Below are 112,409 nucleotides of genomic sequence, written 5' to 3' on the forward strand. Positions count from 1 at the left end.
GGCGAAGCTGAGAACTTAAGCGCCAGTAAACGGCGGTGGTAACTATAACCATCCTAAGGTAGCGAAATTCCTTGTCGGGTAAGTTCCGACCTGCACGAATGGCGTAACGACTTCTCGACTGTCTCAACCGCAGGCCCGGCGAAATTGCATTACGAGTAAAGATGCTCGTTACGCGCGGCAGGACGGAAAGACCCCGGGACCTTTACTATAGCTTGGTATTGGTGTTCGATTCGGCTTGTGTAGGATAGGTGGGAGACTGTGAAGCGGCCACGCCAGTGGTTGTGGAGTCATCGTTGAAATACCACTCTGGTCGTATTGGATGTCTAACCTCGGTCCGTGATCCGGATCAGGGACAGTGCCTGGTGGGTAGTTTAACTGGGGCGGTTGCCTCCCAAAGAGTAACGGAGGCGCTCAAAGGTTCCCTCAGCCTGGTTGGCAATCAGGTGTCGAGTGCAAGTGCACAAGGGAGCTTGACTGTGAGACTGACGGGTCGAGCAGGGACGAAAGTCGGAACTAGTGATCCGGCCATGGCTTGTGGAAGCGTGGTCGCTCAACGGATAAAAGGTACCCCGGGGATAACAGGCTGATCTTGCCCAAGAGTCCATATCGACGGCATGGTTTGGCACCTCGATGTCGGCTCGTCGCATCCTGGGGCTGGAGTAGGTCCCAAGGGTTGGGCTGTTCGCCCATTAAAGCGGTACGCGAGCTGGGTTTAGAACGTCGTGAGACAGTTCGGTCCCTATCCGCCGCGCGCGTAGGATACTTGAGGAAGGCTGTCCCTAGTACGAGAGGACCGGGACGGACGGACCGCTGGTGTGCCAGTTGTTCTGCCAAGAGCATTGCTGGTTGGCTACGTTCGGAAGGGATAACCGCTGAAGGCATCTAAGCGGGAAGCTCGTTCCAAGATGAGGTATCCCACCCTTTGTGGGTTAAGGCCCCCAGCTAGACCACTGGGTTGATAGGCCAGAGGTGGAAGACCGGTAACGGTTGGAGCTGACTGGTACTAATAGGCCGAGGACTTGTTACGAAGACGCTACGCATCCACTGTGCGGTTCTGGAAGAACAACCAGAACCGATCGCGACCCTTGCGGGGTTGCTGGTTGTAATTTCATAGTGTTTCGGTGGTTATAGCGTTGGGGAAACACCCGGTCCCATTCCGAACCCGGTAGTTAAGCCCTTCTGCGCCGATGGTACTGCACTGGTTACGGTGTGGGAGAGTAGGTCGCCGCCGAACTTACTTCCCTGAAAGGGGCTTGTGATGCGGGGCACAACTAAAGTGCTCGCTCACAAGCCCCTTTCAGCGTGTCTCTAGTAGGAGGATTTGGTGTCAAGGTTCGGGGATCGTCCCGGCGACCGTCAGCGTGGCCAGGGAGACCGACCGCGCCGTTCCGCCGATGGTGGCCACTCAGCAGGCGACCGCAAGTTCAGCAGCAACGACCGCCGCGACGACCGCGGTGGGTACCAGCGTGGTGAGGGCTCCGGCGACCGCAACCAGAGCGGCGACCGTCGAGACAACCGCGCCGGCAGCTCATCCGACCGCGGCGGCTACCGCTCGGACCGCAGCGGCGGCGACCGCCCCGGCTACCGCGGCAAGGACTCGTCCGACCGCGGCGGGTACCGCAAGGAAGGTGCCGGCGACCGCGGTGGTCACCGGTCCAACGACCGCTCTTCCGACCGCGGCGGCTTCCGCAAGGACGGCGACCGTCCGAGCTACCGCAGCAGCGACTCCGGTGACCGCGGCGGCTCTCGTTCCTCTGGCGACCGCCCCGGCTACCGCGGCGGCGACTCGAACGACCGCGGCGGCTACCGCTCGTCCAGCGACCGCGGGTCCCGCACCGGCGACCGTCCGGGTTACCGGGGCAGCGACTCCGGTGACCGGGGTGGGTACCGCGGCAACCGTTCCGACGACCGTCCGGGTTTCCGCAAGGACGGCGAGCGCGGTGGCTACCGCGGCAACGACTCGGGCGACCGCGGTGGTTTCCGCCGCGACGACCGTTCCAGCGACCGCGGCTCACGTCCCGGGTACCGCGGCGACTCGAACGAGCGCGGTGGCTCCCGCTCCTCGGGCGACCGTCCCGGCTACCGCGGCGAGAGCTCCGGCGACCGCGGCGGCTACCGCAAGGAAGGCTCCGGCGAGCGCGGCGGGTTCCGCCGTGACGACCGCTCCGGTGGCGACCGCGGCGGGTTCCGTCGTGATGACCGTTCCAGCGACCGCGGCGGCGACCGTCCGGGTTACCGGGGCAACGACTCCGGCGACCGCGGCGGGTACCGCGGCAACCGCTCCGACGACCGTCCCGCCTTCCGCAAGGACGGCGAGCGCAGCAGCTACCGCAGCAGTGACTCCGGTGACCGCGGCGGATATCGCGGCAACCGTTCCGACGACCGTCCGAGCTTCCGCAAGGATGGCGACCGGGGCGGCTACCGAGGCAACGACTCGGGCGACCGCGGCGGGTACCGCCGTGACGACCGGTCCTCCGACCGCGGTGGTTTCCGCAAGGACGGCGACCGTCCGGGTTACCGCGGCAACGACTCCGGCGACCGCGGCGGGTACCGGGGCAACCGCTCCGACGACCGCGGCAGCGACCGCCGTGACGACCGCGGCGGCTACCGGGGCAACGACTCCGGTGACCGGGGTGGGTACCGGGGCAACCGGTCGGACGACCGTCCGGGCTTCCGCAAGGACGGCGACCGGGGTGGCTACCGCGGGAACCGGTCCGACGACCGCGCTGACCGTGGCGGCCGTGGCGGGTACCACTCGGACGACCGGTCCGAGGCGCCCCAGCGCGACGACCGCCGCGACGAGCGCAGCCGTGAGCGTGCGGCCCGCTTCCAGGAGCGGATCGCCGACCAGGAGCCGACGGCCGAGGCGAACTCCGCCGAGGACGTGACCTCCGATGCCGAGGCCACCCCCGCCCGCGCCGGCTACCGGCTCGGTGACGGTGCGGCCGCCTCGCGCGCCGCTGCCCGCGGCCAGTCCGCCGCCGACGACTCGGTCGCCGACGACGCCGACACCGCTGACACCACGGCGCCCGCCGTCGACGCCGAGAAGGCCGACAGCGACGACACCGCCGCCGAGGACATCGCGGCCGCCGAGCCGGCCGACGCCGAGCCTCGCGACGACAGCACGACCGGCACGCCCGAGAGCACGACCGGCAACAGCGACACCGGCAGCACCGCCGCCGAGCGCGACGACCGGGACGAGGCGCCGAGCGGTCCCCGCGGCGGGCGTCCCGAGCTGCCGGAGGAGGCCGACCTCTCCCTGCTCGACCCGGAGATCAAGGCCGAGCTCCGCAGCCTCCCCAAGGGGCTCGCGGAGATCGTCGGACGGCACCTGGCCGCGGCCGGGCTGCTGATCGACGAGGAGCCCGAGCTGGCGCTGGAGCACGCCCGGTACGCGCGCAGCAAGGCGGCGCGGGTCGGTGTGGTGCGCGAGGCGGCCGGTCTCACCGCGTACTTCGCCGACGAGTGGGCGGAGGCGCTCAGCGAGCTGCGCGCCGCGCGCCGGATGATGGCCGGTCCCGGCCACCTCGCGATCATGGCCGACTGCGAGCGCGCCCTCGGGCGGCCGGAGCGGGCCATCGACCTCGCGAAGGACCCGTCGGCCAAGGAGCTGAGCCAGGAGGACGAGATCGAGCTGCGCATCGTCGCGGCCGGTGCCCGTCGCGACATGGGTCAGTTCGAGGCGGCCGTGGTGGCGTTGCAGGGGCCGGACCTCGACCCCGGCCAGCGCACCCCGTACTCGGCGCGGCTCTTCTACGCTTACGCCGACAACCTGGCCGCGGCCGGCCGCATCGAGGAAGCCGTCAAGTGGTTCCTCAACGCCGCCGAGGCCGACGACGAAGGGGAGACCGACGCCGCCGAGCGCGCGTTCGAGCTGACGCAGGACCCCTCCCCCGAGGAGATCGGACAGCAGTGAGCGAAACGTTGGTGGACCGGTACGACGCGTTGCTGATCGACCTCGACGGCACCGTCTACCGCGGGTCCGAGGCAGTGCCGGGCGCAGCGGAAGCCGTCGCGCAGGCGAGGGCCAAGGGCGTCGGGATCCGGTACGTCACCAACAACGCCTCCCGCTCACCGCAGGCGGTGGCCGACCACCTCGTCGAGCTCGGGTTCGACACGAGCATCGACGAGGTGAGCACGTCGGCCCAGGCGGGCGCGGCCATGCTGGCCGAACGCCTGCCCGCGCGGACGAACGTGCTCGTGCTCGGCACCGAGGCCCTCCAGGCCGAGGTGCTGAAGCGCGGGCTCACCCCCGTGGACACCGCGGAGCACGCCACCGCGGTGCTGCAGGGCCTCAGCACGGACCTCGGCTGGCGTGAGCTGGCCGAGGCCGCCGTGGCCATCCGCGGCGGCGCGCTGTGGGTGGCCTGCAACGTCGACGTGACGCTGCCCACCGAACGCGGCCTGCTGCCCGGCAACGGCAGCCTCGTCGCGGCGCTCAAGGCCGCCACCGACGCCGAGCCGCTCGTGGCCGGCAAGCCCGCCACCCCGCTGCTGCAGCAGGCGGCGAAGGGCCTGGGTGCCCACCGGCCGCTGGTCATCGGCGACCGGCTCGACACCGACATCCTGGGCGCGGTGAACGCGGGCATGGACTCGCTGCTCGTGCTCACGGGCGTGTCGACGGAGCAGGAGGCGCAAGCGCTTCCGGAAGACCAGCGCCCCACGTATGTCGGCGCGGACCTGTCGGTCTTGCATCGGCTACCGTAGGGGCGTGAGCTACCCCCTGCCCGGACCGCCGCCCAACCCGGCCGACGCCATCAACGGCGCGCTGGAGCGGCTCGACGGGCTCGAGACGGTGCCGCTGGCCGAGCACGTGGCGAGGTTCGACGCCGTGCACGCCACGCTCACCGAAGCACTGTCGAGCATCGACAAGGTGTGATGCACAGTGCCACGCAGGGTGCGGCTCGACGCCGAACTCGTGCGCAGGGGGCTCGCCCGGTCCCGTGAGCACGCCAGCCAGCTCGTCGCCGACGGGCGTGTGACGGTGCGCGGCACCGTCGCCACCAAACCGGCGACCGCGGTGGAGACCTCCGACGCGGTGGTCGTCAGAGACCTCGGCAACGACCCGAACTGGGCGTCCCGGGGCGCGCACAAGCTGATCGGCGCGCTCGAGGGCTTCAAGATCGACCCGACGGGCAAGCGGTGCCTGGACGCGGGCGCATCCACTGGCGGTTTCACCGACGTGCTGCTGCGCGGCGGTGCGCGGCAGGTCGTCGCGGCCGACGTCGGCAGGGGTCTGCTCGACTGGAAGCTGCAGACCGACGACCGGGTCGTGGTCAAGGACAAGACCAACGTCCGCACCCTCACGCCCGAGGACATCGGCGGCCGGGTTGAACTCGTGGTGGCCGATCTCTCGTTCATCTCGTTGAGGCTTGTGCTCCCCGCACTGGCCGCGTGCCTCGACGAGGAAGGCGACCTGCTGCCGATGGTCAAACCGCAGTTCGAGGTCGGCAAGGAACGCCTCGGCTCCGGTGGCGTCGTGCGCGACCCCGCGCTGCGTGCCGCGGCCGTGCTCGACGTGACCAGTGCGGCGGCCGGGCTCGGACTGGCCGTGCACGGGGTCGTCGCGAGCCCGCTGCCCGGCCCGTCCGGCAACGTCGAGTACTTCCTCTGGCTGCGCAGGGGCGACCCGGTCGACCCCGCGGAGATGGTGCGCACCGCCGTCGAAGAAGGGCCCTGATGAGGGAAGTCCTGCTGGTCGTCCACACCGGTCACCAGAGCAACATCGATCTCGCCCGTCAGGTCGCGGGCCGGCTCGCCGTCGGCGGCGTCACGACCAGGGTGCTCGACGACGAGGCCCGCGACCTCGGGCCGTCGTGCTGCACCAAGGTCGTGCCCGCGGACGACCACGCCGCCGAGGGCACCGAGCTCGTGCTGGTGCTGGGCGGTGACGGCACGCTGCTGCGCGGCGCCGAGCTCGCCCGGCCCGCCGGGGTGCCGGTGCTGGGCGTCAACCTGGGCCGCGTCGGGTTCCTCGCCGAAGCCGACTCGGACGCGCTGCACGAGGCCATCGGCCACGTCCTCGAACGCGACTACTTCGTGGAAGAGCGCATGACGCTCGACCTGGTCGCCACCGTCGGCGGCGAGGTCGTCGTGAAGACGTGGGCGCTCAACGAGATCAGCGTCGAGAAGCTCATCCGCGAACGCATCCTGGAGGTCGTCGTCGAGGTCGACGGCCGGCCGGTGTCGGCGTTCGGCTGCGACGGCGTGCTCTGCGCGACGCCGACCGGGTCGACCGCCTACGCGTTCTCCGCGGGCGGGCCGGTCGTGTGGCCGGACGTGCAGGCGATCCTGGTGGTGCCGAGCAACGCGCACGCGCTGTTCGCACGGCCGCTGGTCGTCTCGCCGAAGTCGCACGTGGCGTTCGAGATCGAGGCCACCGGGCACCCGGCGGCGTTGTCCGCCGACGGGCGGCGCACGTTCGAGCTGCCCGCCGGCGCCCGGATCGAGGTCGTGGAGGGCGAGGTGCCGCTCAAGGTCGTGCGGCTGCGCCACGCCCCGTTCACCGACCGGCTGGTGGAGAAGTTCAACCTGCCGGTCAAGGGGTGGCGGGGACCATCGGCAGGTTGACCGCGCCGCTCGGTGCGCCGGCACCGGCTCGTCATGGTGCCCCCAGAGGTACGCCCCACCCCGAACTGTCGGACCCGACAAGTAAGGTTCGCCCTGTGCTGGCCGAGATGCGCATCAATGGCCTTGGCGTGATTGAAGAGGCCACCCTCGAGCTCGACCCCGGATTCACCGTCGTCACCGGTGAGACGGGTGCTGGCAAGACCATGGTCGTGACCGGGTTGCACCTGCTCGGCGGAGGCCGTGCGGAGGCGTCCCGGGTTCGCACCGGGTCCGACAAAGCCGTGGTGGAGGGCCGTTTCCAGGCCCCGGCGGGCAGCCCGGCGGCCAAGGTCGCCGAGGAGGTCGGCGGCGAGGCGGACGAGGACGGCTCGCTGATCGCCATCCGCACCGTGGGTGCGGACGGTCGTTCGCGCGCACACGTCGGTGGCCGGTCCGTGCCCGTCGGCGTGCTGTCCGAGCTGGCGGAGCAGCTGATCGCCGTGCACGGCCAGAACGACCAGCTGCGGCTCATGCGCCCGACCGAGCAGCGCGGTGTGCTGGACCGCTTCGCGGGCGACGACGTGGCCGAGCCGTTGCGCGAGTACCGGCGCATCCGCGACGAGTGGCTGAAGGTCGCCTCCGAGCTGCGCGAACGCACCGAACGCTCCCGTGAGCTGGCCCGCGAGGCCGACCTGCTGCGGCACGGCCTGACCGAGATCGACGCGGTCGACCCCAAGCCGGGCGAGGAGCAGGAGCTGCACGACGAGGCCCGCCGCCTGGCCGACGCCGACCAGCTGCGCGAGGCCGCGTCCGGTGCCCAGTTCGCGGTGTCCGGATCGCTGGAGGGCGACCCGGACAACCCCGGTGCGCTCGGCCTGATCTCCGAGGCCGCCCGCCGCCTGTCCACGTCGGACGACCCGCGGCTGCGCGAGATGGAACCGCGGCTGGTGGAGGCGGCGACGCTGCTCGCCGACGTCGGCGCGGAGATCTCCGGCTACCTCGACCACCTCGACGCCGACCCAGGCCGCCTGGAGCAGGTGCTGCAGCGCCAGGCCGAGCTGAAGGCGCTGACCCGCAAGTACGCCGCCGACGTCGACGGCGTGATCGCCTGGGCCGCCGATGCCCGCTCGCGCCTGAACGGCCTCGACACCTCCGAGGACGCGCTGGCCGGGCTGGCCAAGCGCCGCGACGAGCTGGCGGCGGAGCTCGGCGTGCTCGCCGCCCAGGTCACCGCCGCCCGCACCGAGGCCGCGCTGGAGCTGGGCAAGGCCGTCACCGAGGAGCTCGACGGCCTCGCCATGCCGCACGCCTCGGTCGAGCTCGCGGTCCGCCCCCGCCACGCCGAGTCCGGCGACCCGCAGGCACTGCCCGTGGGCCGCTCGATCCTGCACGCCGGCTCCTCGGGCGTCGACGAGGTCGAGCTGCGCCTGATCTCGCACCCCGGTGCCCCCGCACTGCCCGTGCACAAGGGCGCCTCCGGCGGTGAGCTGTCCCGCGTGATGCTGGCCCTCGAGGTCGTGCTGTCGCACTCCGACCCGGTCCCGACCCTCGTCTTCGACGAGGTCGACGCGGGCGTCGGCGGCCGTGCGGCCGTCGAGGTGGGCCGCCGCCTCGCCCGCCTGGCCCGTTCGCACCAGGTCATCGTCGTCACCCACCTCCCGCAGGTGGCCGCGTTCGCCGACCGCCACCTCGTCGTGGACAAGTCGGCCGACGGCCGCTTCACCCGCTCCGCGGTCCGCAGGCTCGACGAGACGCAGCGGGTGGTGGAGCTGGCGCGCATGCTCGCGGGCATGGACTCGACCGACACCGGCCGCGCCCACGCGGAAGAGCTGCTGGCGGCGGCGAACGCCGACAAGTCGGCGGCTCCGGTGGTGCGGAGGCGGAAGAAGAAGTCCTGAGCCGGCGCGGGCCGGGGCACCGCGGGCTCGGTGGGGACGCGGTCGCGCGGGTCCGGCGGGTGGGCCGCGCGGGTGCCGAACCGCGCTGAACCCCCGCTGGTTGGGCATGATGGTGAGAACGTGACCGATGCCCGGTCAGCGGACGCACACGGTGGTGCGGTGGAAGGTGGACCGGATGTGACCACGCGCCGGGTGTTCGGGGCGGTGCTGGTGCTCGTGGCCGCGGGGCTGGCGGTGGCCGCCACGTTCCTGGTCGGGTATTCGGTGGAGACGGAGTTCGCGAACCGCACGTTGCGGTTCGAGGCGACGACGTGGGGGATCGAGCACGACGACTTCCGCGGGTCGCTGATGCTGGCGCCGATCGACTACGGGTGGCCGGCGCTCGCGGCGGCCGTGGTGATGGCGTTGTCTGCGGTGCTGTCGTTCCGGCAGCCGGTGGCGCGGCTCGGGTCGTTGCTCGGAGCCGGGGCGCTGGTGGGGCTGGCCTGGCTGGCGCTCAACCAGGTGCAGCAGGTCGTGCGGCGGCTGGCGGAGCTGACCGTGCCCGTGCCGCTGGACGTGGTGCGGGGCAACGGGATCACGGTGCTGCTCGTTGCCGCGGGGGTGGGGGTCGTGGCGGCTTTGCTGCACCAGGAGCTGCCGTGGCACCGGGCGGAGCGGCCCGCGGACGGTGTGGTGATCCACCAGGTCGAGGGCGACGACGAGGACACACCGCCCTACGGGTTCCCGGTGGTGGTGGAGACGAAGAGCGAGCAGGAGCAGCGACGTGACTGACCGGGGGAGGCCGGCCGCTCTGCTGCTGGTCCTGTGCGGGGTGCTGGTGGGGGTCGGCAACCAGCTGCCCATGTACACGGCGATGCACACGTCGCCGGTCGACTCGTTCGCGTTCAGCGGCTCGCTGTGGGAGGGCTCGGTACCGCTGCCGGACGGCCACGAGATCAGCCCGCTGCTGAACGTCGGCGCACCGGTGTTGTTCACCGCCGCGCTCACGGTGGTGGCCGGGCTGCTCGCCCTCCGCCGGGGCCGGGGCGTCCAGCCCGCCCGCGTCGTCGCGCTCGCCGCGGCGGCCGCGTTCCTCGGGGTCGTGGTGGCCTACGGGGTCGGGGTGCTGCGCGAGGAGGAGATGAACAACGCCTTCGAGGCCGCCACCGGGTTCGCCTACCACTTCGACTCCGGCTTCCACCTGCTGGTGCTGGCGGCGGCGGCCGGTCTGGTGGGCGCGGTGCTCGCCCAGAGGCCGCGGCCGCGCACGGAGCCGCCGGCGGACGACGCGGTGGTGGTGCACCAGTTCACCGACGACGACACGCCGCCGTTCGGGATCGCCTTCCCCACCACCGGGGAGGCGCGCGGTGACTGACCGCCGGATCGCCGCCGGGGTCGTGGTGCTGGGCGGGGTGCTCACCGGCGCCGCCTGCTTCCTCGACGTGCTCGGCCACCGGTTCGTGGGCGAGGGGCGCACCTTCACCCAGGTCGTCTCGCTGTGGGAGCGGAGGACCGACGCGCCGGGCTACCCGGTGTTCGACATCGCGGCGGACCCCGGATGGCCCGTCGTGGCCGCCGCCGCGGTGATGGTGGTGGCCGCGCTGGGCACGCTCGCCGGTGCGAAGGTCGCCGGGGCGGCGCGCCTCGCGACCCTGGCCGGTGCCGGAGCGCTCGCCGGCGTGCTGCTGCTGTTCGTCGTCGAGACGCTGCACCAGCTGCAGGTCGCGAACGCGTTCGAGGCGAGCTCCGACTACCGGTACGCGCAGACCGCCCTGCCCGGCTTCTACCTGCTGGTCGCGGGAACGCTCGCCGGGCTGGCCGGCGCGGTGCTCGCGCAACGGCCGCACGCGGCAGAGCCGGTCGCGGACGACGCGACACCGCCCTTCGGCATCGCCCTGCCAGTGGAGCGCCGGGGTGACTGACCGCCGGAGGACCGCCGCGCTGCTCGTGGTGCTGGGCGGGGCACTGGCCGGAGCCGGTGCCACCAGGGACGTGTTCGTCGAGACGGAGGTCTCGCAGCAGATCGTCATCACGTCCACCACCTCGTTGTGGGGCACGCGGTCGAGTGCGCCCTCGCCGCTCCCGGACGGCGGCGTGTTCTCCGAGGGCCTGCCGATCGTGGTCGCCGCGGTGCTCATGGTGGTGGCGGTGGTGTGCACGCTGCGGGAGGGCAGGACCGCCGCCGTGGCACGGCCGGCGGTGCTGGTCGCGGCCGGGGTGTTCGCCGGGCTCGTGCTGACGTTCGCGGTCGGCGTGCTGCGCCGCGCGGAACTGGCGAACGCCCTCATCGCCTCGTCGCCCTGGCACTACGAACAGCACCTCCTGCCCGGTTTCCCGCTGCTGGTGGCGGCGGCGGTGGCAGGCCTGGCCGGTGCGGTGCTGGCCCAGCGCCCGGCGCCGGAACCGGAACCGGAACCGCTGGGGGCGGACGACGACACACCGCCGTTCGGGATCGCGGTCGGACAACAGGAGGCTCGGTGATCGGACGACCGACGGCGATCGCGTTGATCGCGGTGGGGGTGGTGCTGACGGCGGGAGCGCTGGTGCTGCCGTGGTACTCGACCACCTACGCCGGTGGCGTCGAGGTGGTGGTGCGGGCCTGGGGCACGGAGGTCGTGAACAAGCCGGGCGACTGGCCGGCCGGTGACCTCTCGCCCTGGTACGGCATCCCGGTCGCCGCCACGGTGGCGCTGCTCGTCGCCGGGGTGAAGGTGCGCTGGGCGGCGCTCGCGGGCGCGCTCGGCCAGGCCGGAGCGGTCGCGGTCGTGGTGGCGCTGGTCGTCTCGGAACGCGGGCACGCCGGGGACCAGCAGGGCGACTTCGCGCTCGGCTACGGGCTGCTGTTCCTGGCCGTCGGCACGGTCGTGGCGCTCGTCGGTGCCGTTGCGGCACAACGGGAGGCGGTGGCGTGAGGAAGATCCTCAAGATCGGGCTCGTCGTGCTCGCGGCGGCGATGGCGGTCGTCGCGACGTTCCTGCCGCTGTCGGAGCTGCGGATCCGGCTCGCACCCGACCAGCCGCAGACCGAGTTCGTCACGACCGGCTGGCGCACGCAGTTCGGTGAGGTGACCGACCCGCACGGGCCGCTGTTCGGCATCCCCGTCGCCGCCGCGGCGCTGGTGCTCCTCGCCGGTGTCTTCCTGCGGAGGTTCGCGTTCGCAGGGGCGGCCGCGCTCGCCGGAACCACAGGAATGTTGTTCGTGTATTTGGTGAACGCCATCAGCTTTCACAAAACGGGCAACATCACCATCGACCCCGGTCTGGAAGCGGGCTTCGGAACGGGCACCTGGGTGCTGCTGGCCGCCGTTGTCGTCGCGTTTGGGGCCGTAGCGGTTCACCCCGACGACTGAGCGGCGGGAAAGGCCCGGCGTGCCTCACCTGTCCCGTGCGCAACGTGAGTCACTATCGGCTCATGAAGCTTTCCGGGTTGCTGAACCGCACCAACCACCAACTTCCCGGTGTCACCGGCGTCGCGCGGGTGGATCGGCGCGTGAGCGACCTGGTGCGGCGGGTCAGCCCCGGGGACGTGGCCGTGTTCGACCTGGTCGACCTCGACCGGCGCACCGCGGAGGCCCTCGTCGCCGCGGAGGTGGTGGGCGTCGTGAACGCATCGCCGTCCATTTCCGGGCGCTTTCCCAACCTGGGCCCGGAACTGCTGATCGAGGCGGGCATTCCGCTCATCGACAACGTCGGCGCGACCGCCCTGCGCGAGATCAGGGAAGGCACGAAGATCCGCCTGCACGAAGGGGTCGTGTACGCGGGTGAACGCGAGCTCGCGACGGGGATCGAGCAGAACGCGGAAAGCATCGCCGACGCCATGATCGAGGCGAAGGCCGGCATGTCGGCACAGCTGGAGGCGTTCTCCGCCAACACCATCGAGTTCCTGCGCCGGGAACGCGCGCTCGTCCTCGACGGCGTCGGCGTGCCCGAGGTGTACGTCCCGATGCGCGACCGGCAGGTGCTCGTCGTCGCCGGCGGCCCCTCGCACGCCGAGGAGCTGCGCAAGCTCAAGAAGTACATCCGCGAGTACCGGCCGGTGCTGATCGGGGTCGACACCGGCGCGGACACGCTGCACGACGCGGGCCTCGCACCGGACATCGTCGTCGGCGACCCCGACGGCATCGGCACCGCGTCGCTGCGCGCGGCCACCGAGGTGGTCGTGCCGGCGCAGACCGACGGCCACGCGCCCGGCCTGCAACGCATCCAGGACCTCGGCATCGGCGCGGTGACCTTCCCCGCGTCCGGCAACGCCGAGGACCTCGCCCTGCTGCTGGCCGAGGCGCACGGCGCGTCCCTCGTCGTGACGGTGGGGCTGCGCGCGACGCTGCGCGAGTTCCTCGACCGCGGGCACTCCGGGTCCAACCCCTCCACGTTCCTCACCCGGCTGAAGCTCGGCAGCAAGCTCGTCGACGGGGAGGCCGTCGCGACCCTGCACCGCAGCCGGGTGTCGTTGGGCGTGATCACCCTGCTGGTGGCCGCCGCGATCGCCGCCATGGCCGCGGCGCTGGCGGTCTCCGGCGTCGGTCACGTCTACGTCGACATCGTGGTCGACGGCTGGCACTCCGTCGTCAACTGGTTCAAGGGGTTCTTCTCGTGATCACGCTGCGCTACCACATAGTTTCGATCACCGCCGTGTTCCTCGCGCTGGCGGTGGGCGTCGTGCTGGGGTCCACCGCGATCAGCGGCAGACTGCTGTCCGGGCTGAGCGACGAGAAGAACTCGTTGGCACAGCAGGTGAACGACCTGCAGAACGACCGCAACGCGGTGAACGCCAAGCTGACCGACGCCGACGAGTTCGCCGCGTCGGTCGGGCCACTCGCGGTGAAGGACCGGCTGACCGACCGCACGGTCGTGCTGGTGACCACCTCGGACGCCCGCCCCTCCGACCGCGACGCGCTGAGCGGGCTGCTGAAGTCCGCCGGTGCCACCGTCACCGGTGAGGTCCAGCTGACCGACGCGTTCGCCGACCCGTCCCGCGCCGACCAGCTCCGCGAGCTCGTCGCCCGCCTGCAACCCGCCGGCTCGCAGCTGCCGACCGCCGGCGACCCCGGCACCCGCGCCGGTGGCCTGTTCGGCGCGTTGCTGCTGCTCAACCCCACCGGCAACCAGCCGCAGGCGACCCCGGACGAGGCCGCGGCGGCGCTCGCCGGGCTCTCCAACGCGGGCTTCGTGAAGGCCACCTCCAGCGTGAAGCCCGCACAGCTCGCCGTCGTGCTGACCGGCGGTGCGGCGCTCGGCGACTCGGCAGCGGACCGGGCCTCCACGATCGCGCGGTTCGCCACCCAGCTCGACCGCTCCGGAGCGGGCGTCGTCCTGGCCGGTGCGAACGGGTCCGCCAACGGCACCGGCGCCCTCGGCGTGGTGCGCGCGGACACCAACGCCACGTCCGTCCTGTCCACCGTCGACAACTCGGACACCTCGGCCGGCCGGGTCGTCGTCGTGCTGGCGCTGCACGAACAGCTCGAAGGCCGCGCGGGCCGCTACGGGGTGGCGGGCAACGCCGAGGCGTCCTCGCCGGGAAACGCGAGCTAGTACTCGGTCGTCCAGTCGCCCGGCAGCACCGCGAGCAGCTCGTCCAGCGCGCGGGGCGTGCGGGCACGCGCCCACAGCCACTGCCGGTCGTCCTCGCGGATGAGCACGTCGTCGGTGCCGAACCACCGGGTGTTCGGGCTGTGCAACGGCAACAGCTCGAACTCGCGCTCCAGCAGGGAGGTGTCCGCCTCGGACATCTCCCTGTCGGCCGTCTGGGCGCCGTCGCGGAACAACGCCTCCGACAGCACCAGCTCCACGCACGCGTGCGACAGCCGCGGCAGCCAGGGGTCCCAGGTCTCCTCGGACTTGTCGACCAGGTCCAGCTTGATCAGCACCGCCGGGTCCTCGTCCCGCGCGGTCGTGCCCCAGGCCGCCACCCACTGGTTCTCGTCGCGGAACACCAGCACGTCGCCCTCCATGCGCAGCTCCGCGGGCAGCAGCAGCCGGTCCTGGTTGCTGGTCAGGTCGGGGCGCTTGCCGAACAACGCGTAGGCCTCGCGCAACGCCGCCGGTATCCGCACGCCCAGCCGGGCCTCCGCGGCGTCGAGGTCCGCGTTGCTCCAGCCGTCCTGCGCCTCGATCGGCTCGGCCCACCAGGCCGCGAACCCTTCGATGAACCGCCAGGCGGCCGCGCGGTTCCGCACCGCCCTGGCCGCCGCTCCCACCACGTCGAAGGTCACGGCACCACGATTCCCGATCGCGCGGCCCGTCGCCGGTGGTTCGGGAAATCCCGCACCGCGAAGGGCTGCGGTTTCCGCCGTGACCGCAACCGGTGCCGCCTACGACGCCGTCGCGCCGCTCTACGCCGAGCTGTTCCGCGACGTGCTCGACACCCTCCCGCTGGAACGCGCGCTGCTGGCCGCGTTCGCCGAGCTCGTGCTCGCCCACGACGGCGGCCCGGTCGCCGACGTCGGCTGCGGGCCCGGTCACGTGACGGCGCACCTGCGGGCGCTCGGGCCGGAGGTGTTCGGCATCGACCCGTCGGCGGAGATGGTCGCCCTGGCCCGCGCGGCCCAGCCGCACCTGCGGTTCGAGCAGGGGGCGATGCCGGCGCTGGAGGTCGCCGACGGCGCGCTCGGCGGGGTGCTGGCGCTGTTCTCGACGATCCACCTGCCGCCACCGCAACTCCCGGTTGCCATCGCGGACCTCCATCGGGTGCTTTCACCGGGCGGTGTGCTGCTGCTCGGGTACCTCGCCGGTGACGATCCGCTGCCGCGAGAGGTCGACCACAGGGTCGCCCCGGCGTGGGAGTGGGTCCCCGCCGCGATGGCGGAGCTGCTGGGGCAGACCGGGTTCGCCGAGGTCGGACGGCTGGAGCGGGCACCGCACGACGGCGAGCGGTTCCGGTCCGGTTTCCTGCTCGCACGCAGGCAGGGATGAAGCCGGTCCACGCGCTGCGCCGATCGGGTGATGTGATCTGCCGGGTCGTGGTGCGCTGAGTGACCGGCGGCGTGTTAGCGTTATGGCCCGTGGATAGGGGGATTCACCCCCACGATTTTCACGGGAGCCCCGTTGGTGCAGCAGGCACGTACGACCAAGCACGTCTTCGTCACAGGAGGCGTCGCCTCCTCGCTGGGCAAGGGGCTCACAGCCTCCAGCCTCGGCCAGTTGCTCACCTCGCGCGGCCTGCGGGTAACGATGCAGAAGCTCGACCCGTACCTCAACGTGGACCCCGGCACGATGAACCCGTTCCAGCACGGCGAGGTCTTCGTGACCGACGACGGTGCCGAGACGGACCTCGACATCGGCCACTACGAGCGGTTCCTCGCGCGCGACCTGAGCGGTGACGCGAACGTCACGACCGGCCAGGTCTACTCCGAGGTGATCGCCAAGGAGCGGCGCGGCGAGTACCTGGGCGACACGGTCCAGGTGATCCCGCACATCACCGACGAGATCAAGCGCCGCATCCGCGCGATGGCCGAGCCGGACGCCGACGGCGTCACGCCCGACGTGGTCATCACCGAGGTCGGCGGCACGGTCGGCGACATCGAGTCGCTGCCGTTCCTGGAGGCGTGCCGCCAGGTCCGCCACGACGTCGGCCGCGACAACGTCTTCTTCCTGCACGTCAGCCTGGTGCCGTACCTGGCGCCGTCCGGCGAGCTGAAGACCAAGCCGACCCAGCACTCCGTCGCGGCGCTGCGCAACATCGGCATCCAGCCCGACGCGATCGTGTGCCGCGCGGACCGGGAGATCCCGGACTCGCTCAAGCGCAAGATCGGCCTGATGTGCGACGTCGACACCGACGCCGTCGTGGCCGCCGTGGACGCGCCGTCGATCTACGACATCCCGAAGGTGCTGCACGCCGAGGGCCTCGACGCCTACGTCGTGCGCCGCCTCGACCTGCCGTTCCGCGACGTCGACTGGACGGTGTGGGGCGACCTGCTGGAGCGCGTGCACAACCCGGCGGAGACGGTGAAGATCGCGCTCGTCGGCAAGTACGTCGACCTGCCCGACGCCTACCTGTCGGTCACCGAGGCGCTGCGCGCCGGCGGGTTCGCCCACCACGCCAAGGTCGAGATCAAGTGGGTGCCGTCGGACGAGTGCCAGACGCCCGAGGGCGCGGCGCGCGCGTTGTCCGGCATGGACGCGGTGCTGATCCCCGGCGGGTTCGGCGTGCGCGGCATCGAGGGCAAGATCGGCGCACTGAAGCACACCCGCACCCGCGGTGTGCCGACGCTGGGCCTGTGCCTGGGCCTGCAGTGCATGGTCATCGAGGCCGCGCGGAACCTCGCGGGCATCGAGGACGCGATCTCGTCGGAGTTCGACGAGGGCGGCTCGCCGGTCATCTCCACGATGGCCGACCAGGAGGACGTCGTCTCCGGCCAGCGGGACATGGGCGGCACGATGCGGCTCGGCGCGTACGTCGCGAAGCTGACGCCGGGCTCGGTGGTCGCGAACGCCTACGGCACGACCGAGGTGTCCGAACGGCACCGGCACCGCTACGAGGTGAACAACGCCTACCGCGACAAGCTCGCCGACGCCGGCCTGGTCTTCTCCGGCACCTCGCCGGACGGCCGCCTCGTCGAGTTCGTCGAGCTGCCCGCCGACGTGCACCCGTTCTACGCGGCCACGCAGGCGCACCCCGAGCTCAAGTCCCGTCCCACGAAGCCGCACCCGCTGTTCGCGGCGTTCGTGAAGGCCGCGATCGACTACCGGGTGGCTGACCGCCTCCCCCTGACCGCGGGAGCCGCGAAGTGACCACTCGGCACGACTTCCGCACCGTCGCCAGCGAGGACCTGCACGTCGGGAAGATCCTGGCGCTGCGCGTCGACGAGGTCGAGATGCCCGGCGGCGGCACGGCCAAGCGCGAGATCGTCGAGCACACCGGTGCCGTCGCGGTCGTCGCGGTCTCCGACTCCGGCGAGGTCACGCTGGTCCACCAGTACCGGCACGCCCTCGGCCGACACCTGTGGGAGCTGCCGGCGGGCCTGCTCGACCACGACGGCGAACCGCCCGTGACCGGTGCGCGCCGCGAGCTGGTCGAGGAGGTCGGCCTGGACGCCACCGAGTGGCACGTCCTGGTCGACGTGGCCGCCTCGCCCGGTTTCACCGACGAGGTCGTGCGGGTGTTCCTCGCCCGCGGCCTGACCTCGGTGGACCGCGACGTGCAGGGCGAGGAGGAGGCGGACCTGGAGGTCCACCGCTTCCCGCTCGCCGAGGCGGTGCGGATGGTGCTCTCCGGTGAGATCGTAAACGCCTCGTCGGTCGCCGGTCTGCTCGCCGCCCGCGAGGTGCTGGAGGGCCGCGCGGAGCCGCGTCCCGCCGACGCCCCGTTCCAGGACAAGCCCACCCGGTTCGCGGCGCGCGGGAAGTAGGTTCTCCCGTGAAGACGCTGAGGGGCGCCCTGCGGAGGTTGCGGGCGCCCCTCAGCGTGCTCGCGGTGGGGGGCGCGGGTGCCGTGGTGCTGCTGTTCGTCGACCCGAACCAGCCCGGCAACTTGCTGCCCAAGTGCCCGTTCAACTGGCTCACGGGCCTCAACTGCCCCGGTTGCGGCATCACGCGCATGGCACACGCACTGCTGCACGGCGACGTCGTGGCGGCGTGGCACTTCAACGCGGCCATGCTCGTCGTCGGCGTGCCGTTCGCCGTGTGGCTGTTCGCGCGGTGGATCCGGGCGTCGTGGACGGGCCAGCCCCGGCAGATCCCGAAACGGGTGCCGGGCCTGGTGATCGCGTTCGCGCTCGTGTGGGGCATCGGCCGCAACCTGGCCGGCATCTGACCCCTGCTGTTCAGGCGTCTGCAAGTACTACCGACTGGCAGTTGGTGGTACTTGCAGACGCCATGAAAGCCAGGAGTCAGCCGCGGAGGGGGCGGCCTTCGGAGTCCGTGCCGCCGTTGACCAGGATGATGATGCCGTCGACCAGCGCCCAGATGCCGCAGCCACCGCAGGTCAGCAGCTGCGCGACCGCGATGCCCGTGTCACCCATGTAGAAGCGGCCGACGCCGAACTGGCCGAGGAACAGCTGCAGCACGCCCGCGGCGACCTTCGACTTGTCCGAGTACGGGATGCCGCTGACCGGGTCGTAGCCGTAGGGCGCGCCGGGGTAGCCCATGCCGGGAGGCGGCGGCGTGGCGTACTGCGGCTGCGCGTACTGCTGCGGCTGCGGGCCCGTGTACTGCTGCGGGTGGGGCCCGGTGTACTGCTGCTGCGGCGGGGCGTACGGCTGCGTGGGCATGGGCGGCGGAACGGCGGCGAACGGCACCGACGGCGGCGCGAGGAACGGCGGGTGCGGCTGCGGGAGGTCGCGGAACAGCTCCGCGAGCTCGGCGTAGGACTGCGCGTTCGACGCGCGGTTGACCCGGTCCTGGTACTCGGAGATGTCGAGCCGCGCTTGCGCGAAGTGGTCGTTGAGCGCGGTGATCGCCTCTTCGCGCTGTTGGTTGCCGATGCGCTGCTGCTCTGGCCCGAAAGGTTCTGACACGCCTGCGCACGTTATCCGATGCAGGAGGCCGAGTTGCGGAATACGCTGCGACGATGTTGGTCGGTGTCCCAAAGGAGATCAAGAACCACGAGTACCGCGTCGCCATCACGCCCGCCGGTGTGGTCGAGCTGGTCCGCCGCGGGCACGAGGTCGTGGTCGAGCACGAGGCCGGTGCCGGGTCGTCGTTCCCCGACGACGAGTACACGGCCGCGGGAGCGCGGATCGCCGCGACCGCGGACGAGGTGTGGGCGGCGGCCGAGCTGGTGCTGAAGGTCAAGGAACCGATCGAGCCCGAGTTCCACCGCATGCGCCGCGACCAGGTGCTCTTCACCTACCTGCACCTCGCGGCCGCGCCGGGGTGCACGCGGGCCATCGCGGACGCCGGCGTCACGGCCATCGCCTACGAGACCGTGCAGCTGCCCGACGGGTCGCTGCCGTTGCTGGCGCCGATGAGCGAGATCGCCGGGCGGATGGCCGCCCAGGTCGGCGCACACTGCCTGGAACGCGCGCAGGGCGGCCGCGGTGTGCTGCTCGGCGGCGCACCCGGTGTCGCGGCGGGCAAGGTCGCGGTGATCGGCGCGGGCGTGGCCGGCATGAACGCGGCGACGATGGCGGTCGGCATGCAGGCCGAGGTCGTCGTGCTCGACACCAACGTCAACCGGTTGCGGCAGATCGACTTCACCTACCGCGGGCACCTGCAGACCATCGCGTCCAACGCCTACGAGGTCGAGAAGGCGTGCCGCTGGGCGGACCTCGTGATCGGCGCGGTGCTCGTGCCCGGTGCCCGCGCGCCGAAGCTCGTCGGCAACGACCTGGTGTCGCGGATGCGGCCTGGGAGCGTGCTGGTGGACATCGCGATCGACCAGGGCGGCTGTTTCGAGGACTCGCGGCCGACGACGCACGACGACCCCACCTACCGTGTGCACGACTCGGTGTTCTACTGCGTCGCGAACATGCCCGGTGCCGTGCCGAACACGTCGACCTACGCGTTGACGAACGTGACACTGCCATACGTCCTCGCGTTGGCGGACAAGGGTTTCGACCGCGCTGTCGCAGAAGACCCGGCGCTGGCCAAGGGCGTCAACGCGCGTGGAGGAGAGATCGTGCTGGAAGGACTGGCGTGGTAGCAGACCTGGTGGCGAGCTACCTCGACCACCTCGCCGTCGAACGCGGCACCGCGCGCAACACCCTCGACTCCTACACCCGCGACCTGCGCCGGTACACCGAGCACCTGGAGTCGCTCGGCATCACCGACCTGGCGGCGGTGACCGAGTCCCACGTGAGCGAGTTCCTGGCGGCGTTGCGCGAAAGCGGTTTGGCCGCTTCGTCCGCAGCGCGCACATTGGTTGCTGTGCGGGGACTTCACCGCTTCGCGCACCGTGAAGGTGTGGTGCCCCATGACGCCGCACGCGCCGTGCACCCGCCATCACCGCCCAAGAGACTGCCGAAAGCCTTGCCCGTCAACGATGTGCTGACCCTGCTCGACACCGTGGGGAACCTCAGGGACAAGGCGCTGCTGGAGTTGCTGTACTCCACGGGAGCGCGAATCTCCGAGGTCGTCGGGCTCGACGTGGACGACGTCGACGCCGCCGAACGCACCGTGCTGCTCGACGGCAAGGGCGGCAAGCAACGACTCGTCCCGGTGGGGCGCCCGGCGCTGGCGGCGGTGGACGCCTACCTCGTGAGAGCGCGCCCCGCACTGGCGGCCAAGGGGCGTGGCACGCCCGCGTTGTTCCTGAACGCGCGCGGCGGACGGCTTTCCCGGCAGAGCGCGTGGACCGTGCTGAAGACCGCGGCGGAGGAAGCCGGCATCACCGCCGCGGTCTCCCCCCACACGTTGCGGCATTCGTTCGCCACCCATCTGCTCGAAGGGGGTGCCGACGTTCGGGTGGTGCAGGAACTTCTCGGGCACGCATCGGTTACGACCACTCAGGTGTACACACTGGTAACCGTTACGACTTTGAGGGAGGTCTACGCAACTGCACACCCTCGGGCCACTGGAACATGAGGCTTCCACGGGTACGGTGGACAGGTGCCGAACTTGGACGAGCCGTCCCCCCAGGCCATCGATCTTGCCTCCGTGCTGCACGCGCTGAGCGACCCGACGAGGCTCGCGGTCGTTCGCCAGATCCAGTCCAGCGGAGAGAGGCTGTGCGGGGCCTTCGAGGTCGACGTGGCGAAGTCGACCCTGTCCCAGCACCTGCGCGTGCTGCGGGAAGCGGGCCTCACCCGGACCCGCTGCCGCGGCAACCAGCGCTGGGTGTCACTGCGCCGCGATGACCTGGACCTCCTGTTCCCTGGCCTGCTCGACGTGGTGCTGACGGCCGCGGACCGGCGCACACGTTCGGATGTTCCGGCCTGACTGAGTCTTGACAGTCACATGCCGACCCCCGAAACATTCTCCCGCCCCCTCCAGGACACGGCGAGGCGCGTTGCCGCTCGCACGGGTGCGGCCTAGGCTGCGCCCCGAGAGACGACTACGACCAGTGAGGGAACGCCAGCCATGTCGACACCGGAGCACGCTTTCGCGCCCCGTGCCGACCTGAGCCTGGCCCCGCACGCCGCGCCGGTGGACGACGTCGCCCACGAGCAGGTCGACGGCATCGGCCCGACCGGTCGCGCCCGCCGCGCGCTCCCGGCCCCGCCGCCGTTGCTGCACCACGGCCCGGCGAAGATCCTCGCGGTGTGCAACCAGAAGGGCGGCGTCGGCAAGACGACGACGACCATCAACCTGGGCGCCGCGCTGGCCGAGTACGGCAGACGGGTGCTGCTCGTCGACTTCGACCCGCAGGGCGCGCTGTCCGTGGGCCTCGGCGTGCACCCGCACCAGCTGGAAACCACGATCTACAACGTCATCATGGAGAACGACACCGCCGTTCCCGACGTCATCCGCAAGACCATGGTCGACGACATGGACCTGCTGCCGAGCAACATCGACCTCTCGGCCGCGGAGATCCAGCTGGTGTCCGAGGTGGGCCGCGAGCACACCCTCGTGCGCACCCTCCGCCCCGTCATCGACCACTACGACTACGTGCTGGTCGACTGCCAGCCCTCGCTCGGCCTGCTCACGGTGAACGCCCTCGCGGCCGCGGACGGCGTGCTGATCCCGCTGGAGTGCGAGTTCTTCTCGCTGCGCGGGGTGGCGCTGCTCATCGACACCATCGAGAAGGTCAAGGAACGGTTGAACCCCAAGCTCACGATCACCGGCATCCTCGCCACGATGTACGACCCCCGCACGCTGCACTCGCGCGAGGTCATGGCGCGGGTAGTGGAGGCGTTCGGCGAGATCGTGTTCGACTCGGTCATCAACCGCACGGTGCGCTTCCCGGAGACCACCGTGGCCGGTGAGCCGATCACCCGGTGGGCCCCGCGCTCCTCCGGTGCCAACGCCTACCGCGCGCTGGCCCGCGAGGTGATCGCCCGGTGACCCGTCGCCCCTCACTGCCGGGCGCGGCCGAGCTGTTCCGCCTGACCTCGGCACCCGCCGCCGCCCCGGCGGAAGTGCCGTCCGGCGGCACGGCCGCGCAGCAGCGCCGCGGGTCCGGGCGGACCGGGCACACCACGAAGATCACCGTCTACGTGTCCGACGAGGAGCTGCTGGCGCTGGAGACCGCGCGGCTCGCGTTGCGCGCGTCGCACGGCCTCGGGGTCGACCGCGGCCGGGTGGTGCGCGAGGCGATCGCGATCGTGCTGGACGACCTGGAGGCGCACGGGGACGCGTCGTTGCTGGTGCGCAGGTTGCGCGAGCAGTGACCGAGGAAACACCCGCTGCTGCTCCCGAGGTGGTCGACGACGGCAGGTTCAAGGTCCGGCTCACGAACTTCGAGGGCCCGTTCGACCTGCTGCTGCAGCTCATCTCCCAGCACACCCTCGACGTGACCGAGGTGGCCCTGCACCGGGTCACCGACGACTTCATCGCCCACATCCGCGCGCTCGGCTCCGCCTGGGACCTCGACGAGACCACCGAGTTCCTGGTGATCGCCGCGACCCTGCTGGACCTGAAGGCGGCCCGGCTGCTGCCCGCGGGCGACGTCGAGGACGAGGACGACCTGGCCCTGCTGGAGGCGCGCGACCTGCTGTTCGCCCGCCTGCTGCAGTACCGCGCCTACAAGCAGGTCGCGGCCCTGTTCGCCGAGCTCGAACAGGGCGCCTACCGCCGCTACCCGCGCTCGGTGGCGCTGGAACCGCGCTTCGAGGGCCTGCTGCCCGAGGTGATGCTCGGCGTCACCCCCGACAAGTTCGCGCTGATCGCCGCCGCCGCGTTCCGGCCGAAGCCCAAGCGCACCCTGTCCACCGCCCACGTCCACCAGCACCGCGTGTCGATCCGCGCGACCGCCGACGAGCTGCGGACGTTCCTGGTGGAGCGCGGCACGGCGTCGTTCACGGAGATCGTCGCCGACTGCACCGAGACGATGCAGGTCGTCGCACGCTTCCTGGCGCTGCTGGAGCTGTACCGGGAGAAGTCGCTCGCCTTCGAGCAGGAGGACCCGCTCGGGCCGCTGCAGGTGACGTGGGTCGGCGGGACGTTGGAACAGGCGCAGGCCGCGGCACCGGTCGGCGACGAGGACGAGGACTACGAATGAGCGACTCAGAGGTCGGGCCGGAGCCGGTCGTCGGGCCGGACGCGGCACAGGTGGAGCGGCCGGGGCCGGCGTTCGACGGTGGCACGGGCGCGGCGGAGTACGACGCGGCGGCCGCGGCGCTGGCCGCGAAGTTCGGGGCGGGTGCCGCGGAGACGAAGCCCGCGAAGCGCCGGCCCAAGCCCCGGCCCGCCGAGCCCCAGCCGGAGCTCCCGGTCACCGAGCCCGCCGGGACGGAGACCGGGACCGGGACCGAGGACGCCGCCCAGCTCGAAGCGCAGCTCCTCGCCGCCGCACCCGAGGAGCAGATCGAGGACTCCGGCCTGCCCGACCTCACCGACGACGCCGAGCTCGACGGCGCGCTGGAGTCGGTGCTGCTCGTCGTGGACAGCCCCATCGCGGAAGACCAGCTGAGCAGTGCCCTTGAGCAGCCGGTTAAGCGAATCAAGCAGGCACTCCGTAGACTCTCCACCCGGTACACCGAGTCCGGCAGCGGCATCGACCTGCGCAGGGCGGGGGACGGCTGGCGGTTCTACACGCGAGACCGGTTCGCCCCGTTCGTGGAGAAGCTGCTGCTCGACGGCCAGCGCGCGAAACTCACCCGCGCTGCCCTGGAGACGCTCGCGGTGATCGCCTACCGGCAGCCCGTCACGAGGGCGCGGATCGCGGCGGTTCGCGGCGTCAACGTCGACGGTGTGATCCGGACCCTGGTCGCACGGGGGCTCATCGAGGAGACGGGCACCGACAGCGACACGGGTGGGATCCTGTACCGCACGACCGAACTGTTCCTGGAGCGGTTGGGGCTGTCGTCGTTGAACGACCTGCCGCCGATCGCTCCGCTGCTGCCCGAAGTGGATGCGATCGACGATGTCTGAGAACGAGGGCGTGCGCCTGCAGAAGGTGCTCGCGCAGGCCGGTGTCGCCTCACGCCGTGCTTCGGAGGAGCTGATCGACCAGGGGCGGGTGCAGGTCGACGGCAAGGTGGTGCGCGAGCAGGGCCGCCGGATCGACCCCGAGACCGCGGTCGTGCACGTCGACGGCGTGCGGGTGCAGATCCGCGAGGACGTCGTCACGATCGCGCTGAACAAGCCGTTCGGGATCCTGTCCACCATGGAGGACGACCTGGGCCGGCCGTGCGTCGGCGACCTGGTGCGCAACCGCAAGGAGCGGCTCTTCCACGTCGGCAGGCTCGACGCGGAGACCGAGGGGTTGCTGCTGCTCACGAACGACGGTGAGCTGGCGCACCGGTTGATGCACCCGAGCTACAACGTCAAGAAGACCTACCTCGCCGAGGTGCCCGGCCCGGTCGAGCGCGGCCTGGGCAAGAAGCTCAAGGCGGGCGTCGAGCTGGAGGACGGCCCGGTCAAGGTCGACTCGTTCAAGCTGGTCACGGCGGTGCCGGGCAAGGCACTCGTCGAGATCGTCGTGCACGAGGGCCGCAAGCACATCGTGCGCCGGCTGATGGAGCACGTCGGCTACCCGGTGGAGTCGCTGGTGCGCACCGCGGTCGGCGACGTGCTGCTCGGCAACCAGCGGCCCGGCTCGATGCGCGTGCTGAACCGGCAGGAGGTCGGTGGGCTGTACAAGCTCGTGGGCCTGTGAACCCGGCGCGCCGCTGAAGCCGCACCGGACCGGTGATCGGCGTGCGGCTGTCCCCGGACGGCCGCACGCTCGTGGCGAGACGGCTCGACGGCGGTCCTCGTCCGGCGCGGGTCAGTCGCCGCAGGGCAGGCCGAGGCAGCTCGCGTTGACGTGCATCGGCCGCGGGTCGTCGCGCAGCCGGCCGCGGTACCAGCCGTCGCCGACCCACGCCTCGACGAAGAACCGGGTGCCCTCCGGGATGAAGCGCAGCGGCTCACCCGGCCAGGTCACGTGCACGCCCCGCGCGATTTCGCAGACCATCCTCACCGGTGCCTGCGGTGCCGTCGTCGTCGCCTCAATGGTCACGTCAGGATCTCCCTCGTCAGCGCCGGCGCCCCGTGACCGGCACCGTCGAACCTACGGACGATCCCGTTGTCCAGCTTCGTTCCACGCGAGTGGACAACGCGCTGTTAACAAGGGTGTAGCCGTGGGCGGCATTTCGGTGTTGCCCACGGCACACCGCGGTGCCGGTTCGGCGACGTTAGGGCGAACGGGTTGTTCACGGTCAGGCGTTGGCCGCTGAACGGAGTTCTCTGAACAATGACGGGGTGCCGAGACGGGAACGCCCTCTCGACGAGGGCGAGAGCGGTCTCCTGCAGTTCGCCGCGGACCTCCGCCGGCTGCGGGAACGGGCGGGCAGCCCCACCTACCGCGAGCTCGGCCGACGGGCGCACTACTCGGCGGCGGCGCTGTCGGAGGCGGCGGGCGGGCGCAAGCTGCCGAGCCTCGCGGTGACGAGGGCGTACGCGAAGGCGTGCGCGGCGGACCCGGACGAGTGGGAGCTGCGGTGGCGCGCGGTCGCCGAGACGCAGCCGCGGGCCGGCGCCGACAGCCCGTACGTCGGCCTCAAGGCGTTCGAACCCGATGACGCACCGAAGTTCTTCGGCCGGGAGCGGCTCACGGTCGAGCTGCTGACGACGCGGCACCGCTTCACCGGCGTGTTCGGGCCGTCGGGGGTGGGCAAGTCGTCGTTGCTGAAGGCCGGGTTGGTGGCGCGCACGGACGGCCCGGTGCTGCTGTTCACGCCCGGCGCCGACCCGGTGGAGGAGTGCGCGCTCGCCCTCGCCCGGCTCACCGGGCAGGACGCGGTGGAGCTGGCCGGCGAGCTCGCGCGGCCCGAACAGCTCGGCCGCAGGCACACCGGGCTCGTCGTCGTCGACCAGTTCGAGGAGCTGTTCACGGTGTGTCGCAGCGAGGCGCGCCGGACGTGGCTCATCGAGGCGCTCACCGGGTGCGCCAAGGTCGTCATCGGCACGCGGGCCGACTACTACGGGCACTGCGCGCAGTACCCGGAGCTGGTGGAGGCGTTGCGCGGCAGCCAGGTCATGGTCGGCGCGATGACACCGGACGAGCTGCGGCTCGCGATCACCGAACCCGCCGCCCACGCCGGCGCCAAGGTGGAGACCGCGCTGCTGGCCAGGCTGATGGCCGACGCGGTCGGGCAGGCAGCCGTGCTCCCGCTGCTGTCGCACGCGCTCGCGGAGACCTGGCAGCACCGGCGGGGGATGACGCTGACGCTCGCGGCCTACGAGGAGGTCGGCGGCGTCGAGCACGCCGTGGCCCGCACCGCGCAGGACCTGCTCGCCGGGCTGCCCGCCGAGCAGGTGAAACGGGTGCTGCTGCGGCTCGTCACCGCCGAGGGCACCAAGCGCCGCGCGCACCGCGACGAGCTGGAGGCCGGCGAGACCGTGCTCGCCGCGCTGGCCGCCGCCCGGCTGGTGGTGGTCGACCGCGACGGCGTCGAGCTCGCGCACGAGGCGTTGATCCGCAGCTGGCCGGCGCTGCACCGCTGGGTCGAGGAGAACCGGGAGAACGTCAGGGCACAGCGGGAGCTCACCGACGCCACCCGGACGTGGGAGGCGCTCGACCGCGACGCCGGGGCGCTGTTCCGCGGCCGGCGGCTCGCCAACGTGCCCGCGGGGCTCGCGCTCACCTCCCGCGAACGCGCGTTCCTGGCCGCGAGCCGCGCCGCGGAGGAGGAGGTCACGACGAGCGCGCGGCGCCGCACCCGCCGCCAGCGCCAGCTGCTCGCCGCACTGGTCGCGCTGCTGGTGGTCGCCGCCGGCTCGACGGTGTTCGCGTTGCGGGCCACCAGGACCGCCGAGGAGCAGCGCACCACGACCGCCGTGCTGAAGGCCGTCGCCGAGGCCGGTGCGCTGCGGTCGGGCAACCCCGCGCTGGCCCAGCAGGTCGCGCTCGCCGCCTACCGGCTCGTGCCGCTCCCGCAGGCCCGCAACGCGCTGCGCCAGGAGGAGGTGCCGGTGCAGACCCTGCGCGCGGCGGACGCCGAGGTCACCGCGCTCGTCGTCGGCCCGACGCAGCAGCAGGTCGTCACCGGTCACCGCGACGGGCTGGTCGTGCTGACGACCCTCGACGACCTGCCCGCGCCGCGTACGTCCTACGAGGCCACCCGGCACGCCGGCGCCGTCGTCGCGCTGGCGGTGGACCCGGCGGGCGGCCTGCTCGCGTCGGTGGGGGAGGACGGCACCGTCCACCTCGTCGACATCTCCCTGGGCAAGCCGCGCGACCTCGGCGTGCTGCCCGCCCGCGCCACCGCGGTCGCCTGGCGCGGCAGCACCCTCGTCACGACCGGCCCCGACGGCGCGGTCGGCTCCTGGACCGACCTGCGCGGCGGCCGCCCCCGGCTGCTCGCCACCGCCCAGCCCGGCCTGGGCCCGCTCACCGGCCTCGCCTTCCGCGCCGACGGCCGCGTGCTCGCCGCTGTCACCACCGGCCGTGCCGTCCACCTGCTCGACGCCGCGGACCCGCGCCGGCTCACGCCGTTGTCGCTCACCACGGAGTTCGCGGGCCACGCCCAGTTCGCCGGCGACCTGCTGCTGACCGCCGGCCGCACCGCCGTGCACCTCTGGGACGCCCGCGACCCGCGCGCGCCGGCCCTGCGGGCGGAGCTCCCCTCCGGCGGTGGGGAGGTGACCGGCACGTGGCTGAGCGCGGACAGCCTCGCGGTCGCGACCGACGACGGCCTGGTGCGGTTGTGGCGGCTCGGCGCGGGGGAGCCGGTCGAGCTGGCGCTGCTGCGCGGGCACGCCGGACCGGTCACCGCCGTCGGGCTCACGCCGAGGGGCGACGAGGTGGTGACCGGAGGGGCGGACCGGGCGGTGCGGCTGTGGAACGTCGACCTGCGCGACCCGGCGGTGCGGATCTGCGAGCAGGCGGTCCCGCGGATGACCGGGGCCGAGTGGAACCGCTACTTCGCCGGCCTCGCGTTCACACCACCGTGCCACGACTGACCGCTCCCGGAGGGTACGCGGGGTCCCCGCGTGCCTTTCGGGGGTACGCGGGGTCCCCGCGTGCACCTCAGGGGAACGCGGGGGCCCCGCGTGACACGAGGGAGAGTGGCCGAGGGTGACGGTGCGAGGGTCTCGTTCGTGTGACGTTCGCGCGGCGGCGAACATCCCGGTCGCAAGCGGTTAGCGTGGTGTTAGACGCCAGGCGAACCTCTGGTGGACAATCCGGCCGGGAGGCGGCATGCCACGAGGGGAACGACCGCTGGGGCCGGAGGACACCGCGCTGCTCCGGTTCGCCGGTGACCTGCGCAGACTGCGCGACCAGGCGGGCAAACCGAGCTACCGCGAGCTCGCGGGCAGGGCGAACTACTCGCCCACGGCGCTGTCGGACGCGGCCGGTGGGCGCAAGCTGCCGTCGCTCGCGCTGACGCTGGCCTTCGTGCGCGCCTGCGACGGCGATCCGAAGGAGTGGACGGCGCGGTGGCGGGAGCTCGCCGCCGAGCAGGTCTCGCCGTTGCAGCCGAGCGCCCCCTACGTCGGCGCGGCACCGTTCCACGAGAAGGACGCCAAGAGGTACTTCGGCCGTGAGGCGCTGGTCGAGCGGGTGCTCGCGCGCAGCGGGTCGTTCACCGCCGTGGTCGGGCCGTCCGGGTCAGGGCGCACCTCCCTGCTCGAAGCCGGTCTGCTGCCCGCGTTCGACCACGCCGTCGTCGTCACTCCCTCCGACCGCCCGCTCGACGCGCTGGCCGCCGCCCTCGCCGGCCTCTTCGGCACCACCGCGGAGCAGCTGGCCGCCGAGCTCGCGGCCGACCCCGACCACCTGCGGCTGCGCGTCCGGCAGCACTGCCCCGGTCTCGTCCTGCTGGTCGACGACTTCGAGAAGGCCTTCGAGGCCACCGGCTTCGTCACCGCGCTGCTGCGCTGCCCGCGGGTCGTGGTCGCGGTCCGCTCCGACTTCCGGCGGCGCTGCCACGCGCACCCCGGGCTCGCGCGGGTCCTGCCCGGCAACGAGGTCCTGATCGAGCCGATGACCGCGGAGGAGCTGCGCCGCGCGGTCACCGAGCCCGCCGGCCAGCTCGGCGTGTCGGTCGAGACCGCACTCGTGGCGCGGCTGGTGGCGGACGTGGCGGGCCAGCCGGCGTTGCCGTTCGTGTCGCAGGCGTTGATCGAGACCTGGCGGCGCAAGCGCGGCATGACGCTGTCGCTCGCCGGGTACGAGGAGTCCGGCGGCATCGAGCACGTCATGGCGCAGGCGGCCGAGACGTTCTTCTCCGCCCTCGACGAGGCCGACCAGCGCGCCGTCCGCACCGTGTTCCTGCGGTTGGTCTCGATGCAGCGCAACGGGGTCCTGCAGCGCAAGACCAGCAAGCCCGACGTCGAGCCGCGGCTGCTCGACCTGCTCGTCCGCACCCGGCTCGTCGTCCTCGGCGAGGACGGCGCAGGACTCGCCCACGACGCGGTGCTGCGCTGGCCGCGGCTGCGCGGGTGGATCGACGAGGAGCACGAGAACCTCCGCACGCACCAGCAGCTCGTCACCGCGATCGAGCTGTGGGAGTCGAGCGACCGCGACCCCGGCGCGCTCTACCGCGGTGCCCGGCTGCGCAAGGCCCGCGGCCTGGGCGACTTCCTCACCGCGCCGGAACGCCGGTTCGTCGAGCTGAGCGCCCGGCGCGAGACCCGCCGCTCGGTGGCGCTGATCTCCGTCGCGGCGGTGCTCGCGGCGCTCGTGCCGGGCAGCGTGATCTACGCGCTCACCAACGAGCAGCGCATCACCCAGCTCACCGACGAGGCGTTCGGGCGGCAGGCGATGGCCGAGTCGACGTCGCTGATGGAGCAGGGCAAGCCGTTCGCGGACAAGTTCGCCCTCGTCGGCTACCGGGTGGCGCCCTCGCAGGACGCGGAACGCATCCTGCGCCTGGCCAACGCCTGGACCCGGCGGATCGGGTTCACCGGCACCCCGGCGGAGAACGCCAAGGTGCTCACCGGGCCGCGCGGCGAGCTCGCCGCGGTGCGCGACGGCGACGGCACCGACCGGATGTGGCGCATCGACGAGACCGACCCCGTGCCCGGTGAGCGGTTCCCGGCCGGCCACCAGGTCACCCACCTCGCCGAGCGCCGCGCCATCACCCAGGACCCCGGCGGCCGGCAGTACCTGTGGTCGGTCACCGACCACACCCGGATGTCGCTGCTCTACCGGCTGCCCGCCGGGTTCCGCGCACAGGACCTCAGCGCGGACGGCTCACGGGTCGTCGGCTACCACGACGACTCCGACCCCGGCCTGCTCAACCCGAACACCCGCGGCCGCGCCATCCTGCTCGACCTCGCCGACGGCCGGGCGCCGGAGGAGATCCAGATGCCGGTGCGCAGCCCGGACGGCGTCGGGCTGAGCCGCGACGGCCGCGAGCTCGCCACCGCGCTGCACGACCGGGCCGGCGGCACCACCACGATCAGCCAGTGGCGGATCGGCGCGACCCTGGAACCGGCCGCCCAGCCGCTGGTCCGCCCCGGCCTGGTCAACCGGCTCACCTACAGCCCGGACGGCCGCTGGCTCGCGGGCGAGCACACCCCCGAGTCGACCGTCGAGGTGTGGCAGCTGGTGCCGGGCGGGACCCCGGTGCCCACCGCCACCCTGTCGACCACGGTGCCCAGCGGCGCCTGGGTCACGTTCGGCACCGACGACCGCATCGCCGTCGTGCGCGCGCAGACGTTCGAGGTGTACCGGCTCTACCCCGGCGGCAGGCAGCCCGACCGGCTCGCCTCGGTCACCGGCCACGGCGGCTCGGTGTACGCGACCTACCGGCCCGCGCACGACGACTTCCTCGTCCGCAGCGGCGGCACCGACCCGCAGCTGCTGACCTACGAGCTCGACGCCGGGCGCATCCGCCGCGAGATGTGCGCGGAGGGACGTGCGCGGCTCACGGACTCCGAATGGGTTAAGAGCTTCGGCGAAGCGGAGCGCGTCGAGGTCTGCTGACTGCCGCTGATGTGCGGGAAACACCCCGGAGTTGCCTCGACACGCATTGTGGTTGAGTGATCAACTCTCTAGGGTGACCGAGTGCGTGCGTTCACAAGGGGACTCCTCGGCATCGCCGGGTTCCTCGCGCTCTGGGAGCTCTTAGGACGCTCCACCCTCGTCCCCGCGGAAGCCCTCGTCCCACCGTCCGTCGTGTTCGGAGAGCTGGCCGCGCAGCTGGTCGACCCGGTCTTCCTCCGCCACGTCGTGGCCACCGTGCTGGCACTGCTGATCGCCATCGTGGTCGCCATCGCCGTCGCGGTACCGAGTGGACTCGTGCTCGGCAGCGTTCCCGCCGTGCGCCACGCGACCCGCGCGGTCGTCGAGTTCCTGCGCCCGATCCCTTCCGTCGCACTGATTCCGCTCGCGCTGGTGATCCTCGGTTTCGGACCGGAAACGAAGATCACGCTCGCGGTGTACGCGGCGGTGTGGCCGATCCTGTTCAACACCATCTACGCGCTGGACGAACTGGACCCGTTGCAGGTCGAGACGGCCAGGGTCTTCGGCACCGGCCGCCTCGGCGTGCTGTTCCGGGTGGCACTGCCCAGCGCGCTGCCGTTCGTCCTCACCGGAATCCGGCTCGCGGCCACCACCGCGCTCATCGTGATGGTCAGCGTGGAGCTGATGGCCGGCGCCGACATCGGGCTCGGCTACTTCATCATGGAGGCCCGCAGCGGCGCCGGGCGGATGGACCAGGTCCTGGCCGGCACGGTGGTCGCGGGCGTGATCGGTGTCCTGCTCAACAACGGTCTCGAGCGCGTGCGGCGCCGGTGGGTGGCCTGGTGAACCGATTCGTTCAACGGTGGACCGTGTTCGCCGTGCTGATCGTGGTGTGGCAGGTCCTCGGCTGGCTCGCGGACGACCCGTTCTTCCCGCCGCCGTCGCAGATCGTCGCCGCCGCCTACGAGTGGTGGGTGCTGGAGCCGCAGAACGTCACCGAGCACATCCTGCCGTCGGTGGGCCGGCTGCTGTCGGGCTGGGCGATCGCCTGCGTGATCGGCGTGTCGCTGGGTCTGCTGCTCGGCCGGTCCGACCGGGCGATGGAGTACGCGGGGCCGCTGCTGGTGTTCCTGCGCTCGATCCCGCCGCCCGCGCTGGTGCCGGTGTTCCTGTTGCTGTTCAAGGGCGGCACGTCGATGCAGCTCGCGACGATCGTGTTCGGCGTCGTGTGGCCGGTGCTGCTCAACAGCGTCGACGGCGCCCGCTCGGTCGACGTGACCAAAGTGGACACCTCCGCGGTGTTCGGCATCCCGCGCTGGCAGTGGGTGCTCGGCGTCGTGCTGCCCGCGGCCTCCCCGAAGATCTTCGCGGGACTGCGGGTCTCGCTCTCCCTGTCGCTCGTGCTGATGGTGATCTCCGAGCTGGTGGCCACCGACAACGGCATCGGCTCGCAGCTGATGCAGGCGCAGCGCGAGTTCGACTACACGCGCATGTGGGCCGGGATCGTCCTGCTGGGCGTCCTCGGCTACGGACTCAACACCGCGTTGCTCGCGGTGGAACGCAGGGCTTTGGCTTGGCAACCGAGGAGTCGTGATGAGCAACATGCTTGAGGTGGCCGACCTGGGCCACACCTACGGCGACTACGAAGCCATTGGGGGGCTGTCGTTCACCGTGCGAGCCGGCGAGCTCGTCTGCGTGGTCGGCCCCTCTGGCTGCGGCAAGTCCACCTTGCTGCGCACCATCTCCGGGCTCATCGAGCCGTCGCGCGGGGACGTGTCCCTCAAGGGCTCGCACCTCGCCGTCGTCTTCCAGGACTACCAGCGGTCGCTGTTCCCGTGGCTCACCGTGCAGGGCAACGTGGAGTTCCCGCTGCGCGGCCTGCCGCGCACCGAGCGCAAGGCCCGCGCGGCCGAGGCGCTGGAGTGGGTCGGGCTCGGCAAGGCGGCGAAGAAGCGGCCGTGGCAGCTCTCCGGCGGCATGCAGCAGCGCGTGGCCATCGCGCGGGCGCTGGCGTACCGGCCGGCCCTGTTGCTAATGGACGAACCGTTCGCCTCCGTCGACGCGCAGACCCGCTTCGAGCTGGAGGACCTGCTGCTGCGGGTCCGCCGCGAGCACGACACGACCGTCCTGGTCGTCACGCACGACATCGACGAGTCGGTGTACCTGGGTGACCGCATCCTGGTCCTGTCCGGCTCTCCCGCGCGTCTCGTGGCCGACCTGGAGGTGCCGCTGCCCGCCGAGCGCGACCAGGTGACCACGCGCACGGACGAGGCCTTCGTGGCACTGCGTTCGCGCGTCGCCCGGCTGCTCAACGTCGGCAAGCCCTCGCTCGACGTGGAGAAGTGGGCGGAGGCCGAGCGGGAGTCGCTCAGCGAGACCGTCAGCTCCTGACACACTCTGCCGCGTGAGCGACTGGAACCTGTTCCTCATCGTCGACGCGGAGCCGGAGGAGATCTCGGCCGCGCCACCCGGCCGCGTGGTGGCGTTGCAGGGCAGAAGGCTGCTCCCGTTGTCCGACAACGGGTTCTCGCTGCTGCTGGCGTGGGTCGCCGGCCCGCGCCGGGTCGTGCGCACCCCGGCTCCGCTGCTCCCCGACCAGGACGTCGTCAACGCGTTCGTCAACTCCTACCTCGTCGAGGCGGGCGCTCCGCCGCGACCGGCCGGGTTCTCGTGGTACCTGGACCTGCCGGCCGGTGTGGAGCCCGCCGACGTGTGGCGTCTGGCGGACACGGGCGGCGAGCGGGGGTCGCGGGTGGACCTCCGCGGTGTCCGCCGGGTGCTGGAGCGCGGAGTGGACACTTTGTACCACCGGGCGTGAGTGCAGAGCCCTACTGGGAAAACCTGGGAAAAAGACCAAGCTGCCGCAGACCCGGTGCGGACGACGGGAAATCCACGCGCAGAACGGCTCCGGACCGCGGTGGTCCGGAGCCGTTCCGCGTCGCACGGACGGGGCTGTCAGAACGCCTGTCAGCCGACGAGGAGGCCGTCACCGTGCGAGGTGTGCGGGAGGGTGGTCCGGGCGCTCACAGGTGGCGGTAAGCGCCCGTGCGCTGCCGGTGGCTCAGAAGTGGATGTTCAGGTCGTTGCCGTTGCCCAGGCCGCCGTCGAGCAGGTCGAGGTCGCCGACGTTGAGGTCGCCCACGACCTGGCCGACGGAGTTGTGGACGTCGCCGACCTGCGCCACGTCCTGCACGACGTTGTCGCTCACGTCCACGACGTTCTCGACGTCCAGGTCGAGGTTCGCGACGTCCTTCACCAGCACGTCGGTGTCCTTGAGCAGCACGTCGGTGTTCGCGACGTCCTTGACGAGCACGTCGGTGTCGAGGTCCTTGACCAGCACGTCGGTGTTCACGACGTCCTGCACGTCCGCGACGTGGGTGACCGTGCTGACGACCGAGTTGTCCTGCACGACGGTCGTGACGTCCGAGACGACGTCGAGGGTGCCGGCGACGTCGCCGACGTTGCCGAAGTCGGTGACCAGCGCGGTCACGGCGGACGGAGCGCCCAGGTTCGCGACGTCGGTGATCGAGGTGAGGCCGTCGAGGTTGCCGGTGACGAGCTTCAGCTGGTCCGCGGCGGCGATGTCGCCGGCGTTCGCGAGCACGTCGTCGAGGGCGTCGACCTTGGCCACGGAGGCGGTGTCGAGCACCAGCGGCAGGATCTCCTGGATCTCACCGGGGGTGATGTCGCCCAGCCCGGCGGACTCGAGCACGCCCTGCGGGTCCAGCTGGAACGCCTCGCGGGCGTCGAGGTCGCTCAGCAGGGAGAGGGTGAAGTCGTGCAGGGTGCTCATGGAACCAGGCTCCTGATGTGGTGATCGGGGGATGTCGGGTTGAACCGTATGGATGATCGACATCCCCCGGCATCGGGAGTTGGCCCCAGATCGTGACGAAACGAGGTCCCTAGGGGATCGAGATCACTCGTTAGGGGACCCGGGATTTCACCCGTTAGGGCCCCACATAGTTCTCGGCGAAGGTCGCCCGGTAGGCAGGGGACTCGGCCAGGTGTTCCAACCTGGCCTGCGCCAACCGTCCGAAGAAGGGGGAGCTCACATCGGTGTGGATCATGTTGACCATCCACTGCGAGAACTCCTGGGCCCGCCAGACCCTTTTGAGACAGTCGTCTGAGTAGGTCTTCAGCCCGTCCTCGGAACCGGTGTCGTAGTAGGCGATCAGTGCACGTCCGAAGGTTGCGGCGTCGTTCATGGCGAGGTTCATGCCCTTGGCGCCGACCGGGGTGATGATGTGGGCTGCGTCACCCAGCAGGTACAGCCGCCCGTAGGACATCGGCTCGACCACATGGCTGCGCATGTCGAGGACGCGCTTTTCGATGATCTTGCCCTCGTTCAGCTCCCACGACGAGTCGCGCAGCGCGAAGCGTTTGTGCAACGCCTCCCAGACCTGTTCGTCCGACCAATCTTCGGCTTTTGTCCCGACCGGCACCTGGAGGTAGAAACGCGATACCGACGGGCTGCGCAGCATGTGTCCGGCGAAACCGTCGGCGTGCAGCGCGTAAATCACGGCTTTAGTCGACGGAGGGGCCTCCGCGAGAATGGTGAGCCACTCGATCCCGTGCTGGTGCGTGAACTCCGTCAGCACTCCCTCGGGAATGCTCGGACGGGACACCCCGTGGAATCCGTCGCAGCCCGCCACGAAGTCACATGAAACTTCTTCGCGTACCCCGTCTGCGCTGGTCCAGGCCACGGACGGGTGAGAGCTGGTCAGATCCCGCAACTCGACGTCACTGACCTCGAACCGGATGTCACCACCGGCGGCCAGGAATGCTCCGATCAGGTCTTTGACCACTTCCTGCTGGGGGTAGACGTAGTGCTCCCGGCCGCCGTACAAGTCGGAGTACGCGACCTGGAACACCTGTCCACTCACCCGGAATTCGCACGTTCCGTGACGGTCTGCTTCCATCAGCAAACGATCGGCGAGTCCGAGCGACTCCAGCATCGTCACGGAGCGGTGTTCGAGGACTCCCGCCCGTGGCCGGGTTTCCACGTGGGCACGACTGGCCCTTTCCAGCACCACGCAGTCGATGCCTGACTGCTGGATCAAGTTTGCCAAGGTCAGACCGGCCGGCCCGGCGCCGACGACGGCTACAGCGCGCTTCAACTGGGGTTCTCCTAGCCCTAGACCTGCTGTGCTTAGATGCTCACCGCAGGTAGTGGACTGGAACCTGCTCGTGTCGGTCAACTGGGGTCTTTTGGAGCAGCGTCATTACTCTGAGTGGTTGACCGTCGCGACAAAATCCCCGCAACGACGACACCGCTCCGACAGGAGAGTGCTCCCGATGACTCGAAGAGTCCGCCGCACCGCCGTCCGTGGCATCGCCCTCGCCACGCTGCTCGCCACCGTGGCGAGCTGTGGACTGCTCGGCGGCGAAGAGCAGTCACCCCCGGCCGACCAGAACAGCGGCGGCAAGGTCGAGAAGGCCAAGATCACCCTGGGGGTGCTGCCGATCCTCGACGTGGCCTCGGTCCACGTCGCGATGAAGAAGGGCTACTTCGCCCAGGAGGGCCTTGAGGTCAACCTCAAGGTCATCGACGGTGGCGCGAAGGCGATCCCCGGCCTGATCAGCAAGGACCTGGACTTCACGTTCGGCAACTGGGTCTCGTTCTTCGCCGCGGAGGCGAAGGACACCGCGAAGGCGGTCGACGGCCTCAAGCTGATCTCCGACGGCTACCAGGCCAAGCCGGACATGTTCCTGATCCTGGCCAACGGTGACTCGGCCATCAAGAGTCCTGCCGACCTCGCCGGCAAGACCATCGGGATCAACACCTTCAGGAACATTGCGGAGCTCACCGCGAAGGCCACCCTCGAAGCCGCGAACGTCGACGTGAACTCGGTGAAGTTCAAGGAGATGCCGTTCCCGGACATGCAGGCGGCGGTCCAGAACAAGACCGTCGACGCGGCCTTCATGGTCGAGCCGTTCATCACCCGCGCCCAGCGCGCCGCCGGCCAGATCAAGGTCCTGGACGCCGCGACCGGCCCGACGGACAACATCCCGATCGCGGGCTACGCCACCACCGGCGCGTTCGCCAAGGAGAACCCGAAGACCGTCGCCGCGTTCCAGCGCGCGATGGCCAAGGGCCAGGCCGACGCCACCGACCGCCCCACGGTGGAGCCGCTGCTGGTCGAGTACGCCAAGGTCGACAAGGAAACCGCAGGTCTTGTCCACTTCGGCGCGTTCCCGACGACGCTCGACGCGACCCGCCTGCAGCGCGTGGTCCAGCTGATGGTGCGCTACGGGATGCTGGACAAGGAGCTCGACGTGAAGCCGATGCTCATCCAGCCCTCCGGTAGTTGACGAACAGCGCGGGGGGCTGTGATCGCGCCGTGATCGAAAGCCCCCCGCGGCGGTCGTCTGCGCCGCAAGAATTATCGGCAAGGGGCCGTTTAGCCGCCCCTGCACAGTTGTTGATTCTCGAACCAGCTGTTTTGTCGTCCGAACGGCGGTATGAGAACGGTGCGTTTTACTCCAAGATCCACCAGGTTTGCAGCTATTAAACGGGGCGGGGAGTGTTGACGGTGCGCGGTCGTGAGGACCAGCGAGGCATCGACCGGTTCCGCCTACGCAACTGGCGGTTGCGGAGCAAGCTCGCAGTGGTGTTGTTGGTTCCGGCCCTGAGCACCGCGACTCTCGCGGGCCTGCGGCTGAACACCCAGCTCGACGACGTCGAACTCTTCGGCAAAGTCCAGCGCGAGCTCGCTGTCAGCCACCAGGCGGCGAAGGTGGAGAGCGCTCTGCAGGTCGAGCGCGACTGGGCGGTCCAGTGTGTGGCCGCCGGCAGGCAGAACGCGTGCCCCGAGCACGCGGCGAAGACCGGTCTTACCGACACGGAGTTGGACAAGTACCGGAACTCGGGCGCGACGGCCTCCGGCCTGAGCGCGCCCCTCCAGGAGTCGTTCACCAAGTCGCTGCAGTCCCTCGACGGACTGGCGAGCCTGCGGGTGACCATCCTGAGCACGAAGTACCCGGACGTCGCTGTCATCAGCGCGTACAACCAGATCAGCGCCTCGCTCAGCCAGGTGCACCGGGCCGTGGTGTCGAGCCTGAGCGAGCCGGAGATCGTGCCGCTGGTCACGGCCGCGCAGGCGCTCTACAGCGCCCAGGAGCAGCTCGGCCAGCAGAACGCGATCCTGACGTCCACCGCGCTGCGCAGGGGCTTCGCGCCCGGTGCCGCCGACGAGCTGCGTGCCGCGCAGTCCCGTCTGGACGCCGCGTTCACGGAGTTCAACGACCTGGCGTCGGCGGAGAACCGGCAGCGGTTCCAGGACGTCGTGTCCGGTTCCGCCGTGGACGGTCGCAACCGGCTGGTGCGGCTCGCGCTCGCGCAGGACTTCGAGCGCGAGACGATCACCATCACCGACGCCGAGGTGCTGAAGATCGGCCAGGACACCGCGAACCTGGTCGCCCAGGTCGCGGGCGACCTGGAGGGCCAGGCCGACGCGACGACCACGCGTCTCGCCGACACGGCGCGTTCGGACGCCTGGCGGGACGCGGCACTGGTCGCGATCTCGCTGCTGCTCGCGTTCGGTCTCATGGCGATGGTCGCGCAGTCCATGCTGCGGCCGCTGCGCATCCTGCGCCGCAGCGCGCTCGACGTGGCGCGCAACCAGCTGCCGGAGGCGATCAAGCGAATCCGGTCGCACCGCGACCCGGAACGCGCCGCCGAGGAGGCGATCGTCCCGGTGCCGCTCAACACGACCGAGGAGGTCGGCCAGGTCGCGCGGGCGTTCGACCTGGTGCAGCGCGAAGCAGTCCGCCTCGCCGTCGAGCAGGTGGCCCTGCGCGCGAACGTCAACGACATGTTCATCAACCTGTCGCGGCGCTCGCAGGCGTTGGTGGAGCGGCAGATCAGCGTGATCGACCGGCTCGAGCAGGACGAGCAGGACCCCGACCACCTGGCGTCGCTGTTCGAGCTCGACCACCTCGCGACGCAGATGCGCCGCAACAGCGAGAACCTGCTCGTGCTCTCCGGCACGACGGTCAACCGCCGCGTCACCCGGCCCGTCGCGATCGCCGAGGTCCTCGGCGCCGCGGTCTCCGAGGTCGAGAAGTACGCGCGCGTGCAGATCGCGCCGACGCCGGAGCTCATGGTGCAGGGCCGCGTGGTCAACGACCTCGCGCACCTCGTGGCCGAGCTGCTCGACAACGCCACGGCCTTCTCCAAGCCCACCAGCAAGGTGACGGTGCGGACGATAGAGACCCGCAAGGGCGAGGTCGCGATCCGCATCCACGACCGCGGTGTCGGCATGCAGGAGCAGGACGTCGTCGAGTTCAACGCGAAGCTCGCCGAGCCGCCGGAGGTCGACGTCTCCGTGGCCCGCGAGATGGGCCTGTACGTGGTCGGCCAGCTCGCCAAGCGGCACGACATCCGCGTGACGCTGGCGAACAACGACGACATAGAGGGTGGTGTCACCGCCCAGGTCGTGCTGCCGGCCTCGTTGCTGCACAAGGGCCCGCCGCCCGCGCTGCCGCTCCCGGCCGTCGCGCCCTCGCCGGCACCCGCCGTCGAGAGCACCGGCGAGGGCCTCTCCGGTGTTCCGAAGTGGACGCCGGAGTACCCGGTCGTGGTGTCGTCGGCGGAGACGGCGGAGGAGGAGCCCAGCGGGCGCCACCGCATCGAGCAGACGTCCGCGGACGGCCTGTTCACCGCGCGGATCGAGGCGGAGGAGACCGCCGTCGAGGACCGGTACTCCTACGAGCCGCCGGTCGAACGACCCGTCGAGGCCGCCACCGAGATCTTCCCCGCGGTGAGCGACGACGACGAGGAGATCTCCGCGGACGCGTTGTCGCGGTGGTTCCAGACGCCGGCCGCTCCCGAGTCCGCGTCCCCGTCCCCGTCGGTGCCCGCACCGGCAGGGGTCCCGGCGGTGGAGCACACGTCCGACGAGGAAGAGGAAGAACCGAGCACGGTGAACGGCCTGCCCAAGCGGCAGCGTTCGCCGGAGTCCGTGAAGACCGAGGCCCCGACGGCCGTGCCGCGTGCCGTCGCCGACTTCGCGTCCGACTGGGGCTCGGCCGACGAGGGCTGGCGTGCCGCCGGTGCGCTGGAGTCCGGCACCCCCGCGCAGACGACGGAGAACGGGCTGCCCAAGCGCGTCCCCAAGGCGCGCCTGGTGCCCGGCTCGACCCCGAAGCCGTCCTCACCGGTGCCGCAGCTGGCGACCGTCGCCGCGAGCGGTCGTTCCGCTGAACGGTTGCGCCAGCGGTTCGCCACGTACCAGAAGGGTGTCCAGATGGGCCGCGACTCGCTCTTCGACTCGGCCGTCGGGGACATCCCCGTGATCGCAGAAAGGGAACACCAGTGACCACCGCGACTGAGGAACTGGACAACTTCAGCTGGCTGGTCGAGGACTTCGTCAGCAGGGTCGCCGGTGTCGCTCACGCGATCGTCGTCTCGGCGGACGGGCTGCTGCTCGCCACGTCGGAGCGACTGCCGCACGACCGGGCGGAGCAGCTCGCCGCCGTCTCCTCCGGTCTCGTCTCGCTCAACCTCGGCGCGGCGCGCTGCTTCGAGGCCGGCGACGTCAAGCAGACCGTCGTCGAGATGGAACGCGGCTACCTCTTCCTGATGTCCATCAGCGACGGGTCCTGCCTCGCCGTGCTCGCCGCACCCAACTGCGACATCGGGCTCATCGGCTACGCGATGACCCGCCTGGTGGAGCGGGTCGGTCTCCAGCTCACGCCGGAGATCCGCGCCCAGCTGCACGTCTCGATGCGAGCCTGAGCTGTTCTGTCCTGAGTAGAGAGAAGTTCCCATGAGCAACGGTGCTCCGGGTCGTCCGGGGTCACCTGGGGCCGACCTGACCACGACATCGGCGAAGATCGTCGTCGCGGGCGGGTTCGGCGTCGGCAAGACGACGTTCGTCGGCTCGGTCTCGGAGATCACCCCGCTGACCACCGAGGCCGTCATGACCCAGGCCTCGGTAGGGGTCGACGACCTGTCCGCGGTACCGGGCAAGGTCACCACCACGGTGGCCATGGACTTCGGCCGGGTGTCGCTGGACAAGGACCTGATCCTGTACCTGTTCGGCACGCCGGGACAGCACCGGTTCTGGTTCATGTGGGACGACCTGGTCCGCGGCGCCATCGGCGCCGTGGTCATGGTCGACACCCGCCGCATCGACGACGCGTTCGCGCCCATCGACTTCTTCGAGGACCGCGACCTGCCGTACGTGGTCGCGGTGAACTGCTTCGACGGGTTGATGCACCACCGCGCGGAGGAGGTGCGGGACGCGCTGACGATCGCCTCGTCGGTGCCGATAATCCCGTGCGACGCCCGCAACCGGCAGTCCACCAAGCAGATCCTCATCACCCTGGTGGAGCACGCGCTGCGGCAACCGTCGTTCGCCTGAACGCGAACGGGGGCGGCGGACCCGCCGCCCCCGTCCCGCGTCCGCCGCGGGTTCACCCCGGCGCGTCAACGGTCATTCGCCTGACCTTCATCCCGGGCGGCCCCCATCTGCGGCACGCTCCAAGGCATGGAGCGTCGGAACTTTCTTCGTGTCGCAGTCGTCGGGACCGCAGCGGCGGCGTTCGGTGGCGCCAACTGGCGTGAGGCCTTCGCCGCCGGGGCCCAGCCCGGTCCCAGCCCCTACGGTTCCCTGCAACCGGTCAACAGCAGCGGGCTCATGCTGCCCCAGGGCTTCTCCAGCCGCGTGATCGCGCGCTCCGGCCAGCGCGTCGCGGGCACGGGCTACACCTGGCACCCCGCACCGGACGGCGGCGCGTGCTTCGCCGACGGCACCGGCTGGATCTACGTGTCCAACAGCGAGGTGTCCTCCACCGGTGGCGTGGGCGCCGTGAAGTTCGACCAGTCGGGCACCATCACCGGTGCCTACCGGACCCTCAGCGGCACCAACGTGAACTGTGCCGGCGGTGCCACGCCCTGGAACACGTGGCTGTCGTGCGAGGAGGTCGACCGCGGCTACGTCTACGAGACCGACCCGTGGGGCGTCAAGGCGGCCGTCCAGCGCCCGGCGATGGGCCGGTTCAAGCACGAGGCGTGCGCGGCCGACCCGGTGCGCAAGGTCGTCTACCTGACCGAGGACGTGCCGGACGGGTGCCTGTACCGCTTCACGCCCACCACGTGGGGCGACCTGAGCTCCGGCACGCTGGAGGTCATGACCGGCGGCAGCGGCACGTCCGGCAGCGTCGGCTGGGCGCGGGTGCCCGACCCGGACGGCAGCCCGACGGCCACGCGCAACCAGGTGAGCGGCGCCAAGCGGTTCAACGGCGGCGAAGGCTGCTATTACGCCGACGACACCTGTTGGTTCACCACCAAAGGCGACGGCCGGGTGTGGGCTTACAACGCATCACAAAGCACCATCAGCCTCACTTATGACGACTCGCTCGTGACGAGCGGAACGGCTCCGCTCACCGGTGTCGACAACGTGACCCGGTCGTCGGGCGGCGACCTGTTCGTCGCCGAGGACGGCGGGAACATGGAGATCTGCATCATCACGCCGGCCGGTGTCGTGGCCCCCTTCCTGCGGGTTCCCGGCCAGAGCAGCAGCGAGATCACCGGTCCCGCGTTCTCGCCCGACGGCAGCAGGCTGTACTTCTCCTCGCAGCGCGGCACGTCCGGCAGCAGCAGCGGCGGGATCACCTACGAAGTGTCTGGACCGTTCCGGCGCTGATTGACACTTGACTCTTCTTGTGCGGCAACGCTGCTTCGATACAGTCGGGGAGCAATTACCCTGCATTGCGAGGAGATTCCTGTGTTCCTGCGCAAAACAATTGCCGTGGTTGCCAGCGCTGCCGCCCTGTCAGTCGGCCTCGTCGGAACCGCGGAAGCTGCGCCCCGCACCCTCACGTACAACTCGAGCGGTGCCGGTGAGTTCCAGGCGGCCGTCGACCAGGGCGCCCAGGTGTGGAACAACAGCGTGGTGAACGTGCGGCTGGTCAAGGTGACCGGCGCCGCGAACATCACCGTCACCGTGGACAACCAGTGGCCCCGCGCCTACGTCACGAGCCTCGGCCGCGGCCGGTGGGTCATGGGTCGTCAGGCGGTCAACGAGGGCCACGACACGGTGCGCATCTCGTCCCACGAGTTCGGGCACCTGCTGGGCATGCCCGACCGCAGGACGGGGCTGTGCACCGACCTGATGTCCGGTGCGAGCGCCGGCACGTCGTGCAAGAACCCCAACCCGAACGCCAAGGAGAAGGCCGAGGTGGAGGCGAACTTCCGTTCCGCCGCGGTGACCGTCGGCCCGTCCACGTTCGTGGACGCCGCCTGATGTGAAGTGCACGCGGGGGCCCTGCGTGACCCTGAGGGGAACGCGGGGCCCCCGCGTGACAGCAAGAAGCACCCGATCGGGTGTGCTGCCGGCGTCCGCGGCTCGGCCGGGGCGCCGGTGACGTGCACGCCGGACTCGTGCAGCGGTACGTGCACCACGACAGCGCGCCTCTCGCGAGGTGTGGTCAGAGGATGAACCAGTCGGTGCAGCCGCCGGCGAACCGGAACCGCACCGGGCCGCGCGGGCCGGGGCCCATCACGAACATGCCCAGCTCGTCGGCCGGCGCCGTCTCCACGTCGCCGGCGGGCGACACCAGCGTCACGTCGCCGTCCGCGGGCACCAGCTGCCCGGTCACGCCGGCCGCCGACACCTCGACCTGCAGCGTGACGCCGTCCGCGTCGAACACCAGCTGCCGCGCCGTGGACGTCGAGCGGGCGCGGGCGAAGAGCGTGTCGTCCAGCACCGAGTCGTACGAGGTGATCAGCAGCAGCTCCGCGTCGACGGTGCGCCAGGTGAAGGCCGCCTTGGCGGCTTCGAGGAACTCCGGTGGAACCGCATCGGCGGGCGGTGTGCTCACCGCGTCGCGCAAGGCGTCGAGCAACACCTCGTCACTGTCCCAGTCGTGCCGCACCCAACACACCTCCTCTCACCTGCGTGGCCTTCTTGGCTGGCGATCCCAGGAACGCCGAGATCGCCGTCGTCTTGCGCAGCTTCTCCAGACAGCGGATGCGGGTCGGCCCGATGCTGCCGACCGGCATCGCCAGCTCTTCGCTCACGACCTGGTAGCTCGGCGGCGGGTCGGTCATCAGCTTGGTCAGCAACCGCTTGCACTGCTCGGTGAGTTCGGCGAACCCGTCGCGCAGCGCCTGCCGCCGTTCCACCGCCAGCAGGTCCGCCTCCACGTCCGCGTCCTGCTCCGACTCCAGCGCGTCGGACTCCGACAGCGGGTCGTACAGGTGCGTCCGCTGCTGCACGCGCAACACGCGCAGGCACTCGTTGCGGGTGGTCGTCATGATCCAGCCGGGCAGCGCCTCGGGCTCGCGGAGCCGGCCGATCTGCTCCACGAGCCGAAGCCACAGCGTCTGGTTCACGTCGGCCGCGTCCGCGGGGCGCAGCCGGTGCTTGTAGATCACCGACACGACCAGCGGCGTGTAGCGGTCCACGATCTCGTTCCACGCACCCTGGTCGCCCTCGGCCGCCGCGCTGACGAGCGCGGCGATCGGGGATGCTGAGGTCACGTCGACTCCTTGCGGTCACGACCTGCGGAGGCCGGGGTTGCTCCCCAGATACAACCTCCTCGCCGGTTATTTGACGAAGGTCCCGTAACCGGCGTGGAACTCCGGGTCCACCAGCAGTTTGTCACGGGCCTGAGCTGCGGTGAGGCCGTCTTTCACCATCGTGGCCGCGATCCGCCCGGTGACCCAGGGCGCGGCGAACGACGTGCCGGCCCAGTTCGCCCACAGCGCGAACGGCGTCGCGTCGCCCTCGCCGGGCAGTTTCCACTCGCCCTTGAGATAGGTCGAGGAGCGGTTGCCGATCGCGCACGCGTCGACCCAGTGCCCGAAGCTCGAGTAGCAGGCGGGCACGATCGAGCCGTCCCCGTTCAGCGCGAGCGCGGCGACGGCGGTGACCCGGGAGAACGCGGCGGGCCAGCTCGGGCGCTGGTCGCCGCGGTTGCCCGCGGAGGCGACCACGACCGTCTCCTGCGGCAGCGCGGTGATCGCGACGCGCAGCGGCTCGGACGCGACGTCGTCGGCGGTGTAGCAGCCGAGGGACAGGTTGAGCAGGTCGACCTTCTTGCGGCCCATCTCGGCGATCTTGGCGACCAGCCGCTCCTCGTCGCCGAAGCCGTTCAGGTCGAGGGCGATCTCGGGGTCGAGCGCGACACCGCACGCCGCGCTCTGCACGACGCCCGCGACGAACGTGCCGTGGCCGCCCTGCAGCCCGAAGAGCGCGCCGCTGGTGTAGGCGGGGTCGACGTCGTCGGGCTCCTTGACGAACCGGTTCTTGAACCAGTCCGCGTGCTCCAGCTGCGCGCCGGAGGAGATGCCGGTGTCGAGGATGCCGACGCGGATGCCGGAGAGCCGGTCGTCGGCCTTCGGCGGGGTGAGCGGGTCGGTCGGCCGCGGCCGGTCGCCGGGGTTGCCCATGACGTTTCCGCCGTGTCCCACGACGACGTGGTGCGGCTGGACGAGCGGTACGCGTTCGTTCGGCCAGTTCCGTTGATCCCTCAACAACCGGACGATCTGCGGAATGTCTTCGGGGTTGTTCGGCAGGATCAACCGGGCCATTCCACCGAATCCGGCCGCGGGACGCGCGTCGACATTGTTTTGCCGCAGTTTCGCGATCACCCGGTCGAGGTCGGCCGGCGCGACGAGCAGCTGACCTGGACGATAAAGGAATTCACGCCCGCGTTCGGCGTGGAAGCTGATGTTCTTGTCCTCGGCGATGAGCTGCTGAAAAGCTCTTTCGTACAGCTCAGCACGTTCCGGCGATTTCGACACCACGGCCTCACAAAGCAGCGTTTGACGGGGGCCCCGACCGAGCTTGATCAAGCTACCACAGCGGATAAAGTGACGCCGTGACCGACTTTTGTGCGGAGGACGCGCTGGCGGCCAGGCAGCGCAACCCGCGTGCGGCCGTCGAGATGGCCCGCGCCGTCCTCCGCGCGACGGAAGACCGTTCCGAATGGGCGATCGCCGAACGCGCGATCGGTCTCGCGTTGCGCGAGCTGCACGACTACAGCGGCTCGATCCGCCACCTGCGCCGCTCGATCCGCATCGCGACGGACGCGGGACTGCCCCGTTTGTCGGCTTTGGCGCAGATGTCGCTGGCGTGGGTGCTCGCCTACACCGGCCGCCACCGCGCCGCACTGCGCGCGCTGGACGTGGCCATGCCGTCGTTGTCGGGTGCGGACGCGGTCGCCGCTCTCATGCAACGCGGTGTCGTCTTCCACTACCTGACCCGATACGACGAAGCACAGCGCGACTACACGGCCGCCATCGCCGGCGCACGGCGCGTGGACGACAAACTGGTCGAGGCGCGCGCTCACAACAACCGCGGTCTCGTGCGCGCGTACGTCGGCAACATGCGTGAGGCCTCCGCCGACTTCGACGTGGCCGCTGCGCTGCTCGGCTCGCTGGGCCAGGAGCTCGGTGTCGCGGACGTGCACTGGAACGCCGGCATCATGGCCACCCGCTCGGGCGACGTGCCCGCGGCCCTGACGTTGTTCGACAAGGCCGACGAGGTCTACCGCAGCCTGGACGTGCCCCGCCCCGCCCTGCTGGTGAACCGGCTGGAGCTGCTGGTGTCGGTGCCCCTGGTGGACGAGGCGCGAGTGGCCGCGGACCGCGCCATCACCGAGCTGAAGGCCCTTCGCAACCCCTTCGCGACCTCCGAGGCGCTGTTCTTCCGCGCCCGCATCGCCCTGCTGGACGACGACCTGGACGCCGCCAACGCCTTCGCGGCGGAGGCCCGGCGCCGGTTCCGCCGCGAGCAACGCCTGCTGTGGGCGGCCGGAGCGCGTTACCTCGAACTGCACGCGGCGGTCCTGCGCGGCGACCGCACCCGTTCGCTGCGGGTGGCGTTGTCGCGGGTGGCCGACGAGCTCGACGCGATGGACTGGCGGCTGCCGGCGTTGGAGGCCCGCATCGACGCCGGTCTGGTGGCCGCCGACCTCGGTCATCGCGTGCGGGCGGTGGCCGAGCTCTCCAGGGCCGCCGCGTCGCGTTCCCGCGGCCCGGCCGGTCTGCGCGTCCGCGGCTGGTACGCGGAGGCGTTGCGGCGCAAGCTCTCCGGTGACGTCCGCGGCACCTCCTCCGCGCTGCGCCGCGGCATCGCCCTGCTCGACGAGTACCGCGTGTCGCTGGGCGCCGCCGAGCTGCGCGCGTTGACCGGCGCGCAGGGCCAGGCCCTGGCAGAGGAGGGCCTGCGCCTGGCCGTGGCCTCCGGCAACGCGGCCCGCGTGCTGTCGTGGACCGAGAGCTGGCGCGCCGGCGCCCTGCGGATGAAGTCGGTGTCACCCCCCGACGACCCCCGCCTGGAGGACGCGCTGGCCACCCTGCGCGCCGTCACCTCCGACGTCGAGTCGGCCGTGCTGGCCGGCAAACCCGCCGGGGCGCTGCGCGCGCAGCTGGTCCGCGCCGAACAACGCGTCCGCGACCTGACCCGGCAGATGTCGGGCGGGGGAGCGGTGTTCAAGCCGCCGCCGGTGTCCTCGCTGGCGGCGGCCCTGGGCTCCTCCGCCTTGGTCGAGTTCGTCGAGTACGACGGCTCCCTGCTGGCCGTGGTCCTGGCCGACGGCCGGACGTCCCTGCACGTGCTGGGTGCCCTTGAGGGCGTGGTCCGCGAGATCCGCCTGCTGCGCTTCGCGTTGCACCGCCTCGTGACCCTGCCGCCGGGGCTGCCGAACCTGGAGGTGGTCCGCTCCTCCGCCGCCCATGCCGCTTCTCTGCTGTCTGCGCGGCTGTTGTCACCTTTGGCGCCACGCATCGACGGCCGTCCACTGGTGGTGGTACCGACCGGTGCGCTGAACAGCCTGCCGTGGGGCGTGCTCGGCCGTCAGGTGACCGTGGCGCCGTCAGCGTCCGTGTGGCTGCGTGCTGCCGCTGCGCCTGACGCGTCCGGAGAAGCCGTCCTGGCCGCCGGCCCGCGGATGGCCGCCGCACCCGACGAGATCAAGGCCGTCTCCGCGCACGTGCCCGGCCGTGTGCTCATTGATGACGACGCAACCGTTTCGGCCGTGGCGTCCGCAATGGACGGTGCCGCTCTCGCGCACATCGCGGCACACGGCTCGTTCCGCGTCGACAACCCGTTGTTCAGCGCGTTGGAACTGGCCGATGGACCTCTGACGGTCTACGACATCGAACGACTGCGTACACCGCCTACGCGCGTGGTGCTGTCCGCGTGTGACACCGGGCAGTCCGCCGTGCGCCCCGGCGATGAGCTGATGGGGTTCACGGCGGCGCTGCTGGGGCTGGGGACGCGGACGCTGATCGCGCCCGTGGTGCCGGTGCCGACCGACGGGACCGCACCGGTGATGGTGGAGCTGCACCGGAAGCTGGCCGACGGGCTGTCGCCGGCGGAGGCGCTGGCGGAGGTGCAGCGGGCCGCTTCCGACGATGGCTCGTACGCGGCGGCGGTCGGTTTCGTGTGCTTCGGCGCCGGATAGCTCTTACGAAACGCGTGCGTCCCGCTTACCGTTGCTCGCCATGGCAACGAGGTCGTGGTGGGGCTGGGGCAACGTCGAGGACGCCGTCACCCCAGGCGAACGGCAGCAGCTGGTCGACCGGGTCCGCGCCGTGCTCCCGGACGCGGACCTGACGTTCCACGAACCACCGGACCCCGCGGACCTCGACCTCCCGCCGTCCCGCGTCCCGCCGTCGGACCTGTGCTCCACCGACCCGGTCGACCGCCTCACCCACGCCCGCGGCCAGGCCTACCGCGACGTCGTCCGCAACCTGGCCGGCGACATCGGCCCGATTCCCGACGCCGTCGCAAGACCGCGCACCGAGCAGGACGTCGTGGACGTGCTGGACCACTGCGGCAGCAACGGCATCGCCGTGATCCCGTTCGGCGGCGGCACGTCGGTCGTCGGCGGCGTCGAACCGCGGGACATCGACGCGCCCGTGGTGACGCTCGACCTGCGGAACCTGGACCGCGTCCTGGAGGTCGACCCGACGAGCCGGGCCGCGCGGGTCCAGGCCGGTGTGCTCGGGCCGGACCTGGAGGCGCAGCTCAAGCCGCACGGGCTCACGCTGCGGCACTTCCCGCAGTCCTTCGAGTTCTCGACGCTGGGCGGGTGGCTCGCGACGCGCGCGGGTGGGCACTACGCGACGGCGACCACGCACATCGACGACTTCACCGAGTCGCTGCGGGTCGTGACCCCGGTGGGAACGAGCGAGTCGCTCAGGGTGCCGGCCAGCGGGGCCGGGCCGTCGCCGGACCGGCTGTTCCTCGGCTCGGAGGGAACCCTCGGCGTGATCACCGAGGCGTGGCTGCGGTTGCAGGCCCCGCCGGTCCACCGGGCCGGCGCGTCGGTGCGGTTCGCGGACTGGGGGCAGGCGGTCGAGGCGGTGCGGGCGGTCGTGCAGTCCGGGCTGCGGCCGGCGAACTGCCGGCTGCTCGACCCGGCGGAGGCGTTCCTCAACGCCGGGTCGAGCAGGTCTGTGCTCGTGCTGGCGTTCGAGTCGGCCGACCACCCCGTGGACGCGCAGCTCGCCAGGGCGCTGGAGCTCTGCGCGGGCGGGGAGGTGGTCGAGGGGGCGGCGCGGAGGTGGCGGGCGTCGTTCCTGCGCATGCCCTACCAGCGCGATGCGATGGCGCAGCACGCGATGATCACCGAGACGTTCGAGACGGCCTGCACGTGGGACCGGTTCGCCGACCTGCACGCGGCCGTCACGGAAGCGGCGACGGCCGTGCTCAGGCAGGTGTGCGGGGTCGGGATCGTGACGTGCCGCTTCACCCACGTCCACCCGGACGGGCCCGCGCCCTACTACGGCATCTACGCGCCAGGGCGGTGGGGCAGCCTGCGGCAGCAGTGGGACGAGATCAAGGCCGCCGTGTCCGAGGCGCTCAGCGGCGCCGGGGGCACCATCACCCACCACCACGCCGTCGGGCGCGACCACATGCCCTGGTACACCCGTCAGCGACCGGACGTGTTCGGGACGGCGCTGGCCGCCGCCAAGGCCGCCCTCGACCCCGCCGGGGTGCTCAACCCCGGCGTCCTCACCACACGATCGAGCGCAGGACCAGCGCCGCGATGAACACCACCGTGAACGCCAGGTCCAACCCGAAGCCGCCGAACCGCACCGGGGGCAGCACCTTGCGCACCGGCGACAGCACCGGTTCGGTCACCGCGTACGCCACCCGCTGCACCTTGGGCACCCAGGCGCCGCGCGCCCGCAGCGCCACCGCCCAGTCGACGACCATCCTGGCGATCATCACGAGGATGAACAGCGTCAACAGCCAGCCGAGCACGAAGCCGATCACGATGGGCCCCTCCACTTCCGGTACGTCCATCAAGCCACAGGAAGCTGAGAGGCGCCTGGCAACTCGCTGAGACGACGTTCAGCATGTGGTCCCGGGTCCGACAACCGACTTTCGGACGTGCCGGGCGGCAGGCCAACTACGTAGCGTCGCCCTCCGGATTCCGAGGAGGGGACCTACGTGCGAAGAACACTGGCGGGAGCAGCGGCGCTCGCGGTGCTGACGACCGGCCTGGCCGTCCCGGCCGTCGCGACGCCGGTCGAGCGGCCCGAGGCGCAGGTGCGGCAGCAGAGCGACGAGCAGCCGCACGAGCTGGAGCTCAAGCGGCGTGCGCTGAAGCAGCAGGCGCTGGCCGAGGTGCTGACCGGGGAGGTGACCGCGGAGAAGCGCGGTGCCAGCACCGTGGCGAAGGTCGGCAAGAAGCAGGCGAAGGACCAGTACGTCGAGCTCAAGCGGGAGAAGACCGACAAGGTCTTCGTCGTTCTGGCGGAGTTCGGCGACGAGCGGCACCCCGACTACCCCGACCGCGACACGAACCCGAACACCCCGGGCCCGGTGCGGTTCGACGGGCCGCTGCGCAACCAGATCCCCGAGCCGGACAGGGCCGTGGACAACACCACGATCTGGCGGCCCGACTTCAGCCGGCAGTACTTCCAGGACCTGTACTTCTCGCGGGCGAAGGACGCCAACTCGGTCGCGAACTTCTACGACCGGCAGTCCTCCGGCCGCTACACGGTCGACGGGCTCGTCACGGACTGGGTGAAGGTCCGCTACAACGAGGCGCGCTACGGCCGCAGCAACGGCTACCCGTGCGGCGACAACATCTGCAACAACTCCCGCGAGCTGATCAAGGACGCCGTCACCCAGTGGGTCGCCGACCGCAAGGCCGCGGGGGAGACCACCGAGCAGATCACGGCGGCGCTGCGCGAGTACGACGTGTGGGACCGCTACGACTACGACTCCGACGGCGACTTCAACGAGCCCGACGGCTACATCGACCACTTCCAGATCGTGCACGCCGGTGGTGACCAGGCCGACGGTGACCCGTGGCAGGGCGAGGACGCGCTGTGGAGCCACCGCGGCTACGCGTTCAAGAACTACAACTCCGGCCCCGGCACCAACAAGCTCGGCGGCGCGCCCATCGGTGACACCGGCCTGTGGGTCGGCGACTACACCGTGCAGCCCGAGAACGGCGGCGTCGGCGTGTTCGCGCACGAGTACGGCCACGACCTCGGTCTGCCCGACCACTACGACACCAACGGCGGCACGAACGGCGTCAACTGGTGGTCGATCATGGGCCAGAACCGGGTCAACGCCCCCGGCGAGGCGACCGGTGAGCGCGCCAACGAGTTCTCCGCGTGGGACAAGCTGCAGCTGGGCTGGCTCGACTACGAGATCGCGGTCGCGGGCCAGGAGCGCACGTTCCAGCTCGGCCCGCACGAGTACAACACCGCCAAGGCCCAGGGGCTGGTGGTCGTGCTGCCGGACATCTCCAGGTCGTTCGACTACGGCGCCCCGTTCGCGGGCACGAAGATGTGGTGGAGCGAGAAGGGCAACGACCTCGACCACTCGATGACCGCGCCCGTGGACCTGCGCGGCAAGACCACGGCGTCGCTGTCGCTGAAGGCCCGCTACGACATCGAGGCGGACTACGACTACCTCTACGTCGAAGCGTCCAACGCGGACGGCAGCTGGACCCAGCTCGACGGCACCGCCGGCGGTCAGCCGTTCGCGCGCGACTCCGGCAACGCCCCCGCGGTCAGCGGCTCGTCCGGTGGCCAGTGGGTGGACATCACCGTCCCCCTCGACGCCTACGCCGGCAAGGACACCAAGCTGCGCCTGGCCTACCGCACCGACGGAGCGCTGGCACCGCAGGGCTTCTTCGCCGACCAGATCACGGTCGTCGCGGACGGCACCCCGGTGCTGACCGACGGCGGCGAGACGGCCGGGGTGTGGACCACGCGCGGTTTCCGCACCACCGAGGGCAAGGAGACCAAGGCGTTCGACCAGTTCTACATCGCGTCGAACCGCACCTACGAGTCCTACGGCCAGTACAACCGCACCGGCCCGTACCGGTACAGCTTCCCGGACAGGCCCGACCTCGTGGAGCACTTCCCGTACCAGGACGGCCTGCTCGTCTCGCTGTGGAACACGTACTACCTCGACAACAACGTGAGCGAGCACCCCGGTGAGGGCCTGGTCCTGCCGATCGACGCCAACCCGGCCCCGCTCTACAACCTGGAAGGCCAGCGCTGGTCGCCCACGATCGGCGGCTACGACGCGCCGTTCTCGCTGCAGAAGTCGGACTCCTTCACGCTGCACGTCAACGGCAAGGCGTCCTACGTCCGAGGTGCCGCAGCCCAGCCGGTGTTCGACGACACCAGGCAGTACTGGTTCGCCGAGCAGCCCAACGCGGGTGTGAAGCTGCCCGCCGTCGGCGTCGGCCTGCGGGTGACCAAGCAGTCGGGCACGTCGATGACGGTGAAACTGTTCAAGACGAAGTAGCTTGAACGGCATGACCGCTGCTTCCGACATGCTGGCCGTCGCCGTCGAAGAGGCGCGCACGGGACTCGCCGAGGGCGGGATACCCATCGGCGCCGCGCTCTTCGACGGCGACGGCCGCCTGCTCGGCCGGGGCCGCAACCGCCGCGTCCAGGACGGCGACGCCTCGATGCACGCCGAGACCTCCGCCTTCCGCAACGCCGGCCGCCAGCGCGGCTACCGCGGGACGACCATGGTCACGACGCTGTCGCCGTGCTGGTACTGCAGCGGGCTGGTGCGGCAGTTCGGCATCTCGAACGTGCTGATCGGGGAGGCCACGACGTTCTCCGGCGGGCACGACTGGCTGGCGGAGCACGGGGTCGGGATCACGGTGGTCGAGGACCCGGCGTGCGTCGAGATGATGACGAGGTTCATCGCCGAGCAGCCGGAGCTGTGGTTCGAGGACATCGGCCAGGACTGACCTGGTGGAACGGTCCGGTGAGCACGCTCACCACCCCCGGGAACACCGCAGCACGACCACCCGGGGGCACGTGCCGGCGGTCCAGCGCGCGAAGGCGTTTCCCGGACGCGGTGGCCGGGTGCGAGGTTCAGGCCGAGTAGCGCTCCACCGCCTCGTCCACGGACCGCAGGATCGTGAAGACCGTGTCCAGCCCGGTCGCCTCGATCGGCCGCAGTGCTGCACGGGTGGACGCGACCAGCACGAACTCGACGCCGGTGCGGCCGGCGCGCTGCTGGCCGAGCACGAGGGCCTCGAGGCCGGCGGAGCCGAGGAAGCGGACGCCGCCGAGGTCGACGACCACCGCCCGGTTCGAGTCCACCACGTGCGTGTCGAGCGGAGCGATGAGCTCGCTCGAGCTGGTGGTGTCGAGCTCCCCGGCCACGCGCAGCACTACGACGTCGGATGCGATCCGGTCGACTACCACGGTGGCCAGTGTGGTGGGGTCGGGCACGCTTGCTCCTTTCGCGGCGTTCAGCATCCCACGTTAACGCGGCCCCTGGTGAGCAGCCAGCGGCCCCGCAGGGAAGAGCGGCCTGCCTCACAGGCGGTGTGGACGTGCTGGACGAGCCGGGCGTGCAGCTCGTGGCACGCCGTGAAGCCGAGCCGGACGTCGTCCGGCGGGCACTGGACGGGCAGCAGCTGGGCGAACGGGTCGCCGCCGATCGTGTCGACCGCCGTCAGGAAGCCCACGAGCGCGCCGACGAGGCGCCGGTGGAGGCCGAACAGGCTCAGCGCGTTGGCCAGCGCCAGGGTGGCGACGGGCATGTCGTCGACGCCGGTGCCGCAGTCGAGGTCCCGCAGCGTCACGGTGAACAGCACCGAGTGCGTGCGTTCGTCGCGGGAGCCGTAGGCGTCGCCGTGGAGGTCGCGCAGGGCTGAGCGCATCTCGCGGCGCGGGTGCCAGAACGCGTGGTGCTTGCGCAGCTCGGCCCGTGCGGCGGGGTCGAGCGGCACCGCCGGGGTCGTCTCCTCCAGCGCGCGCAGGCCCTGTTCCCAGCGGGCCTCCAGGACGGCGAGGAACTGGGCCGCCGCCGGGTGGTCGTCCCAGGCCGGGTGCACGTCGTCGAAGTTGCGGGTGCGCAGCTCGTAGCAGATCCACAGCGACAGCTGCAGGTCGTCGTCCGCCGCGGGCTCCCTGGTGCCGCCGCTGACGAGCAGGGCCGGTCGCGGCCCCGGTGCCGAGCGGAGTGCGGCGACCAGCGCGGCGCTCATGTGGCCGCGGGGAGCAGGGAGGCGCATCAGGTTTCCTCACGCGTTCGGGCGATCAGCATGTCCACGGGGGACTCGGGGTCGGAGCGACGGCATGCGGCTCCGCAGCCGTTGTGCCGCAGCCAGTCGATCTGGCGCTCCACAGTAGACAGCGCGCCGCGTTCGCGCAGCGCGGGTGCGACGAGTGCACCAGCAGCGCCGGCGACCAGGGCCGCAGCGCGTTCGACGCCTCCGGCGCCGCCGCCGTCGAAGGCACCCCCACGTGCGCGTGCAGCCCGCGGTGCGAGTGCCACCGGCCGCCGTGGCCAGGGGTCGACGAGGAGGAACCCCCGTTCCACACCGACGGCGCAGTCATCTTTCATCGGCGAGCGGGTACCCGGCACCCATGCTGATCAACCACGAGGTGTCCAGGTGAGACTCCGCCGCAGCAACACCGCAGGTCCTGGCTGGACCCGCCGTCGTCACGGCAAGGGTTTCCGCTACGCGACCACCGCGGGCGAGCCCCTCGGCCCCGACGAGGTCGCGCGGGTGAAGGCCCTGGTCATCCCGCCGGCGTGGCGGGACGTGTGGATCAGCCCGCACCCGAACGGGCACATCCAGGCGATCGGTGTGGACGACGCCGGCCGGCGCCAGTACCTCTACCACGAGCAGTGGCGCACGAACCGGGACGCGGAGAAGTTCGACCGCGTCCTGAAGCTGGCCCCGAAGCTGCCGAAGTTCCGCGCGCAGATCGTCGCCGACATGAGGAAGCGCGGCCGCACCCGCCTGCTCGCCATCGCCCTGCGCATGCTCGACCTCGGCGTCTTCCGCGTCGGCCACGAGGAGTACGCGGAGGAGAACGGCAGCCACGGCGTGGCCACGCTGCTCTGCGAGCACCTCCAGGTGCGCGGCGACCGGGTCAGGTTCCGCTTCCCGGCCAAGCACGGCGTGCAGGTCGACGAGGAGATCACCGACCCGCAGCTGGCCCGCGCCGTCCGGACGCTGCTCAGGGACCGGACCCCGGACTGCCGCGTGTTCGACATGACCGCCTACGACGTGAACGAGCGGTTCCGCGAGCTGGTCGGCGACGAGTTCACGGTCAAGGACCTGCGGACCTGGCACGCCACGGTGGCCGCGGCCAAGGCGTTCGCCGAGGCGCTGCGCGAGCGCGGCAAGCCCACGAAGCGGGCCATCAGCGCGGTGATGAAGGACGTGGCCGAGCACCTGGGCAACACCCCGGCCGTCGCGCGGAAGTCCTACGTGGACCCGCGCTTGGTCGAGGCGTTCGAGAGCGGCACGGTGATCGGCGGCGGCGACCCGGAACGGGCGGTGCTGCGGTTGCTCAGGACGCCCTGAACCGCGGGCCCCGGCTCAGGACCTCCTGAGCCGCGGGGCGCGGTCGCACCGGCGGCACCAGACCGCGCCCTGCGCCACCGCCAGTGCGGCGAACCCGGTGACGAGGTGCAGCACGTTGCTGCCGGGGTTGACGTTCAGCACGTTCACGACCTGCTCGTCGTAGCGGGCCGTGCCCAGGCCGAACGTGACCAGGAGTGCCGCTGCCACCAGCAACGCCGTGCCGCTCAGCGCCCTGAGGTTGCGGAACGACAGCAGCAGCGCGACCCCGAACACGAGGTGCAGCGCGTTCTGCAGCGGGTTGACCCGCAGGCCGAGCACCCACGTGTCGGTCTCGGTGGCGAACGGCGAGAAACCGGTCACGAAGAAGCCGGCGACGGCCCACAACGCGAGCAGGGCGCCGGTGCCGATCGCCAGCTTCTGGGGCCACCGCAACCGGGTCATCCCGTCAGTATCACCAGGGACGGGCGTTCCCGCTCGCCCACGTCACTCGTCTGCCAGCAGGTCGTTGCGCAGCTGTTCCAGCGACTTCGTCAGCAGCCGCGAGACGTGCATCTGGGAGATGCCGACCCTGCGGGCGATCTCCGTCTGGGTGAGCCGGCCGAAGAACCGCAGCACCACGATCGTGCGTTCCCGACGGGGAAGGCCCCGCAGCATGGGCTGCAGGGCCTCGTGGATCTCCACGCCTTCCAGTGCCGGGTCGTCCGCCGAGTTGTCCTGCAGCGCCTCCAGCGGGGCGACCGCGACGTTCTTCTCGACGCGCAACCCCTCGTAGACGTCCGCGAGCCCGACGCCGAGGTGCCGGGCGATCTCCGAGGGGGTGGGAGACCGCCCGGAACGGTGCGACAGCTCGGCGGTGGCCCCGTCGATCGAGTCGCACAGCTCCTTCAGGCGCCGGGGCACGCGGACGGCCCAGCACTGGTCGCGGAAGTGGCGGCGGACCTCGCCGGTGATCGTGGGCACGGCGTAGGACAGGAAGTCCGTCTGCCGGCCCACGTCGAACCGGTCGATGGCGTTGATCAGCCCGACCGCCGCCACCTGGGCGAGGTCCTCCATCGGCTCGCCGCGTTCGCTGAAGCGGCGAGCGATGTGCCGGGCGAGCGGCAGGTACTCGCGCACGAGCCGGTCCCGCAGCGCGTAGTAGCGCGACGAGTCACGGGCGGTGCGGGCGAGTTCCTCGAACGCCGCGTGCTGGTCTGGCGTCAACGGGCACCACGATCAGACCTGGGGCGGCGGCGTCACGTCGCCCCGCCACGCTCCGGTCTCGACACCGCGGTTCTCGATGAACTCCTTGAACCGCTTCAGGTCGCCCTCCACCCGGTGGCCGACGACGCCGAGCGCCGCTCCGGCCTTCTCGGTGATGGTCTCCGGGGTGAACTCCATCTGGACGTGTACCCGCGTCGTGTCGTTGTCGATCCGGTGGAACGTGACCACACCGGCCTGCGGCGTGCCCTCGACGGCAGTCCACGCGACGCGCTCGTCGGGGTGCTGCTCGGTGATCTCCGCGTCGAACTCGCGGACGACACCACCGATCTTCGTGGTCCAGTGGGTCCTGGTCGGCGTGATCTGGTCGATCTTCTCGACGCCGTCCATGAACGCCGGGAAGGATTCGAACTGGGTCCACTGGTTGTACGCCGTGCTCACCGGCACGTGGACGTCCACCGACTTCTCAATGGTGGTCACGAAACCTCCTCCTCAGATTGGGTCGTCGAAGGGTGAGTACCCGTCGCTCCCGGTGTTACACATCGGGATTAGTCCACTTCGGACGGTCACTCGGAGTGATGACGTGCGTGCTGTCCGCGCATCGCGACATCACCCGTGGACCGCGAGAGCATGCTTCCTTCGGGTGCAGATGGTTTTTCCGCTTCGCCCCAGGACGCGACATTCCGCCGGACGCTCGTCCGCGAGCCCGGCGACGCCGCCCGACCGGAGTCTCGCTGGTGGAGGACTTCTCCACCGCACGGAATTCCGAGTTCGAGAAGCCCTGCTGCCGGTGAACCGAACGGGTGATGGCGGCATCTGGTGCGGCGCGGTCGTGGCTAGTCTCGCCGTGAAACAGGGTTGCAGGAAGGGTGCAGCGGTGTTGACGTGCGTGGAAGTTCGCCGTGCCGCAGGAGGGCTCCGGTTGTTCGTCCGTCCCCCGGCCGCGGTGCGGTGGAGCACGCGGCTGGGGTACGAGCGGGTGTCGGAGCTGCTGGTCGCGATCCGCGCGGCCGAGTCGTGCTCGGTGCCGGACGTGGAGCTCACGTACGTGCCGGACCAGCGGACCGGCGAGGCCGAGCTGGCCTGCGCCGGTGGTTCCCTGGTGCTGGACGCCGCCGGGGTGTCGTCGCTGCACGACGCGCTGCGGGCGCACATGCCGGACCGGATGAGGCCGTTGCCGGTGTAGCGGTACGCGCTGGGCACCCTGGCGGTGCCCGGTGGGAGCCCAGTCACACGACCGGCGCGCGGCACCTCACCCGGCTGTCAGCAGCGCTGCCGGTCGGGTGTTGATCACGCTGTCCGGGTCGACCCCGCACTCCTGCGCCCGCGCGCAGCCGTAGCTCAGCCAGTCCAGCTGGCCGGGCGCGTGCGCGTCGCTGTCGATCGAGAACGTGCACCCGGCGTCGACCGCCAGCGACAGCAGCCGCCGCGGCGGGTCGAGCCGCTCCGGCCGTGAGTTGATCTCCACCGCGGTGCCGTGCTCGGCGCACGCCTCGAACACCCGCTCGGCGTCGAACTGCGACTCGGGCCGCCCCTTGCCGACGACGAGCCGTCCGGTGCAGTGGCCGAGGATGTCGACGTGCGGGTTCGCCACGGCCGTGAGCATCCGCTCGGTCATCTCCGCGCGCGGCATCCTGAGTTTCGAGTGGACGCTCGCGACCACGACGTCCAGCCGCTCCAACAGGTCGTCGTCCTGGTCGAGCGACCCGTCGTCGAGGATGTCGACCTCGATCCCGGTCAGCACGAGGAACGGCGCCAGCTCCGCGTTCAGCTCCGCCACGACGTCGAGCTGCTTCAGCAACCGCTCCCGCGACAGTCCGTTCGCGACGGTCAGCCGCGGCGAGTGGTCGGTCAGCACCATCCACTCGTGCCCGAGGTCGCGCGCCGCCTCCGCCATGTCCCTGATCGGGCTGCCGCCGTCGGACCAGTCGGAGTGCACGTGGCAGTCGCCCCGCAGCCGCGCCCGCAGCTCCTCGCCGCCGGTGAGGTCGACGTGGCGGAGCTTGGCGAGGTACCGCGGCTCCCGGTTCGCGAGGGCGTCGGCGACGACGCCGGCGGTGGACTTCCCGACGCCCTTCAGGTCGGTCAGCGTGCCGAGCCGCGCGCGTTCCTCGACGTCCTCCGGCGTGAGCTCGGCCAGCACGGCGGCCGCGTTGCGGAAGGCCTGGACGCGGTAGGTCGGCTCGCCCGCTCGTTCGAGGTGGAAGGCCACCTGCTTCAACGCCTTGACCGGATCCATACCCCCCTTCCTACCCCGTGCACCCGGCCCCGCAACCGGATCGCACCCGCCGTCCCGCCTCCGTGGAACACTGCGGAGCAGCCCTGCCCGACCCAGGAGGCCGTCATCCCCGACACTCCGCTGCGCGCCACCCCGCGGTTCTTCGGCCGCGCCGCCGAGCTGGACGCCGTCCTGACCTGCGTCGAGCACGCCCCGGCCACCGGCACGGTCGCGGTGGCGATCACCGGTGAACCGGGCATCGGCAAGACCAGCCTCCTCACCGAGCTCGCCCGCCGCCTGCGGGAACGCGGCTGCGGCGTCCTCACCTCCGCCTCCGACGTGCTGGGCAAGCGCATCCCGTACGGCGCGGTGCTCGCCGCGGTGCGGAGCCTCGACCCCGGCACCGGCACGCCGGCCGTCGGCGCGCACGCGGAAGCACTGGCGGCGCTGGAGGTCACCGACGACTCCGGTGCCTGGTTCGGGCGCGCCTGCGACCGGGTCGTGCGGTTGCTGACCGAGCTCACCGCCGCGCGGCCGGCGGCGTTGCTGGTCGACGACCTCGACCACGTCGACGACGACTCGCTGGCGTTGCTGGGGCTGGTGCTGCGGCGGGTGGCGGCGGCCCCGCTCGTGCTGGTCACCGCGAGCCGGTCGCACGTCGGCGAGCCGGGGGCGGAGCACCTGCTGGACCGGGTCGAGCAGCACGCGGAGGTCGTGCGGATCGAGCTGGCCCCGCTGCCGGACGCGGACGTCGCGCGGATCGTGGCGGCGGTGCTGCAGGCACCCGTGGACGAGGCACTGGCCAGGGAGGTCCAGCAGCGGGCCGACGGGAACCCGTTCTTCGTCACCGAGATCGCGCGGTCGCTGCGGGAACTCGACCTGGTGGCGCTCGACGGCGGGCGGGTGCGGCTGTCCGTGCCGCCGGACGCGATCCGGTTGACCCGGCGGGAGGCCGTTCTGCGCAGGGTGGCGCCGCTGGAGGACGACACGCGGGTGGTCGCGCGGGCCGTGTCGGTGTTCCGGCGCGTGCGGCTCGACCAGATCCCGTTGCTGGCGAGGGTCGCGTCGTTGCCGGAGCTCACGGTCGTCGAGGCGTTCGACGAGTTGCTGCGCGCGCACATCGTGGTGCACGACGACGAGCGCGGGTACCGGTTCTCGCACGCGTTGGTCGGCGAGGCGCTCTACCACGAGGTCGGCCCTGCCCAGCGCCGCCACCTGCACAGCCTGATCTCCGCGCGGCTGCTCGACGACCGCGCGCAGGGGTTGCCCGTCGACCTGCTGCAGCTCGCGTGGCACCTCGCCGAGTCCGCCGCGCCCGGTGACCGGGCCGCGGTCGCGGTGCTCGCCGAGGCCGCCGGCCTCGCGCGGTCCACGGCACCCGAGACGGCGGCGGCGCTGTGCGGGCGGGCGCTGCAGTTGTTGCCGCACAACGCACCCGAACGCGGTGAGCTGCTCGCGCTGCAGTGCAGGGTGCTCGCGCGGGCGTCCCGGCCCGCGCTCGCGGTCGGTCCCGGCCTGGCCGCGCTGGAGACCCTGCCGGCGGGGACGGAACGCGCCCGCGTCGCCACGGCCGTGATCTCCTCGCTGTTCTCCGTCGGGCGCATTGCCGAGGCGATGGAGCTGGCCGACCGCGAGGTGGCCGGCACCGGCGCGCCCGCGACGTTGCAGGCGCAGCGCGCGGTGCTGCTCGTCCACACCGGGCGGCACGCGGACGCGGCGGCCGAGGTGGCGCGGGTCGCGGCGGTGCCGGTCGGCTCACCGGCCGAGGGCGTGATCGTCAACGAGCACCTCGCGATGCTGACGTCGCTGCTGTTCCGCCACGACGAGACGGTCGACTACGCGAACCGCGCGCTGGCGTGCAGCGCGGGGCAGCCGATGCTGGAGCTGCAGGCGTTGTCGGTGTGCGCCTCGACCAGCGCGCTGACCGGGCTGGTGCACGACGCGTCGTGGCGGCTGCGGCGGGCCGAGGAGCTCGTCGACCAGGTGGGCTCGCACGGGTTCCGCGCCGAACGTGCCTCCGCCCGCGTGATGCTCGACTGGCTCGGCGGGCGCTGGGACGCGGCGCTCGACGGCATCGGCCGCTGGCGGGCCGACGTCGAGGCCGCGCGGGCCGACCAGGCGCTGGGCGTGCTGCAGGCGGTCGAGCTCTCGATCCGCACGTGGCGCGGTGAGCTGGACGTGGCCGCGCGGCTGGCGGAATTGCCCGCGCCGCGGTCGGTGAACATGGCGCGGCTGCACACCATCGCGCTGGCCGACCACCTCGTCGCCCGCGGTGCCGTCCAGGACGCCTGCGCGCTGCTGCTGACCGACGTCGGCGACCGGTTCGAGGCCCCCTACTCGTGCGTCCTCGTCGCGCGCACCATCGAGCTCGACCTGGACCGCGGCCGCACGGACAGCGCGCTCGACACCCTCGACCGGCTCACCGCCGTCTCGTCGCAGCGGGTGTCACCGTGGTCGCGCACGACCCTGCGGCGGGTCACCGGCCTGGTGCACCGCGATCCGGAGCCCGTGCGGGAGGCCGTGACCGAGGCCGCGCTGGGCGGGCTGGAGTTCGAGAAGGCCCGTGCGCAGCTGGCCCTCGGCGAGGTCACCGGCGACGAGGTGCCGGCGCTCGTGCAGGCGTACACGACGTTCCAGCGGCTCGGCGTCCACGGTCTGCGCCGCCGGGCGGGAACGCGCCTGCGGGCGTTGGGCGCCAAGGTGCCGCGAGCGCGGTCGAAGGCACCGGGGCTGCTCACCGAGGCCGAGGAGAACGTGGCGCGGCTGGTGCAGCAGGGGATGCGCAACCGGGACATCGCCGCCGCCCTGCACTACAGCCCGCGCACGGTCGAGGTCTACCTGTCCCGCGTCTACGCCAAGCTGCACGTGTCGTCGCGGCTGGAGCTCGCCCGCGTCCTGGACGCCCGGCAGCAGCGCTGAGCCGGGGTCCCAGCCGGGTGGTGGGCTCACCCGGCCGCACCGGGGCGCCGGTTCCTTAGCTGTTGTGGAAGCCGCACTACAGCCCGGCGCCGCGCACCCCTGAGATGGGGTTCATGCGCACAGCGGCGGCGGTCGACGAGGTCCGGGTCGAGGACGGTGGCCGTCGTGTCGTCGTCATCGCCGGCCGGGTGCACCTGCCCGTCCCCGCCGGTGTCACCGATGACGAAGCACTGGTGCTGGCCAGAGCGGGCACGACGGCGTGGCACCTCCTCCGCACGTGCGCGCACCTCGGGCCGGACGAGACGATCGTCGTGCACGACGCGATGAGCGAGGTCGGTGCGATAGCCGTCCAACTCGCGCGCAGCTTCGGAGCGGGCCGTGTGATCGCCACGGAATCGAGCGAGGACCGTCGGCGAACAGCGGTGGCGCTCGGCGCGGACGTCGCCGTCGACTCCGGCCGGGACGGTCTGGCCGCACGGCTCGTCCGGGCGAACGAGGACCAGCGGGTCGACGTCGTGCTCGACCCCGGCGGCGCGCTGGAGGCCTCCCTGGCCGCTCTGGCGCCGTTCGGGCGGGTCGTCTGCCACGGCCCCGACCAGGACGAGTCGGTGCACCTGACCGGGCTGCTCGGCGGTTCGCGCGCGGTCGTCGGCTTCCGCTTCGAGCACACCCTGCGCCGGCCCGACATGATTGCGGGGGCGGTCAGTGAGCTGTTCGGGTTGACCTCGGCAGGGCGCTTGCGCCCGGTGGCCGCCGATCGGTACGCGTTGGGGAAAAAAGCCGGACAAGGGGACGCATGAGCACCGTGTTCACGACCTGCCCGCTGTGCGAGGCGACGTGCGGGCTGGAGCTGACGGTCGACGGCGACCGCATCACGAAGGTGCGCGGTGACCGCGACGACGAGTTCAGCAGGGGCTTCATCTGCCCCAAGGGCGCTTCGCTGGGGGCGCTCGACGCCGACCCGGACCGCCTGCGGGCGCCGCTGGTCAAGCGGGACGGCGAGTTCGTCGAGGTCACGTGGGCCGAGGCGTTCGCGCACGTCGACGAGCGGCTGAAGGACTTCCCCGACCGCGACTCCGTGGCGATGTACCTGGGCAACCCCGTGGTGCACTCGCTCGCGGGCGGCCTGTACGCCGGACCGCTGCGCAAGGCGCTCGGCAGCCGCAACGTCTTCACCGCCAGCACCGTCGACCAGATGCCCAAGCAGGTCCAGTGCGGCCACATGTACGGCAGCGTCTTCTCGATCCCGGTGCCCGACATCGACCGCACCGACTTCATGCTCGTGCTGGGCGCGGACCCGTTCTCCTCCAACGGCAGCCTGTGGACGGTGCCGGACGTGCCGGGCCGGTTCCGCGAGCTGCAGCGGCGCGGCGGGTCGTTCGTCGTGGTCGACCCGCGCCGCAGCCGCACCGCTGCTGCCGCCGACCAGCACGTGGTGATCCGGCCGGGCACCGACGTGTTCCTGCTGCTGGCCCTCGTCCACGAGCTGTTCGCGCAGGACCTGGTCGACCTCAAGGACCTCGCGGAGCACGTCACCGACCACACCCGGGTCCGCGCGCTCGTCGCCGGCTTCGGCCCGGACGCCGTGGCGGAGCGCACCGGCGTGCCCGCGGCGACCATCCGCGCCCTGGCCCGGCAGCTCGCCGCTGCCGAGCGCGCCGCCGTCTACGGGCGCATCGGCACCACGACCGTCGAGTTCGGCACGGTCGCGTCGTGGGCGATCGACACGCTCAACGTCCTCACCGGCAACCTCGACCGGCCGGGCGGCGTGATGTGGCCGTTGCCCGCCCACACCCGGCGCGGCCCCGGACGGGGCAAGGGGTTCGGCGTCGGCCGCTGGCACAGCCGGGTCAAGGGCCACCCCGAGGTGATGGGGGAGTTCCCCGCCGTCACGATGGTCGACGAGATCGAGACGCCCGGCGAAGGCCAGGTGCGCGCGCTGTTCACGATCGGCGGCAACCCCGCGTTGTCGTTGCCGAACTCCGCACGCGTGAGCGACGCCCTCGCGTCGTTGGAGTTCATGGTCAGCGTCGACCCGTACCTCAACGAGACCACCCGACACGCGGACGTCATCCTGCCCACGCCGCCGCCGTCCCGGCGCGCGCACTACGACCTCGCGTTCTTCAGCAACTCCGTGCGCAACGTCGTGAAGTACTCGCGCGCACCGATCCCGCTGGAGGAGGACCGCGTCGACGAGGCGGACATCTTCTTCCGGCTCGCGACCATCCTCAGCGGGCTCGGCCCGGACGCCGACCTCGACGCGGTGGCCGCGGTCCAGCTCGCGGGGCTGAAGGAGAAGGCCGGCGCCGACTTCGAGCCAGAGGGGGAGACGCGCGAGGAACGCCTGCTGGACCTCAAGCTCCGCACCGGCGCGTACGGGGTGTCGTTGCGGCAGCTGCTGGAGAACCCGCACGGCATCGACCTCGGTCCGCTGACCCCGCGCCTGCCGGAGGTCCTGCGCACCGCGTCCGGCAAGGTCGAGCTCACCCCGCAGGCCGTCGTGGACGACCTGCCGCGCGTGCTCTCCGCGCTCACCGCGCCCGAGACCGACCTGGTCCTCGTGGGCCGCAGGCACCTGCGCACCAACAACTCCTGGATGCACAACGTGCCCGCGCTGGTGAAGGGCAAGCCGTTGTGCACGCTGCAGGTGAACCCCGCTGATGCCGAGCGGATCGGGCTGACCGACGGCGGCACCGCCCAGGTGACCTCCCGCGTCGGCAAGGTCGAGGTGCTCGTCGAGGTCACCGCCGACATCGCGCCCGGTGTCGTGTCGATGCCGCACGGCTGGGGCCACGACCAGCCCGGCACGCGGATGTCCGTGGCCCGCGAGCACGCCGGCGTGAACGTCAACCTCCTCACCGACGACCTCCGGATCGACCCGCTCTCCGGGACCGCCGTGCTCAACGGCACCCGCGTCCAGGTCGTTCCCGCCTGATCCCCCCACCCCGACGCGCGCAGGAGCCGCAATGACCGCAGGAGTCACCAGCCCGAACGCCCTGAAAGCCGTCCGCCGCACCGCCGACCTGCCGTTCCTCGCGGAGCAGGCGTACGGCGACGCGGTGGCGTGGCGGTACAAGGAGGACGGCCGGTGGCACCAGCGGACCTTCGCCGAGGTCGCGGAGCTGGTGCTGGAGCTCGCGTCCGGGTTCGTCCACGCGGGACTGTCCTCCGGGGACCGGGTGTGCGTGCTCGCCGGCACCCGGTACGAGTGGGTGGCGGTCGAGCTGGCCGTGCTGGCGGCGGGCGGCATCGTCGTGCCGATCTACCCGTCCAGCACGCCGGAGGAGATCGCCTGGGTGATCGGCGACTCCGGTGCGTCCGTCGTGGTCGCCGAGAACGAGGAGCAGTGCGCCAAGGTCGAGGCGGTGCGCGGTGAGCTGCCCGAGCTGCGCGCGGTGTTCACGATCGAGCCCGCCGGCGACCGGCCGACGGTGGCGCAGCTGGGCGACACCGGCCGCACCTCGCCGCTGGCCGCCGAGCTCGACTCCCGCCGCGCGGCGGTCCACCCGGACGACCCGAGCCTGATCATCTACACCTCCGGCACCACCGGCCCGCCCAAGGGGTGCGTGCTGACCAGCGGCAACTGGGTCGCCCTGTGCCTGCTGGCCGAGGAGACCCGGATCGACGCCATGCAGGGCACGGTCTACCTGTTCCTGCCGCTGGCGCACGTCTTCGCGCAGATCGTCATGTTCAGCACGATGTACCGCGGCGGCGAGCTCGCCTACTTCGGCGGCGACATGAAGGCGGTCATCCCCGAGCTCGCCGAGGTCAGGCCGACGTTCCTGCCGTCGGTGCCGCGGATCTTCGAGAAGATCTACACGTTCGTCACGTCGGCCGTCGAGCCCGCGCAACTGTCCCAGGCGGTCGCGCTGGGCCTGGAGGTGCGGCGCCGCAGGGCCGCGGGCGAACCGGTGCCCGCCGAGATGGCGGCGGCGTTCGAGCAGGTCGACGCGCTGTTCGCGAACGTGCGCGCGGTGTTCGGCGGCCGGCTGGAACAGGCGCTGTCCGGTGCCGCGCCGATCTCCACCGAGGTGCTGCGGTTCTTCCACGCGGCCGGGGTGCCGGTGCTGGAGGGCTACGGCATGACCGAGTCGACCGCGATCGGCACCATCAACACCTTGGAGCGCTTCAAGCTCGGCTCGGTCGGTGCCACCGGCATCGCGGGGCTGGAGATGCGGCTGGGGGAGGACGGCGAGCTGCTGATGCGCGGTCCGCACGTGTTCGCGGGCTACTGGCGCAACCCCGAGGCGACGGCGGAGACCATCGAGGACGGTTGGCTGCACACCGGCGACCTCGGCGAGATCGACGAGGACGGTTTCGTGACGATCACCGGGCGCAAGAAGGACATCATCATCACCGCGGGCGGCAAGAACATCGCGCCCGCCAACGTGGAGAACGCCCTGCGCCAGTCCCGGTGGATCTCGCACGCGGTGCTGTACGGCGACCGCAAACCGTACTGTGTGGCTCTGATCACACTGGACGCGGACGAGATCGGTCCGTGGGCGGCGTCGCGTGGACTTCCCGGCGACGTCGAGTCACTGGTGGCTCACCCGGACGTGCGCGCGCTCGTGCAGGAAGTCGTCGACGAAGCGAACTCGCACTTCGCCGGTGTTTCCCAGGTGAAGAAGTTCGTGCTGCTGGCAAGGGATCTGTCGCAGGAGGAAGGTGAGCTCACGCCCACGTTGAAGGTCAAGCGGTCCGTGGTGCACCGCCTTCACTCCCCGTTGTACGAAGGTCTCTACGCGTAACCCGTACGTACGAGAAATCCAAAAACAGGTACATCCACCCTGGCTTTCTTCCCGATCCCAGGGCAGAGTGGTGCACCAGCGGCGCACGGCCCCCTCCCCCCTCGGGCCCAGCCGCTCTCGCGGCCCCGGCTTTCGGCGCACTCCCCCCAGGCGCTGGCCGGGGCCGCCTTTTGCTTGCCGGGCCCTACTTCTTCGGCGGTGTGGTGGTCCCGCGCACGATCAGCTGCGTGCCGAGCACGACCTGCGGCACCTCGTCGTGGTCGGAGTCGAACCAGTCCAGCAGCAGGTTCACCGCGGTCCGCCCGGCCTGTGCGACGGGCATCGCGACGGTGGAGAGCGCGGGCGAGCACAGCGCCGCGTAGGTGAGGTCGTCGAACCCGGTCACCGACACCTCGCCCGGCACGGAGATCCCGCGGTCCCGCAACCGCGCCAGCACCCCGAGCGCCATGATGTCGTTGTAGGCGACCACCGCCGTCGTGTCCGCCGCCACCGCCAGGTCCGCCGCCTGCAACCCGCCCTCGTACCGCGGGGCGAACGGCCCGAGGTCGACGAGCTCGATCCCGTGCCGCGCCACCGCTGTCAGCAGCCCGCGCCGGCGCTCCTGGTTGGACCACGACGTGCGCGGCCCGTTGAGGTAGGCGATCCGCCGGTGTCCCAACGCGACCAGGTGGTCGACGACCGCCTGCATCCCGCCCGCCGAGTCCATCAGCACCGACGGCACCCCGGGCAGCCTCCGGTTCAGCAGCACCAGCGACGTCGCCCCGGCCACCTCGTAGACCTGCGAGTCCTCCAGTCCCGGCGCGCACAGCACGACCCCGTCCACCTGCTTGGCCATCGCGTGCACCAGCCGCGCCTCGGCCACCGGGTCCTCGTCGCTGTCGGCCACGAACACCGCGTAGTCCGCCTGCAAAGCCCGCGCCTGCACCGCTTTCAGCACACCGGTGAAGAACGGGTTGTCGAGGTCCGGCACGACGATGCCGATGTTGCCCGTCTTGCCGGTGATCAACCCCCGTGCCGCGCGGTTGGGCTGGTACCCCAGCTCCGCGGCGGCGGCCAGCACCCGCGACCGGGTCTCCGGGCGCACCAGCTCGGGTGAGGTCAGCGCGCGCGACACGGTGGCGACCGACACGTGCGCCCTGCGTGCCACGTCGCGGATGGTGACTGCCACTGGTACCTCGCCCTCAGCTGCCGGTTGGGCCCATCATGACGGGTGCGCAGGGCGGTCGGCGTCAAGTCCCGGCGGGGGCGGTGCGGGGAGTCAGGTCCGGCGGAGCCCGTCCAGCAGCAGCGCGATCAGCCGCCGCGGGTCGTACCGCTCGTCGGCCTGCCCGATGCACAGGTTCCCGATGCCGCGCATCAGCTCGTACGGCTGGACGTCCCCGCGAACCTCCCCGGCGTCGGCCGCCGCGGTCAGCAGCGCGTGGCACACCGGCCCGAGCGTGTCCAGGAAGTAGGCGTGCAGCGAGGCGAACCCGCTGTCGTCGGACTGCAGCGCCTGCGCCAGGCCGTGCTTGGTCACCAGGAAGTCGACGAACAGGTCGACCCACCGTCGCAATGCGACGAACGCGGAGTCCGCGGCGGCCAGCAGTTCCGGGCCCGCCGCCGCGCACGACTCGACCTGGTGGCGGTAGACGGCCACGACGAGGTCTGCGCGGGTGGGGAAGTGGCGGTAGATCGTGCCCATGCCGACGCCGGCCTCGGCCGCGATCTCCCTGATCGGGGCGTCGACGCCGGAACGGACGAACACGGCCGCCGCGGCGGCGAGCAGGGTCTGCTCGTTGCGCACGGCGTCGGACCGCTTGCGTGGTGGCACGGCACTCCTCTCCGAGGCACGGTTGACAAAGCGGAACAGTGCTCCGTATCGTTCCGGAACGTCGCTCCGATTACGCGGCTGAAGCTTACTCGAAGGGAAACCCATGACCGTCCTCACGGTGAGCCCCGTCGTGCTCCAGATCCCCGGCAGGCCCGTCGACCTGCAGTTGAAGGTCTCCGCGCCGACCGAGGGCACCGCGCTGCCGATCATCCTGCTGTCGCACGGGCAGGGCTACTCGAACCACCTGTCCTCGCTGCACGGCTACGCGCCGCTGGCCGACCACTGGGCCGAGCAGGGCTTCGTCGTCCTGCAGCCGACGCACCTCAGCTCCCGCACCCTGGACCTGCCCGCGGACACGCCGGGGGCACCGCTGTTCTGGCGTTCCAGGGCCGAGGACCTGTCGCACCTGCTCGACCGGCTCGACGAGGTCGTCAAGGCCGTGCCGCAGCTGCAGGGTCGCCTCGACACCGGCCGCGTCGCCGTCGTCGGGCACTCCATGGGCGGCCACACCGCGAGCCTGCTGCTCGGCATGACCACCGAGGGCGTCAGCCTCAGGGACGAGCGGGTCAGGGCCGGCGTCCTGCTCGCCGCGACCGGCGGTGGTGACGCGCTGACCGACTTCGTCAAGGAGCACTACGGGTTCATGGCCACCACGGACTTCACGGGCATGACCACCCCTGCGCTCGTGGTGGCCGGGGACAACGACGGCTCCGAGCACCTCACCACCGCCGGTCCGTCGTGGCACGCCGACCCGTACCACCTGGCACCCGGCCGCAAGGCGCTGCTCACGCTCGCCGGCGGCGAGCACGGTCTCGGTGGCGTCTCCGGCTACGACGTCGCCGAGACCACCGACGAGAACCCGCAGCGCCTGCAGGCGGTCCGCGAGCTCGTGGTGGCCTACCTGCGCACCGAGCTCTACGGCATGAACGACTGGCAGGACGCCCAGAACCGCCTCCCGGCCGCCCTCGGCACCATCGTCTCCAAGCCCTGACCCCCCTGCCCGGAAGCGCTGTTGGTAGTGGAAAAGTGCCTGTTGATGTTGAGTTGGTGGTACTTGCGGATGCCGGCGGAGCAGGGGGTCAGTGGGCGTTCGGGTCGGGGGTGGTGCCGGGGCGGGCCAGGAACTCGAAGTCGCAGCCCTCGTTCGCCTGCGTGATGTGCTCGTAGTAGAGAGCGCCGTACCCGCGTTCGAACGTCGGCGCCGGCGGAACCCAGGCGGCCCGCCGCCGGTCCAGCTCCTCGTCGGGGAGCTCGACGCGCAGCACCCGCGCCTCGACGTCCAGCGTCACGAGGTCGCCGTCGTGCACCAACGCCAGCGGCCCGCCGACGTGGGCCTCCGGTGCGACGTGCAGAACGCAGGCACCGTAGGAAGTTCCGCTCATCCGGGCGTCCGACACGCGGACCATGTCCCGGACACCCCGCCGCAGCAGCTTGTCCGGGATCGGCAGCATCCCGTACTCGGGCATGCCGGGCCCGCCCTTCGGGCCGGCTCCCGCGAGCACGATCACCGAGTCCTCCGCGACCTCCAGCGAGGGCGAGTCGATGCGCGCCCGCAGGTCCTCGTACCCGTGGAACACCACGGCGGGACCGGTGTGCTTGCACAGCGCGGGGTCCGCCGCCACGTACTTGATCACCGCACCGTCCGGCGCGAGGTTGCCGCGCAGCACCGCGAGCCCGCCCTCGGGTGAGATCGGGTCGTCGAGCGGCCGGATCACCGACGGGTCGTGCACCTCGGCACCGTCGAGGTCCTCGCCGAACGTGCGGCCGGTGACAGTGGTCCGGTCCAGGTGCAGGGTGTCCCTCAACCGCGACAGCAGCCCGCGCAGCCCACCGGCGTAGTGGAAGTCCTCCATGAGGTGCTCGCCGGCGGGCTGCACGGACGCGAGCACCGGAACCTCGCGCGACAGCCGGTCGAAGTCGGTCAGCGACAACGGGATTCCGGACCGCCCGGCCATCGCGATCAGGTGGATGCACGAGTTCGTCGACCCGCCGAGCGCCAGCACGGTGCGCACCGCGTCCTCGTAGGCCTCGCGCGACAGCACGTCGCCGATCGCCAGTCCTTCCCCGACCATCTCGACGACGCGCAGACCGGCGGCGGCCGCCATCCGGTGGTGCGCCGAGTCCACGGCCGGGATCGACGACGCACCGGGCAGCGTGAGGCCGAGCGCCTCCGCCGCCGCGGTCATCGTCGACGCCGTGCCCATCGTCATGCACGTGCCGGGGGAGCGGGCGAGCCCTGACTGGATCTCCGCCCAGTCGGCGTCCGTGATCGTCCCCGCGCGCTTCTCGTCCCAGAACCGCCACATGTCGGTGCCGGAGGCGAGCCGCTGCCCGCGCCAGTTCCCGCGCAGCATCGGCCCGGCCGGCACGAAGATCGCGGGCAGACCGGCGGAGGCCGCCCCCATCAGCAACGCCGGCGTGGTCTTGTCGCACCCGCCCATCAGCACCGCGCCGTCGACCGGGTAGGAGCGGAGGATCTCCTCCACCTCCATGGACAGCATGTTGCGGTACAGCATGGGCGTCGGTTTCTGGTACGTCTCCGACAGCGTGGACACCGGGAACTCCACCGGGTACCCGCCCGCCTGCCACACGCCGCGTTCGACCTGCTGCGCGCGCTCCCGCAGATGCATGTGGCACGGGTTGATGCCGCTCCACGTGTTCAGGATCGCGATGACCGGCTTGCCGAGGTGCTCCTGCGCGTTCAGCCCGAGCTGGCGCATCCGGGCGTTGTGCGAGAACGCCCGCAGCCCCTCGCCCTCGAACCACGCGGCGCTGCGCAACCTCCTCCCGGAAGGCGTCACAGCAGGCTCCACGAGTTCAGCACCACACCCACGGCCGACCGGCCTGCCTCGTCCAGCACGCTCGCGGGCGGGCGCACGTCCCGGCGGCACACACCCAGCTGCGCCAGCGCTTCCTTCACCACGGACACGTTGTTCGCCGACCCGTCCGCCGCCCGCAGCTCCTCGAACCCGCGCACGAACTCCCAGAGCTGCATCGCCGCACCGGGCTCACCGGCCTGCAGGCAGCGCAGCAGCTGCACCGCCAGCTGCGGGGACACGTTCGCGAGCCCCGAGGTGAAACCCGTTGCGCCGACGGCGAAGCAGGCCGGTGCGGACAGCTCCGCGAGCCCCGCCACCCAGGTCAGCCGGTCCAGGCCCGCGTCCCGCGCCACCGCGGCGAACCGCACCGGGTCCGGCACCGCGTACTTCACGCCCACCACGTTCGGGCACGCGTCCGCGAGCGCGGCGATCTGCTCGCCGCCGATCCGCGGGTCCCGCACGTACGGCACCACGCTCAGCTCGGGCACGGCGTCCGCGATCACCCGGTGGTAGCCGACCCACCCCTCCAGCGACAGGTACGGGTGCACCGGCTGGTGGACCATGACCCCGTTCGAGCCGTGCGCGTCGGCGAACCGGGCGGCCCGCACGGCGGTGTCCAGGTCGTGCCCGACACCGGCGAGCACCGAGGCCCGTCCGGCGGCGGTGTCGACGGTGACCCGCAGCACGCGTTCGGTCTCCGCCGGGGACAACGCGTAGAACTCGCCGGTGTTGCCGTTCGGCGTGACGACGGTGATCCCGCCGTCGACCACCCGGTCGACCACGGTCGCGCAGGCCTTCTCGTCCACGGCCCCCTCGGCGTCGAACGGCGTCACCGTGACCGCCACGACGGACGCGAGCTGTTCGGACAGGTCATCGAACGACATCGGCGAGCTCCTGGGTCACTCGGTCGGCGAACGTCTTCAGGTGGTCGCGCAGCAGCACGGCGGCGCGGCTGCTCTCACCGGCCACGGCGGCGGCGAGGACGGCGCGGTGCTCGGCGGCCTCGGCCTCCCAGGTCGGGCGGATGCCCCACCCGGCGACGGTGACGAGCGCCGCCTGGTCGTGCAGCCCGTCGAGGATCTGCACCATCAGCGGGTTGCCGCAGCCGGCGTAGAGGGCGCGGTGGAACCGCCGGTTGGCGAGGCTGCGGCGCGCGAGGTCGCCGGTGTCCTCCAGCGCGAGCCCGGCCTCCTCGAACGACGCCCCGAGCACCACCGCGCGGCGCAGCGCCTCGGGTTCCAGCTGCACCCGCACGTCGTACACCGCGGTGGCCAGCGCGGCGTCGACCGTGCGCACGGCGACGCCCTTGTACGGGCTCTGGACGACCAGCCCGGACCCGGCCAGGGTCTTCAACGCCTCCCGCACCGGCGTCTTCGACACGCTCAGCCACGCGGCGAGATCTGTTTCCACGAGCGGCTGACCGGGCTTCAGCTTTCCGTTGAGAATCGCTTCTTTGATCGATTCCAGAACGAAGTCCGTGCGCGACGCGGGAGGTGCTCCCGGTCGGTCATATATCATATATGACACCGTATGGCCTGCTCAGCGGCCCGGTCAAGAACGCACTTCGGGACTGATCACCTTTCTGTGTCCACGGTGAACCAACTTCCTCCGCGACCCGTTCTGAAGGTGTCGGTCACCGCGAGAGCGCGGTACTGCGGAAGAGGAGAAGAAGTGCGGCGTTCCCGCGTTCCGTGCCCGTTGCCGAGGGATGAGCTACCACCGGAGGTCTCGCTCGACGGTCCCCCGCCGAACGCGGACCACGTCCTGCAGCGCACGTTGGGCACGGTCCGCCAAGAGAGAGATCACGCCGTGCGGCGCCGAGGACGCATCACGGCACTGACGACGACCTTCGTGGTCACGGGTGTGCTGGCTGGGGGAGTGTGGCTGGGACACGGCTCCGAGGCCGCTGACGCGGTCCTGCGGGGCACCTCGTCCGAGGGGGCGCATCTGGCCGTGGCGGTCACCGACACCGAGGGCGGGCTGCGGCTCGTCGCGACGGTCGACGGCGTGCCGGACGGGAAGGCCTGCTGGCTGGTCGTGCACACGAAGGACGGCCGGACGTTCACCGCCGGCTCCTGGCGTGCGGACGAGGGCGAGGTCACGCTGGCCGGGTCGGCGATGGTCCGCGCGGCGGACGTGTCCGGGGTGAGCGTGGTCGACCACGACCGGCAGCCGCTGATCACGGCGGGCTGACCTCGGCGTTCCTGACCGCACGGGCGGATCTCCCACGCCACCCGGCCGGTGTGGGAGACCCCGGGGCGGAACCCCGGTCTGTCGCCGCCGCACCGCACAGGGCAGGCTGGTGCCGTGGCACCGACCAGACCGACGACCGTCGTCGTCGCGGTGCTCGCGGTGATCGTCGTCGTGGCCGCCGGGGTCGTGCTCCTGGGCGGCACCTCGAACGGCACGCCCGGCGCCGACATGTTCGTGAGCGAGCTCGACCACGCGTGGACCGAGCCGGACACCCCCGGCGTGGTGATCCGCTGCGGCACCAACGAGAAGCGCCACCTCAACGCCGACAACCCGGTCGTGTCGCCCGGCATCCCGTTCGGCGCGCACCACACCCACGAGTACGTGGGCAACGAGTCGGCCGACGCGATGTCGACGAACGCCTCTCTCGCACAGGCCTCGTCCACGTGCGAGGAGGACGACCGCTCCACCTACTACTGGCCGGTGCTGCGGCTCACCGACGGAACGGGTCACGACGCGCACGCCGACGGCGGTGGCCTGCACGGCAACACCGGCGAGGTGCTGCCCCCGGCGAGCGTGGAGGTCCGCTACGACGGCAGCCCGGTCAGCGACGTGCTGCCGATGCCGCGGTTCCTGCGCCTGATCACCGGTGACCCGACCGCGTTCACCACCGGCTACGGCCCGAACGCGCGGGCCAGGTGGGGCTGCGCCGACCAGCCGGACCGGTACACGACGAAGTACCCGCTGTGCGCGCCGGGCGTGCGGACCCTGCGCACCTACGACTTCCCGAGCTGCTGGGACGGCAACAACACCGACAGCGCCTCGCACCGCACGCACGTGGTGTTCGCGTCGGCCGGGGGCGCGTGTCCGCCCAAGACGTTCCCCGTTCCGCGCCTGCACGTCACCGTCGGCTACGAGATCCCCGCGGGCCGCCCGTTCGCGATCGACAGCTTCGCCGAGGAGCTGCGCGACCCGGCGACCGACCACGGCATGTTCATCAACGTCATGCCCGACGCGGCGATGCGGGAGCTGGCCGCGCACCTGAACCGGATGCGGTGAGCCGCGGCGCCGCCACCGCTACCATCCGCCTCACTTTCGTCGGAACTCCGTTGAACCGAAGCCCGTGCCCGCTCGTGTGTCGGCTGAGGTCTTGGAACAGGACGCCCACACGAGGTGTTCGTGGGCGGGGAGGAGTGGGTGGATGGCGGCTTTGTTCTCCCGCAAACGGGAGACAGCGGCCGACGAGGCACTGATCCGGTCGCTCTACGAGGAGCACGGTCGGGCGCTGCTGGCGTACGCGACGCGGTTGACCGGCGACCGGGCGGCGGCCGAGGACGTGGTCCAGGAGACCCTCGTCCGCGCGTGGCGCCACCCCGACGCCCTCGTGAACGGCAAGGGATCGGTGCGCGGCTGGCTGTTGACCGTCGCGCGCAACATCGTCACCGACCGGGTGCGCGCGAAGGCGGCGCGCCCGCAGGAGGTGGCCGAGTCGCCGGCGACGCCCCCGGTCGAGCGCGACCACGCGGACCAGGTGGTCGACTCGGTGGTGGTGCTCGAAGCGCTCGACCGGTTGTCGTCCGACCACCGGGACGTGCTGATGGAGATCTACTTCCGCGGCCGCAGCGTCACGGAGGCGGCACAGGCCCTGGGGGTGCCACCGGGAACGGTGAAGTCCAGGTCGTATTACGCGTTGCGGGCCCTGAGGGAGACGTTCGGCGGTCAGCAGGTCGCACTGAAGGGGGTGGCCGGATGACCACGCAGCACGATCCGCAGCTGCTCGGTGCCTACGTCCTCGGAGCACTCGACGAGCAGGAGGTGCGCGAGGTGGAGCAGCACCTGGCTTCCTGCCCCGGCTGCACCCGTGAGCTGGAGGACCTCCGCGCCATGGAGGCCTTCCTCGGCGAGGTGCCACCGGAGGCGATGCTCGACGGCCCGCCGGAGGGCGGAGATCTGGTGTTGCAGCGCACCTTGCGCCAGGTGCGCTCGGAACGCGGCGGTGTCGCCCGCCGCCGCCAGATCACCCTGGGAGCCGCCGCCGCGGTGGTGGCCGCCCTGGTCCTGGGTGCCGGTGTCTTCGTCGGCAAGGCCACCTCGCCCGGCGGCGACGGCGGCATCGCCCAGCCGACCCAGAGCGTCGCCCCCGACCCGGCGGGCACGAAGCTCGCCACGGCCACCGACGCGGTGACCGGTGCGTCGATGACCGTGAAGGTCGTCCCGGCCACCGGCTGGGTGCGGACCAACTTCGCGATCGCGGGCATCCCCGAGGGCGAGAAGTGCCGCATCTTCGTGGTGGCCAAGGACGGCACCCGGCAGGAGGCGGGCTCCTGGCTCGTCTCGAAGAAGGGTGCGGCCGAGGGCACGAACCTCGACGGGTCCGCGCTGGTCGCGCCGAACGACGTCAAGTCCGTCGTCGTCGAGAACACCGCGGGCAAGAAGTTCGTCGAGGTGCCGGTCCAGGCCTGACGGAGCGCTGGTGCAGGGGCCGTTCCCGTTCGCGGGAACGGCCCCTCCTTCACGGCTTGAGCACCACTTTGCCCACGGTGGCACGGGACTCCAGCGCCTCGTGCGCCCGTGCCGCGTCCTTGAGCGCGAACGGCGGGTTGACCGCGGGCACGAACCGCCCGCTCGCCAGCCCGGCCATCGACTCGTCCTCCAGCGCCCGCAGCCCGCGCCGCAGCAGCCCCGGCCCCAGCGCGACCACCGCGGTCAGCGACTTCGGGTACAGGTTGTCGACGCTGGTGTCGGTGGCCGTCCCGGACGCCCAGCCGTAGATGATCGTGCGCCCGCCGACGCCGAGCGTCCTCAGCGCCGCCGTGCCGACCTCGCCGCCGACGCCGTCGAGCACGACGGTGATGTCCTTGAGCGCGTCGCCCCAGCCGGGCCGGGTGTAGTCGATGGCGGCGTCGGCGCCGTTGGCCATCACGTGGTCGAGCTTCGTGCCCGACGCGAGCCCGATCACCTGGGCACCCACGGCGCGCGCCTCCTGCACGAACAACGTGCCCATGCCGCCCGCCGCGGACGTCACCAGGACCACGTCGTCCGCCGTCAGCCGGGCCACGTCCAGCACGCCGACCACCGTGCGGCCGGTGCCGATCATCGCGACGGCCGCCTCGAACGAGACGTCGTCGGGCACCGGGTGCAGCGCCTCCACCGCGGCGACGGCGAGTTCGGCGTACCCGCCACCGCCCATGCCGAGGTGGGTCACGACCCGGCGCCCGACCCAGTCGCTCGTCACCCCGGCACCGACCGCGGTGACGACGCCCGCGACCTCGCGCCCCGGGGTCGTCGGGAAGTCGACGGGCCCGAACCCGCCCTTGCGGATGATGGTGTCGACGAAGTGGACGCCGGAGGCGGCCACGGTGACGCGCACCTGACCGGGACCGGGCTCCGGGTCAGGCACCTCCTCGAAGCGCAGGTTCTCCGCCGGACCGAACTCGTGCTGCCGAATCGCGAACATGGCACGAACGCTAGGAGCTCCAGCTAAGTGGAGGTCAACAGCGCGTCAGTGCGCGATCATCACGTGCTTCACGCGCGTGTAGTCCTCCAGGCTGTGCATCGACAGGTCCTTGCCGTAACCGGAAGCCCCGAACCCGCCGTGCGGCATCTCCGACGCCACCAGTCCGTGCGTGTTCACCCACACGATGCCGAAGTCGAGCCGGGCGCTCACCGCGGTGGCACGGCCGACGTCCCGCGTCCACACGGACGACGCCAGCCCCTGCGGGACGCCGTTGGCCAGCGCCACGGCCTCGTCGTCGGAGGTGAACGGCTGCACGGTGATCACCGGCGCGAACGCCTCCTCCTGGACGAGCTCGTCGTCCTGGGACAGGCCGGACACCACCGTGGGCTCCAGGTGGAACCCGGCAGAGCCGTGCCGCTTCCCTCCACAGTGGACCGTCCCGGTGGTCCGGGAGAGCAGCCCGAGCACGCGGTCGAGCTGGGCCTGCGAGTTCAGCGGCCCGAAGTCCGTTCCTGGCACCTGTGCCGAGGCGGCCCGCACCAACGCCGTGACGAGCTCGTCGTGCACCGCGGTGTGCACCAGCACGCGGGACGCGGCGGTGCAGTCCTGCCCGGCGTTGTAGAACGCCGCTGCCACAACGCCTTCCGCCGTCGCGGTGACGTCCACGTCGTCGAAGACGAGCACCGGCGCGTTGCCGCCGAGCTCCAGGTGCAGGCGCTTCACCGTCGTGGCCGCGGACCGGGCCACCTCGACGCCGGCGCGGGTGGAGCCGGTCAGCGACACCATCGCCGGCACCGGGTGCTCGACCAGCAGCCGGCCGGTGTCGCGGTCGCCCAGGACGACGTTGAACACGCCCGGCGGCAGCACCCGTGCGGCCAGCGACGCGAGCAGCACCGTGGACGACGGGGTGGTGTCGGCGGGCTTGAGGACCACCGTGTTGCCCGCGGCCAGCGCCGGGGCGATCTTCCACACGGCCATCATCAGCGGGTAGTTCCACGGGGTGATCTGCGCGATCACCCCGACCGGCTCGCGGCGCTGGTAGGAGGTGTGGCCCGGCAGGTACTCGCCGGCCGCGGCGGTGCCCAGCGCGCGGGCGGCGCCCGCGAAGAAGCGGAGCTGGTCGGCGCACTGGGGGACCTCCTCGTCCAGCAGCACCGAGCGGATCTTGCCGGTCTCGCGGACCTCGGCGTCGGCGAGGGCGTCCGCGTTCGCCTCGACCAGGTCGGCGAGCTCCAGCAGGGCCCGCTGGCGGTCCGCCGGGGTGGTGCGCGACCAGCCGGGGAACGCGGCGGCGGCAGCAGCGACGGCGGCGTCGACCTCGGCGGCGCGGGAGAGGGCGGCGCGGCCGGTCTCCAGGCCCGTCGCGGGGTCGACGAGCGGCGAGGTGGCCGCGGCCGGGGCGGAGGTGCCGTTGACGAGGTTCGCGACGATCACGGGTGCTCCAGGTGCGTGGGGGCGAACATGCGCAGCACGGCGGGCAGGACCACCACGTGCGGTCCGCCGTCCGCGAAGGCCTTGGCGAGGTCCTCCCGCAGCGTCCCGGGGGTGCTGCGGGTGGCGGGCACGCCGAACGACGCGGCCAGCGCGACGAAGTCCGGGCGGGCCAGCTCGGTGCCGGTGGCCTGGCCGAAGGCGTCGGTCATGTACTCGCGCAGGATGCCGTAGCCGCCGTCGTCGACGATCAGCCACACCACGCGCGACCCGTGCTGGGCGGCGACCGCCAGCTCGGAGATGCCGTACATGGCACCGCCGTCTCCGGAGACCGCGAGCACCGGTCCGCCGCCCGCCGCTGCGACCCCGAGTGCGGCGGGGAAGCCGTAGCCGAGGCCGCCCGCGCCCTGGGCGGAGAACTGCGCACCACCGCGCGGGTCCCAGGCCGACCAGGCCCAGTAGCCGAGGATCGTCATGTCCCAGCAGGTCGGGGTGCCGTCGGGCACGGCGGCGCGCACCGCGTGCAGCACCTCCAGCTCCAGGTCGAGGTCCTGACCGCGCAAGCGTTCGCGCACCTGGGACAGCAGCTCGGCGACGCGGCGCTCGGCAACGCCGTCGGCGGCCCTGGCCGTGACACCGGAGACCAACGCGCGCAGGGCGAGGCGTGCGTCGGCGTGGATGCCCAGCGCGGGGTAGTTCGCCTCCAGCTTGCCGAGGTCCGCCTCGACCTGGACCACCGTGCCGCGCGGCCGGAACGTGCGGTAGTTGCTGGACAGCTCGCCGAGGCCGGAGCCGGCCACCAGCAGCACGTCCGCGTCGGCCAGGAACTCCGTGGTGTGCCGGTCCTCCAGCCACGACTGCGCCGACAGCGGGTGCTCCCACGGGAAGTTGCCCTTGCCGCCGAACGTGCTGACGACCGGCGCGCGCAGCTTCTCGGCCAGCTCCACCAGCTCCGGCCCGGACGCTCCACCGCCGGCCAGGACCACCGGCCGTTCAGCACCGTCCAGCAACCGCACCGCTTCCGCGACCAGCTCCGGCCGCGGGGGCAGCGCGCGCGGCGACCACGACACCGACGTCACCGGCGGAACCCCGGCCGGTCCGAGCAGCACGTCCTGCGGGATCTCCAGCCACACGGGCCCGTGCGGTGCCGTCAGCGCGATCTCCCACGCTTCGGCCAACGCCGACGGGATCTGCGACGCACGCCGGACAACGCGCGCGTGCTTCACGATGTGGCGGAACGACGCCAGCTGGTCCGTCAGCTCGTGCAGGTACCCGCCGCGCACGCCACCAAGGCCCGCCAACGGGATCTGCGACGAGATGCCCAGCACGGGCGCCGATGCGGCCGCTGACTCCTGCAGACCGGCCAACGTCTGCAGGGCACCCGGCCCGGTCGACACGAGCAACGGCGTGACGGACCTCGTGATCCGCGCGTGGCCGTCGGCGGCGAACGCGGCGTTGACCTCGGTCCGGCTGCCGACGTACCGCAGCTTCGAGCGCCGCACCGCGTCGAACAGGCCGAGGGCGTGCTGGCCGGGGATGCCGAAGACGGTGCTCGCGCCCAAAGCCTCCAACGTCTCGACGACGACGTCACCGCCGGTGCGGGACACGGTCACGCGCTCTCCTTCAAGGACATCAGCGACACCAGGTCGTAGGCCACCGTGTGCACTGTCTGCCACAGACGTGATGGTCGCGTGGTGATCACGTGCTCTCCTTCAACGACATCAGCGACACCAGGTCGTAAGCCACGTGCGAGGCTGCCACAGACGTGATGTCCGCGTGGTCGTAGGCCGGGGCGACCTCGACCACGTCCGCGCCGACCAGGTTCAGCCCCCGCAGCCCGCGCAGGACCTCCAGCAGCTCCCGCGACGTCATCCCGCCCGCCTCGGGCGTCCCGGTGCCGGGGGCGTGCGCCGGGTCCAGCACGTCGATGTCGATCGACACGTACACGGGTCGTGCCCCGATGCGGTGCCGCAGCGCGTCGACCGTCTCGTCGACACCGCGCCGCAGGACGTCCGACGACGTGATGATGCCGAACCCGAGCCGCCGGTCGTCCTCCAGGTCCTTCTTGCCGTACAACGGCCCGCGCGTGCCGACGTGGGAGATCGCCTCCGTGTCGAGGACCCCTTCCTCGACCGCGCGGCGGAACGGCGTCCCGTGCGTGTAGGGCTCGCCGAAGTACGTGTCCCAGGTGTCGAGGTGCGCGTCGAAGTGCAGCAGCGCAACGGGTCCGTGGATGCGTGACACCGTCCGCAGCAACGGCAGCGCGATCGTGTGGTCACCGCCGATGGTCACCAGCCTGGTGCCCTCGGCCTGCAACGCCGATGCCGCGCCCTCGATCGTCTCGATCGCCGCGCCGATGTGGAACGGGTTGACCGCGATGTCCCCGCCGTCCGCGACCTGCACGCGTTCGAACGGCGACACGTCCAGGCCGGGGTGGTAGGGCCTCAGCAGCCGGGACGCCTCCCGCACCGCCGCCGGGGCGAACCGCGCGCCCGGCCGGTAGGAGACACCGGTGTCGAACGGGACCCCCACCACCGCGACGTCCGCGTGCGCCACCTGGTCCAGGCGCGGCAGCCGGGCGAAGGTCGCCGGGCCCGCGTACCGGGGGACCTGCGAGGAGTCGACGGGGCCGATCATGGCTTCACCAGTTCCTTCCCTGTTGCGCGTCCTGCCACCCACCGGAGATCCCGAGCACGTGAGCGGCGATCACCGCGTGGTCGAGGTCCACTGCCGGAACTCCTCGGGTTGCAACAGTAGGAACGCGGGCTGGCGCCGGTAAGCGGTTGCTCTGCACAATCCCGGGCTTGTGGTTGTGCAAACCGTCCCGTTGCGGGCGCTCGTGGCGCGTGCCGAGCTCGGGCTGACCGTCCTGTGCGGATCGTCCGGGCTGGACCGGCCGGTCCGCTGGGCGCACGTGTCCGAGCTGGCCGACCCGGCGCCGTACCTGGTCGGCGAGGAGCTGCTGCTCACCGCCGGGGTGCGGTTCCCGGGCGACGTGCCCGCCTACGTGGCCGGGCTGGTGTCCTCCGGTGTCACCGCGATCGGGTTCGGCGTCGAACCGGAGTTCCCGGCGGTGCCGCCGTCGCTGGTGCGAGCCTGTGCGGACCAGGGGATGCCGCTGCTGGCCGTGCCGCCGTCGACGCCGTTCCTGGCCGTGTCGCGGGCGCTGGGCGCGTTGCTCGCGGAGATCACCGTGCGGGAGCAGCGGATGCTGGCCGAGGGCCAGCGCGCGCTCACCCGTGCCGCGACCCGCGTGCGGCCGGTGGAGTCGGTGCTGGCCGTGCTCGCCACCGTGCTGGGGTGCCGCGCCGAGCTGGTGGACCCCGCGACCGCACCGGACGACGTGGCGTCCCTCGTGGACCGGGTCGCGTCGGGCACCGGCCCCCGTTCTGCCTCCACCAGGGTGGGTGACGACCACGTGACGCTCGACCCGGTCGAGGCCGCGGTGCTCGTGGTGCGCAGGCCGGTCGCGCTCTCGCCGGCCGAACGGGCCGTCGTCGCCGTCGCGCTCGCGTTGCTGGGGCTGCTGCGCCGCGACGTCGAGGGGGAGCGCGGGCGGATCGCGCGCCTCGCGGCGGCGGCCCTGCTGCGCGCGGAGGCCACCGGCGTGGAGGACGTGCTGGGGCCTGGCCCGCACCGGGTGGTGGCGGGGCGGTCGCGGGAGGACCACGACGTGCTGGCCCGGCGGTACGGGCCGCTGGTGTCGAAGCTCGGGGACGGGTTCCTCGCGCTGGTGCCGGCCGGGTTCGCGGTGTCCGGTCCGGTCGGCGTCTCCTCGCCGGTGCCCGCCGGAGTGCCGTCCGCCGCGGCCTTCGGTGCCGCCGCGGCCGAGGCCTCGGGGCTGCTGGCACGCGCAGTGGCGACCGGTTCCCCCGCCCTGCCCGCGTCCGATCTGACGTCCCTGCTGGACCCGGCGGTGGCGGCCGCGTTCGCCCGCAGGGAGCTGGCGGCGCTGCTCGGAAGGCCGGAGCTGGTCGAGACGCTGAGGGCCTGGCTGGGCCGGCACGGCAGCTGGGACCGCACCGCCGAGGTGCTCGGCGTGCACCGCAACAGCGTCCGGCACCGCATCGCCCACGTCGAACGGCTGCTCGGCCGCGACCTCGGGTCAGCCGACGCGCGGGCCGCGCTGTGGCTCGCGCTGACGTGGCTCGATTAATTACTTTGCGGGCCGTCAGGTGGTCGGTCATGATTGTTGCATGATCCGAGCAGATGAATGGACCGGAGCTCCGGCCAAGCTGTGAGCAGCTGAAACGCCTTCTATGAATTACCTTCGAGCATTTCTTTTAATGCTCGTCCTCGGCGTGTTCGTCCAGTGGTCAGGACGTCGGACTCTCAATCCGGAAACACGGGTTCGATTCCCGTGCGCGCTACGTGGCCCGGTCTCCGTGGGGTGGACCGGGCCCGCCGTCAACCGGGTGAATGTCAGACGGACCCAAAGAATCTTCGAAAACTTCGCCCGAATGGTCTAGGCGCCAGTTACGCTCTGCGAATGGCTGCGGTCCCCGCCTTCGCGCGTTACGAGGTCGACGTACGTCGGCCGAACGCCGCGCGGATCCACGACTACTACCTGGGTGGCGCGCACAACTACGCCGCCGACCGCGCGTTCGCCAAGCAGGCGGTCCGGATCGACCCGGAGCTGCCGCTCGTCACCAGGGCCCACCGGCTCTTCCTGCGCCACGCCGTCCGGCACTGCTGGGAGTCCGGCGTCCGCCAGTTCCTCGACCTGGGCTCCGGCATCCCGACGTGCGGCGCGACGCACCAGACGCTGCCCGACGCCCGCGTGGTCTACGTCGACTCCGACCAGGTGACCGCCACGTTCGCCCGCGGCCTGCTGCGCGGCGAGCCGCGGGCGTGCGCGATCCAGGCCGACCTGCGCCGGCCGGAGCAGGTGCTGCGGCACCCCGGCGTGCTGTCCCACCTGGACCTGCGCGAGCCCTACGCCGTGCTGATGGTGGACGTCCTGCGCTACGTCGACGACGCCACCGGCCCCGGCCGGGTCGTCCGCCGCTACCGGCACGCGCTGCCCGCGGGCGGCTTCCTCGTCGTCTCCCACCCGCAGCCGGTCGAGGCGCTGCTGGACGGGCTGGAGGTCGAGGCGCCGTGCGTGGTCCCCGGCGCGTACGCGGGCATCGGGCGCAAGCCGCAGGCGGTGCCCGGCCGTATCTGACGACCCGTGCTGTCCTCTTTGAGTACGTGCGAGTCGGCATCGACGTTGACGACGCGGCGATCGACGGGCAGGACGCGCTGCTCGCCGCGCGCACCGGAGCCGTTGCACCTCAGCCGCGTCACGCGGGGCCCACCACCGAGGAGACCGCCGCATGAACCCGACCGATCCTCCCACCGGCACCGAGCTGTGGGCCGTCCTGCACGTCGACGAGTTCCAGTTCCGGCTCGTCAAACCGTGGAACCTCGACACCCTCGCCGCCGCGCTGCGCAACGCCGCCGCACGCGGTTCGCAGGTCGAGGTCCGCGTCCACACCGACCTCGACGCCGAGGCGACCGTGCTGGTCAACCCCGCGCGTGCGCGCGTCGTGCACGTCGCCAAGCGCAACGTCGTGGTGCCGCGCAACGGGGTGCCCGGCGTGGCCGCGCACGGTTTGGCCGAGGTGATGGCGGGGTAGTTCTCCGGCGACCAAGTACGGAGCCTGGAGGGCGTCATGACCCACCGCGTCACTGTCAAGGTCGCCGGTCTGCAACCGGTGCAGGTGCTGGCGGCGCTCGCCGGCATCGCGTTCATCGTGTTCGGCGTCGTGGGCTTCACCCGCACGGGGATCGGCGACTGGACCGCGCACTCGTTCGTGCTCGGGTTCTCCGTGAACGCGCTGCACAACCTGGTGCACGTGGTCGTCGGCGTGCTCGGCCTGGTGATGGCACTCGGTTCCGGCCTCGCCCGGCTGTACGGGTGGCTGCTCTTCCTCGGTTACGGCGCCCTGTTCGTGTGGGGCCTGATGATCACCGGGATCGTCGCGCAGAACCCCGTGTCCGCGGCCGGCAACCCGTTGGCGCTCAACACGAACGACAACTGGCTGCACCTCGGCCTCGCCCTGTTCGGCCTGCTGCTCGCGGTCATGCCCGCCCGCCGCAAGCTGATCGAGGAGGAGCCCGAGCTGCCGGAGCCGCGCGAGGCGCACGACAACCGCCACGACCACGTCCCCGGCACGGTTGCGCACGACCACCTCGGCGACGACCACCGGATCGAGCCCGTCGACCCGGCCGTCAGCCCGCGCACGCAGGAGCCCATCACGAAGGAGCAGGCCGTGGTGGACCCGAAGACCGACCGCGTGGACCGCGACAAGATCTCCGACCGGATCAAGCACTAGCCACAGCTCCCATCCGGACGGACGGACTCCCACACGCACTGTCCGGAGCCGACGCGCCGTGAGCAGCCCACATGCGGCTCTCACGGCGCGTCTGTTTCGATGTCGCGATGCTCTCGGACGAACTGCTCACGCACGAGGTCCTGATCACGTGGGGCACCGCGCTGGCCGCGTTCCTGGCCGTGGCCCCGTCCGCGGTCTGGCGCCTCACCCGCAACGTCATCACCATCGCCCACGAAGGCGGCCACGCACTGGTCGCGGTGCTCACCGGCCGCCGCCTCAGCGGCATCAAGCTGCACTCCGACACCAGCGGCCTCACCGTCTCCCGCGGCAAACCCCGCGGCCCCGGCATGGTCTTCACCGCACTGGCCGGCTACACCGCCCCGTCCCTGCTCGGGTTCGGCGCGGCCCTGCTCATCACCAACGACCAGATCCGCCTGATGCTCTGGATCACCATCGCGTTCCTCGCGGCGATGCTCATCATGATCCGCAACGTCTTCGGCGTGCTGTCCGTCGTGGTCACCGGCGGCGCGTTCTTCTTCATCTCCTTCTACGCCTCACCCGAGGTGCGCGACACCGCCGCGTACGTGTTCGCGTGGTTCCTGCTGCTCGGCGGGGTGCGCCCGGTGTGGGAGCTGCAGGTCAAGCGCTGGCGGCGGCAGGCTCCGCGTTCCGACGCGGACGTGCTGGCGTGGCTGACCGGCGTGCCGGCGCTCGGGTGGGTGACGGTGTTCGGGGCGGTGAGCCTGGCGGCGCTGGTCGGGGGCGGGGCGCTGCTGCTCGGGCGGTGGTGACGCGCGGGCAGCCGGAAGCCTCGGTGCCCTTCTCGTTTGCGGCGGGTGAAATACTGGGAGGCAAAGCCGCGGTCGAGAGGTGGGTTCAGTGCTGCGTGGGGATGTCGGGCTCGAGCTGGGCCAGCGGGTGGCGCGGGCGTTGCGCGCCGCCCTGGACGTGGACATCACCGCGGAGGAAGCGCTGATCCGACCGTCCAACCGAGACGGTGCCGACTACCAGTGCAACGTGGCCATGAGCCTCGCCAAGAAGGTCGGCCGCAACCCCCGCGAGGTGGCGCAGCTGATCGTCGAGCACCTCGACTCGGCCGACGCCGTGGAGACGCCGGAGATCGCCGGGCCGGGGTTCATCAACCTGCGGCTCACCCGCGGGTGGCTGGAGCAGCAGGTCGCGGGTCTGAAGGGGGACGACCGGCTCGGTGTGCCGGTCGTGGAGGAGCCGCGGCGGATCGCGATCGACTACAGCAGCCCGAACGTGGCCAAGGAGATGCACGTCGGCCACGTCCGGTCGACCGTCATCGGGGACGCGTTGTCGCGGCTGCTGGCGTTCGCGGGCCACGAGGTGATCCCGCACAACCACCTGGGCGACTGGGGCACGCCGTTCGGCATGCTGATCGAGCACCTCGTGGACCTCGGGTTCGACGACGAGTTCGAGATCAGCGACCTCAACGGCTTCTACCAGGCAGCGCGGGTCAAGTTCGACAGCGACCCGGCGTTCGCCGACCGGTCGCGGCGGCGGGTCGTGCTGCTGCAAGGCGGGGACGAGGCGACGCTGACGCTGTGGCGGGAGCTCGTCGCGGAGTCACAGCGGCACTTCGACCACATCTACGACGTGCTCGGCATCAAGCTCACCGCCGCCGACACCTACGGCGAGAGCTTCTACAACCCGTTCCTCGCGGACACGATCACCGAGCTGCGGCAGAAGGGGCTCGTCGAGGAGTCCGACGGCGCGCTGTGCGTGTTCCCGCCCGGCTTCAAGGGGCGCGAGGGCGACCGGCAGCCGTTGATCGTGCGCAAGAGCGACGGCGGGTACGGGTACGCGACCACCGACTTCGCGACCGTGCGGTACTGGGTGCGCGAGCGCGAGGTCGACCAGCTGATCTACGTCGTCGGCGCGCCGCAGACGCTGCACTTCCAGATGATCTTCGCGACGTCCCGGCAGGCCGGGTGGCTGGACGACGCGCACACGGCGGTGCACACGCCGTTCGGCACGATCCTGGGCGAGGACGGCAAGACCATCCGCACCCGCGCCGGCGGCACGATCAAGCTCGTCGACCTGCTGACCGAAGCCGTGCAGCACGCCGAGAAGGCCATCCCGGAGACGTCCGAAGTGGAGGGTGCGGAACGCGAGGAGCTCGCCCGCGTCCTCGGCATCGGCGCGGTGAAGTACGCCGACCTGCACAACGACCGCGAGAAGGACTACGTCTTCTCGTGGGAGAAGATGCTGGCCAAGACCGGCGACACGTCCGTGTACGTGCAGTACGCCAACGCGCGCACGCACTCCATCGCGCGCAAGGTCGGTCGTACGGCCCCGCAGGACGCCGCCATCACGCTCGCCGAACAGGCCGAACGCGACCTGGCGCTGAAGCTGTTGCAGCTGCCCACGGCGGTCAGGGCGGCCATCGAGGACCTGGCGCCGCACAAGCTGACGGCCTACCTGTTCGACACGGCCACGGCGCTGTCCACGTTCTACGAGACCTGCTCGGTCATGAAGGCGGAGACGCAGGAGCTGCAGGACTCGCGCCTGCACCTGCTCGCCCTCACGAGCCGCGTGCTCACCCTGGGTCTCGACCTGCTCGGAATTTCCGCCCCCGAGCGGTTGTGACCTGGGCCGAACAGGTTTACCGCCGCACGAGCAGAGGTACGCAGTGATCGCAACTCTTCCGCCCCAGCCTTAGGGAGTCGCGATGACCTGCACGACCCGCCTGCCCAAACCGGTCACCGACGTGTGGGACTGGCAGATGGAGGGGCTGTGCCGCGGCCAGAACAGCGCCATCTTCTTCCACCCCGACAACGAGCGCGGGTACGCCAGGGCAGCGCGTGAGGAGAAGGCCAAGGCCATCTGCTCGCACTGCCCGGTGCTCGCCCAGTGCCGTGCGCACGCCCTCGAGTCCCAGGAGCCCTACGGCGTGTGGGGTGGCATGGGCGAGGACGAACGCCGTCAGATCATCTCGGCGGCCCGCCGCCGTGTCCGCGCCGCCTAGCTTCGCCGCGACCGCAAGTCTGCTTTGCGTCTTCCGGGGCAAGTGATGACGAAACCCCGCGCCCTCGTTTCGGAACGAGGACGCGGGGCCGTGGGAACAACAGCTGTAACCGGTCATTCCTCCAGGACGTCGCGCAGCTGCCGCAGCGTCTTCGCCAGCAGCCGCGACACGTGCATCTGCGAGATGCCGACCTTCTGCGCGATCTGCGTCTGGGTCATGTTGCCGAAGAACCGCATGATCACGATCTTGCGCTCGCGCTCGGGCAGCTTCTGCAGCAGCGGGTGCAACGCCTCCCGCTGCTCGATCATCGCGATCTCCGGGTCCTCCTCGCCGATCGTGTTCCCGAGGGAGATCGACGAGTCGTCCGACATCAGCATGTCGTCCAGGGACGCGCTCTGGTAGGCGTTGCCGGCCGCCAGCCCCTCGTGGACCTCTTCGCGGCTCAGGCCCAGGTGCTCGGCCAGCTCGGACGGCGTCGGCGCGCGACCCAGCGACTGCGACAGCCGCGAGGTGCCCGCGTTGATCGCGAGGTGCAGCTCCTTGAGCCGCCGCGGCATCCGCACCGACCACGACGAGTCGCGGAAGTACTTCCGCACCTCACCCATGATCGTGGGCACCGCGAACGACAGGAAGTCGCTGCCGCGCTCGGGGTCGAACCGGTCGACCGCGTTGATCAGGCCGACCGTCGCCACCTGCACGAGGTCCTCGTGCGGCTCACCGCGGTGGCCGAACCGGCGCGCGATGTGCTGGGCGACCGGGAGGTGCTCGGTGACGAGCCGGTCCCGCAACGTGTCGCGCTTCGGGCCGGCGGGCGTCGCGGCGAGCTCGGCGAACAACGGCGCCAGGTGGTCGTAGTCGCCACCCTTGCCGCTCGTCGACCCGGTCGAGGACTCGGCGACCTCGGCCGGTTCGGTCGTGGCCGCCGTGCCCTGCGCGTTCTCAGCGGTCTCCGAGGCCGTGGCGGTCGCCTCTTCGGAGCCGGTCACTCATCCACCGCCCCTGCCGAGGACTTCACGAGGTCGATGTGGACCACGAACCCCTCGGTCTCGGCGGCGTCGTCCTTCACGGAAGTCTCCACCGAGTCCACCAGCGCGGTCAGCACGCGCCAGCCGAAGCTGCCCTCGTCCGGGCCCGCTGCCGCCTTGGCCGACACCTTCGCGCTCACCCGGACCGCACCCGCGGCGTCGACCGCGAAGTGGCAGCTCAGGACCGCGTCGTCGGCGGCGAGCGTGATCAACGTGGAGCACGTCTCGTCGACCGCGAGCTTGAGGTCCTCGATCGCGTCGAGGTCGAAGTCCTGCCGCATCGCGATGTCCGCGGCTACCGCGCGCGCGATGGAGAGCTGCGTCGGGTCCACTGCCATCCGCAGTTCGACCCCTGACAATTGCGTCACACCCACCTCGTAGTCCGTTCTGCTCTGAAGGCTCTCTGGGCCGGCATGTCACTGCCTTACCCGAACCGATCTCATTTCACACGTGTACTGACCCCGTGCCCAGGGAAATCACCTGCTGGAGGCAGGAGATCAAGGGGAGGAGAGTCGTGCTGGTGCGAGAGGACTTCCTGGCCCTCCGCTTCCCCGCGGACGCACACGAGGTCGGGCCCGTTCGGCACCGGCTGCGTGACTGGTTGCGAGGCGGCGGGTTCACCGACGACGAGGCCGACGACCTCGTCCTCGCGGTGAGCGAAGCGGTCAACAACTCCGTCGAGCACGCCTACCCCGGTTCCGAGCACGGCACGGTCGAGGTGCGCGCCCGCATCGAGAGCGACGGCACGACCGTGGTGGACGTCATCGACCACGGCCGGTGGCGCGTGCCACCACCCGCGCTCACCACGCGCGGCAGGGGACTCCTGCTCATGCGGGAGAGCGTGGACGACGTCGAGATCCACCGCTCGCCGAACGGCACCACCGTGCGGCTGCGCAGGACCCGGTCGCCCGTGCCCGCGACGTACGACACCGCACCCGACTGCCACGTGCATGCCTACGAGACCTCCTCGGGCGTGGTGGCGGTGGTCCGCGGCGACGCGCCCGCCGAGGCGGGACCGTCGTTGCGGCGGAGGCTGGTCACCGCCGCGCGCGGCGGCACCGTGCCGCTGACCGTCGACCTGAGCGGTCTCGGCCCGCGGCGCGAAGGCATCGCGCACGCACTGGCCGAGGTCGCGTCGGCGCTGGCCGCGGCGGGCAACCGGCTCACCGTGGTGCCGGAAGCCCCGCAAGCCCCCTGAGCCCGATGGGTCTCGGCTCAGGCCGGCACGCGCAGTCGTCGTAGTCGTCCCGGGCCGGGTTCGTCCCAGGTCAGGTGGTCTCAGCTCAGGGCGGCGTCCACCGAGTCGTGCACGGCGAGCACCTCGCCCAGCCCGGTGGCCTCCAGCGGACGCGTCACCGCGCGCTTGGTCGCCACGACCTTCAGGGTCGCGTTGCGCTGGGGGGCCAGCCGCGCCGCCTCGACGAGCACGGCGAGTCCGGCGGAACCCAGGAACGTCACGCCGGTCATGTCCACCACGAAGGTGCCACCGTCGGTGAGGCCGTTCACGAGGGCGTCGCGCAGCGTCGGCGCGGACACCATGTCCACCTCGCCGGACACGGCGAGCACCGTGACGCCGTCGGACGGCTGCCGGGCCGACAGCTCAATGGTCTGCGGGTCCTGCACAGTCACCGATCTTCTCCCTACTCGGACCACGGGGAGCCGCCACAGCAGCGGTCCCCACCACGCGGCTGCTGGCTCAACCGCTGCGACATCACCGTACGGGAGAGGTCGCTCGACAGGACAGGTCGCCGCTTCCGTACCCCGGTCGCCGAAGACTCAAACCTGCAACTCCGCCCAAAGTTCGCGAGCGGTGTCATAGGCGGTCCGCGGCGGCACCGTGACGTCCTCACCAGTGTCCTCCAGGTCCCCGCCGACCACGAGCACCAGGGCCGCCGCGACGTCGCGGAGCTTCACGTTCGCGTGCTGGCTGGCCCGCACGAGCAGCTCGAACGCCTCGCCCGGCCGGCATCCCCGCGCACCCACCAGCAGCCCCTTGGCCTGCTCGATGTAGCGCCGGTGCTGCACCATCCGCACCATCTGGTCGGCCCGCAGGACCTCGCCGGCGCAGAACTGCACCACCGCGGCCGCCGTCGCGAGCAGCGGCTCGATCTCCTCGACCACCTTCAGGTCCTCGATGCCAGCCGGGTGGTCCAGGTAGACCGTCAGCACTATCGGTCCGCTGTCACCCCAGCTCCCCGGCACCGCCACCACGTGGTGACCGCCGAGCTCGGCGGTCACCTGCCGCTCGTCGCGGGAGGCGTCGACGAGCGGTCCCTCCCCGGCCTCCACCTGCGCCCGGTCCAGTTCCTGCGCCACGCCGACCGCCCGCAGCACTGCCCCGTCGGGCCACACCGACAGGCCCACCCCGCGGCAGCCGTCGAGCTGCGCGCCGAGGTGGTCGAGCAACCGGGAGAGGAGCTCCGGCCCGAATTTCACCTGGTCCACGCGGACACGTTAGGCCGCGCCGATCGGACTGACGAGATGGGTGGTCATCGGCGCACGACGAACGGTTGCGCGAGCAACGACGTGGCCATCCGCCGCGCTTCGGCCCCGAACAGCTCGGCGCGGCATTTGATCCAGTTAACGCTCCGGACCCGGAACGGACACGTGTTCTGAACCACAGTCAGCCAGAATTCGTTCACAGGGATAACGCCGGAGCCCCGGTGGCCGACATCCCTGATGTCACGGAGGGACTGAGATGAGAACCGCCATGGAGACCGAGCCGCAGCCGGCCGAGCAGCTGCCCACCGCGCCGTGCAGCGTGGTGTGGAGCCGGGGCCACGCGTACGTGCTCGAGGGTTTCCGCGCCCGCTGGGTGGGCCGCGACGACCGCGGTCGCCCGTGCTCGCTCACCGGTGCCGAGATGCAGCGCCGCGGCTGGACGTTCACCCGGACGGCCTGAGCTCCCCCCACCCCACCGGGCCCCGTCCCCCGACCGGCCGCGCAGCTCCTGCGACCACCCGCACCGCGTGCCGTGACGCCATCCGGCAGCCCGTGCGCGACCACTCGTTTAGAGTGCGGGTGTGCGTGACCCGGCTGATCGCCTGCTGACGATTCCGAACCTGCTCAGCGTGTTGCGGCTGGCCGGTGTTCCGCTCTTCCTGTACCTGTTGCTCGGACCCCGCGCCGACGGCTGGGCGCTGCTCGTCCTCGTCTTCGCGGGCCTGTCCGACTGGCTGGACGGCAAGCTCGCCCGCTGGCTGAACCAGATGAGCCGGCTGGGCGCGCTGCTCGACCCGGCCGCCGACCGCCTCTACGTGTTCTGCACGCTGCTGGCGTTCGTGGTCAGGGACATCGTGCCGCTGTGGATCGCACTCGTGCTGGTCGGGCGCGAGGTCGTCGTCGGCATCTGCCTGCTGGTCCTGCGGCAGCGCGGCTGGGGCCCCTTCGAGGTCACCTACCTGGGCAAGGCCGCGACCTTCAACCTGCTGTACGCGTTCCCCCTGCTGCTGCTCGCGCAGGGCGACTCGGCGTGGGCGCAGCTCGCACTCCCGTTCGCCTACGCGTTCACCGCGTGGGGTGCAGCGCTGTACCTGTGGTCGGCGCTTTTGTACGTCTACCAGTTCTTCTCGGCCCTGCGGGTCACTCCCGGAAAGGCCGCGTGAAAAGATCACCCCATACAGGTTCGGCACGAGGAGCGCAGTCAGTTGATTCCCGAGGAGCTTCGTTACACCGAGGAACACGAGTGGGTCGCCACAACAGGTGAGAACACCGTGCGCGTCGGCATCACCGACTACGCCCAGGAACAACTCGGTGACGTGGTCTTCGTCCAGTTGCCCGAGGTCGGTCACACCGTCTCGGCCGGCGACACGTTCGGCGAGGTCGAGTCCACCAAGAGCGTGTCGGACCTCTACTCGCCGCTCGACGGTGAGGTCGTCGCGATCAACGACGCCCTGGTGCAGTCGCCGGAGTCCATCAACTCCGACCCGTACGGCGAGGGCTGGATGGTCGAGCTCCGCCTGAACGACCCCGAGGCGGTCGAGGGGCTCTTGGACGCCGACGGGTACAAGGCGTTGGTGGAGAAGGAGTGACGTCGATCTTTCGCCGGATCTTCGGCCGGAAGGGGAGCCGCTCCTCGGGGGGCGACTCGAACGCGATAGGTTTTACCGGAAACGACGGACCCAGCAGCAGGAGGAGAGCTCAGGTGAGCACGAACGACGGCCCAGGCGTTCCGCCGGAGCAGTCCCCGGAGCGGACCTCCGTCTTCCGGGCGGACTTCCTCCAGGAGATGGAAGGCGGCGCCGAGGCGCCCGCACAGGAGCCGGCCGTTGCCGGTGTCGACGCCCTTCCCGCCGGTTCCGCGCTGCTCGTGGTGAAGCGCGGCCCGAACGCCGGTTCGCGGTTCCTGCTGGACCGCGACACGACGAGCGCGGGGCGCCACCCCGACAGCGACATCTTCCTCGACGACGTGACGGTCTCGCGCCGCCACGCCGAGTTCCGCCGGGAGGGCGGCGAGTTCGTCGTGATCGACGTGGGCAGCCTCAACGGCACCTACGTCAACCGCGAGCCGGTCGACCAGGCCGTCCTCGCGAACGGCGACGAGGTCCAGATCGGCAAGTTCCGCCTGGTCTTCCTGACCGGTCCCGGCTCCGCAGGAGCCTGACGGTCCGGGGCCTGCCGGTCCCGGGTCTGCGGGATGACGAGCGTCGGGGCGGTGCTCACGCAGCTCCGCCCCGAGTTCCACCGTGCAGTGCTGCTGCCGTCTTCTCCACTGTTTTGCGCCATTGAGCAGTTCGCCGCGCTCCGCGGGAGTTTTCCTGCGTCGAGCCCGAACGCACTCGTGCGCTGACCGCCGTTGCGCGGAACTCCTCCCGGTTCGCCGTGCTTTCCGGGAATCGGCCGGCCTCTTCCGCTCGTTGTACCCGGTGCGGGGAAGAGCGGGTTCGAGCGGCCATCGTCTTGATCACGTTCTGCCCGCAACGATTGAGCACACGGCCCGCTTGGCGGGTAGCGTCGAACGCGTGTGCCGGGGGATGCTCGGAGACGTTCCGGGTACTCCCCAACGAGTCAGAGGGAGGCGAGACCCGATGAGCGAGATGCGTGTCGTGGGCGTCCGGGTGGAGCTGCCCCAGAACCAGCCGATCCTCCTGCTGCGCGAAACCGAGGGTGAGCGGTACCTGCCGATCTGGATCGGCTCGGTCGAGGCCACCGCGATCGCGCTGGAGCAGCAGGGTGTGCGACCGGCCCGCCCGCTCACCCACGACCTGCTCAAGGACGTCATCGGGGCGCTGGGCCGCAACCTCGAACAGGTGCGGATCACCGACCTGCAGGAGGGCACGTTCTTCGCCGAGCTCGTGTTCGACGGCGACGTGCGCGTGTCCGCCCGCCCGTCCGACTCGGTGGCCCTCGCACTGCGCGTCGGCGTGCCGATCCACGCGGAGGAGTCCGTGCTGGCGGAGGCCGGTCTGATCATCCCGGACGAGCAGGAGGACGAGGTCGAGAAGTTCCGCGAGTTCCTCGACTCCGTGTCCCCCGAGGACTTCCGGGGCGCCGACACCTGAGTTCCCCCGACTGTCGCTGACCGTCTTGTTCGGACCCGGCGCCGATCGGTGGGGTGTCCCTCGATCGGACTACTTTCCGCACATCATGGCCGCTAAACAATCACTAAACGTCACCTGAACGTCCTAGTTCGGGTGACGGTGCGGACCCCCGCCTCAGGTTGGGGGCCAACACTCCCCGCGCGTCGCGTTGACCTGCCCTCGGAGCGGTCTTACCGTCGAACTCGAGTGGACGTCGCCGGTCTGCGCGAGTGGACCAGGCGGCTTGACGGCCCCGACTTTCGTGGCCGTTGGCGAGGGGAGGCAGGCGTGGTCGAGGAAGCGCCCTTGCGGGCCGAATCCGGGCAGCAGGGTGAGCTGTTCCCGGACTCCTCGCTGCCGGACGAACTCGTCGGCTACCGGGGACCCGCGGCGTGCCAGATCGCCGGGATCACCTACCGGCAGCTCGACTACTGGGCCAGGACCGGCCTGGTCGCGCCGACGGTGCGGATGGCGCACGGCTCCGGCAGCCAGCGGCTCTACTCCTTCAAGGACATCCTCGTCCTGAAGGTCGTGAAGCGGCTGCTGGACACCGGGGTCTCGCTGCAGAACATCAGGGTCGCCGTCGACCACCTGCGCCGCCGCGGCGTGCAGGACCTGGCGCGGATCACGCTCTTCTCCGACGGCACGACCGTCTACGAGTGCACCTCCCCCGAGGAGGTCGTCGACCTGCTCCAGGGCGGGCAGGGCGTGTTCGGCATCGCGGTGAGCGGTGCGATGCGGGAGATCAGCGGGACCATCCACGAGTTCCCGGCCGAACGTGCGGACGGCGTGGAGATCGCGCCGATGACCGAGGACGAGCTGACCCGCCGCCGCCGGGAGCGCGCCACCGGCTGACCCGCTGTCGCCGGCTCAGCCGGTCCCGTCGCTGAGACGTAGGTCGCGTCGGTGGGGACTGGCGGGCCTGCCTGCGGGTACTCTTCACGGGTAGTCGCTGAACTCAGGCGGGAGAGACCGGGTGCTGCACCCGGCGCCGAAGGAGCAAGTTCCTCCCCGGGAACCTCTCAGGCACCCAGGACCGCGTGAGCGAGACGCCTCTGGAAAGCGGATCTCTCGAGATCCCGCCGACGGTGAAAGCCCGCTCTCGTGGCGGGTGAACCTCTCAGGCGCCCGATGCCGGGTACGGACAGAGCGGGGAGGGCACCAGGACACGTGTGCCCGCAGCCCCCCGGAGGCGTTAGATGACGCAGGACCGCATTCCGCTCGCCGCTCTCGAGCACGGCACCCCGTTCGCGGACCGGCACGTCGGCCCGCGCCCCGCCGAGCTCGCCCGCATCCTCGACGTGATCGGTGTCGGATCGCTGGAGGAGCTGGCGCAGCACGCGGTGCCCTCGTCCATCCACGAGCGCGACCTGGTGCTGGACCTGCCGGCGCCCGCCACGGAGACCGAGGCGCTGGCCGAGCTGCGCGCGCTCGCCTCCCAGAACCGGCCGATGACCCAGATGATCGGCCTGGGCTACTACGACACCGTGACGCCGGGCGTGATCCTGCGCAACGTCCTGGAGTCGCCCGCCTGGTACACCGCGTACACGCCGTACCAGCCGGAGATCTCGCAGGGCCGCCTGGAGGCGCTGCTGAACTTCCAGACGATGGTCGGCGACCTGACCGGCCTGCCGATGGCCAACGCGTCCATGCTGGACGAGTCGACCGCCGCCGCCGAGGCCATGACCCTGGTGCGCCGCGCGGGCAGGGCGAAGTCGAACAAGTTCGTCGTGGACGCCGACACGCTGCCGCAGACGCTGGCCGTGATCGAGACCCGCGCCGAGCCGCTGGGCATCGAGGTCGTCGTCGCCGACCTGTCGCAGGGCATCGAGGGCCTGGGCCTGGGCGGTGACTTCTTCGGCGTGCTGCTGTCCTACCCCGGTGCGTCCGGTGTGGTCCGCGACCAGGCCGCGCTGGTGGAGGAGATCCACGCCGCCGGCGCGCAGGCCGTCGTCGTCGCCGACCTGCTGGCGCTGACGCTGCTGCGCCCGCCCGGTGAGATCGGCGCGGACGTCGTCGTCGGCACCACCCAGCGCTTCGGCGTGCCGATCGGCTTCGGCGGCCCGCACGCCGGCTACATGGCCGTCCGCTCCGGCTTGGAGCGCCAGCTGCCCGGCCGCCTCGTCGGCGTCTCCGTCGACGCTGACGGCTCGCTGGCCTACCGCCTGGCGCTGCAGACCCGCGAGCAGCACATCCGCCGCGAGAAGGCGACCTCGAACATCTGCACCGCGCAGGTGCTGCTCGCCGTGATCGCGTCGATGTACGCGGTCTACCACGGCCCCGAGGGCCTGCGCGCCATCGCGACCCGTGTGCACCGCCTGGCCACCGTCCTCGCGACGGGCCTGTGCGAGGCCGGTCTCGACGTCGTGCACGGCGAGTTCTTCGACACCGTGCAGGTGCGCGTCGAGGGCCGTGCCGCCGAGGTCGTCGCCAAGGCCCGCGAGCTCGGCATCAACCTGCGCCTCGTGGACGCCGACGTCGTGGCGGTCGCTTGCGACGAGAAGACCACGCGCGCGCACGTCGTCGCCGTGTGGGAGGCGTTCGGCGTGACCGGGTCCGATGTGGACGCGATCGACACCGACACCGCCGACGGCATCCCGTCGGACCTGCGCCGCACCTCGGACTACCTGACCCACCCGGTGTTCCACGCGCACCGCTCCGAGACCGCGCTGCTGCGCTACCTGCGCGCACTGTCCGACAAGGACGTCGCGCTGGACCGCAGCATGATCCCGCTCGGCTCCTGCACGATGAAGCTGAACGCGACCGCGGAGATGGAGTCCATCACCTGGCCCGAGTTCTCGACGCTGCACCCGTTCGCGCCGGTCGAGGACGCGAAGGGCCTGCTGACGATCGTGTCGGACCTGGAGGCGTGGCTGGCCGAGGTCACCGGCTACGACGCCGTGTCGCTGCAGCCGAACGCCGGCTCGCAGGGCGAGTTCGCCGGCCTGCTCGCGATCCGCGCCTACCACCGCGCCAACGGCAACTCCGCCCGTGACGTCTGCCTGATCCCGTCGTCCGCGCACGGCACGAACGCCGCGTCCGCCGTCATGGCCGGCATGCGCGTCGTCGTCGTGAAGTGCGACGACAAGGGCAACATCGACATGGGCCACCTGCGCACCACGGTCGCCGAGCACGCCGACGACCTGGCCGCGATCATGATCACCTACCCGTCGACCCACGGCGTGTACGAGGACACCGTCCGCGAGGTCTGCGGCCTGGTCCACGACGCGGGCGGCCAGGTGTACGTCGACGGCGCGAACCTCAACGCGCTGATCGGCCTGGCCCGCTACGGCAAGTTCGGCTCGGACGTCTCGCACCTGAACCTGCACAAGACGTTCTGCATCCCGCACGGCGGCGGCGGCCCCGGCGTCGGCCCGATCGGCGTGAAGTCCCACCTCGCCCCGTTCCTGCCGAACCACCCGCTGCAGCCCACCGCGGGCCCCGAGACGGGCGTGGGCCCGATCTCCGCGGCCCCGTGGGGTTCCGCGTCGATCCTGCCGATCTCGTGGGCGTACGTGCGCATGATGGGCGGCGACGGCCTGCGCCGCGCGACCCTGACCGCCGTGGCCGCGGCGAACTACGTGGCGCGCCGCCTGGACGAGCACTACCCGGTCCTCTACACCGGCGAGGGCGGCTTCGTGGCCCACGAGTGCATCCTCGACCTGCGCCCGATCACCAAGGCCACCGGCGTGACGGTCGACGACGTGGCGAAGCGCCTGGCCGACTACGGCCTGCACGCCCCGACCATGTCGTTCCCGGTCGCCGGCACCCTGATGGTCGAGCCCACCGAGTCCGAGGACCTGGCCGAGATCGACCGGTTCATCGACGCCATGATCGCCATCAAGCGCGAGATCGACCGCGTCGGCGCCGGCGAGTGGCCCGTCGAGGACAACCCGCTGCGCAACGCACCGCACACCGCGGCCTGCGTGACCGTCGGCGAGTGGGACCACCCGTACACCCGCGAGGAGGCCGTGTACCCGGCCGGTACCGGTGCTCCGAAGATCTGGCCGCCGGTCCGCCGCATCGACGGCGCGAAGGGTGACCGCAACCTGGTCTGCTCCTGCCCGCCCCTCGAGGCCTACAGCAGCTGATCCACACCGCGGAGGAGGGGCGCACCCAGGGGTGCGCCCCTCCTCTCATGCTCCGACCGGACAGGTCTCGTCGCCGCAGTTCTCCTGCTCGGTGATGCCCGGCCTGGTGAGGTCGTGCTCGAACGCGAAGTGGAAGCAGTCCGGGTGCATCCGCTCGAACAGCTCGAAGTCCTCCGGGGCCAGCTCCACGGCCTCACCGCACCGCTGGCACGTCTGTTCCTCTGCCACGGTGGAATGGTCTCACCCGCGCCGGGCGAACAGCACCGCGCCGTCCTCGCCGAGCAGCCACTGCGCCTCGATCGCGAACCCGGCGTTCCGCAGCCACGCCGCCACCCGCTCCGGCCGGCGCAGGTGGACGTGCACGCGCATCGGGTGCCCGCCGTAGCCCCGCGTCTTCAGGTTCGTGCGGTCGCCGACGTGGAAACCCAGCTGCAGCAGCCCGCCCGGCCGCAGCGCGTCCCGGAAGTGCCCGAGCACCACCGGGACCAGCTCGTCCGGCACGTGGATCAGCGACCACCAGGCCAGCACCCCGCCGACCCGGTCGCCGAGCGGGTCGGTCATCGACCCGACCTCGAACCGCAGCCCGGGGTGGTTCCGCCGGGCGAGCGCGACCATGGCGGGGGAGAGGTCGATCCCGAACGCGTCCGCGCCGAGCCCGTGCAGCAGCGCCGTGACGTCGCCGGGACCGCAGCCGACGTCGGCGACGGGACCGTCCACCTCCTCGGCGAACAGCCGCAACGCCGCCCGCAGGTGCGGCATCCCGTCCAGCAGGCCGCGCGTGTAGTCGGCGTAACTGGCGGCGACCGTGTCGTAGGACTCGCGGGTGTCTGCCAGCCAGTCGGTCACGCCGGGAACCTACTCCTCGAACGGCTCCGCGCGGTGCCTTCCGGACAACGCCAGCGACGAGATCCACGTGTCCGGGTCACCGTCCCAGTCCATCGCCCTGATCTGGTCCACCGACCGCCGCCCGCCGACGGCCCGCATCAGCTCGAACGACGTCGTGCGCAGCGTCCCCTCCGGCTCGCCGTGCCCGAGCACGCGGTCGCCGTGCTCCAGCACCACCCGCAGCGCGGGCACGTCGTTCTCCCGCATCCGCTGGTCGAGCTGCTGCAACGGCCGGGTCAACGCCGCACGCACCACCTGCGGGTCCCGGTCGCCGGGCACGCCCAGCGCGGCGCGCAGGTCGTGTTCGTGCGCCACGACCTCGGCGATCAGCACCGAGCCCATGGGCGTGTCGAAGAGCGGAGCGGCCAGCTCCCGGTTCGCGTCCCACTCGGCGAAGGCGTCGTCGAGCGAGTTGCCGCGGCGGTCGCGCACCTGCCGTTCACCCCACTCGCCGGACTCGACACCGTCGAACCGGCGGTCCGCGAAGTCGCGCAGACCGCCGGCCAGGTGCGCCACCACGTCCTTGACCGACCAGCCGGGAGTCGCCGCGACGGGCGTCTGCGGGTCCCGGCCGCGCACCAGCTCGGTGATGCGCTGCTGGGCGGCGTCGTAGACGGGGGCGTTGGTCATGGGCTCAGACCTCGTACTCCAGCGCGTAGGTGCCGCTGCCATCCTCCGCCCAGTCCACGGTCACCGCACCTTTCGCGCCGAGGAACCGCCCGGTGCCGTCGACGACCTCGATCGACCCCTCCACAGCGGACCGGTAGGCGCCGACGTGCCGCAGCACCAGCGTGCCCTCGTCCGTGGTGACCTCCTCGATCGCGGTCGTCCACGCCACGTCGTCGCCGTAGTACATGAGGTACCGGCAGCTGCCCGTACCGCTGATGTCGCCCGCGTACCCGAACTGGACGTGCGCCTCGGTGAGCTTGCGGCCCTCGACGTCCCGGTAGGACCGGCCGTCCCAGGTCTTCTCGTCCCAGCTCTTCACTTCGATGGTTCCGGTTGCCTTCATGGACCCCACCCTGCTGGCAGAACCTGACAGTTCATGTCAGGTTTGTGGCATGAAGTCGAGCCGGCTCATCCAGGTGCTCCTGCTGCTCCAGTCCCGCGGCCGGATGACCGCCGACGAGCTGGCGGCCCGGCTGGAGGTCTCGCCCCGGACCATCTACCGCGACGTCGAGGCCCTCGGCGCCGCCGGCGTCCCCATCTACGCCGACCGCGGCCCGGCCGGCGGCTACCGGCTCGTCGACGGCTACCGCACCCGGCTCACGGGACTGACCTCCGGCGAGGCGCGGTCGCTGTTCCTCACCGGCCTGCCCGGTCCCGCCCAGGAGCTGGGCCTCCAGGAGTTCGCCGCCGCGGCCCAGCTCAAGCTCCTCGCCGCGCTGCCCACCGAGCTGCGCGCCAGGGCCGAGCAGATCCGGCAGCGGTTCCACCTGGACACCCCGACGTGGTTCCGCGGCGACGAACCGACCGCGCACCTCGCCACCATCGCCGACGCCGTCTGGGAGCAGCGCCGCGTCCGCATGACCTACCGGCGGTGGGGGCAGCAGACCGTCACCCGCGAGGTCGACCCGCTCGGTCTCGTCCTCAAGGCGGGCACCTGGTACTTCATCGGCAGCCTGCGCACCTACCGGGTGTCGCGGGTGCTGGAGCTGGAGGTCCTGGACGAGACGTTCGATCGGCCGGACGACTTCGACCTCGCCGCCTTCTGGGCCGGGTGGTCCGAGGAGTTCGAGGCCCGCATGTACGGCGAACGCGTCACCGTGCGCATGACCAGTGCCGGTCTCGACAAGGCGCGGTACCTGCTCAGCGGCCACCAGGCCCGGGTCGTCGCACAGCTCGCACCGCAGCCGGGGGAGGAGTTCGGCTTCCCGACCGAGTCGCTCCGGCACGCCCTGCCCGACCTGCTCAAGTTCGGCCCCGACGTGGAGGTCGTGGCACCCGACGAGCTGCGCCGCGAGGTCGTGGCCGCGATCGAGGCGATGCACCGGCTCTACAACGGTGCGAAGCTACCCGCATGGTTCCGCTGATCTCGCTGAACAACGGAGTACGGATCCCCCAACTCGGCTTCGGCGTCTTCCAGGTGCCGGAGGACCAGGTGGCCGGTGCGGTCACGACCGCCATCGAGACCGGCTACCGCAGCATCGACACGGCCGCCGCCTACCGCAACGAGTCCGGTGTCGGCGACGCGATCGCGGGCGTGCCGGACCTGTTCGTCACGACCAAGCTGTGGAACTCCGACCAGGGCTACGACTCGACGTTGCGCGCGTTCGACGCGAGCACGCGCCGCCTGCGGCGCGACGTGCTGGACCTCTACCTCATCCACTGGCCGACCCCGCGGCGCGAGCTGTACCCGGAGACGTGGCGCGCGCTGGAGCAGCTCTACGCCGACGGCCGGGTGCGGGCCATCGGCGTCTCCAACTTCCACACCCGCCACCTGCAGCGCCTCTTCGACGAGTTCCCGACCACCCCGGCGGTGAACCAGATCGAGCTGCACCCGTTGCTGCAGCAGGAGGAGATGCGCAAGGTCCACGTGACCCACCGCATCGTCACCGAGGCCTGGTCACCGCTCGCCCAGGGCGCGCTGCTGGGCCGCCCGGAGATCACCGGCCTGGCCGAGAAGTACGCGAAGACCCCGGCCCAGATCGTGCTGCGCTGGCACGTCCAGCTCGGCAACGTCGCGATCCCCAAGTCCGTCACGCCCTACCGGATCAGGGAGAACATCGACATCTTCGACTTCGAGCTGGCCCAGGACGACATGACCGTGATCGCCGAGCTCGACAACGGCACCCGCACCGGCCCCGACCCGGACCGCTTCAACGTCGCGTGACCGCACCGGCCGCGCCACCGGTGTCCCCGGTGGCGCGGTTCACCCGGCCGTGCGCAGCCCGTCGAGGTAGAACCGCAGGAACCGCCGCCACCGGTCCGGTTCGGTGTCGACCGACTCCCTGATCACCTGCGACATCGCCCACGTCAGCGTCACGAGGTCCGCGAGCTCGAAGTCCGCGCGCAACACCCCGGCGTCCTTGGCGCGCTGGATGATCCGCTCCGCGTGCCCCATGCCGCGCCCGCACGCGCTGGTGGCCTCCTCGGACGGCACCAGCCGCCGGGCGATCGCGTCGTTCAGCCCATGGTCCTGCGCCTGCAACGCCACCGTGCCCTCGACGAAGTCCGCGAAACCCCGCCACGGGTCAGGCGCGGCCAGCGCGGCCGCACCGATGTCGTCGAGCACCGCCAGCCGGCTCGGGAAGATCGAGTCGATGAGCACCTGGCGCGTGGGGAAGTGCGCGTAGAGGGTGCCGATGCTGACCTGGGCCCTGCGGGCGATGTGCTCCAGCGCCGCGTCGAGCCCTTGCTCACCGAACACGTCGACGGCCGCCGCGAGCAGCTTGGCGCGGTTGCGGGCGGCGTCCGCGCGCAGGGGCCTGGTTGCCATGGCGGCATTTTACAAACGCCCCCTAAGTCGAGCCTCCCCTCGACTTCTGTGATACCGTCACTCCCACAAGTCGAGGACACCCTCGAATTAGCCGGAAGGTGCAGCTCATGTCCCTCGCAGCAGTCATCGGCGTCGGCCCCGGTCTCGGCATGTCCATCGCGCACCGGTTTGGACGAGAGGGCCACGACGTGGCCCTGGTGTCCCGCACCGACACCCGGCACAGCCGCTACCTCGCCGAGCTGGCGCAGGCCGGCGTGAAGGCAGAGGCGTTCACCGCCGACGTGCGCGACCGCGACCAGCTCCTGTCCACCCTGGACCGCATCGGTGGCGAGGTCGAGGTGCTCTACTACGGCCCTGGCGCGGCCGACCCAGACCTGCCGATGAAGCCGATCACCGAGATCACCGCCGCGGACGCCCAGAAGGCGCTGACCTGGCTGTACCCGGCCCTCGACGTCGTGGGCCACGTCCTGCCGGGCATGCTCGACCGCGGCAGCGGAGCGCTGCTGTTCGCAGGCGGCCTCAGCTCAGTCGTGCCCATGCCCGGCTTAGGCGCGCTCACGATCAACGCCGCAGCCCTGCGCAACTACGCGGTGACGCTCAACGCGGCACTGGCCGACAAAGGCATCTACGCGGGCACGCTCACCATCGGCGGTCTGATCGAGCGCGGCGACATCCACCGCATGATCACCGCAAACCCCGGCCAGTACGGCGAGATCCCCACGCTGAACCCCGACGACATCGCCGAGACGGCGTGGCAGCTGACCGCCGAACGGAACCGCGCGGAGGCCGTCTTCAACGTCCTGGCCTGACCACTCAGGCGCTGTTCGCCGCGCCTGCCAAGCCGCCTCGCCGCCAAACTCCGGCTCCGGCGCTGAACCCCGGCCCCGCCAAGCCCGCGCGGCAACCCGCCACCGCACCCAGCCCGACACCCAACCCCGGCCCCGCCGGACCTGCGCAGCAACCCGCCACCGCACCCGAACCGCGCAACGACTCACCGTCGCCCGCATCCACCCGGACGCTGAACCCCGGCTCTCGCCGGACCTGCGGGCAACCCGCCACCGCACGCAACCCCGCACCACCTGGCCACCGCACCCGAACCACGCAACGACTCACCGTCGCCCGCGCCCATCCCGACGCCGAATCCCGGCCTCGCCGGGCCCGCGTGGCAAGCCGCCACCGCACCCAACCGCGCGACGACCACCGTCGCTCGCGCCACTCCGATGCCCTCGTCCACGACCTGGACCGACGTTCCTGTCCGCACTACCGCGATGCCCTTGCCCGCGACCCGCCCCAACGCGCTTGTCCACGACCTGGACCGACGTGCGCGCCGACGTCCCCGTCCGCGCCAGCCCCGACACCCTCATCCACGACCCGGACCAACGCTCTTGCCCACAACCTGGACCGACGCCCGCGTCCACCCCGACGCCCCCGTCCGCGCCCGCCCGCGCCCGCCCCGATGCCCTCGTCCACGACCCGCCCTGACGCCCACGCCAGCCCCGACGCCCTCATCCACAACCCGAACCAACCACTCAGGCGGTGGTCGACAGCACCTGCCCGAGCGCGGCCTCCACACCGTTCTCGTCCTCCACCACGGACACGCTGCCCCCGGTGCTCTCCGCGATGTCGGTCAGTGCCGCCTTGTCCACCTCACCGCCGATCGCGATGAAGCTGACCGGCAGGTCCTTGCCCTTGAGTCGGGACTTCAACGCCGCCAGGTCGATGCCGCCGTCCGAGGTGCCGTCGGTGACGACCACGACCCGGTTGACCCGCCCGGCCACGAAACCGTCGTGCGCCGCCTCGTAACAGGCCCCCAGCGCGGTGTAGAGCTGGGAGCCGTCGACAGTCTTGAGCCCGTCGATCGCCCTGCGCAACGCCTCGCGCTTCTCCACGACCGGACCGGTGCCCACGAGCTGCTTGTAGGGCTTGGCGCCGTCGACGGACCGCGCGAACTCCCACAACCCGAACGACCCGGACACCGACCTGTCCACCTGCCCGCGCAGGGCGGCCTTCACCTTGTCCAGCCTCGGTTTCATCGAGGTGGACACGTCCGCGAGCACGGTCACGACCTGGCCGCCGCGGTCCGCCGACGCCCACGCCGCCGACAGCTGCTGCGTGGTCGTCGCGTCAGCGGCGACCAGGTTCTCGGTCACCGCCGCCCACGACACACCAGGAGAGGGGGACGGTCGGTCCTGAGTGGACTCGACACGCAAACCGCCGTGCGCCAAGATCTTCTGCTGGTCTGGCTCGGTCATGAACTCGCGGAACGCCTGCGCCGCGCGTTCCTCCGCCTCACCGACCTCGGGGCCGGACAGCGCCACGTACGGGAAGTCCGCCACCGGCGTCGGACCGACCGGCAGCACGCCGACGAGCGGTTTGGACGGTGCCTCCTTGCCGGTGTTGTGCTTGTAGAGGTCCACTTCGGACACCGGCGTCACGCTGAAGCCCGCCGCGTTCACCGTCGCGCTGTCCCCGAGCCGCCGCAACGCCTCGCGCGTCGTGGTGGGCACCTCGGGTGGCACGGTGGCCGCGAGCTTGGTCAGGGTCGCCTTGGCGGCGTCGGAGTTCAGCGTGTCCGCGGTGACCGGGCCCTTGCCGCCGGCCAGTGCGGACTGGATCGCGAGCGCGGAGGCCGTGTTCGCGGCCGGGTCGGGCATGGCGACGCTGAACCGGCCCCAGTTCGGGCCGAACCTCTGCCAGTCGGTGACCTCGGGCATGTCCGTCCAGCGGAAGTCCTTCAGCACTGGCGCACCCGCCTCGGGTGCGGCGAGCAGCACCGGCGACGTGCCGATGGACTTCGGCGTGCCACCGACCAGCTTGGCGTTGAGCGCGGACAACCGGTTCGCCCACAACATCGAGTCCGGCACCCAGGCGTGCGGTCGCTGGCCGAGCTTCTCGGCGTCCCAGGTCCCGGTCAGACCGTCGAGCACGGCGGAGGAGTCGGCGGAGGTGACCTCGACCGCGATGCAGTGGTCGTAGACGACGGGCCGCGTGGCGCTCCAGGCCCGCGCGACCTCCGCGACGGCCTCGGCCACGCTCGGTGTCGCGGACACCCGCAGCACCGCGTCACCCTCGTTGCAGTCCTGGGCCTGCGCCTGCGCTCGCTTGTCGAGCACGCCGCCGATCCACGACCAGGCGCCCCAGCCGAGCGCGATCAGCACGACGACGGCCACGATGGCGACGGGCCACTTGGCGATCCCGCGCCGCACCTTCGCGCGCAGCGAGCGGTGTCGAGACATCGATCCCTCTCACAACTACTCAGCGGCCCCCGACGACCGGCAGCCACGCTAACAGGAGAGAACGGTCAGCGATGTGAAGTCACTCCCAGTACCGACTGGCACACGGTGACGAGTCGTTCCCGCAGCGGTTGCGACCTCGCGGCGAACTCCGCCTGCCTGCGCACGTACTCCGCGCGGCCCTCCGGCGTCTCGATCCTGACCGGCTCGTACCCGAGTCCCGCCAGGTCGTAGGGCGAGGCCCGCATGTCGAGCTCCCGCACGTCGACGGCCAGCTCGAAGCAGTCGGCGACCAGGTCGGACGGTGTCGCGGGCTCCAGCTTGTAGGACCACTTGAACAGGTCCATGTTGGCGTGCAGGCAGCCCGGCTGCTCGTTCTCGACCTGCCCCTCACGGGTGGGCAGCAGGGTGTTGAGCGGCCGCGCGGGCCCGGTGAAGAACCGGAAGGCGTCGAAGTGCCCGCACTGGATCTTGCTGGCCTCGACCACCTGGTCGGTGCCGTCGCTGCCCAGGCGCAACGGCCACGCGTTGTGCCGCACCTCCTCGGGCTGCTGCCGGTAGACCATGGCCCACTCGTGCAGCCCGAAGCACCCCAGCCGCGCCGGTCGCCGCATCGTCGCCGTGAGCAGCTCGCGCACGAAGTCGATGGTCTTGGCCCGCTGAGCGGCGAAACTGCCGACGTCGAGCGTCACGCCGCCGCTCGTGGCCCGGTAGTGCGGGAACTCCAGGTACTCGCCGGCGTCCTCCAGGACGATCCCCGGCCCCGGATGCCACCGTTCGAGCCGCACGGGCCGATGGCTGTAATAGGTGAAGAGGAAGTCCATGACGGGGTGCTTCTCCTTGCCGGCCTTCCGCTCCAGGTGCGGGCCGGTGAAGCGCCTCATGCGCGCGACGTGCCGGTCGCGCAGCTCATGCCATTCGGCTCGGGTCAGGACCTCCACGAGCGGCTACCGTACGCGCATGGTGCAGAGCAAGGCCGCCACGGTCGACGAGTACCTCGACGAGCTGACCGCAGAGCAGCGCGCCGAGATCACCGCCGTGCGCGACGTCGTCGTCGCGCACCTCCCCGCCGGCTACGCCGAGGGCGTGCTCTGGGGGATGATCACCTGGTACGTGCCGATCGAGGTCAGCGGCCCCACCTACAACGGGCAGCCGCTGAGCTACGTCGCGCTGGCCGCCCAGAAACGCCACTGCTCGCTCTACCTGACCACGGCCATGGCGCCGGGGGAGTCGTTCCGCGAGCGCTACCTCGCCACCGGCAAGAAGCTCGACATGGGCAAGTCCTGCGTGCGCTTCACCCGCGCCGCCGACCTGGCCCTCGACGTCATCGGCGACGAGATCGCCCGCTACCCGGTGGCGGAGTTCGTCGACCACGTCCAGCGCGTGACGGTCAAGCGCTAAAGCGGCGGCACCAGCCCGGTGAACGTCCGCGCGCCGTTGCAGTGCGGGCACTCGCGCCCGTTGTCGACGGTCCGCGGCGCACCACCGATGATCGCCAGCGTCGGCGCCGCGATGTAGCTCGCGCCCCCGCACAGATGGCACACCGTGCGCGGCTCCGGCGTGACGGCGAAGAGGTCGTCCGGGTCTTCCTCGTCCTCGAACTCGTCGTCCTCGGCGAACTCGTCCTCGTCGTCCTCACTCATGGTCGTCAACCTACACGGACAGCGACCGGCGACCGGTGCGCGACCACGGGTTCCGGATTAGGTCGCCGAGATCGGATCGCCCGGTGTTGTGGCGGCCCGCGTCAACGACTCCGGCGTCGCCTCACGGCCGCAGTGCGCGCACACGACCAGTGGTTCCAGCACGTTGCCGCACGAGTGCTCCCACACCAGCGGGAGGGGCCCCTTGGTCACGTAGGTGTCGCCCCACTCCTTGAGCATCAGCAACACGTTGTTCAGCGCACGGCCCGACTCGGTCAGCACGTACTCGTGGCGCGGCGGGTGCTCGGAGTACTGCCGCCGCTCCAGCACGCCGCACGCGACGAGCTTCTTCAGGCGCGCGGTCAGCACGTCGCGGGAGGCGCCGGTGTTCGCGGCGATCTGGTCGAAGCGGTGGTTGCCGAAGAAGACCTCGCGCAGCGCCAGCAGCGACCAGCGCTCGCCGACGACCTCCAGCGCGTTCGCAACGGAGCAGGTTCGCGGAGCCATGTGACCACGGTATCAGTCGGTTGGGAAATCAAACTCGGCCTGCCACAGTTGGTTTGAAATACCAACTTAGGAGGTTGTCATGGACTTCAAGGGCCAGACGGTGCTCGTGACCGGCGCGAACCGCGGACTGGGCCGTGCGTTCGCCCAAGAGCTCGTCAAGGCGGGCGCGAAGGTCTACGGCGGCGCGCGCAAGGTCGAGACCATCACCGACGAGGGCGTGGTCCCGGTGCGGCTCGACGTCACCGACGACGCGTCGGTCGTGGCGGCCGCCAAGGAGCTCGGTGACACCACGATCGTGGTCAACAACGCCGGCGTCCTCGTCGCGGGTGACGACGTCGACAGCATCAAGGCGGAGTTCGAGGTCAACTTCTACGGCCTCGTCCGCACGACGGACGCGTTCGCGCCGGTCCTGAAGGCCAACGGCGGCGGCGCGATCGTCAACGTGCTGAGCATCCTGTCGTTCGTCGGCAGGGCCGAGTGGCGCGGCTACGCGGCCTCCAAGGCAGCGGGCTGGTCGTTCACCAAGTCCTCCCGTGAGGCGCTGCGGGAGCAGGGCACGCGCGTGATCGGCGTGCACGCCGGGTTCATCGACACCGACCTGACCACCGGCATCGACGCGCCCAAGATCACCCCGCAGGACGTCGTCGCGCAGGTGCTGCGGGCACTCGAGAACGGTGACGACGAGGTGCTGGCCGACGAGCGCACCCGCGCCGTGAAGGCCGCGCTGTCCGCCTGAGGGACGTCAGTCCCGGCGCGCGGGGGAGTGCGGCGGCGGCCTCGGTGAACTCAGGCCGCCGCAGCGCCCCACCGCGTCGTCCTCACCCGGCTTCCGCGTAGTGCACTTTGTAGCGCAGGTGCGTGACCTCAACGCCTTCGACGACCGAGAGCGGCCCTTCGAGCTGGTAACCCTGGCCCGGTGCGAAGAACGGCGTGCCACCGCCGAGCAGCACGGGCACCAGGTCGAGCCAGATCTCGTCGACCAGCCCGGCGTCGATCGCCTGCCGGGCGACCTCGCCGGAGTTCAGGCCGACGGCCTTGTCGCCCGCGTGCGACCGGGCGATCTCGACGGCCTTCTCGATGCCGTCGCCACAGAACGTGAAGTGCTCGGTGTTCTCCAACGGCCGATGGGTGAGCACGACGGTGTGCACGCCCATCGGGTGCCGGCCGCCCCATGCGTTCGTGTGGTCGTAGAGCTTGCGGCCCACCACCAACGCGCCGGTCGCCCGGATGAGGCCGTCGAAGTGCGCGGCGCTGGCGGGGGTCAGGTGGACGGTCATCGCGCCGGTCGGCATCGTGTACGCCACGTCGCCGGACTCGTACCAGCGGAACAGCCGGTCGAAACCGGAGAAGTCCGGGCCTGAGACGTAGCCGTCGATCGAGGTGCTGGCGCCGGTGTAGACCTTGCCCATGGCGGGTGCCTCCCCTGTGTCGGTCAGTCACCCCTGCGTCGACTGCGCGCCGGGGATTTCGACCCGGTTCCGGGGACGCATACCGGCGCGCGCGGCTCAGCCGATCGGTTCCGGCAGCGGCGCCACCTCGTAGTCGCAGTCCAGCACGTCACCGGTCGCCGGGTCGCGCAGCTCGACGCGCCACTTCGACGCGAACTGCTGCACGCCGTGGTGCATCGGGATCGTGCCGGACAGCAGCACCGTGCCGGGCCGCAGCAGTCCCAGCTCGCGCAGCCGGTCCACCCAGTAGGCCGGCGTCAGCAGCTCGGCGAGCGTGCCGCGCTGGATCTCCACGCCGTCGGCCCACGCCGTGAGCTCGATCGCGTCGATCCGGTCGGCGACCTCGGACAATCGCCACGCCCTGCGGCCCAGCACGTCCGGGCTCGCGTTCTTGCTCCACGCGACGCCGTGCACCTCCAGCGCGCGGTCCGTGTGGTCGCACGCGACGGTCAGCAGCACGTCGTCATCGGTCACGACCAACGCCCACTCGGCCTCGCCGGAGGTGCGTGCGTGCTGCACGGGCACCACCGCGGTCTGCTGCGCGAGGTAGGGCGAAACGGGGTAGAGACTCGGCGTGACCGACGGCGCCGGAACGCCCAGTTCGGCGAGTTCGCGCACGTGAGCGGCCACGTCTTCCTGGCTGCGGCCGGCGTACCCGCCGTTGAGCAGGGTCGTCACCGCGACCTCGGTGACGGTGCCGTCGGGGAGTTCGAAGGACAGTGTGCAAGCGGTGGACATGCGGTACTCCTTGCGCATACGAGTTGTATACAGGCAGTATTACCGCATGCCGCCTGCTTCAGCAACGACAGACGTACCGCGTTCCGCGCTGGTCCGCGCGTTCGTGGCCTCGCTTTCCGGTACCGCGCTCGAGTGGTACGACTTCGCCATCTACAACGTGGCCGCCGCCGTGGTGCTCGGCCCGTTGTTCTTCCCGAGCTCCGAGCCGCTGACGGCGACGCTGCTCGCGTTCTCCACGTACGCGGTCGGCTACCTGTCGCGGCCGCTCGGCGGGTTCCTGTTCGGCCGGCTCGGCGACAAGATCGGCCGCAAACGCGTGCTGGTGACCACGTTGCTGATCACCGGCATCGCGACGCTGCTCATCGGCCTGCTGCCCACGCACTCCGCGATCGGCCCCGCGGCCGGTGTGCTGCTCGTGCTGCTGCGCTTCGCCCAGGGCGTCGGCCTCGGCGGTGAGTGGGGCGGCGCGGTGCTGCTGTCCAGCGAGTACGGCGACCCGGCGAAACGCGGCTTCTGGGCGTCGGCCGCGCAGATCGGGCCGCCCGCCGGCAACCTGATGGCCAACGGCGTGCTCGCGCTGCTCGGCGTGGCGCTGTCCGACGCGGCGTTCATGTCGTGGGGCTGGCGCGTGGCGTTCCTGCTGTCCGCGGTGCTGGTCGTGTTCGGCCTGTGGATCCGGGTGAAGCTGGAGGAGACCCCGGTCTTCAAGGCGATCCAGGAACGCGGCGAACGCCCGTCCGCACCCGTGAGCGAGGTCTTCCGCACGCAGACCCGCCCGCTGGTCGCCGCCGTCCTCTCCCGCGTCGGCCCGGACGTGCTGTACGCGCTGCACACCGTCTTCGTCCTCACCTACATCACGACGCAGCTGGGCATGTCGCGCAACGTCGGCCTTATCGCCGTGCTGATCGCCTCCGGCTTCCAGCTGTTCCTGATGCCGCTCGCGGGCTGGCTGTCCGACCGGGTCAACCGGCGCGGCCTCTACGCGGTGGCCGCGGTCTGCGGCGCGGTGTGGCCGTTCGTGCTGTTCCCGTTGGTGGACACCGGTTCCGTCCCGCTGATCGTCGTCGGCGTGGTCGTCGGCCTCGCGTTCCACGCGTTCATGTACGGCCCGCAGGCGGCGTTCATCGCCGAGCAGTTCACCGAACGCCTGCGCTACACCGGCAGCTCACTGGCCTACACGCTGGCCGGCGTGATCGGCGGTGCCGTGGCGCCGTTGCTGTTCACCTGGCTGTTGGCGGAGTTCGGCACGTGGGTCGTCGTCGGCATCTACGTCTCCGTGGCGTGCGTGGTGACGCTGATCGGCCTGCGCCTGGGCCGCGACCCGGAGGACGCCGACGCTCAGCCGTTGAGCAGCACCTTCAGCGTGGTGTCCAGGTGAGCGGTGATCGCCGCGGTGGCCGCGCCGACGTCCCCGGACTCAAGCGCGGCCACGATCGCGTTGTGCTCGTCGATCACGGCCTGCTGCCGGTTGTTCGCACGGAACAACGCCACCACACCCGCGCGCACCTGCCGTGCGCGCAACCCCTCGTAGGTCTTCGTCAGCAGGTCGTTGCCGGTCGCCGCCACGAGAACGGCGTGGAACTGCCGGTCGACGTCGATGAACTCACGCGGGTCGTGCTGCTGCACGCGCTGTTCCTCGATATACGCGCGCATGGTCTCCAACGGAACAGTGCCCTCGGTCATCGTGCGC

Annotated in this window: 117 protein-coding genes, 1 tRNA gene, 2 rRNA genes and 1 riboswitch (1 of these 121 running past the window's edge); of the genes, 79 read left to right on the forward strand and 41 right to left on the reverse strand. The window is 71.3% G+C overall.

Annotated elements, in window-relative coordinates; all coding sequences use genetic code 11:
• The 16 genes from ACZ7CD_RS20265 to ACZ7CD_RS20340 form a co-directional block, all read left to right on the forward strand.
• Positions 1-1,027, forward strand: a 23S ribosomal RNA gene (locus ACZ7CD_RS20265); the annotation flags it as partial.
• A 90-nt stretch (positions 1,028-1,117) separates the two neighbouring features.
• Positions 1,118-1,234, forward strand: a 5S ribosomal RNA gene (gene rrf / locus ACZ7CD_RS20270).
• A 90-nt stretch (positions 1,235-1,324) separates the two neighbouring features.
• Positions 1,325-3,916, forward strand: a complete 2,592-nt coding sequence (locus ACZ7CD_RS20275) for a hypothetical protein (RefSeq protein ID WP_470379481.1) — start codon at positions 1,325-1,327, stop codon at positions 3,914-3,916.
• Positions 3,913-4,707: an HAD-IIA family hydrolase gene (locus ACZ7CD_RS20280; protein ID WP_470379482.1), complete on the forward strand. Its 795-nt coding sequence runs from the start codon at positions 3,913-3,915 to the stop codon at positions 4,705-4,707. The genes ACZ7CD_RS20275 and ACZ7CD_RS20280 overlap by 4 nt, the downstream gene beginning before the upstream one ends.
• A 4-nt stretch (positions 4,708-4,711) precedes the next feature.
• Positions 4,712-4,879, forward strand: coding sequence for a hypothetical protein (locus tag ACZ7CD_RS20285; protein ID WP_458430908.1), 168 nt, complete (start codon positions 4,712-4,714; stop codon positions 4,877-4,879).
• Positions 4,880-4,885: 6 nt separating this feature from the next.
• A complete protein-coding gene (locus tag ACZ7CD_RS20290) occupies positions 4,886-5,680 on the forward strand; it encodes a TlyA family RNA methyltransferase (protein ID WP_360392654.1) in 795 nt (264 codons plus the stop codon).
• A complete protein-coding gene (locus ACZ7CD_RS20295; protein ID WP_360392651.1) occupies positions 5,680-6,570 on the forward strand; it encodes an NAD kinase in 891 nt (296 codons plus the stop codon). The genes ACZ7CD_RS20290 and ACZ7CD_RS20295 overlap by 1 nt, the downstream gene beginning before the upstream one ends.
• Before the next feature lie 95 nt (positions 6,571-6,665).
• The gene (gene recN / locus ACZ7CD_RS20300) at positions 6,666-8,447 is read left to right on the forward strand and encodes a DNA repair protein RecN (RefSeq protein WP_360392648.1); all 1,782 of its coding nucleotides are present in this window, start codon (positions 6,666-6,668) and stop codon (positions 8,445-8,447) included.
• Positions 8,448-8,624: 177 nt separating this feature from the next.
• Positions 8,625-9,221, forward strand: a complete 597-nt coding sequence (locus ACZ7CD_RS20305) for a hypothetical protein (protein WP_360392645.1) — start codon at positions 8,625-8,627, stop codon at positions 9,219-9,221.
• Positions 9,214-9,804: a hypothetical protein gene (locus ACZ7CD_RS20310; RefSeq protein ID WP_360392642.1), complete on the forward strand. Its 591-nt coding sequence runs from the start codon at positions 9,214-9,216 to the stop codon at positions 9,802-9,804. Before ACZ7CD_RS20305 ends, ACZ7CD_RS20310 begins: the two co-directional genes overlap by 8 nt.
• A complete protein-coding gene (locus ACZ7CD_RS20315) occupies positions 9,797-10,351 on the forward strand; it encodes a hypothetical protein (protein ID WP_360392639.1) in 555 nt (184 codons plus the stop codon). The genes ACZ7CD_RS20310 and ACZ7CD_RS20315 overlap by 8 nt, the downstream gene beginning before the upstream one ends.
• Positions 10,344-10,910, forward strand: coding sequence for a hypothetical protein (locus ACZ7CD_RS20320; RefSeq protein ID WP_470379483.1), 567 nt, complete (start codon positions 10,344-10,346; stop codon positions 10,908-10,910). The genes ACZ7CD_RS20315 and ACZ7CD_RS20320 overlap by 8 nt, the downstream gene beginning before the upstream one ends.
• Positions 10,907-11,341 (forward strand): hypothetical protein, encoded by a 435-nt coding sequence (locus ACZ7CD_RS20325; RefSeq protein ID WP_360392634.1) that lies wholly within the window; start codon positions 10,907-10,909, stop codon positions 11,339-11,341. The genes ACZ7CD_RS20320 and ACZ7CD_RS20325 overlap by 4 nt, the downstream gene beginning before the upstream one ends.
• The gene (locus ACZ7CD_RS20330; RefSeq protein ID WP_470379484.1) at positions 11,338-11,778 is read left to right on the forward strand and encodes a hypothetical protein; all 441 of its coding nucleotides are present in this window, start codon (positions 11,338-11,340) and stop codon (positions 11,776-11,778) included. Before ACZ7CD_RS20325 ends, ACZ7CD_RS20330 begins: the two co-directional genes overlap by 4 nt.
• A gap of 62 nt (positions 11,779-11,840) precedes the next feature.
• Complete coding sequence (steA, locus tag ACZ7CD_RS20335; RefSeq protein ID WP_360392628.1) at positions 11,841-13,025, forward strand: putative cytokinetic ring protein SteA; 1,185 nt, start codon at positions 11,841-11,843, stop codon at positions 13,023-13,025.
• A complete protein-coding gene (locus ACZ7CD_RS20340) occupies positions 13,022-13,960 on the forward strand; it encodes a copper transporter (protein ID WP_458430915.1) in 939 nt (312 codons plus the stop codon). Before steA ends, ACZ7CD_RS20340 begins: the two co-directional genes overlap by 4 nt.
• On the opposite strand, the gene ACZ7CD_RS20345 is transcribed toward ACZ7CD_RS20340, so the two are convergent.
• The gene (locus ACZ7CD_RS20345) at positions 13,957-14,640 is read right to left on the reverse strand and encodes a hypothetical protein (RefSeq protein WP_360392624.1); all 684 of its coding nucleotides are present in this window, start codon (positions 14,638-14,640) and stop codon (positions 13,957-13,959) included. The genes ACZ7CD_RS20340 and ACZ7CD_RS20345 overlap by 4 nt on opposite strands.
• 79 nt (positions 14,641-14,719) lie before the next feature.
• Here ACZ7CD_RS20345 and ACZ7CD_RS20350 point away from each other — a divergent pair, with 79 nt between their 5' ends.
• The 4 genes from ACZ7CD_RS20350 to ACZ7CD_RS20365 all read left to right on the forward strand — a co-directional run bounded on the left by ACZ7CD_RS20350 (position 14,720) and on the right by ACZ7CD_RS20365 (position 18,179).
• Positions 14,720-15,340, forward strand: a complete 621-nt coding sequence (locus tag ACZ7CD_RS20350; protein WP_470379485.1) for a class I SAM-dependent methyltransferase — start codon at positions 14,720-14,722, stop codon at positions 15,338-15,340.
• 135 nt (positions 15,341-15,475) lie between these two features.
• Positions 15,476-17,158, forward strand: coding sequence for a CTP synthase (locus tag ACZ7CD_RS20355; protein ID WP_458430917.1), 1,683 nt, complete (start codon positions 15,476-15,478; stop codon positions 17,156-17,158).
• A complete protein-coding gene (locus tag ACZ7CD_RS20360) occupies positions 17,155-17,775 on the forward strand; it encodes an NUDIX hydrolase (protein ID WP_360392617.1) in 621 nt (206 codons plus the stop codon). The genes ACZ7CD_RS20355 and ACZ7CD_RS20360 overlap by 4 nt, the downstream gene beginning before the upstream one ends.
• 8 nt (positions 17,776-17,783) lie before the next feature.
• Positions 17,784-18,179, forward strand: coding sequence for a DUF2752 domain-containing protein (locus ACZ7CD_RS20365; RefSeq protein WP_360392615.1), 396 nt, complete (start codon positions 17,784-17,786; stop codon positions 18,177-18,179).
• Positions 18,180-18,255: 76 nt separating this feature from the next.
• Here ACZ7CD_RS20365 and ACZ7CD_RS20370 read toward each other — a convergent pair whose 3' ends face one another.
• On the reverse strand, positions 18,256-18,882 hold the full coding sequence (locus ACZ7CD_RS20370) for an NINE protein (protein WP_360392612.1): 627 nt from the start codon (positions 18,880-18,882) through the stop codon (positions 18,256-18,258).
• A 53-nt stretch (positions 18,883-18,935) separates the two neighbouring features.
• On the opposite strand from ACZ7CD_RS20370, the gene ald reads away from it, so the two are divergent.
• The 8 genes from ald to ACZ7CD_RS20410 all read left to right on the forward strand — a co-directional run bounded on the left by ald (position 18,936) and on the right by ACZ7CD_RS20410 (position 25,064).
• The gene (ald, locus tag ACZ7CD_RS20375; protein ID WP_470379486.1) at positions 18,936-20,009 is read left to right on the forward strand and encodes an alanine dehydrogenase; all 1,074 of its coding nucleotides are present in this window, start codon (positions 18,936-18,938) and stop codon (positions 20,007-20,009) included.
• A gap of 5 nt (positions 20,010-20,014) precedes the next feature.
• Complete coding sequence (gene xerD / locus ACZ7CD_RS20380) at positions 20,015-20,890, forward strand: site-specific tyrosine recombinase XerD (protein WP_360392705.1); 876 nt, start codon at positions 20,015-20,017, stop codon at positions 20,888-20,890.
• A 24-nt stretch (positions 20,891-20,914) separates the two neighbouring features.
• The gene (locus ACZ7CD_RS20385) at positions 20,915-21,244 is read left to right on the forward strand and encodes an ArsR/SmtB family transcription factor (protein ID WP_360392606.1); all 330 of its coding nucleotides are present in this window, start codon (positions 20,915-20,917) and stop codon (positions 21,242-21,244) included.
• A gap of 141 nt (positions 21,245-21,385) precedes the next feature.
• Positions 21,386-22,309 (forward strand): ParA family protein, encoded by a 924-nt coding sequence (locus ACZ7CD_RS20390; RefSeq protein WP_360392604.1) that lies wholly within the window; start codon positions 21,386-21,388, stop codon positions 22,307-22,309.
• Positions 22,306-22,635 (forward strand): hypothetical protein, encoded by a 330-nt coding sequence (locus ACZ7CD_RS20395; protein ID WP_360392601.1) that lies wholly within the window; start codon positions 22,306-22,308, stop codon positions 22,633-22,635. Before ACZ7CD_RS20390 ends, ACZ7CD_RS20395 begins: the two co-directional genes overlap by 4 nt.
• Entirely contained in the window at positions 22,632-23,465 is an 834-nt protein-coding gene (locus ACZ7CD_RS20400) for a segregation and condensation protein A (protein ID WP_470379487.1), read from the forward strand. Before ACZ7CD_RS20395 ends, ACZ7CD_RS20400 begins: the two co-directional genes overlap by 4 nt.
• Entirely contained in the window at positions 23,462-24,337 is an 876-nt protein-coding gene (scpB, locus tag ACZ7CD_RS20405; protein ID WP_470379488.1) for an SMC-Scp complex subunit ScpB, read from the forward strand. Before ACZ7CD_RS20400 ends, scpB begins: the two co-directional genes overlap by 4 nt.
• The gene (locus ACZ7CD_RS20410) at positions 24,330-25,064 is read left to right on the forward strand and encodes a pseudouridine synthase (RefSeq protein ID WP_360392593.1); all 735 of its coding nucleotides are present in this window, start codon (positions 24,330-24,332) and stop codon (positions 25,062-25,064) included. Before scpB ends, ACZ7CD_RS20410 begins: the two co-directional genes overlap by 8 nt.
• A gap of 111 nt (positions 25,065-25,175) precedes the next feature.
• On the opposite strand, the gene ACZ7CD_RS20415 is transcribed toward ACZ7CD_RS20410, so the two are convergent.
• Complete coding sequence (locus ACZ7CD_RS20415) at positions 25,176-25,409, reverse strand: hypothetical protein (RefSeq protein WP_360392590.1); 234 nt, start codon at positions 25,407-25,409, stop codon at positions 25,176-25,178.
• Positions 25,410-25,651: 242 nt separating this feature from the next.
• Here ACZ7CD_RS20415 and ACZ7CD_RS20420 point away from each other — a divergent pair, with 242 nt between their 5' ends.
• From ACZ7CD_RS20420 to ACZ7CD_RS20445, 6 genes are all read left to right on the forward strand, one after another.
• On the forward strand, positions 25,652-28,354 hold the full coding sequence (locus ACZ7CD_RS20420) for an nSTAND1 domain-containing NTPase (protein WP_470379489.1): 2,703 nt from the start codon (positions 25,652-25,654) through the stop codon (positions 28,352-28,354).
• Between the two features lie 238 nt (positions 28,355-28,592).
• Entirely contained in the window at positions 28,593-31,325 is a 2,733-nt protein-coding gene (locus tag ACZ7CD_RS20425; RefSeq protein ID WP_360392584.1) for an nSTAND1 domain-containing NTPase, read from the forward strand.
• Between the two features lie 81 nt (positions 31,326-31,406).
• On the forward strand, positions 31,407-32,150 hold the full coding sequence (locus ACZ7CD_RS20430) for an ABC transporter permease (protein WP_458430925.1): 744 nt from the start codon (positions 31,407-31,409) through the stop codon (positions 32,148-32,150).
• A complete protein-coding gene (locus ACZ7CD_RS20435) occupies positions 32,147-32,914 on the forward strand; it encodes an ABC transporter permease (RefSeq protein ID WP_470379490.1) in 768 nt (255 codons plus the stop codon). Before ACZ7CD_RS20430 ends, ACZ7CD_RS20435 begins: the two co-directional genes overlap by 4 nt.
• Positions 32,898-33,695, forward strand: coding sequence for an ABC transporter ATP-binding protein (locus ACZ7CD_RS20440; protein ID WP_470379491.1), 798 nt, complete (start codon positions 32,898-32,900; stop codon positions 33,693-33,695). The genes ACZ7CD_RS20435 and ACZ7CD_RS20440 overlap by 17 nt, the downstream gene beginning before the upstream one ends.
• Positions 33,696-33,708: 13 nt before the next feature.
• Positions 33,709-34,122, forward strand: a complete 414-nt coding sequence (locus ACZ7CD_RS20445; protein ID WP_360392575.1) for a DUF5956 family protein — start codon at positions 33,709-33,711, stop codon at positions 34,120-34,122.
• A 243-nt stretch (positions 34,123-34,365) separates the two neighbouring features.
• On the opposite strand, the gene ACZ7CD_RS20450 is transcribed toward ACZ7CD_RS20445, so the two are convergent.
• The gene (locus ACZ7CD_RS20450; protein ID WP_470379492.1) at positions 34,366-35,097 is read right to left on the reverse strand and encodes an IniB N-terminal domain-containing protein; all 732 of its coding nucleotides are present in this window, start codon (positions 35,095-35,097) and stop codon (positions 34,366-34,368) included.
• Between the two features lie 154 nt (positions 35,098-35,251).
• The gene (locus tag ACZ7CD_RS20455) at positions 35,252-36,421 is read right to left on the reverse strand and encodes a 4-hydroxybenzoate 3-monooxygenase (protein ID WP_360392569.1); all 1,170 of its coding nucleotides are present in this window, start codon (positions 36,419-36,421) and stop codon (positions 35,252-35,254) included.
• 178 nt (positions 36,422-36,599) lie between these two features.
• Between ACZ7CD_RS20455 and ACZ7CD_RS20460 the strand changes: the two genes are divergently transcribed.
• The 6 genes from ACZ7CD_RS20460 to ACZ7CD_RS20485 all read left to right on the forward strand — a co-directional run bounded on the left by ACZ7CD_RS20460 (position 36,600) and on the right by ACZ7CD_RS20485 (position 43,555).
• A complete protein-coding gene (locus tag ACZ7CD_RS20460; protein WP_360392566.1) occupies positions 36,600-37,616 on the forward strand; it encodes an ABC transporter substrate-binding protein in 1,017 nt (338 codons plus the stop codon).
• A gap of 299 nt (positions 37,617-37,915) precedes the next feature.
• Complete coding sequence (locus ACZ7CD_RS20465; protein WP_458430927.1) at positions 37,916-40,624, forward strand: nitrate- and nitrite sensing domain-containing protein; 2,709 nt, start codon at positions 37,916-37,918, stop codon at positions 40,622-40,624.
• Positions 40,621-41,043: a roadblock/LC7 domain-containing protein gene (locus ACZ7CD_RS20470; protein ID WP_360392562.1), complete on the forward strand. Its 423-nt coding sequence runs from the start codon at positions 40,621-40,623 to the stop codon at positions 41,041-41,043. The genes ACZ7CD_RS20465 and ACZ7CD_RS20470 overlap by 4 nt, the downstream gene beginning before the upstream one ends.
• Positions 41,044-41,074: 31 nt before the next feature.
• Positions 41,075-41,671, forward strand: a complete 597-nt coding sequence (locus ACZ7CD_RS20475; protein WP_360392559.1) for a GTP-binding protein — start codon at positions 41,075-41,077, stop codon at positions 41,669-41,671.
• A 126-nt stretch (positions 41,672-41,797) separates the two neighbouring features.
• Entirely contained in the window at positions 41,798-42,955 is a 1,158-nt protein-coding gene (locus ACZ7CD_RS20480; RefSeq protein ID WP_470379493.1) for an alkaline phosphatase PhoX, read from the forward strand.
• Positions 42,956-43,060: 105 nt separating this feature from the next.
• Positions 43,061-43,555, forward strand: coding sequence for a snapalysin family zinc-dependent metalloprotease (locus tag ACZ7CD_RS20485; protein WP_360392554.1), 495 nt, complete (start codon positions 43,061-43,063; stop codon positions 43,553-43,555).
• A 184-nt stretch (positions 43,556-43,739) separates the two neighbouring features.
• Here the strand turns inward: ACZ7CD_RS20485 and ACZ7CD_RS20490 are convergent, their stop codons facing one another.
• The 3 genes from ACZ7CD_RS20490 to ACZ7CD_RS20500 all read right to left on the reverse strand — a co-directional run bounded on the left by ACZ7CD_RS20490 (position 43,740) and on the right by ACZ7CD_RS20500 (position 45,726).
• Positions 43,740-44,186: a hypothetical protein gene (locus ACZ7CD_RS20490; RefSeq protein ID WP_360392551.1), complete on the reverse strand. Its 447-nt coding sequence runs from the start codon at positions 44,184-44,186 to the stop codon at positions 43,740-43,742.
• A complete protein-coding gene (locus tag ACZ7CD_RS20495) occupies positions 44,164-44,793 on the reverse strand; it encodes an RNA polymerase sigma factor (protein WP_360392548.1) in 630 nt (209 codons plus the stop codon). The genes ACZ7CD_RS20490 and ACZ7CD_RS20495 overlap by 23 nt, the downstream gene beginning before the upstream one ends.
• Positions 44,794-44,859: 66 nt before the next feature.
• The gene (locus tag ACZ7CD_RS20500) at positions 44,860-45,726 is read right to left on the reverse strand and encodes a S8 family peptidase (RefSeq protein WP_470370868.1); all 867 of its coding nucleotides are present in this window, start codon (positions 45,724-45,726) and stop codon (positions 44,860-44,862) included.
• Between ACZ7CD_RS20500 and ACZ7CD_RS20505 the strand changes: the two genes are divergently transcribed.
• Genes ACZ7CD_RS20505 through ACZ7CD_RS20515 form a run of 3 tightly spaced genes read left to right on the forward strand, consistent with a single transcriptional unit; the run spans position 45,718 to position 50,319 of the window.
• Entirely contained in the window at positions 45,718-46,140 is a 423-nt protein-coding gene (locus ACZ7CD_RS20505; RefSeq protein ID WP_470379494.1) for a hypothetical protein, read from the forward strand. The two genes, ACZ7CD_RS20500 and ACZ7CD_RS20505, sit on opposite strands and share 9 nt — an antisense overlap.
• Entirely contained in the window at positions 46,137-48,725 is a 2,589-nt protein-coding gene (locus ACZ7CD_RS20510) for a CHAT domain-containing protein (protein ID WP_470379495.1), read from the forward strand. The genes ACZ7CD_RS20505 and ACZ7CD_RS20510 overlap by 4 nt, the downstream gene beginning before the upstream one ends.
• A 40-nt stretch (positions 48,726-48,765) precedes the next feature.
• Complete coding sequence (locus ACZ7CD_RS20515; protein WP_470379496.1) at positions 48,766-50,319, forward strand: FAD-binding oxidoreductase; 1,554 nt, start codon at positions 48,766-48,768, stop codon at positions 50,317-50,319.
• Here the strand turns inward: ACZ7CD_RS20515 and ACZ7CD_RS20520 are convergent.
• A complete protein-coding gene (locus tag ACZ7CD_RS20520) occupies positions 50,282-50,575 on the reverse strand; it encodes a YggT family protein (protein WP_360392534.1) in 294 nt (97 codons plus the stop codon). The genes ACZ7CD_RS20515 and ACZ7CD_RS20520 overlap by 38 nt on opposite strands.
• A gap of 147 nt (positions 50,576-50,722) precedes the next feature.
• On the opposite strand from ACZ7CD_RS20520, the gene ACZ7CD_RS20525 reads away from it, so the two are divergent.
• Positions 50,723-53,047: an immune inhibitor A domain-containing protein gene (locus ACZ7CD_RS20525; RefSeq protein ID WP_470379497.1), complete on the forward strand. Its 2,325-nt coding sequence runs from the start codon at positions 50,723-50,725 to the stop codon at positions 53,045-53,047.
• Positions 53,048-53,057: 10 nt separating this feature from the next.
• A complete protein-coding gene (locus ACZ7CD_RS20530) occupies positions 53,058-53,504 on the forward strand; it encodes a nucleoside deaminase (protein WP_360392528.1) in 447 nt (148 codons plus the stop codon).
• Between the two features lie 127 nt (positions 53,505-53,631).
• Here ACZ7CD_RS20530 and ACZ7CD_RS20535 read toward each other — a convergent pair whose 3' ends face one another.
• From ACZ7CD_RS20535 to ACZ7CD_RS20545, 3 genes are read right to left on the reverse strand one after another with little or no spacing between them, the layout of a single operon-like run.
• Entirely contained in the window at positions 53,632-53,994 is a 363-nt protein-coding gene (locus ACZ7CD_RS20535; RefSeq protein ID WP_470379498.1) for an STAS domain-containing protein, read from the reverse strand.
• Positions 53,995-54,014: 20 nt separating this feature from the next.
• A complete protein-coding gene (locus ACZ7CD_RS20540) occupies positions 54,015-54,782 on the reverse strand; it encodes an iron-containing redox enzyme family protein (RefSeq protein WP_360392523.1) in 768 nt (255 codons plus the stop codon).
• Positions 54,782-55,114, reverse strand: a complete 333-nt coding sequence (locus ACZ7CD_RS20545) for a hypothetical protein (protein ID WP_470379499.1) — start codon at positions 55,112-55,114, stop codon at positions 54,782-54,784. Before ACZ7CD_RS20545 ends, ACZ7CD_RS20540 begins: the two co-directional genes overlap by 1 nt.
• Before the next feature lie 49 nt (positions 55,115-55,163).
• On the opposite strand from ACZ7CD_RS20545, the gene ACZ7CD_RS20550 reads away from it, so the two are divergent.
• Positions 55,164-56,087, forward strand: a complete 924-nt coding sequence (locus ACZ7CD_RS20550; protein WP_360392518.1) for a DNA topoisomerase IB — start codon at positions 55,164-55,166, stop codon at positions 56,085-56,087.
• 15 nt (positions 56,088-56,102) lie between these two features.
• Here ACZ7CD_RS20550 and ACZ7CD_RS20555 read toward each other — a convergent pair whose 3' ends face one another.
• Genes ACZ7CD_RS20555 through ACZ7CD_RS20565 form a run of 3 tightly spaced genes read right to left on the reverse strand, consistent with a single transcriptional unit; the run spans position 56,103 to position 57,767 of the window.
• Positions 56,103-56,528, reverse strand: a complete 426-nt coding sequence (locus ACZ7CD_RS20555) for a DUF4383 domain-containing protein (RefSeq protein ID WP_470379500.1) — start codon at positions 56,526-56,528, stop codon at positions 56,103-56,105.
• 42 nt (positions 56,529-56,570) lie between these two features.
• Positions 56,571-57,290: a SigB/SigF/SigG family RNA polymerase sigma factor gene (locus ACZ7CD_RS20560; protein ID WP_360392512.1), complete on the reverse strand. Its 720-nt coding sequence runs from the start codon at positions 57,288-57,290 to the stop codon at positions 56,571-56,573.
• Between the two features lie 12 nt (positions 57,291-57,302).
• The gene (locus tag ACZ7CD_RS20565; RefSeq protein WP_360392510.1) at positions 57,303-57,767 is read right to left on the reverse strand and encodes an SRPBCC family protein; all 465 of its coding nucleotides are present in this window, start codon (positions 57,765-57,767) and stop codon (positions 57,303-57,305) included.
• A 442-nt stretch (positions 57,768-58,209) separates the two neighbouring features.
• Here ACZ7CD_RS20565 and ACZ7CD_RS20570 point away from each other — a divergent pair, with 442 nt between their 5' ends.
• A complete protein-coding gene (locus ACZ7CD_RS20570) occupies positions 58,210-58,473 on the forward strand; it encodes a hypothetical protein (protein ID WP_360392507.1) in 264 nt (87 codons plus the stop codon).
• A gap of 66 nt (positions 58,474-58,539) precedes the next feature.
• Here ACZ7CD_RS20570 and ACZ7CD_RS20575 read toward each other — a convergent pair whose 3' ends face one another.
• The gene (locus tag ACZ7CD_RS20575; RefSeq protein WP_470379501.1) at positions 58,540-59,526 is read right to left on the reverse strand and encodes a PHP domain-containing protein; all 987 of its coding nucleotides are present in this window, start codon (positions 59,524-59,526) and stop codon (positions 58,540-58,542) included.
• Between ACZ7CD_RS20575 and ACZ7CD_RS20580 the strand changes: the two genes are divergently transcribed.
• From ACZ7CD_RS20580 to ACZ7CD_RS20595, 4 genes are all read left to right on the forward strand, one after another.
• The gene (locus ACZ7CD_RS20580) at positions 59,488-62,424 is read left to right on the forward strand and encodes an ATP-binding protein (protein ID WP_470379502.1); all 2,937 of its coding nucleotides are present in this window, start codon (positions 59,488-59,490) and stop codon (positions 62,422-62,424) included. The two genes, ACZ7CD_RS20575 and ACZ7CD_RS20580, sit on opposite strands and share 39 nt — an antisense overlap.
• 113 nt (positions 62,425-62,537) lie before the next feature.
• Positions 62,538-63,224: a zinc-binding dehydrogenase gene (locus ACZ7CD_RS20585; RefSeq protein WP_360392502.1), complete on the forward strand. Its 687-nt coding sequence runs from the start codon at positions 62,538-62,540 to the stop codon at positions 63,222-63,224.
• Complete coding sequence (locus ACZ7CD_RS20590; protein WP_360392499.1) at positions 63,221-65,359, forward strand: molybdopterin oxidoreductase family protein; 2,139 nt, start codon at positions 63,221-63,223, stop codon at positions 65,357-65,359. Before ACZ7CD_RS20585 ends, ACZ7CD_RS20590 begins: the two co-directional genes overlap by 4 nt.
• 31 nt (positions 65,360-65,390) lie before the next feature.
• Positions 65,391-67,172, forward strand: coding sequence for an AMP-dependent synthetase/ligase (locus tag ACZ7CD_RS20595; protein ID WP_470379503.1), 1,782 nt, complete (start codon positions 65,391-65,393; stop codon positions 67,170-67,172).
• 184 nt (positions 67,173-67,356) lie between these two features.
• Here ACZ7CD_RS20595 and ACZ7CD_RS20600 read toward each other — a convergent pair whose 3' ends face one another.
• Together ACZ7CD_RS20600 and ACZ7CD_RS20605 are read right to left on the reverse strand one after the other, a co-directional pair.
• Positions 67,357-68,340, reverse strand: coding sequence for a LacI family DNA-binding transcriptional regulator (locus ACZ7CD_RS20600; RefSeq protein ID WP_458430940.1), 984 nt, complete (start codon positions 68,338-68,340; stop codon positions 67,357-67,359).
• Positions 68,341-68,430: 90 nt separating this feature from the next.
• A complete protein-coding gene (locus ACZ7CD_RS20605) occupies positions 68,431-68,985 on the reverse strand; it encodes a TetR/AcrR family transcriptional regulator (protein WP_458430941.1) in 555 nt (184 codons plus the stop codon).
• A 103-nt stretch (positions 68,986-69,088) separates the two neighbouring features.
• On the opposite strand from ACZ7CD_RS20605, the gene ACZ7CD_RS20610 reads away from it, so the two are divergent.
• On the forward strand, positions 69,089-69,976 hold the full coding sequence (locus ACZ7CD_RS20610) for an alpha/beta hydrolase family protein (protein ID WP_470379504.1): 888 nt from the start codon (positions 69,089-69,091) through the stop codon (positions 69,974-69,976).
• 88 nt (positions 69,977-70,064) lie between these two features.
• Here the strand turns inward: ACZ7CD_RS20610 and araD are convergent, their stop codons facing one another.
• Genes araD through ACZ7CD_RS20625 form a run of 3 tightly spaced genes read right to left on the reverse strand, consistent with a single transcriptional unit; the run spans position 70,065 to position 73,322 of the window.
• Positions 70,065-71,786 (reverse strand): L-arabinonate dehydratase, encoded by a 1,722-nt coding sequence (gene araD / locus ACZ7CD_RS20615; RefSeq protein ID WP_470379505.1) that lies wholly within the window; start codon positions 71,784-71,786, stop codon positions 70,065-70,067.
• Positions 71,783-72,688, reverse strand: a complete 906-nt coding sequence (locus ACZ7CD_RS20620; RefSeq protein ID WP_470379506.1) for a dihydrodipicolinate synthase family protein — start codon at positions 72,686-72,688, stop codon at positions 71,783-71,785. Before ACZ7CD_RS20620 ends, araD begins: the two co-directional genes overlap by 4 nt.
• Positions 72,675-73,322: a GntR family transcriptional regulator gene (locus ACZ7CD_RS20625; protein WP_360392480.1), complete on the reverse strand. Its 648-nt coding sequence runs from the start codon at positions 73,320-73,322 to the stop codon at positions 72,675-72,677. The genes ACZ7CD_RS20620 and ACZ7CD_RS20625 overlap by 14 nt, the downstream gene beginning before the upstream one ends.
• Positions 73,323-73,475: 153 nt before the next feature.
• Between ACZ7CD_RS20625 and ACZ7CD_RS20630 the strand changes: the two genes are divergently transcribed.
• The 4 genes from ACZ7CD_RS20630 (at position 73,476) to ACZ7CD_RS20645 (ending at position 76,457) form a co-directional block, all read left to right on the forward strand.
• Entirely contained in the window at positions 73,476-73,997 is a 522-nt protein-coding gene (locus tag ACZ7CD_RS20630) for a hypothetical protein (protein WP_470379507.1), read from the forward strand.
• A 114-nt stretch (positions 73,998-74,111) separates the two neighbouring features.
• Positions 74,112-75,053, forward strand: coding sequence for a DUF1996 domain-containing protein (locus tag ACZ7CD_RS20635; RefSeq protein WP_360392475.1), 942 nt, complete (start codon positions 74,112-74,114; stop codon positions 75,051-75,053).
• Positions 75,054-75,195: 142 nt separating this feature from the next.
• Positions 75,196-75,747 carry a sigma-70 family RNA polymerase sigma factor gene (locus ACZ7CD_RS20640; protein ID WP_360392473.1) on the forward strand — a complete coding sequence of 184 codons (552 nt, stop codon included), beginning with the start codon at positions 75,196-75,198 and terminating at the stop codon, positions 75,745-75,747.
• Positions 75,744-76,457 (forward strand): anti-sigma factor family protein, encoded by a 714-nt coding sequence (locus ACZ7CD_RS20645; protein ID WP_360392470.1) that lies wholly within the window; start codon positions 75,744-75,746, stop codon positions 76,455-76,457. Before ACZ7CD_RS20640 ends, ACZ7CD_RS20645 begins: the two co-directional genes overlap by 4 nt.
• Positions 76,458-76,506: 49 nt before the next feature.
• Here ACZ7CD_RS20645 and ACZ7CD_RS20650 read toward each other — a convergent pair whose 3' ends face one another.
• The 4 genes from ACZ7CD_RS20650 to speB all read right to left on the reverse strand — a co-directional run bounded on the left by ACZ7CD_RS20650 (position 76,507) and on the right by speB (position 81,519).
• Positions 76,507-77,451 carry a zinc-binding dehydrogenase gene (locus ACZ7CD_RS20650; protein WP_470379508.1) on the reverse strand — a complete coding sequence of 315 codons (945 nt, stop codon included), beginning with the start codon at positions 77,449-77,451 and terminating at the stop codon, positions 76,507-76,509.
• Positions 77,452-77,496: 45 nt separating this feature from the next.
• Entirely contained in the window at positions 77,497-78,885 is a 1,389-nt protein-coding gene (locus ACZ7CD_RS20655; protein ID WP_470379509.1) for an aminobutyraldehyde dehydrogenase, read from the reverse strand.
• The gene (locus ACZ7CD_RS20660; protein ID WP_470379633.1) at positions 78,882-80,489 is read right to left on the reverse strand and encodes a thiamine pyrophosphate-binding protein; all 1,608 of its coding nucleotides are present in this window, start codon (positions 80,487-80,489) and stop codon (positions 78,882-78,884) included. Before ACZ7CD_RS20660 ends, ACZ7CD_RS20655 begins: the two co-directional genes overlap by 4 nt.
• A 91-nt stretch (positions 80,490-80,580) precedes the next feature.
• Positions 80,581-81,519 (reverse strand): agmatinase, encoded by a 939-nt coding sequence (speB, locus tag ACZ7CD_RS20665; protein ID WP_470379510.1) that lies wholly within the window; start codon positions 81,517-81,519, stop codon positions 80,581-80,583.
• Positions 81,520-81,694: 175 nt separating this feature from the next.
• Here speB and ACZ7CD_RS20670 point away from each other — a divergent pair, with 175 nt between their 5' ends.
• The 9 genes from ACZ7CD_RS20670 (at position 81,695) to ACZ7CD_RS20710 (ending at position 88,194) form a co-directional block, all read left to right on the forward strand.
• Positions 81,695-83,038, forward strand: a complete 1,344-nt coding sequence (locus ACZ7CD_RS20670) for a PucR family transcriptional regulator (RefSeq protein ID WP_470379511.1) — start codon at positions 81,695-81,697, stop codon at positions 83,036-83,038.
• Positions 83,039-83,180: 142 nt separating this feature from the next.
• Positions 83,181-83,252 (forward strand) — tRNA-Glu (locus ACZ7CD_RS20675).
• Positions 83,253-83,371: 119 nt separating this feature from the next.
• On the forward strand, positions 83,372-84,049 hold the full coding sequence (locus ACZ7CD_RS20680) for an SAM-dependent methyltransferase (RefSeq protein ID WP_360392455.1): 678 nt from the start codon (positions 83,372-83,374) through the stop codon (positions 84,047-84,049).
• Positions 84,050-84,075: 26 nt separating this feature from the next.
• Positions 84,076-84,204, forward strand: coding sequence for a hypothetical protein (locus tag ACZ7CD_RS20685; protein ID WP_360392453.1), 129 nt, complete (start codon positions 84,076-84,078; stop codon positions 84,202-84,204).
• Entirely contained in the window at positions 84,201-84,503 is a 303-nt protein-coding gene (locus ACZ7CD_RS20690) for a hypothetical protein (RefSeq protein ID WP_458430950.1), read from the forward strand. Before ACZ7CD_RS20685 ends, ACZ7CD_RS20690 begins: the two co-directional genes overlap by 4 nt.
• A gap of 36 nt (positions 84,504-84,539) precedes the next feature.
• The gene (locus ACZ7CD_RS20695; protein ID WP_360392448.1) at positions 84,540-85,202 is read left to right on the forward strand and encodes a DUF4383 domain-containing protein; all 663 of its coding nucleotides are present in this window, start codon (positions 84,540-84,542) and stop codon (positions 85,200-85,202) included.
• A 107-nt stretch (positions 85,203-85,309) separates the two neighbouring features.
• Complete coding sequence (locus tag ACZ7CD_RS20700) at positions 85,310-85,993, forward strand: M50 family metallopeptidase (protein ID WP_470379512.1); 684 nt, start codon at positions 85,310-85,312, stop codon at positions 85,991-85,993.
• An 88-nt stretch (positions 85,994-86,081) separates the two neighbouring features.
• Positions 86,082-87,815, forward strand: a complete 1,734-nt coding sequence (argS, locus tag ACZ7CD_RS20705; RefSeq protein WP_470379513.1) for an arginine--tRNA ligase — start codon at positions 86,082-86,084, stop codon at positions 87,813-87,815.
• A gap of 82 nt (positions 87,816-87,897) precedes the next feature.
• Positions 87,898-88,194, forward strand: a complete 297-nt coding sequence (locus ACZ7CD_RS20710) for a WhiB family transcriptional regulator (protein ID WP_360392440.1) — start codon at positions 87,898-87,900, stop codon at positions 88,192-88,194.
• A 113-nt stretch (positions 88,195-88,307) separates the two neighbouring features.
• Here the strand turns inward: ACZ7CD_RS20710 and ACZ7CD_RS20715 are convergent, their stop codons facing one another.
• Both ACZ7CD_RS20715 and ACZ7CD_RS20720 read right to left on the reverse strand, forming a co-directional pair.
• Positions 88,308-89,039, reverse strand: a complete 732-nt coding sequence (locus ACZ7CD_RS20715) for a SigB/SigF/SigG family RNA polymerase sigma factor (protein WP_360392696.1) — start codon at positions 89,037-89,039, stop codon at positions 88,308-88,310.
• 137 nt (positions 89,040-89,176) lie between these two features.
• Entirely contained in the window at positions 89,177-89,587 is a 411-nt protein-coding gene (locus ACZ7CD_RS20720) for an ATP-binding protein (protein ID WP_458430953.1), read from the reverse strand.
• 146 nt (positions 89,588-89,733) lie between these two features.
• Between ACZ7CD_RS20720 and ACZ7CD_RS20725 the strand changes: the two genes are divergently transcribed.
• On the forward strand, positions 89,734-90,417 hold the full coding sequence (locus tag ACZ7CD_RS20725) for an ATP-binding protein (RefSeq protein ID WP_360392435.1): 684 nt from the start codon (positions 89,734-89,736) through the stop codon (positions 90,415-90,417).
• Between the two features lie 80 nt (positions 90,418-90,497).
• Here ACZ7CD_RS20725 and ACZ7CD_RS20730 read toward each other — a convergent pair whose 3' ends face one another.
• On the reverse strand, positions 90,498-90,848 hold the full coding sequence (locus ACZ7CD_RS20730; RefSeq protein ID WP_360392432.1) for an STAS domain-containing protein: 351 nt from the start codon (positions 90,846-90,848) through the stop codon (positions 90,498-90,500).
• Between the two features lie 147 nt (positions 90,849-90,995).
• Positions 90,996-91,664 (reverse strand): ANTAR domain-containing protein, encoded by a 669-nt coding sequence (locus ACZ7CD_RS20735; RefSeq protein WP_360392430.1) that lies wholly within the window; start codon positions 91,662-91,664, stop codon positions 90,996-90,998.
• Positions 91,665-91,917: 253 nt separating this feature from the next.
• Here ACZ7CD_RS20735 and ACZ7CD_RS20740 point away from each other — a divergent pair, with 253 nt between their 5' ends.
• The 7 genes from ACZ7CD_RS20740 (at position 91,918) to gcvP (ending at position 98,829) form a co-directional block, all read left to right on the forward strand.
• Positions 91,918-92,121, forward strand: coding sequence for a hypothetical protein (locus ACZ7CD_RS20740; RefSeq protein ID WP_360392427.1), 204 nt, complete (start codon positions 91,918-91,920; stop codon positions 92,119-92,121).
• Between the two features lie 121 nt (positions 92,122-92,242).
• Positions 92,243-92,824 (forward strand): CDP-alcohol phosphatidyltransferase family protein, encoded by a 582-nt coding sequence (locus ACZ7CD_RS20745; RefSeq protein WP_360392425.1) that lies wholly within the window; start codon positions 92,243-92,245, stop codon positions 92,822-92,824.
• A gap of 42 nt (positions 92,825-92,866) precedes the next feature.
• Positions 92,867-93,250 carry a glycine cleavage system protein GcvH gene (gene gcvH / locus ACZ7CD_RS20750; protein ID WP_360392422.1) on the forward strand — a complete coding sequence of 128 codons (384 nt, stop codon included), beginning with the start codon at positions 92,867-92,869 and terminating at the stop codon, positions 93,248-93,250.
• 113 nt (positions 93,251-93,363) lie between these two features.
• Positions 93,364-93,822 carry a glycogen accumulation regulator GarA gene (gene garA, locus ACZ7CD_RS20755; protein ID WP_360392419.1) on the forward strand — a complete coding sequence of 153 codons (459 nt, stop codon included), beginning with the start codon at positions 93,364-93,366 and terminating at the stop codon, positions 93,820-93,822.
• Between the two features lie 424 nt (positions 93,823-94,246).
• A complete protein-coding gene (locus ACZ7CD_RS20760) occupies positions 94,247-94,720 on the forward strand; it encodes a bifunctional nuclease family protein (RefSeq protein ID WP_030468959.1) in 474 nt (157 codons plus the stop codon).
• Between the two features lie 306 nt (positions 94,721-95,026).
• Positions 95,027-95,593, forward strand: a complete 567-nt coding sequence (locus ACZ7CD_RS20765) for a MerR family transcriptional regulator (protein WP_360392417.1) — start codon at positions 95,027-95,029, stop codon at positions 95,591-95,593.
• A gap of 98 nt (positions 95,594-95,691) precedes the next feature.
• Positions 95,692-95,787: riboswitch (glycine riboswitch) on the forward strand.
• 150 nt (positions 95,788-95,937) lie between these two features.
• Positions 95,938-98,829, forward strand: a complete 2,892-nt coding sequence (gene gcvP / locus ACZ7CD_RS20770; protein ID WP_470374695.1) for an aminomethyl-transferring glycine dehydrogenase — start codon at positions 95,938-95,940, stop codon at positions 98,827-98,829.
• 45 nt (positions 98,830-98,874) lie between these two features.
• Here the strand turns inward: gcvP and ACZ7CD_RS20775 are convergent, their stop codons facing one another.
• The 4 genes from ACZ7CD_RS20775 to ACZ7CD_RS20790 are packed head-to-tail and all read right to left on the reverse strand — an operon-like array spanning position 98,875 to position 100,726.
• Complete coding sequence (locus tag ACZ7CD_RS20775) at positions 98,875-99,057, reverse strand: hypothetical protein (protein ID WP_360392411.1); 183 nt, start codon at positions 99,055-99,057, stop codon at positions 98,875-98,877.
• Positions 99,058-99,069: 12 nt separating this feature from the next.
• Positions 99,070-99,675 (reverse strand): class I SAM-dependent methyltransferase, encoded by a 606-nt coding sequence (locus ACZ7CD_RS20780; RefSeq protein ID WP_470379514.1) that lies wholly within the window; start codon positions 99,673-99,675, stop codon positions 99,070-99,072.
• A 9-nt stretch (positions 99,676-99,684) separates the two neighbouring features.
• Positions 99,685-100,344: a maleylpyruvate isomerase family mycothiol-dependent enzyme gene (locus tag ACZ7CD_RS20785; protein WP_470379515.1), complete on the reverse strand. Its 660-nt coding sequence runs from the start codon at positions 100,342-100,344 to the stop codon at positions 99,685-99,687.
• 4 nt (positions 100,345-100,348) lie between these two features.
• Entirely contained in the window at positions 100,349-100,726 is a 378-nt protein-coding gene (locus tag ACZ7CD_RS20790) for a DUF3224 domain-containing protein (protein ID WP_360392403.1), read from the reverse strand.
• A 49-nt stretch (positions 100,727-100,775) separates the two neighbouring features.
• On the opposite strand from ACZ7CD_RS20790, the gene ACZ7CD_RS20795 reads away from it, so the two are divergent.
• On the forward strand, positions 100,776-101,747 hold the full coding sequence (locus ACZ7CD_RS20795; protein ID WP_470379516.1) for a helix-turn-helix transcriptional regulator: 972 nt from the start codon (positions 100,776-100,778) through the stop codon (positions 101,745-101,747).
• Positions 101,735-102,547 (forward strand): aldo/keto reductase, encoded by an 813-nt coding sequence (locus tag ACZ7CD_RS20800; protein ID WP_470379517.1) that lies wholly within the window; start codon positions 101,735-101,737, stop codon positions 102,545-102,547. Before ACZ7CD_RS20795 ends, ACZ7CD_RS20800 begins: the two co-directional genes overlap by 13 nt.
• Positions 102,548-102,586: 39 nt before the next feature.
• On the opposite strand, the gene ACZ7CD_RS20805 is transcribed toward ACZ7CD_RS20800, so the two are convergent.
• On the reverse strand, positions 102,587-103,153 hold the full coding sequence (locus ACZ7CD_RS20805) for a TetR/AcrR family transcriptional regulator (protein WP_360392395.1): 567 nt from the start codon (positions 103,151-103,153) through the stop codon (positions 102,587-102,589).
• A 107-nt stretch (positions 103,154-103,260) separates the two neighbouring features.
• On the opposite strand from ACZ7CD_RS20805, the gene ACZ7CD_RS20810 reads away from it, so the two are divergent.
• Positions 103,261-103,962: an SDR family NAD(P)-dependent oxidoreductase gene (locus ACZ7CD_RS20810; RefSeq protein ID WP_458430960.1), complete on the forward strand. Its 702-nt coding sequence runs from the start codon at positions 103,261-103,263 to the stop codon at positions 103,960-103,962.
• A 720-nt stretch (positions 103,963-104,682) separates the two neighbouring features.
• On the opposite strand, the gene ACZ7CD_RS20815 is transcribed toward ACZ7CD_RS20810, so the two are convergent.
• Both ACZ7CD_RS20815 and ACZ7CD_RS20820 read right to left on the reverse strand, forming a co-directional pair.
• Positions 104,683-106,389 (reverse strand): vWA domain-containing protein, encoded by a 1,707-nt coding sequence (locus tag ACZ7CD_RS20815; protein WP_470370889.1) that lies wholly within the window; start codon positions 106,387-106,389, stop codon positions 104,683-104,685.
• Positions 106,390-106,454: 65 nt separating this feature from the next.
• Positions 106,455-107,327, reverse strand: a complete 873-nt coding sequence (locus ACZ7CD_RS20820; RefSeq protein WP_470374692.1) for a 3-methyladenine DNA glycosylase — start codon at positions 107,325-107,327, stop codon at positions 106,455-106,457.
• Between the two features lie 19 nt (positions 107,328-107,346).
• On the opposite strand from ACZ7CD_RS20820, the gene ACZ7CD_RS20825 reads away from it, so the two are divergent.
• Positions 107,347-107,787 carry an iron chaperone gene (locus ACZ7CD_RS20825; protein ID WP_470370890.1) on the forward strand — a complete coding sequence of 147 codons (441 nt, stop codon included), beginning with the start codon at positions 107,347-107,349 and terminating at the stop codon, positions 107,785-107,787.
• On the opposite strand, the gene ACZ7CD_RS20830 is transcribed toward ACZ7CD_RS20825, so the two are convergent.
• Positions 107,784-108,029: a hypothetical protein gene (locus ACZ7CD_RS20830; protein ID WP_360392385.1), complete on the reverse strand. Its 246-nt coding sequence runs from the start codon at positions 108,027-108,029 to the stop codon at positions 107,784-107,786. The genes ACZ7CD_RS20825 and ACZ7CD_RS20830 overlap by 4 nt on opposite strands.
• A 57-nt stretch (positions 108,030-108,086) precedes the next feature.
• A complete protein-coding gene (locus ACZ7CD_RS20835; RefSeq protein ID WP_360392383.1) occupies positions 108,087-108,533 on the reverse strand; it encodes a winged helix-turn-helix transcriptional regulator in 447 nt (148 codons plus the stop codon).
• 79 nt (positions 108,534-108,612) lie between these two features.
• Here ACZ7CD_RS20835 and ACZ7CD_RS20840 point away from each other — a divergent pair, with 79 nt between their 5' ends.
• Positions 108,613-109,269 (forward strand): SDR family oxidoreductase, encoded by a 657-nt coding sequence (locus ACZ7CD_RS20840; RefSeq protein ID WP_470370891.1) that lies wholly within the window; start codon positions 108,613-108,615, stop codon positions 109,267-109,269.
• Positions 109,270-109,351: 82 nt separating this feature from the next.
• Here the strand turns inward: ACZ7CD_RS20840 and ACZ7CD_RS20845 are convergent, their stop codons facing one another.
• Complete coding sequence (locus ACZ7CD_RS20845) at positions 109,352-109,942, reverse strand: dihydrofolate reductase family protein (RefSeq protein WP_470379518.1); 591 nt, start codon at positions 109,940-109,942, stop codon at positions 109,352-109,354.
• Between the two features lie 96 nt (positions 109,943-110,038).
• Positions 110,039-110,719 carry a DUF2848 domain-containing protein gene (locus ACZ7CD_RS20850; RefSeq protein ID WP_360392376.1) on the reverse strand — a complete coding sequence of 227 codons (681 nt, stop codon included), beginning with the start codon at positions 110,717-110,719 and terminating at the stop codon, positions 110,039-110,041.
• 46 nt (positions 110,720-110,765) lie between these two features.
• On the opposite strand from ACZ7CD_RS20850, the gene ACZ7CD_RS20855 reads away from it, so the two are divergent.
• Positions 110,766-112,097, forward strand: a complete 1,332-nt coding sequence (locus ACZ7CD_RS20855) for an MFS transporter (protein ID WP_360392374.1) — start codon at positions 110,766-110,768, stop codon at positions 112,095-112,097.
• Here the strand turns inward: ACZ7CD_RS20855 and ACZ7CD_RS20860 are convergent.
• Positions 112,058-112,409, reverse strand: the 3' portion of a protein-coding gene (locus tag ACZ7CD_RS20860; RefSeq protein ID WP_360392371.1) for a GntR family transcriptional regulator. The gene runs 284 nt beyond the window's last position; 352 of the gene's 636 nt are visible here — the last part of the coding sequence; the start codon falls outside the window, past its right edge — the gene reads right to left on this strand; its stop codon occupies positions 112,058-112,060. The two genes, ACZ7CD_RS20855 and ACZ7CD_RS20860, sit on opposite strands and share 40 nt — an antisense overlap.

Source organism: Lentzea sp. NPDC036949 (assembly GCF_055608075.1).

Coding starts and splice junctions, on each gene's coding strand:
- steA (WP_360392628.1), top strand. CDS start 11,841: ATGAAGCTTTCCGGGTTGCTGAACCGCACCAACCACCAACTTCCCGGT.
- gcvP (WP_470374695.1), top strand. CDS start 95,938: ATGACGCAGGACCGCATTCCGCTCGCCGCTCTCGAGCACGGCACCCCG.
- ACZ7CD_RS20835 (WP_360392383.1), bottom strand. CDS start 108,533: ATGGCTCCGCGAACCTGCTCCGTTGCGAACGCGCTGGAGGTCGTCGGC.
- ACZ7CD_RS20520 (WP_360392534.1), bottom strand. CDS start 50,575: ATGGACGTACCGGAAGTGGAGGGGCCCATCGTGATCGGCTTCGTGCTC.
- ald (WP_470379486.1), top strand. CDS start 18,936: ATGTTGGTCGGTGTCCCAAAGGAGATCAAGAACCACGAGTACCGCGTC.
- ACZ7CD_RS20855 (WP_360392374.1), top strand. CDS start 110,766: ATGCCGCCTGCTTCAGCAACGACAGACGTACCGCGTTCCGCGCTGGTC.
- ACZ7CD_RS20805 (WP_360392395.1), bottom strand. CDS start 103,153: ATGGCAACCAGGCCCCTGCGCGCGGACGCCGCCCGCAACCGCGCCAAG.
- ACZ7CD_RS20810 (WP_458430960.1), top strand. CDS start 103,261: ATGTCCCTCGCAGCAGTCATCGGCGTCGGCCCCGGTCTCGGCATGTCC.
- ACZ7CD_RS20830 (WP_360392385.1), bottom strand. CDS start 108,029: ATGAGTGAGGACGACGAGGACGAGTTCGCCGAGGACGACGAGTTCGAG.
- ACZ7CD_RS20450 (WP_470379492.1), bottom strand. CDS start 35,097: ATGAGCACCCTGCACGACTTCACCCTCTCCCTGCTGAGCGACCTCGAC.
- ACZ7CD_RS20795 (WP_470379516.1), top strand. CDS start 100,776: ATGAAGTCGAGCCGGCTCATCCAGGTGCTCCTGCTGCTCCAGTCCCGC.
- ACZ7CD_RS20640 (WP_360392473.1), top strand. CDS start 75,196: ATGGCGGCTTTGTTCTCCCGCAAACGGGAGACAGCGGCCGACGAGGCA.
- ACZ7CD_RS20695 (WP_360392448.1), top strand. CDS start 84,540: ATGACCCACCGCGTCACTGTCAAGGTCGCCGGTCTGCAACCGGTGCAG.
- speB (WP_470379510.1), bottom strand. CDS start 81,519: ATGATCGGCCCCGTCGACTCCTCGCAGGTCCCCCGGTACGCGGGCCCG.
- ACZ7CD_RS20530 (WP_360392528.1), top strand. CDS start 53,058: ATGACCGCTGCTTCCGACATGCTGGCCGTCGCCGTCGAAGAGGCGCGC.
- ACZ7CD_RS20825 (WP_470370890.1), top strand. CDS start 107,347: ATGGTGCAGAGCAAGGCCGCCACGGTCGACGAGTACCTCGACGAGCTG.
- ACZ7CD_RS20620 (WP_470379506.1), bottom strand. CDS start 72,688: ATGTCGTTCGATGACCTGTCCGAACAGCTCGCGTCCGTCGTGGCGGTC.
- ACZ7CD_RS20545 (WP_470379499.1), bottom strand. CDS start 55,114: ATGAAAGATGACTGCGCCGTCGGTGTGGAACGGGGGTTCCTCCTCGTC.
- ACZ7CD_RS20790 (WP_360392403.1), bottom strand. CDS start 100,726: ATGAAGGCAACCGGAACCATCGAAGTGAAGAGCTGGGACGAGAAGACC.
- ACZ7CD_RS20625 (WP_360392480.1), bottom strand. CDS start 73,322: ATGATATATGACCGACCGGGAGCACCTCCCGCGTCGCGCACGGACTTC.
- ACZ7CD_RS20710 (WP_360392440.1), top strand. CDS start 87,898: ATGACCTGCACGACCCGCCTGCCCAAACCGGTCACCGACGTGTGGGAC.
- ACZ7CD_RS20740 (WP_360392427.1), top strand. CDS start 91,918: ATGAGAACCGCCATGGAGACCGAGCCGCAGCCGGCCGAGCAGCTGCCC.
- ACZ7CD_RS20645 (WP_360392470.1), top strand. CDS start 75,744: ATGACCACGCAGCACGATCCGCAGCTGCTCGGTGCCTACGTCCTCGGA.
- ACZ7CD_RS20680 (WP_360392455.1), top strand. CDS start 83,372: ATGGCTGCGGTCCCCGCCTTCGCGCGTTACGAGGTCGACGTACGTCGG.
- ACZ7CD_RS20440 (WP_470379491.1), top strand. CDS start 32,898: ATGAGCAACATGCTTGAGGTGGCCGACCTGGGCCACACCTACGGCGAC.
- ACZ7CD_RS20785 (WP_470379515.1), bottom strand. CDS start 100,344: ATGACCAACGCCCCCGTCTACGACGCCGCCCAGCAGCGCATCACCGAG.
- ACZ7CD_RS20460 (WP_360392566.1), top strand. CDS start 36,600: ATGACTCGAAGAGTCCGCCGCACCGCCGTCCGTGGCATCGCCCTCGCC.
- ACZ7CD_RS20850 (WP_360392376.1), bottom strand. CDS start 110,719: ATGTCCACCGCTTGCACACTGTCCTTCGAACTCCCCGACGGCACCGTC.
- ACZ7CD_RS20690 (WP_458430950.1), top strand. CDS start 84,201: ATGAACCCGACCGATCCTCCCACCGGCACCGAGCTGTGGGCCGTCCTG.
- ACZ7CD_RS20515 (WP_470379496.1), top strand. CDS start 48,766: ATGGCAACGAGGTCGTGGTGGGGCTGGGGCAACGTCGAGGACGCCGTC.
- ACZ7CD_RS20475 (WP_360392559.1), top strand. CDS start 41,075: ATGAGCAACGGTGCTCCGGGTCGTCCGGGGTCACCTGGGGCCGACCTG.
- ACZ7CD_RS20410 (WP_360392593.1), top strand. CDS start 24,330: ATGTCTGAGAACGAGGGCGTGCGCCTGCAGAAGGTGCTCGCGCAGGCC.
- ACZ7CD_RS20760 (WP_030468959.1), top strand. CDS start 94,247: ATGAGCGAGATGCGTGTCGTGGGCGTCCGGGTGGAGCTGCCCCAGAAC.
- ACZ7CD_RS20555 (WP_470379500.1), bottom strand. CDS start 56,528: ATGACCCGGTTGCGGTGGCCCCAGAAGCTGGCGATCGGCACCGGCGCC.
- ACZ7CD_RS20425 (WP_360392584.1), top strand. CDS start 28,593: ATGCCACGAGGGGAACGACCGCTGGGGCCGGAGGACACCGCGCTGCTC.
- ACZ7CD_RS20815 (WP_470370889.1), bottom strand. CDS start 106,389: ATGTCTCGACACCGCTCGCTGCGCGCGAAGGTGCGGCGCGGGATCGCC.
- ACZ7CD_RS20295 (WP_360392651.1), top strand. CDS start 5,680: ATGAGGGAAGTCCTGCTGGTCGTCCACACCGGTCACCAGAGCAACATC.
- ACZ7CD_RS20575 (WP_470379501.1), bottom strand. CDS start 59,526: ATGGATCCGGTCAAGGCGTTGAAGCAGGTGGCCTTCCACCTCGAACGA.
- ACZ7CD_RS20840 (WP_470370891.1), top strand. CDS start 108,613: ATGGACTTCAAGGGCCAGACGGTGCTCGTGACCGGCGCGAACCGCGGA.
- ACZ7CD_RS20390 (WP_360392604.1), top strand. CDS start 21,386: ATGTCGACACCGGAGCACGCTTTCGCGCCCCGTGCCGACCTGAGCCTG.
- ACZ7CD_RS20585 (WP_360392502.1), top strand. CDS start 62,538: ATGCGCACAGCGGCGGCGGTCGACGAGGTCCGGGTCGAGGACGGTGGC.
- scpB (WP_470379488.1), top strand. CDS start 23,462: ATGAGCGACTCAGAGGTCGGGCCGGAGCCGGTCGTCGGGCCGGACGCG.
- ACZ7CD_RS20540 (WP_360392523.1), bottom strand. CDS start 54,782: ATGCGCCTCCCTGCTCCCCGCGGCCACATGAGCGCCGCGCTGGTCGCC.
- ACZ7CD_RS20595 (WP_470379503.1), top strand. CDS start 65,391: ATGACCGCAGGAGTCACCAGCCCGAACGCCCTGAAAGCCGTCCGCCGC.
- ACZ7CD_RS20480 (WP_470379493.1), top strand. CDS start 41,798: ATGGAGCGTCGGAACTTTCTTCGTGTCGCAGTCGTCGGGACCGCAGCG.
- ACZ7CD_RS20800 (WP_470379517.1), top strand. CDS start 101,735: ATGGTTCCGCTGATCTCGCTGAACAACGGAGTACGGATCCCCCAACTC.
- ACZ7CD_RS20610 (WP_470379504.1), top strand. CDS start 69,089: ATGACCGTCCTCACGGTGAGCCCCGTCGTGCTCCAGATCCCCGGCAGG.
- ACZ7CD_RS20700 (WP_470379512.1), top strand. CDS start 85,310: ATGCTCTCGGACGAACTGCTCACGCACGAGGTCCTGATCACGTGGGGC.
- ACZ7CD_RS20650 (WP_470379508.1), bottom strand. CDS start 77,451: ATGTTCGCGATTCGGCAGCACGAGTTCGGTCCGGCGGAGAACCTGCGC.
- ACZ7CD_RS20590 (WP_360392499.1), top strand. CDS start 63,221: ATGAGCACCGTGTTCACGACCTGCCCGCTGTGCGAGGCGACGTGCGGG.
- ACZ7CD_RS20845 (WP_470379518.1), bottom strand. CDS start 109,942: ATGGGCAAGGTCTACACCGGCGCCAGCACCTCGATCGACGGCTACGTC.